This window comes from Thauera sp. (genome assembly GCF_034003485.1).
Lineage (GTDB): Bacteria > Pseudomonadota > Gammaproteobacteria > Burkholderiales > Rhodocyclaceae > Thauera.
On sequence record NZ_JAVEYL010000006.1, the window covers coordinates 54,997 to 144,242 of the forward strand.

Here is an 89,246-nt window from a genome sequence, read left to right on the forward strand (position 1 = left end):
TTGGCGCTGCCCGAACCGTTCTTCGTGATCGCCACCCAGAACCCGGCGCACCAGATCGGCACCTTTCCGCTGCCCGAGAGCCAGCTCGACCGCTTCCTGCTGCGCATCCGCCTCGGCTACCCGGACCGCGCCGCCGAACGTGCGCTGCTGATGGGCGAGGACCGGCGCGAGCTGCTCGAGCGCCAGTCCGCGGTCGCCAGTCCCGCTGCCCTCCTCGAACTCCAGCACGCCGCGCAGCGCGTGCACGTTTCGGAGGCCCTGGTCGATTATGTGCAGGCCCTGCTCGGCACAACGCGCACCAGCCCGGAGCTCGTCAATGGCTTGAGCCCGCGCGCGGGTCTCGGCCTGATCGCAGCCGCCCGCGCCTGGGCGCTTCTCGACGGTCGCGACCACGTCCTTCCCGACGACGTCCAGACCCTGTTCCCGCACGTGGCCGCGCATCGCCTGCATCTGGCCGGCGATGGCCGCCCGGCCCCGCCGGCGACACTCGTCCGCCTGATGCAGGCGGTCGCTGTCCGCTGATGCGCCTGGGCGCATCCTTCGCGGACGCCCTGCGCCAGGGCGCCGATCGCTGGCTGTTTCGCGTCGGCGCGCCCGAGACCGCGCCGATCCGCCTGACCCAGCGCCGGATCTACGTGCTGCCAACGGCGGCCGGGCTGGGGTTCGCCATCGCGCTCGTGGTGATGCTGGTGACGTCCATCAACTACAACCTCAGCCTGGGCTATGCCCTCGTCTTCCTGCTCGGCGGCGCAGCGACAGCCAGCATCGTCCATGCGTTTCGCAACCTGCTCGGGCTCTCGCTGCGACCAGGACGCTGCGAGCCGGTCTTCGCCGGAGAAGCAGCCGGTTTTCGGCTCCAGATCGACAACGCGCGCGACTCGCGACGCCCCGCACTCAGGCTCCGCGCGCGTGGGCAGAGCAGCGCGTTCGAACTCGAGCCGGCTACGGAATCGACCGTACTGCTCGCGTGCCCGACCGTGCGCCGCGGCCGCCTGAGCATCGGCCGCATGGTCATCGAGACCACCTGGCCGCTCGGGCTGATACGGGCGTGGACTGTGTTCGTGCCCGAGGCCGACTGCATCGTCCATCCCACCCCCGAGCCCGATCCGCCGCCGCTGCCCGAGGACGGCGCGGGCGGCGTGGGGACGGGGGCCAGCGTGCGCGATGGCGATGACGACTTCGCAGGCTTGCGCGCGCACCGGAGCGCCGACTCGCCGCGACACGTGGCGTGGAAGGCGCTGGCTCGCGGGGGGCCGATGCTGACCAAGCAATACGCCGCCACTCGGGGCGGCGACGTGCTGCTGGACTGGTCCGCGCTCCCAGTGCACCTGGACGTCGAACAGCGCCTGTCGCGACTGAGCGCATGGATCCTGCGCGCCGAGCAGGACGGGCGCCGTTATGGGCTGCTGCTGGCGCAGACGAGCCTTGCCCCAAGCCTTGGCCGGGACCATCGTGACCGCTGCCTGCGCGAGCTTGCCTTGTTCGGCAGCGACCCTCGGGACAGCGGGCGGCAGACATGACGGGGCACCTGATGCGGCTGGCCGCGGCCCTGAAGCGCGCACGTCCGGACGATGCCATCTCGGCCGCGACCCGTGCGGCGCCGCTCGAGCGCCGGCAAGCCACCTGGCTGCTCGTGGCCGCAGCCCTCACCGTCGCACCGCACGGCATCTGGCTGCCCGGATGGATCCATGCACTCTGCCTGCTGCTGCTGGCCTGGCGCGGCATACTGTTATGGCAGGGCACACGTCCGCCCCCCGCGCTGCTGCTCCTTGGTCTGTCGAGCGCGGCCGCAATCGGTGTGCGCCTCGAGTTCGGCCACTTTTTCGGCAAGGATCCGGGCGTCGCCCTGCTCGCCTTGCTGCTCGGCTTGAAGTTGCTCGAGGCGCGCTCCTCCCGCGACATCCGCGCCGGGGTGCTGCTGTGCCTGTTCCTGCAACTGGCCCTGTTCCTCGAAGACCAGTCGATGGCGGTGGCCGCACTCGCGCTGCTCGGCACGCTCGCATCCCTCGGCGCCCTTGTCGCACTGGCCGACCCCGCGGGGGGCGCGCGCGAGCACCTGCGCAGCGCCGCCCTGCTGCTCGTCCACGGCCTGCCCTTCCTGCTCGTGTTCTTCGTGCTCTTCCCGCGGATCCAGGGCCCCCTGTGGGGATTGCCTGCCGACGCCTTCAGCGCACGCACCGGCCTGTCGGACACGATGAGCCCGGGCTCGATCAGCGAACTCGGAAACTCCGCGGCGATCGCCTTTCGCGCCGCGTTCGACGGCCCGCCGCCACCGCCCTCGCAACGCTACTGGCGGGGCCCGATCCTCAGCAAGTTCGACGGGCGCACGTGGACGGCAGCGCCGGTCGTCGAGGCCGACACGCCCTTCTACGTCGCCACCGGGCGCAGGTACGACTACGTGCTCACGCTCGAGCCGCACAACCGGCGCTGGCTGCTGGCGATGGACTACCCGGGCGCGGCCGCGCCGCTCGTGCGCTTCGCCAGCGATCACCACGCATTGAGCGCGCGACCGGTGCAGGCGCGCGCCCGCTTCGCCCTCACTGCCTACCCGGACGCGCGCATCGGCGAGGCCGAATCCCCCGCCGTACTCGCTGCCGCGACGCAACTACCGGCCGGCAGCAACCCCCGCAGTCGCGAACTGGCCGCGCGTCTGGCGGCCGGCGCTGCCTCCCACGCCGAGATCCTCGAGCGCGTGATCGCCCACATGCGAGCCGCGCGCCTCAAGTACACGCTGCGCCCGCCCCTGCTGGGCACCCATACCGCGGATGCGTTCCTGTTCGACAGCCAGCGCGGCTTCTGCGAGCACTTCGCGTCAGCGTTCGCGGTCGTGATGCGGGCGGCGGGCGTTCCGACCCGCGTGGTGACCGGTTATCAGGGCGGCGAGATCAATCCGGTCGATGGCTACCTCGTCGTACGCCAGTCCGATGCCCATGCCTGGGCCGAGGTGTGGCTGGACGGGCGCGGATGGTTGCGGGTGGACCCCACCGCGCTCGCCGCTCCGGAGCGGATCGAGGACGGGCTGGCCGCCGCGCTGTCGGCCGAGGGTGATCTGCACTTCATGCTGCAGGCGGACATGGCCTGGCTGCGCGACGTGCGTCACCGCTGGGAGGCCATGTCCAACAGCTGGAACCAGTACGTTCTTGGCTACAATCCAGACCGCCAGCGCGAACTTCTTGCCCGTCTCGGGCTCAGCCATGCAAGCGCCCTGAAACTCGCCGGCATGCTTGGCGCGATTTCGGCGGTGCTGCTCCTCGGCCTTTACGCCTGGGCGAGCTGGCAGCGCCGGACCACCGACCCCGTACAGCGAGCCTGGGATCGCTTCTGCACCCGTATGGAACATGCAGGCGTGAGCCGCCCCTCCTGGGAAGGTCCGCTTGCCTACGCCGACCGCCTCGCCGACGCCTTGCCGGAACAGGCCGGCAGGCTGCGCGCAATCTGCTCAGCCTATGCCCGGCTTCGTTACGGCGCGCCGAGTTCAAGCGCCGGCTTGCGCACACTGGAAAAAATGATGAACGAGATCCGACTCCCATGACCTTGACCTTCCCCTCGACCACGCCCCCGAAGCAGCGTCCGACGATGCCCTCCACACGATCCGGAAAGCGCCGCTTCGCCGTGCAGTTCCGCCTGCTCGGCGCCAGCCTGGCCGCGGGGCTATGGTTCCTCGGCCTGCCCGCCACCGCGTCGGCCTCCTATTCAGACCGCGCGGAGACCCAGGCCTTCATCGCCGACGTGGCCGAGCGCCATGCCTTCGACCCTGCCGAGCTCGACCGCGCGTTGTCACAGGCCCGCCACGACCCCACGGTCATCCGCCTGATCACGCCCCCCGCCCGCAAAGGCGTGCGTTCATGGCAGAACTACCGGGCACGGTTCCTGGACGACACCCGCATCGATGGCGGCACGGCGTTCTGGCGCCAGTACGCGGGCGAACTGGAACGAGCCGCCCGCGAGTTCGGCGTGCCGGCGGAGATCATCGTCGCCATCATCGGCGTGGAGACGATATACGGCCGCAACACAGGCAACTTCGAGACGCTCTCTGCGCTTGCCACCCTGGCCTTCGACTATCCACCGCGTGCCGATCTGTTCCGACGCGAACTCGAAGCCCTGTTCCTGCTCGCTCGCGAACAGGACCGCGACCCGGCCAGCTACAGCGGCTCCTTCGCCGGCGCGCTCGGTTACCCGCAATTCCTGCCGAGCAGCATCCGCGCCTATGCGGTGGACTTCGATCGCAACGGCCAGATCGACTTCGACAACGACCCGGTCGACGCCATCGGCAGCATTGCAAACTACCTTCGCGCACACGGCTGGCAGACGGATGCGCCGGTCGCCGACCGCGCCCGCCTCGGCCCCGAGACCGACAGCGCCGCACTGATCGCCGCCGGCATCGAACCCAAACTGGATCCCGCCTTGCTGCACCAGAACGGCGTCACGACCCTCGACGGGCGCCCGGCCGCAGGCACGGCCACCCTGGTCGACCTCGAGACACCAGGGGCGCAAACCGAGTACTGGCTCGGCTACCGCAATTTCTACGTCATCACGCGCTACAATCGAAGCAGTTTTTACGCCATGTCGGTGTTCGAGCTCGCCGAGGCGCTGCGCCTGCGCAGGGTGGTCGACGGGATCCGCGCCGAGCGACGCTGAAGGATCCCACGCCATGTCCGATCGCCCGAGCGCCCCCGACACCCCCGCAAATCTTCGCCCCGCGCCGATCGCGTTTTCCGACCTCGGGGCGTCCGTGCGTTTCGGGGTCGAGCAGTTTCGGGCGATCCCGCTGCTCAGCGTGGCCTTTTCCGCGCTCTTCGTGGCAATCGGCCTGCTTATGTATTCGGTACTCGAGTTCGGACAGATCGCACCAATGAGCCTGTCACTGGCCGGTGGGTTCATGCTGGTGGGTCCGATCCTGCTCGCCGGCTTCTTCTCGGTTTCCGACAAAGTGCGCAAGGGCCGCCACGCCGCCTTCGGTGACATCTGGGACGGCTTCCGGCGCATGCCCCGCGGCGGCTGGGTCATATCCTTCGTGTGCGGCCTGCTGTTCCTGATCTGGGTGACCGATGCCGGCATCCTCTACGGGTTCATGGTCGGACGCGAACCCTTCGGCTTCCTGCGCCTGCTCAGAATTGAAGGTGTCGTGGTGAATTACGCTGCCTACAGCGCGATCATGGGCGGAATCCTGGCCCTCATCCTGTTCACCGTGTCGGCGTTCTCGATCCCGCTCATCTACGACGGCCGGGCGCAACTGGTTTCTGGCGTGGTGGCCAGTGTGCGTGCGGTGTTCGGCCGCTTCTGGGTGATGATGTGCTGGGCGGTCCTGCTCGCGGGCGTGATCATCATCAGCACCCTGCTGCTGCCGCTGCTGCTGCTGACCCTGCCGGTGATGGCTTACGCGAGCCGCGAACTTTACTTCCGCACCTTCCCTTCTGGCGCGGACGCACGCACCGCCTGAGCGCTCACAGCAACGCGTCGCGCGAGATGCCGTGGCGCTTGAGAATGCGGCGCAACTGGCCCAGCGCTTCGAGCTGGATCTGACGCACGCGCTCGCGCGTCAGGTCCAGCCTCGCGGCCAACTCCTCCAGCGTCAGTAGTTCGCATTCATCGATGCCGTAGCGATGGCGAATCACCATGCGCTGCTTGTCGCTCAGCATCGTGATCCACTCGCGCACGAGGGATTCCACTTCCGAGCCGTGGATCTGCAAATCCGCACTGGCCTGGTGCTCGTCGGCCAGAGACTCGCCGATCGACAGCGTGGGATCGATATCGAGTGGCGCATCGAGTGAGGCGGTATGCTCACTGAGCGCGAGGATGCTGCGCACTTCCTCGATGCTCTTGCCGAGGCGCTCGGCGATGCCCTCGAGCGAGGATTCGCCGTTCGAATTCGCCTCGATATGGCGTTGCGCACGCAGCACCTGGTTGAGTTCCTTGACCACGTGCACCGGCAGGCGAATGGTGCGCGACTGGTTCATGATCGCGCGCTCGATGTTCTGACGGATCCACCAGGTGGCGTAGGTCGAAAAACGGAAGCCGCGCTCAGGATCGAACTTTTCGAGCGCGTGCATCAGGCCCAGGTTGCCCTCCTCGACCAGATCGAGAAGGGGGATGCCGCGATTCAGGTAATGCTTCGCAATGTTGACGACCAGACGCAGGTTGCGCTCGATCATCGTCTGCCGGGAATCGAAATCGCCCATGCGCACACGCCGGGCAATTTCGAGCTCCTCCGCTGCAGTGAGCAGCGGATTGGCGCCGATCTCGTTCAGGTAGAGTTGCGTGACATCACTGAAGAAGTCGTTCTCGACGACGGGCTGCGCATGCGCCGCGAAAACCTCCACCTCGGGCGGAAGATCCGGTTCATGACTTTCCAGTTCGTCAAGATTCGCCGGTTCTTCCATGCTTTCCCCTTATCGTGCGGGCAGATATCCCATCGGATCGACGGCCTTGCCCTGCTTGCGGATCTCGAAATGCAACTTCGGCCTGTCCGCCTCTGAGCTACCGAGCTCGGCGATCTTCTGCCCCTGGACAACCTGATCGTCTTCCTTCACCAGCAGTTTGTCATTGTGCGCATAAACCGAGTTGTACTCCTGGTTATGCTTGATAACAATCAGCTTGCCATATCCGCGGAGACCACTGCCGGCATACACCACCTTGCCCGCCGATGCTGCGTATACCGCGTCGCCGACGCTGCCACCGATATCCAGCCCCTTGTTCGAGGCCTCGTTGTAACCGGCAATCAGCGCGCCCCCGGCGGGCCACTGCCATTGACCGCTCCCCGCCGCAGCCGGTGCCGGCTCACCGACCACTGGTGCCGGCTGTTCCGGCACGATGGGCTCAGCAACAGGCGCACGCCCTCCGATGGGCTCTCGCACCAGCGGCACTGAGCCGGCTTCGGTGCCGATCGGTGGCACCGGCGTAGCGACGGCGCCAGCGGAGCCGGGCACGGCGATCGTACCCGGCGCAGCACCCGGAGGCGATACCCGGATCGTCTGCCCGACGTGAATCTGATTGGGGTCGGTGACGTTGTTCCACGCCACCAGATCAGGCAACGTCACGCCATATTGGCGGGCGACCCCAAGCAGCGTATCACCCTGGCGAACCGTGTGATAACCGGACGCCGGCGCGGGCGTCGCCGTCCCGGTCGAGATGCCTCCCGCTCCGTCGCGCACCGGAGCAGTGACCTGCGAGGCGCAGCCGGCACTCAGCAATGCGGCCAGTAGAAGAGAGAAATAGCTTGAACGTGTGTGCATCCGAAATTACCGTTATTCATTCCGTACCGCCGAGGAGCGGAACGAAGCGTACTGCTTCGTAACCGCTTTCCCGGAAAACGTTTCCCTGGCGCTCGACCAGCACCAGGCGCTGATCGGCGCCGCCCACCGGCACAATCAGCCTGCCCCCCGGGGCGAGTTGTTCCTTCAGCGCTGGCGGCACACCTATGGCTGCCGCAGCGACAATGATGCTGTCGAAAGGCGCTGCTTCTGGAAGACCCAGACTACCGTCGGCAAGTTTCAGCCGTACGTTCGGCAGACGCAAGGGGCGCAGATTGGCGCGGGCGCGATCGAGCAAGGGCCTGATGCGCTCGATCGCGTAAACCTCGGTAGCCAGCAGCGACAAGACCGCGGCCTGATACCCGCAGCCGGCCCCCACTTCCAGTGTCCTGCCCAGCTCGCGGCCCGCCCGGAGCAGTTCGATCATGCGCGCGACGACGAAAGGTTGCGAGATCGTCTGTTGAAATCCGATCGGCAGCGGCGTGTCGTCGTAGGCGCTGAACGCCAACCCCTCCTCGACGAACGTATGGCGTGGCACGGCCTGCATGGCAGCCAGCACGCGCTCATCGCGGATTCCCTGCGTTCGAAGGCGCTCGACCATGCGCGCGCGTGCGCGCGCCGCCTGACCCGCGTCTGCCACCCGTGTAATCACTGCTGAAGCCAGTCGAACACCGGCGCGATCAGGCCAGTGTGGGTCAGATCGATCTGCAGCGGCGTGACCGACACGAAGCCACTGGCAACCGCGTGAAAATCGGTGCCTTCACCCGCATCTGCCGCGCCCCCGGCCGCTCCGACCCAATACACCGTTTCACCGCGCGGCGTCTGGCTGCGCACCACCGACTCGGCCTTGTGGCGCTTGCCCAGACGGGTCACACGCGTGCCCTGCAGACGTTCGTAAGCAACGTCGGGAACGTTCACGTTAAGCAACATCGGGCGCGGGAACGGATTGCGCATGAAGCGCTCTGCGAGATCGCGTGCGACGCGCGCCGCTGCGGTGAAATCCGTGGCGGATTTGCTGACCAGCGACACTGCAATGGAGGGAACCCCGAGCAGAAAGCCTTCGGTTGCGGCGGCAACCGTGCCGGAGTACACCGTGTCGTCGCCCATGTTGGCGCCGTGATTGACGCCTGAGACGACCATGTCGGGGAGATGGTCGAGCATGCCTGTCACCGCAAGATGGACGCAGTCCGTGGGCGTGCCGTTGACATGATAGAAACCGTTGGTCGTGCGCTTGAGCGAGAGCGGGCGGTCCAGGGTCAACGAATTGCTTGCCCCGCTGCGGTCCCGCTCGGGCGCCACCACCGTGACCTCGCCAAGCGTGCTCAAGGCTTCGGCGAGAGCCGAAATACCCGGAGCAAAATAACCGTCGTCGTTGCTGACCAGGATACGCATCTGAAATCCGTACGGGTTGCCGAGAAGAACGGCCGGAACACCGGATGTTAGCACAGCGTCCTTGCGCTACCGGCAAGGGCGCCACAAAACAAAAAACCGGCCTGGGCCGGTTTGTTTGATTGGTCGGGGCGGCGGGATTCGAACTCGCGACCCCTTGCACCCCATGCAAGTGCGCTACCAGGCTGCGCTACGCCCCGACACAAGCCGCCATTATAGCAGCGAATTCTGGAATTACCAGAGATTTCACGACGATTTCACGACGAATGCTCAGGCCCGCAGATCGCTCAGCGTCTCCTTGATCGCAGCGCGAATCTCGCGCATCAAGCCCTTGTAGCGATCGACCTCGACCTGGTTTTCATGCTCATGGATCGCGGACTCTCCGAGCCGGTTGCGCGCCCCCGAAATCGTGAAGCCTTCCTGGTAGAGCAGCTGCCGGATTCGACGGATCAGGAGCACCTCGTGGTGCTGGTAATAGCGGCGGTTTCCACCGCGCTTGACCGGCTTCAACTGGGTGAATTCCTGCTCCCAGTATCGCAGCACGTGCGGCTTGACGCCGCACAGGTCGCTGACTTCGCCGATCGTGAAATAGCGCTTCGCCGGGATCGGGGGCAGATCCTGGACGCCTGTATCAGGGCTGCTTGCTTGCATCGCTGAGTTGCTCCACCGCGGCCTTCAGTTTCTGGCTGGCGTGGAAAGTGACCACACGGCGTGCGGTGATCGGGATTTCCTCGCCGGTCTTGGGGTTACGCCCGGGACGCTGCGGCTTGTCGCGCAACTGGAAGTTGCCGAAGCCCGACAGCTTGACGCAATCTCCACGCTCCAGCGCCGTCCGGATCTCCTCGAAGAAACCCTCGACCATGTCCTTGGCCTCGCGCTTGTTGAGGCCAACCTGCTCGAACAGAAGGTCTGCGAGCTCTGCCTTGGTGAGCGTCATGTCAGCCTCCCGTGCCACGCAGGCGGCCTCCGAGCACGGTCTCGGCCTGTTTGACGAGAACGGCAATCGCCGCCTCGACTTCGGCGTCTTCGAGTGTGCGCTGAGTATCTTGCATCGATACCCTGAAGGCAAGGCTCTTCTTGTCCGGGTCAATCCCCTTGCCGTGATAGACGTCAAACAGGCTGATCTCGCGCACCACCGCGGGCGCAACCTCGCGCAGCACCTCGAGCACGCGCTCGACCGGAACATCCACCGCAATGACGAGCGCAAGGTCGCGACGCACGGCCGGCATGCGCGAGATCTCTGCATATGCCGGCATGCGCGCGGCAAGCGCGGCGTCCAGCGCGACCTCGAACACGACCGGCGCCGTGCCCAGATCGTAGCGCTGCACCCATACCGGATGCAGTTCACCGATCACACCGATGGAGTGACCGTCGAGCTTCACCGCTGCCGCGCGCCCCGGATGAAGCGCAGGGTGCGAGAGGGGCGAAAGCGCAAGCTGGCGCGGCGCGAACAGCGCCTCCAGGTCACCCTTCACGTCGTAGAAATCGACGTTGCGTGAGCGCTCGCCCCATTGCTCCGGCAACACCGGGCCGGCGGCGAGGCCCGCGATGTTCATCACCTGATGGAAGCCACGCACGGGCTCGCCGTCGGCCTTGCGTTCGAACACACGCGCGACCTCGAACACGCGCACACGGTCGATCTGGCGCTTGCGGTTGGTCGCCAGCGTGCCGACCAGGCCCGGGATCAGACTGGAGCGCATGACGCTCAACTGGCTGGCGATCGGATTGGCGAGGCGGATCGGGTTCTCGTTGGCGCAGAAATCCCGCTCCCAGGCTTCTTCGACAAAGGCGAAGTTCACCACTTCCTGATAGCCGCGAGCGGCGAGCAGGTGGCGCAGCGCCCATACCGGACGGCTGTGCTCCGAGCTCGGGAGCATCATCAGGCTGCCTTGCGGCGCAACGGCTGGGATGTTGTCGTAACCGTGCAGCCGGGCGAGTTCCTCGACCAAGTCTTCCTCGATCTCGATGTCGAAGCGCCAGGACGGCGGGGTGACGAGGAGATCGTTGCCGTCGCGCGCCACATCCAGGTGCACGCGCTGCAGCAAGCCGAGCATGGCATCGTCGCCGAGCGTGACCCCGAGGATGCGGCGCGCGCGCGCCGGACGCAGGCGCACCGGCTTGCGCACGGGCAGCGCCTCGGGGACCTGCGCCTCGACGACCGGGCCGGCTTCGCCGCCACAGATCTCGATAACCAGGCGGGTCGCGCGCTCGATCGCAGCACGCGCCAGTTCCGGATCAACACCGCGCTCGAAGCGGTGCGAGGCATCGGAGCCAAAGCCGTAGCTGCGCGCGCGACCCGCGATCGCATCGGGCGCAAAGAAGGCGCTCTCGAGGAAGACATCGCTCGTCTCCAGCGTGATCCCGCTGTCCTCACCCCCCATGATCCCGGCGAGCGCAAGCGCACGCGATTCGTCTGCAATCAGCAGCGTATCGGCGTCTGGGGTCACAGTCTGCTCGTTGAGCAGCAGCACCTGCTCCCCTGCGCGCGGCATCCGGACATGGATGGCGCCCTGCAGCTTCGTGTTGTCGAAGGCATGGAGCGGCTGCCCGAGCTCGAGCATCACGTAGTTGGTGATGTCGACCAGCGCGCTGATCGAGCGTACCCCGCTGCGCACCAGACGGCGAGCCATCCACTCGGGTGTCAGCGCCTTGGCGTTGACACCACGGAGGATTCGACCGCAGTAGCGCGGACAGGCGACAGGCGCATCGAGCACGATCTCGCGCCGACCATCGAAGGCGGGCGCCACCGGCTCGATCACCGTCTGCTGCAGCGCTGTGGCGGTGATCGCCGCAACTTCGCGCGCCACGCCGGTCAAGCTTAGGCAGTCGGCTCGGTTGGGGGTGAGCTTGATCGTGAACAGGGTGTCGTCGAGCCCGAGGTAGTCACGAATGTCACCACCCACGGGGGCGTCCTCGGGCAGCGCGTAAAGCCCGCCGTGATCCTCGGACAGGCCGAGCTCGCGCGCCGAGCACAACATGCCGAAAGACTCGACACCGCGCAGCTTGGCCTTCTTGATCTCGAAATCGCCCGGCAGTACCGCCCCGACCACCGCACACGGCACCTTCATCCCGGCGGCGGCATTGGGCGCGCCGCAGACGATCTGCAGCAATTCACCGGTACCGGCATCGACCTTGCAGAGCTTGAGCTTGTCGGCATTGGGATGCTTGTCGGCCTCGACGATGCGGGCCACCACCACGCCCTTGAACGCGGGCGCGGCCGGCTCAGCCTCTTCCACCTCGAGGCCGGCCATGGTGAGCAGATGGCCGAGTTCGGTGCTGTTCAACTGCGGATCGACGAAGGTCCGCAGCCACTGTTCTGAGAATTGCATGATTCGATTACCCGGATTGCGTGATGGGGCAAAGTCTGTTCGGCGCGGCTCGAGAGAGCCGGTTCAGCGGGAAAGACTCGGAACTCAGCGGAACTGGCTCAGGAAACGCAGATCGCCGTCGAAGAACAGGCGCAGGTCGTTCACGCCGTAACGCAGCATGGTCAGGCGGTCCGGCCCCATGCCGAAGGCGAAGCCGGTGTAGCGCTCGGGATCGATGCCGCCGAAGCGCAGCACGTTCGGGTGCACCACGCCGCAACCCGCGATCTCCAGCCAGCGCCCTTCGAGCGCGCCACTCATGAAGGCGACGTCGATCTCGGCCGAAGGCTCGGTGAAGGGAAAGAAGGACGGACGGAAGCGCACCTGCAGGTCGTCGGTCTCGAAGAAGCGGCGCAAGAAGTCGGCGATCACGCCCTTGAGATCGGCAAAGCTCACCGTCTCGCCCACCCACAGGCCTTCGACCTGATGGAACATCGGCGAATGGGTGGCGTCGGAGTCGACCCGGAACACACGCCCGGGCGCGATGAGACGCAGGTCGGGCATTACCTCGGCATTGCGATGGCGCTCGACATGGGCCTGCATGGCACGGATCTGCACCGGGCTGGTGTGCGTGCGCAGCAGGACGTCGTCGTGGCCTTCGAGATAGAAGGTGTCGTGCATCGAACGCGCGGGATGATTCTCCGGCGTGTTCAGGGCCGTGAAGTTGTGCCAGTCGGTCTCTATCTCCGGGCCGTCGGCGACGACGAAGCCGATCGAGGCGAACAGTTGCTCGACACGCTCAAGTGTGCGGCTGACCGGGTGCAGGCCGCCTTGGGCAGCACCCCGTCCAGGCAGCGTCACGTCGAGCGCTTCCGCGGCGAGCTGGGCCAGCAGCGCGGTTTCACGCAGCGCGTTGCGGCGCGCCTCGAGCGCGCTCTCGATCGACACCTTGGCGGCGTTGATCGCCGCCCCGGCCTCGCGGCGCGCGTCCGGGTCGAGCTTGCCGAGCGACTTCAGGCGTTCGGTGAGCGAACCGGCCTTGCCGAGATAACGCGCCTTGGCCTGTTCGAGCTGCGCGCCATCGGCCGCCCCGGCGAAGTCGGCTGCGGCCTGTTGTACCAGTTGATCGAGCTGTTCCATGTCCCTGCCCTGGCGAAATGCGGTAATGCTGGATGACAGCCGCAGGGGCGGCTGCACATCGAAGATGTTCGTCGAGTCGAAAACGGCGACTCAGAAAAAAAAAGGAGGCCAGGCCTCCTTTTTTCGGGCTGCGTCGATTTACGCAGCGAGTTTGGCCCGGGCCTGTTCTGCAATCGCGGCAAATGCCGGCTTGTCGAACACGGCCAGGTCGGCCAGCACCTTGCGGTCGATTTCGATCGCAGCCTTCTTCAGGCCGTTCATGAAGGTGCTGTAGGTCAGACCCAGTTCACGTGCGGCGGCATTGATACGCGCGATCCACAGCGTGCGGAACTGGCGCTTGCGCTGACGACGGTCGCGGTAGGCGTACTGACCAGCCTTCATCACCGCCTGTTTGGCGATGCGATAGACGTTTTTACGACGGCCGCGGTAACCCTTGGCCTGGGAAAGGACTTTCTTGTGACGAGCGCGGGCTGTTACACCACGTTTAACGCGAGGCATTGCGGTCTCCTATCAAGCGTACGGAAGCATGGCGCGAATCAGCTTTTCATCGGCAGCATGAACTTCGGTCATGCCGCGCAGCTGACGCTTCGCCTTGGTCGTTTTCTTGGTCAGGATGTGGCGCTTGAACGCCTGGGACCGCTTGATCCCACCACTCGCGCGCACCTTGAATCGCTTCTTGGCGCCGCTCTTGGTCTTCATCTTGGGCATTGCTGAGACTCCATGTTTTTGGATGACACCAGGTAGCGCCGATAAGCCCCGACGCGTTTTATTACCCGGCACCACTTGTTTTCCGCCGGATGATCTTGTGATATCCGGCGGCTTTGCCCCCGAGAGGGCAAATCTCTCGAACCTTAGCGGTTCTTCTTCGGCGCGATGATCATGATCATCTGGCGCCCTTCCATCTTGGGCATCTGCTCGACCTGACCCAACTCTTCCAGATCTGCCTTGACGCGCTCGAGCTGACGCAAACCGAATTCCTGGTGCGCCATCTCACGGCCGCGGAAGCGCAGGGTGACCTTGCACTTGTCGCCTTCTTCCAGGAAGCGCTTGAGGTTGCGCAGCTTGATCAGGTAGTCGTTGTCGTCGGTGCCGGGGCGGAGCTTAACCTCCTTGACCTGCACCTGCTTCTGCTTGAGTCGGGCTTCGTGGGCCTTCTTCTGTTCCTGATACTTGAACTTGCCGAAATCCATCAGCTTGCACACGGGCGGCACGGCCATCGGTGCGATTTCGACCAAATCCAGCCCGGCCTCTTCGGCCATGCTGAGAGATGCGTTCAGGGACACGATACCGAGCTGTTCGCCCTCCTCGCCGACCAGCCGGACCTCAGGCGCAGTGATCTCCCGATTTACGCGCTGCTTTTTTTCTTGTGCGATGGTTCAACTCTCCACGAAAACCAATATCAGACCGATCCGGCTTTCGCTTCAACTTCGCGAAGCCAGTGATCGATCAGCGAATCGAGGGACATTTGGCCAAGATCCTGACCACCCCGGGCACGTACGGCCACGAGGCCTGCTGCTTTCTCCTTCTCGCCGATGACGATCTGGTACGGCAGCTTTTGTACGCTATGTTCGCGAATTTTATAGTTAATCTTCTCGTTGCGCAAATCGGCTTCGACGCGAAAACCCGCCTGCCGGAGCTTGGCTGCGACCTCGGCCGCGTATTCCGCCTGCCCCTCGGAGATGTTCATCACCACCGCCTGCACCGGCGCCAACCACAATGGCATCGCGCCGGCATGATGCTCGATCAGGATGCCGATGAAGCGCTCGAGCGAGCCGAGGATGGCACGGTGCAACATCACCGGCACCTTCTTGGTGTTGTCCTCGTCGACGTACTCGGCGCCGAGCCGCACCGGCAAATTGAAGTCGAGTTGCAGCGTACCGCACTGCCACACACGCCCCAGGCAGTCCTTGAGCGAGAACTCGATCTTCGGCCCGTAGAAGGCACCTTCGCCAGGCTGCAGCTCGTACTCCAGACGCTGCGCATCGAGCGCGGCGGCGAGCGCAGCCTCTGCCGCATCCCATTGCTCGTCCGTACCGACGCGCTTATCCGGGCGGGTCGACAACTTCACCAGCACGTCCGTGAAGCCGAAATCGGTGTACACCTGCTGCAGCAGGCGGATGAACTCGGCCGATTCGGCCTGCACCTGACTCTCGGCGCAGAAGATGTGCGCGTCGTCCTGCACGAAGTTGCGCACCCGCATGATGCCGTGCAGCGAACCGGAGGGCTCGTTGCGGTGGCAGGAGCCGAACTCGGCCATGCGCAACGGCAGGTCACGGTAGCTCTTCAGCCCCTGGTTGAAGATCTGGATGTGGCAGGGGCAGTTCATCGGCTTGACCGCGTAGTCGCGCTTCTCGGACTGCGTGGTGAACATCAGGTCGGAGTACATGCCCCAATGACCGGACTTCTCCCACAGCGAGCGATCGACGATCTGCGGCGTCTTCACCTCCTGGTAGCCATGCTCGCCGATCGTGCGGCGCAGGTACTGCTCGACCTGCTGCCACAGCGTCCAGCCCTTGGCGTGCCAGAACACCATGCCCGGCGCTTCGTCCTGGATGTGGAAGAGATCAAGCTGGCGGCCAAGCTTGCGGTGGTCGCGCTTTTCCGCCTCTTCAATCATGTGCAGGTAAGCGTCGAGCTCGTCCTTCTTGATCCATGCCGTGCCATACACCCGCTGCAGCATCTCGTTCTTCGAGTCGCCGCGCCAGTAGGCGCCGGCCAGCTTCATCAGCTTGAAGACCTTGAGCTTGCCCGTCGAGGGCACGTGCGGACCGCGGCACAGGTCGATGAAATCGCCCTGGCGGTACAGCGAAACATCCTCGCCTGCCGGAATCGAGGCGATGATCTCGGCCTTGTAGTGCTCGCCGATGCTCTTGAAGAAATCCACGGCCTTGTCACGCGGCCAGACCTCGCGCTGCACCGGAATGTCACGCCTGGCTATCTCGGCCATGCGCCCCTCGATTGCCGCCAGGTCCTCGGGCGTGAAAGGACGCTTGTACGAGAAGTCGTAGTAGAAGCCGTTTTCGATCACCGGTCCGATCGTCACCTGAGCGTCGGGGAAGAGCTCCTTCACGGCGTGTGCCAGCAGGTGGGCCGTGGAGTGGCGGACAATCTCGAGCCCCTCTGCGGCCTTGTCGGTAACGATCGCAAGTTCGGCGTCGGCGTCGAGGCGATGCGAGAGGTCGACGAGGCGTCCGCCGACCCGCCCCGCCAGCGCCGCCTTGGCGAGACCGGCGCCAATCGAGGCCGCAACCTCGGCCACGGTCACCGGATGATCGAAGCTGCGAACGGAACCGTCTGGGAGCGTGATGTTGGGCATGACAGGGCCTCGAGCAATTCGTACCCCCGACAGCGTCGCGGGCCAAGATGTGAAACAGAGAATGTAGACGAAAAAAAAGCGCGGTCTTAGCGCGCTTTTTTCTCTAGCAGACAAGCGGAGCCGACCTGTTCAGTTTCCGTCCTGAGTAGTAGTTCGGAACATGACTATCGACTCCATAATCTTGGTAGGCGCGATTGGACTCGAACCAACGACCCCCACCATGTCAAGGTGGTGCTCTAACCAACTGAGCTACGCGCCTGCTGAAGTCCCGCATTATAGGCACCCAAAAAATCTTGTCAAAGACTTTTTGAGCACTTTTGCATTGCAACCTGAAAAGCTTACTTCCGGAGTCGGTTTACGATGAAAAGGATCAGAAATGCACCGACGACTGCACCAATGAAGCCCGCCCCTTCCCCAGCGTGATAAATGCCGAGGAATTGCCCACCATAAGTCGCCACCAGCGAACCGGCGATGCCGAGCAGCGAGGTCATGATGAGACCCAGCCCCTCCTTGCCCGGATGCAGCAGGCGCGCGACGAGACCGACGATGAGGCCGATGAGGATGGTGTAGATGATGCCCATGTGATTCTCCCTTCCCTGAGTGAACATAAGGCAAGCGGGGTGCTCGCCTGCCGCGAAGTGCGTCTCAAGCCTGAGGCCAGGCTTCGAGGAACTGCTTCCAGTGCGGCGCATCGATCCGTACAAGGGCATCGCGCACCACCTGGACCTCGGCCGCCCATGCGCTGGCGTCGAGATGCCCGCGCATGCGTTCGAAACGGAGATAGACCAGGTAGGTGTTGACCACATCGGTTTCGCAGTAGTCGCGAATCTCCGCAATCCGACCGTCCTGCCAGGCCTGCCACACTGCAGAGCCGTCCATGCCGAGCTTGCCCGGGTAGCCCATCAGTTTGGCGAGGTCGTCGAGCGGCGCATTGGCACGCGGCTGATACATCGCCACCAGGTCCATCAGATCCAGATGACGGTTGTGATAGCGACTGATGTAGTTGTTCCACTTGAAGTCGCGCGAGTCGTGGTAATCGCCCTCGCCCTGATCCCAGTAACGCGGTGCCGACACGCAGTGAAGCATGCCGCGGTAGTGCAGGACCGGGAGGTCGAACCCGCCACCGTTCCACGACACGATCTGAGGCGTGTAGCGCTCGATGCCGTCGAAGAAGCGCTGGATGATCTCGCCCTCGTTGCTTTCCGGCTCCGAGAGCGAGAACACCCTGAAGTGCTGCGCGTCGCGCAGGACGCAAGAAATCGTAACCACGCGCTGCAGGTGGTGCGGCAGGAAGTCGTTGCCATGGCTCGCCCGGCGCTGCTGGAAGGCCCACTCGGCAACCTCGTAATCCGAGAGCCCGGCCGGCAGGTCCTCGAGCGCACGAATACCATCGACGTCGGGAATCGTCTCGATGTCGAAAACAAGCACCGGCATTACTTTTTCACCCACTTCCCGCCTTGCTGCACCCACCAGCCCGGCTGGGCCCGGTCGATCCAGCGTTGGGCAAAGGTGCGGCGGACATCGCCTTCCCATTCGGGATGACTGTTCGCGCGCGCGATCTCTCGGTAGAGCGCGGCACGATCGGCGTTCTCGGCCGCAATCGCGCTCGTGACCTGCGCGCGCTGGGCGAGCGGCACGCTGGCTGCATCACGCAGGGCCACCGTGCCATCGCTCGCCAGGCCCACGGCACCCGCAGCGTAGAGGGGTTCGAGTTGAGCATGGCGCTTTTGCATCGACTGCTGCAGCGCTGCGATGGCAGGCGTGTCGATCTCGAGATTGCCCTGTGCCTGCACCGCCGCTGCCATCACGACACCGAGCACGAGGCCACCCAGCCAGCGCGGGATTGAAGAAAGCAGGCTCATTTCGTCTCTCCTTGCGAGGGCACCGACGCCGGCGCACCAACGGCGCCCTCGCGCAGTTGCCACACCTCGTCGATGATGCGGTCGGCCGCCTTTTCAGCGGCAGCCGCCGGGAAATAAATGTTGATGGTGACGCAGGCCGACGCCGACAGGGCGAGGACTGCAGCCAGGAACAACCTGGATGTGACGGGCATGCCATTCTCCTTCCGGTTTGCGGGAGTCAGCGCAGTTCGGGCGCGACGTTTTCGGCGATCACCCGCTGCAGGCGGTTGACCAGCTCGTCCCAATCCACGCGCCGATTGTAGCCGATGACATCCAGCGCCGGGACGCCGCCGCCGCGCACGATCACGAAGCCACCATCGGCGCGCGCTCCGCCTTCGATGCCATCCATCAGACATACGCCGCCGGCAAGACGGCAATGGAGCCCGAGCTCGCTGTAGCCGAAGGTGTCGAACACCCGCAGCAGGCTGCGCTGAATCGCGGCGATCGCCCCCGCGCCGCCGAGCGCGCCGATATTCTGCACCGCGCGCTGGCTGATCCGGCGGCGGTAGTCTCCGGGACTGCTGACGATGCGCGCATCGAAGCCGACCGGTCGCCATCGCGCCAGCTCGAGGCCGCGCACATCGGCATCGACAAAGCCAGTGATGCTGCCAAAGCTGAAGGTCTCGGTCAGTTGCGCGAGATCGATATGACGGGCCTCGATGTCGGCGCTCAGGTGCGAGGCCACGCCGAAGGGCTCACGCAGGCGCAGCCCTGTCGCGTGCACGTAGCCATCGAACACCGAGATGACGAGCGCGCCATCGAGCGCGATCTCGCCCGGGCTCACGCGCAGCCCCGGTAGCGACGCCGAGAGCACGCCGGACATCAGCGGCAGCTCCAGTGCTGCCGTCAGCGCCGGCATCGACACCGGCTCGATGACGACGCTGCCGCTGCCCTGCCAGCCCGACTGGCCCCGCGACAAGGAGAGCCCGTCGAGCACCAGCGCGCCATCGAGCACGGGCACGGTCGTCCTCGCGAACTGGACACTGTCATCCATCAACTCGGCATCGATCACGAAGGCGCCGAGTGTGAGCTTCTCCCAGCGCCCGCCGGCGATCTCGAGGTGGCTGTTCGAACGCTTCCCCTTGACCCACGACACCCTGCCGGCGACCGGCCCGAGCGCCACGCCCGCCCCGTCCGCAACCCCGGCAAGACTGAAGCCGGCATCCTCGAACACGCCTTCAATCGCCTGCACATGCCCCTGCTGCAGCCGCAGCGCGCCAGTCATGTGCCCGGAAAAGCGCATCCGATCGGCGCTGGCGGGCGCCAGCAGCGGGGCGATCCAGCGCGGCCCGATCAGGGCAAGATCGGCGCCCTCCACCTCCAGGGAAATGCTCCCATCTGCCAGCGCATCCAGGTTTGCCGTTGCAGTGGCGCTGAGTCGGCGCACGCCCTCGAGTTCGACATCGGCACGCTCGACACGGAGGCGCTCGCCGTCGAGCCGACCCCGCGCGGAGAACCTCGGCCCAGCCTCGAGATAGAGCGGGTGCAGGTAGGCAGCGCCCTGCCGCCAGTCGGCGCTCGCCTCCCAGTGCCAGGTCTCGCCCGCCTGGCGTGCATCCACGGCAAGCTCGACGCCGACCTTTTCCGCAGCCCGCAGGCCGTCCGCGGTGCCAAAGCCTGCGTTCGCGAAACGCAGTCGGGCACCGAGTCGCGAGCCACCCGACCCGGATTGAGTCCAGTCGATCTCGCCACTCGCACTGCCCACCGCCTTCAAGTCCCGCACGCCGCGCACGAGCTCGGGAGACCAGATCTGCAACAGGGCCAGCAGGCCCTCCGCCGCGACCTCGACCAACCCGACGTGCACACTTCCGTCATCCTCGCGCAGCACTTCGACGCGCCCTTGGCCGAGCGCGGCGACCAGGTGCGTTCGGCCGCTACGAAGATTCATCTCGAGATCGAAAACGGCCGCCACCCGCTTCCCGGCCACCCGCAGTTCCGCGTTGTGACAGGTGAGACCCTCGAAGCTCAGCGCGGCACGCCCACAACGCAACCGCACATCGCGCGCCAGCCGCGCACCCGCGCGTGCGCGCCCGACCGATACCACGGCCGTTCCGGCACCGGCGTCGAATACGGCCTGGATGTCATGGAGCGCGAACCCGGGATTCACCACGTCCGCCACCCGCAGGTTCAGGCGATCGATTGCCTGAGCCGGCACCAGGCCGCACAGCAGCGCCAACAGCGCGACGGCCAGCGCGCACGAAAGCGCCGGAGCACGCCGCCCCGACGAGCGGGAAACCTCAGGCTGGGAACACACCCGTCGACAGGTAGCGGTCACCGCGATCGCAGACGATGGACACGATGACCGCGTCCTCGACCTCGGCAGCAATGCGCAGCGCGACATGCATCGAGCCGCCAGAAGAAATGCCCGCAAAGATGCCTTCCTCACGCGCCAGACGACGGGTCATCTCCTCGGCATCGGCCTGGCTGACGCGCTCGAAGCGGTCCACGCGCGGACGCTCGAAAATCTTCGGCAGGTAGGCCTGCGGCCATTTGCGGATACCGGGAATCTGGGAGCCCTCCTCCGGCTCGCAGCCGACGATGCAGATCTCGGGCTTGCGCTCCTTGAGGAAGCGCGAAGTCCCCATGATCGTGCCGGTCGTCCCCATCGAACTGACGAAATGCGTGATGTGTCCGCCGGTCTGCTCCCAGATCTCCGGGCCGGTGCCCTCGAAGTGGGCCAGCGGATTATCCGGATTGGCAAACTGGTCGAGGATGACGCCGCGCCCTTCTTCGCGCATCTTCTCGGCGATGTCGCGCGCCATCTCCATCCCCCCGGAACTCGGCACCAGCACCAGTTCGGCGCCGAAGGCGCGCATGGTCTGACGGCGTTCGATGCTCTGGTTCTCGGGCATCACCAGGATCATGCGGTAACCGCGCATCGCCGCCGCCATGGCCAGCGCAATGCCGGTATTGCCACTGGTCGCCTCAATGAGCGTGTCGCCGGGCTTGATGTCGCCGCGCGCCTCGGCGCGCATCACCATCGACAGCGCCGGACGGTCCTTTACCGACCCTGCTGGGTTGTTGCCCTCCAGCTTGGCGAGGATCACGTTGTTGCGGCCGGCGTGGATGCGCTTGAGCCGCACCAGCGGTGTATGGCCGACGTAATCTTCCAGCGTCCTGAATTCCATGTGTTTCATTGCTCGGGTCGAGGTTCAAGGGCGCGCGGCACCGGCACTGATCGCCAGCCGCACTCAAGGCGTGAGATCGAACTCTTCGGTTCGCCGCGGAGGATAGGTCTCCCAACCGCCGCAGGCCGGGCAGCGCCAATGGAACTGGCGGGCCTTGAAGCCGCAAGCCTCGCAGCAATAACGTGCCACCCGGCGGGTATGACCGTGAATGAGTTGCTTGATGAGCTCAATGTCGCTGCGCTGCTCTGCGGGCGCAGCGAGCACCGCAGCCTCGAGCAGCTTGTCGAGTCCAAGCAGCGTCGGGTTGCGCCGCAGTTCCTCGCGCACCATTTCGTATGCTGCCTTGGGACCCTCGCGCTCGAGCTCCCAGTGGAACAGTTCATCCAGCAGATCCAGCGAGGCATGGGCCGATAGCCAGGCACGCAGCAACTGGTGTCCCTGCTCCACCCTGCCCAGGCGGCCGTAAGCGGCCATGATGCGCTCGGCCACCAGCGCGAGGTAGACCGGATCCTGGTTCTCGATGCGCTTCCAGGCTTCGAGCGCCTCTTCGTCCTGCCCCTGCGCCGCAAGCAGATCGCCGAGCAGGATGCTGGCGCGGACGTTTCGCCGACTGACCTCGAAAGCACTGTCGAGATGGCGCCGGGCGTCGTCGTAGCGCGAATTGGCCATCGCATTCGCGGCGAGTTCGCAGTGGAAGTTCGCCATCTCGGTGCGCCACATCACCCCCTCATGCTCGGGAAGCGCCTGGGCGACCTCGATCGCCTTGGCCCAGTCCTTCTCCTGCTGGTAGATCTCGAGCAGGAAGCGCAAGGCCACGTCGTTCGCACGCGTACCGCGCAAGCGCTGAAAAGCGGCCTCGGCCCTGTCGAGCAGGCCGGCCTTGAGAAAGTCCTGCCCAAGCTCGCCAAGCGCCTGCAGGCGATGGGCTTCGCTGATGTCCTCCCGATCGACCAGCAATTGATGGATGCGGATGGCGCGATCGGTCTCACCCCGACGCCGGAACAGGCTGCCGAGTGCGAAGTGCAACTCGACGGTCTGCGGATCGATGCGCACCGCCTCGACGAAGGCGTCGATGGCCTTGTCGGGCTGTTCGTTGAGCAGGAAGTTGAGGCCGCTCAGGTAGGAGCGCGGCAGCGCGCGCGACTCCTGCACCACCTGGCGAATGTCGATACGAGCGGCCAGCCAGCCGAGCCCGAAGAAAAGCGGCAGCGCGAGCAGCCACCAGAATTCGATTTCCATCGGCGGTCAGGGCATCGGCAGTTGAGCTTCGCCCGCGGTGAGCGCGGTTTCGCTCGAGACCTTGTGGCGCTCGGCCAACTCCAACTGGCGACGCAGGCGTGAGATCTCCCGACGCTGACGCACCAGGGACGCCAATGTGGCGGTCACGCCAAGCAGAGCTCCCGCGGCGAAGGTAAGGAGAATGACGAATACCAGTGGAAGCTGCCACTGGCTGCCGAAGAAGGAGTTCAGCGTTACCAGCTGGTCGTTCTTGATTGCAAACCCGAACAGCAGGAAGAACAGCAGCAGGCGGATGACCCAGATGATTGCGCGCATGGCCGGCATTATCCCCGAGCGATTAACAAAAAAGAAGGCGGCCGCAGCCGCCTTCCATTATTGCCTGTAAAACCGATCGCCGCGCGGTCAATTACCGCTGAGATCCACCCTCTCGCGCAATTCCTTGCCCGCCTTGAAATGCGGGACGTATTTTTCCGGCACGTGCACCTTCTCGCCGGATTTCGGATTGCGACCGGTACGAGGCGGACGGTAGTTCAGCGCAAAGCTACCAAACCCGCGGATCTCGATGCGGTCCCCACGCGCAAGCGCATCGGTCATCGCATCGAGAATCATCTTGACCGCGTAATCGGCATCCTTTGCGACCAACTGGGGAAAACGCTCCGCCAGCTGGGCGATCAGCTCCGATTTGGTCATGATCGGTCAGATTACTGCTTCTGCTCGTTCAGCTTGGCCTTGAGCAACGCACCAAGGTTGGTCGTGCCGGTGGCAGCCGAGCTTTCGGACGCCAGCTTGCTCATCGCGTCGGACTGCTCGGCCTGATCCTTGGCGCGAATCGACAGGTTGATCGAACGCGTCTTGCGATCGACGTTGATCACCAGCGCCTCGACCTCGTCGCCTTCCTTCAGCATCGTGGTCAGGTCATCGACACGGTGCGGGGCTGCCTCGGACGCGCGCAGATAGCCTTCGACCTCATCACCCAACGAGATCACCGCGCCACGGGCCTCAACCGACTTCACGGTGCCGCGCACGAGGCTGTTCTTCTCGTGAGTAGCGATGAAGTTGGTGTAGGGGTCGCCCTCGAGCTGCTTGATGCCGAGCGAGATACGCTCACGCTCGACGTCGATCGCCAGCACCACGGCCTCGACCTCGTCACCCTTCTTGAAGCGGCGCACGGCGTCTTCGCCGGTCTCGCTCCACGACAGGTCGGACAGATGCACCAGACCGTCGATACCACCTTCCAGACCGATGAACACGCCGAAGTCGGTGATCGACTTGATCTGGCCGCGGACCTTGTCGCCCTTCTTGTGGTTGATTGCGAAATCGTCCCACGGGTTGGACATGCACTGCTTCATGCCCAGCGAGATGCGGCGACGATCTTCGTCGATCTCGAGGATCATCACTTCGACTTCGTCGCCGAGCTGGACAACCTTGGTCGGGTGGATGTTCTTGTTGGTCCAGTCCATTTCGGACACGTGAACCAGGCCTTCGATGCCCTGCTCGACTTCGACGAACGCGCCGTAGTCGGTGATGTTGGTCACCTTGCCGAACAGGCGCGTGCCCTGCGGGTAGCGACGCGAGATGCCCACCCACGGATCTTCGCCGAGCTGCTTGAGGCCGAGCGAGACGCGGTTCTTTTCCTGGTCGAACTTGAGGACCTTGGCTTCGATCTCGTCACCGACGTTGAGCACTTCGGACGGGTGACGGACGCGGCGCCAGGCCAGGTCGGTGATGTGCAGCAGGCCATCGATGCCACCGAGGTCGACGAACGCACCGTAATCGGTGATGTTCTTGACGATACCCTTGATGACGGTGCCTTCCTTGAGGTTGGAGAGGAGCTTTTCGCGCTCTTCGCCCATCGACTCTTCCAGCACGGCGCGACGCGAAACCACCACGTTGTTGCGCTTGCGGTCGAGCTTGATGACCTTGAATTCGTATTCCTTGCCTTCGTACGGCGTGGTGTCCTTGACCGGACGCATGTCGACCAGCGAGCCCGGCAGGAAGGCGCGGATGCTGTTGGTCATGACGGTCAGGCCACCCTTGACCCGGCCGGTGATGACGCCCTTGACCAGGGCGCCCTCGTTGAGCGCCTTCTCGAGGTCGTTCCAGGCCGAGATACGCTTGGCCTTGTCGCGCGACAGGCGAGTTTCGCCGTAGCCGTCTTCGAGCGCGTCGATCGCGACGTGGACGAAATCACCGATGTTGGCCTCGAGCTCGCCGCGGTCGTTGCGGAACTCCTCGATGGGCACGTAGCTTTCGGATTTCAGGCCGGCGTTGACGACGACGAAGTTCTGGTCGATGCGCACGACTTCGGCGGTGATGACTTCACCGGTGCGCATTTCCTGGAGGGCAAGACTTTCCTCGAAGAGATCGGCAAAGCTTTCTTCGAAGGAGGGGGTGGCGTTGGACATAGATGGAAAAATTCCGGTGCCGTCGTGGGACGGCGAACAAGGTAGGTTCAAGAAAAAACGCGCCGGAGCCCACGCCCCCGCGCGATTACGTTCAACCGGGCGACTTCTTCCCTGCCTCGACGAGATCAAGGACAAAAGCCACGGCCTGATCAACATTCCGTTCGGTAGTGTCGAGCAGGACCGCGTCCGGCAGCTTCATCAATGGCGCAACGGTTCGGGCCGCGTCGCGCGCATCCCGTTCCTGAAGGTCTTTCAGAAGGCTTTGCATGTTAGCAGCCAAACCCTTTTCGATCAACTGCTTATAACGTCGCTCGGCGCGCGATTCGGCCGACGCGGTGAGGAACACCTTGATCCCCGCGTCGGGAAAGATCACCGACCCCATGTCACGGCCTTCGGCGACCAGACCGGGAGCGACGCGGTAGTCGCGCTGGCGGTCGAACAGGGCTGCGCGCACCAGCGCAAGCACCGCCACCCTGGAGGCGCCGACGGAGCAGGCCTCGGAGCGGATCTCGTCGGTCACGTCGCTCGCATCAGCCTCGCCGAGCAGCACGCGCCCGCCCTCGAAGCGTGCTGGCAGCGCGGCCGCCAACGCCGCAACGCCGGCCTCATCATCGAGCGCGACACCCGCGCGCATCGCGGCAAGCGCGACCAGGCGGTACAGCGAACCGCTATCGAGATAGTGCCAGCCGAGCGCCTCGGCCACACGCGCGGCCACCGTGCCCTTGCCGGACGCCGACGGACCGTCGATCGCCAGCACCGGCACGGGCGCCGCGACCCGAGCGAAGGCGTCGAAGTAATCGGGGAAGGTCTTGTTCACGCACTTCGGGTCGTTGATGCGCACCCGGCAGCCGCCGAGGGTGACGAGCGAGAAGCACATCGCCATGCGGTGGTCGTCGTAGGTGTCGATCGCCGCCGGGCGCAGATGCTGCGGTCGCGTCACAACCAGATAATCAGCACCCTCCTCCACCTCGGCGCCGACCTTGCGCAGCTCGGTCGCCATCGCCGCGATACGGTCGGTCTCCTTGACCCGCCAGCTCGCGATGTTGCGCAGCCGGCACGGACCATCGGCAAAAAGCGCCGCCACCGCCAGCGTCATCGCCGCGTCGGGGATGTGGTTGAGGTCGAGATCGAAGGCCTTCAGTAGGCCACCTGCGGGCGCCGAGGCCTCGATCCAGTTGTCGCCCATCTCGATGCGCGCGCCCAGTTGCTCGAGCGCCTCGGCAAAACGCACGTCGCCCTGGATGCTCGTGCGCCCGACCCCCTCCACCCGCACTGGCCCGCCACCGATTGCACCGGCGGCGAGGAAATACGACGCCGACGAGGCATCGCCCTCGACGAACACCGTGCCCGGGCTGCGGTAGCGCGCGCCACCGGGCACGACGAAGCGCTCCCAGCCGTGCTGTTCGACCTGTACGCCGAAGCGCGCCATGAGTTCGAGCGTGATGCGGATATAGGGTTTGGAGATCAGTTCGCCGACCACCTCGACCGTCGTCTCGACGCCGGTCAGCGGCAGCGCCATCAGCAGCGCGGTGAGGAACTGACTCGAGACGTCGCCGCGCACGCGGACCACCCCCCCGGGGCGGATGCTCGCGGGCTTCAGATGCAGCGGCGGGTAGCCCTCGTTGGCGGTACAGGTGATGTCGGCGCCGAGCTGGCGCAGCGCATCGACCAGATCGCCGATCGGGCGCTCGTGCATGCGCGGCACGCCGGACAGCCGGTATTCGCCGCCCGACAGCGCGAGCGCCGCGGTGAGCGGACGGAAGGCGGTGCCAGCGTTACCGAGGAAGAGCTCTCCGGTCTTCACCGGAAAAGCCCCCCCCACGCCGCACACGCGGTAATTCAGACTATCGCCCTCGCGCGCCCACGCGACGCCGAGCGCACGCAGGGCCTCGAGCATGCGCTCGACGTCGTCGGACATCAGCAGATCGCGGATGTCGGTCTCCCCATCGGCAAGCGCAGCGAGGAGCAAGACGCGGTTGGAGATGCTCTTCGAGCCGGGCAGGCGGACGCGTCCGGTAGCGCCCAGCATCGGGGGCAGATCGAGAAATTCCATCATGACCTCTGAAAGCGTGTCCTGCCGTGCAGGACGAAGAAAAAGCCGGCGCCGACGCGCCCAGCCAGCCGGCGGCGAGGAAGGGACGCGCTACTCCGCAGTCCGCACCGGCAGGCCCTCGGCCCAGGCATTGCGCGCGCGCCGGGCGCGCTCGAACACCGACTCGAGCCCATCACCGTCAGCCTCGACCAGCATCGTGCGCAAGCGGGCGAGCTCGGCAAGGTAGGCGTCGAGCTCCTCGAGCAGCGCGACCCGGTTCGCGACACAGATGTCGCGCCACATCTCGGGATGACTGCCGGCGATGCGGGTGAAGTCACGAAAGCCGCTCGCTGCATGCGAGAACAGCAATGGCGCGTTGCTGCGCCCCGCCAGATCGTCCACCAGCCCGAAGGCGAGCAGGTGCGGCAGGTGACTGACTGCCGCAAACACGCGATCGTGCTCCTGCGGGGTCATCCCCACCACCACCGCACCGCAGGCCTCCCACGCGGCGCGCACCTTGTTCACCGCTTCGGGCCGGCTCTCGGGCAGGGGCGTCAGCACCACTTTGCGGCCGATGTAAAGCTCGGCGAAGGCCGCCTCGACGCCGCTCTTTTCTGCACCGGCGATCGGGTGTGCCGGCACCACGTCGGGCAGCACCGCACCGAAATGTCGATGCACCGCGTCGACCACGTCACGCTTGGTGCTGCCGGCGTCGGTGACGATCGTGCCCGGCTGCAGGTGCGGCGCCATCGACGCCATGATCACGTCCATCTGGCCCACGGGCGCGGCCAGCAGCACGATATCCGCGCCATCGAGCGCGGTCGCCCAGTCGTCAGCGATCTCATCGATCACCCCAAGCGCCTGGGCGCGCTCGAGCGGCGCACGCCGACGGCCGATGCCGACGACACGGCCAACGGCCTGCGCGCGCCGCAGCGCGAGCGCGAACGAGCCGCCGATGAGGCCGACGCCACAGACGACGAGTTTGCCGATCAGGGGCATCGTCAGCCTCCGCTCAGGCGAGCGCCTGTTTCAGAGAAGCGATGAAACGGCCGTTCTCCTCCGACAGCCCGATCGACACCCGAAGCCAGTGCGGCATGCCATAGGCACCGATGGGGCGCACGATCACCCCCTGGCGCAGCAGCGCCTGATTGAGGCCGACCGCGTCGCCCGCCTTGAAGGTGACGAAGTTACCCGCCGAAGGGATCCACTCCAGCCCCAGCTCGGCAAAGGCGGCAGTGAGCTGCGCCATCCCGCGGCGGTTGATCTCGGCGCTGCGAGCGATGAACTCTTCATCGCCCAGCGCCGCCTCGGCTGCGGCCAGACCGACCGAAGACACGTTGAAGGGCTGACGCACGCGGTTCATCAGGTCGGCTACTTCCGGGTGGGCAATGCCGTAGCCCACGCGCAGGCCCGCCAGGCCATAGGCCTTGGAGAAGGTGCGCGAGACCAGCAGGTTCGGATAGCGTTCGAGCCATGCGATCGAGTCGTAGCGCTGCTCGGGCGCGAGATACTCGGTGTAGGCCTCGTCAAGCACGACCAGTACATGGCGCGGCACGCTGGCGAGAAAATCCTCCAGTTCCGCCCCGGGCAGGAAGGTACCGGTGGGGTTGTTCGGGTTGGCGATGAAGATCACCCGGGTCTGCGGCTCGATCGCGGCAATCATCGCGTCCAGGTCATGGCCGAAGTTCTTCGCTGCTACCTCGATGCCGCGCGCCCCGCGCGCATTGGTTGCCAGCGGATAGACCGCGAATGCGTGACGCGAGTAGATGGCCGACAGGCCCGGCGCGAGGAAGGCCTGCGCGACGAGCTCGAGAATGTCGTTGGAACCGTTGCCGACGATGAGCTGGTCGGCTCGCACGCCGAACTTGCGGCACAGCGCCGCCTTGAGTGCGAAGGCGCCGCCGTCGGGATAGCGGGCGACGTCCGCAACCGCGGCAACTGCAGCTTCGCGGGCATGGGTGCTCATGCCGAGCGGGTTCTCGTTGGAGGCGAGCTTTACGATGCTCGCCTCGGCGATACCCATCTCGCGAGCCAGTGCGGAGATCGGTTTGCCCGGCTGGTAGGCCATGATCGCGCGGATGTAGTCGGGTGCAAGGCTGGCGATGCTCATGTGTGTCTCCTGCTGTGGCTGCGCAAGCGCAACCAGGGTTCGATCGAGGCAGACTGCGTTCAGATCGCGGCGACGGGGTAGGAGCCGATGATCTTGACGAAGGCCGCGCGTTCGTTGAGTTCCTGAAGCGCAGCCGCGACCTGTGCGTCCTCGCGGTGGCCGTTGATGTCGGCGTAGAAGACGTATTCCCACAGGCCGGAGCGCGCCGGACGCGACTGCAGCTTGGTCAGGTCGACACCGTGACGCGCCAGCGGCTCGAGCAAACCATGGATGGCGCCCGGGCGGTTGGGCGTGGAGAACACCAGCGAGGTGCGGTCCTGGCCGGACTGACCCGCGTCGTGGTCGGCGATGACCAGGAAGCGAGTCGTGTTGTTGGGGTCGTCCTCGATGTTGGGCGCGAGGATGTTGAGGCCGTAGAGCTGCGCCGCCGCCTCGCCGGCGATGGCGCAGGATTCGGGATCCTCGGACGCCATGCGCGCGGCCTCGGCGTTGCTCGCCACCGGGATGCGCGGCAGGTGTGGCAGGTTGCGGTTGAGCCACTCATGGCACTGCGCCAGCGACTGCGCATGCGAGTAGATGCGCCTGGCCGCGCCAATGCCTTCGGCGCGCGACATCAGCTGCTGGTGGATGCGCAGGCGCACCTCGCCGCAGACCTGGAGTGGATTGGCGAGCAGCAGGTCGAGCGTGCCGCCGACCGCGCCCTCGGTGGAATTCTCCACCGGCACCACACCATAGTCGGCGTTGCCGGCCTCGACCGCGCGGAACACGTCGTCAATGGCCGCCATCGGCATGAAGTTGGGCGCCGACCCGAAGTGCTTGCGGCTGGCGCTCTCCGAGAAGGTGCCGGCCGGGCCGAGGTAGGCCACGCGCAAGGGCTGCTCGAGACCGAGGCAGGCCGACATCACCTCGCGGAAGATGGTCTTCACCGCGTCCGCCGACAGCGGGCCGGGGTTGAGTTCGGCCAGTCGGCGCAGCACCTGCGCCTCGCGTTCCGGGCGGTAGTACATGACCCCGCGCTTGATCTCGCCCACGCGCTGCGCGCAGCGCGCCCGCTCGGCAAGGCGGGCGAGAATTTCTTCGTCGATACGGTCGATCTCGTTGCGCAGTTTCAGCAGTTCGTCGCTCATGCTCGGCCCGTGGCCCCTCCGGCTTGCGTCTTGATGTTGTCCCGTCTTTCCGTGCTGCCTGCCCTGCGCAGCCTCAGCCGCGGCGCGCGGCGAAGTCGCGCATGAAGTCGACAAGCGCGGCGACACCCTCGAGCGGCATCGCGTTGTAGATCGACGCGCGCATGCCGCCGACCGACTTGTGGCCCTTCAACTGCACCAGCCCGGCATCCTTCGACTCGGCGAGGAAGGTCTCGTTGAGCGCCTCGTCCTTGAGGAAGAAGGGCACGTTCATGCGCGAGCGACAGGCGCGGTCGACGCGATTTTCGTAGAAATCGCTGCCGTCGAGGAAGTCATACAGCAGCTTCGCCTTGGCCACGTTCTGCGCCTCGATCGCGGCGACACCCCCCAGGCGCTTCAACCACTGGAAGACCAGGCCGGCGATGTAGATCGAATAGGTCGGCGGTGTGTTGTACATCGAGCCGTTGTCGGCCACGGTCTTGAAGTCGAAGGCCGTCGGGCAGTGCGGCATCGCGCGCCCGAGCAGGTCGTCGCGCACGATGACGATGGTCAGGCCTGCCGGGCCGATGTTCTTCTGCGCGCCGCCGAAGATCAGGCCGTACTTCGACACATCGATCGCGCGCGACAGGATGTGCGAGGACATGTCGGCCACCACCGGCACCTCACCGCGGCCGAGCTTTGCCAGATCGGGCTCGAAGGGGTACTCAAGCCCGCCGATGGTCTCGTTGGTGCAGGTGAACACATAGGCCGGATCGGGCGAGATCCGCCACTCATCCATGCCGGGCACGGTCGTGAAGCCGCTGGCTTCGGAGGACGCCGCGATGTTCACCTCGGCATACTTGCGCGCTTCTTTCTGCGACTTCTGCGACCACGAACCGGTGATCACGTAGTCGGCCACGCGCCTGTCGCCCATCAGGTTCATCGGAATGATCGCGTTTTCGGCGATCGCCCCGCCCTGCATGAACAGGATGCGATAGTTGGCCGGCACCGCAAGCAGCGCGCGCAGATCGGCCTCGGCCTGCGTGGCGATGGCGGTGAACTCCTTGCCGCGATGGCTCATCTCCATCACGCCCATGCCCGAACCGTGCCAGTCGAGCATCTCGTCGGCGGCCTGGCGCAGCACTTCCTCGGGCAGCGCCGCGGGGCCGGCGCCGAAGTTCCATACGCGACTCATCAGGCGTCTCCTTCCTCGCCGGCGGCCGGGGCCTCGCCTTCGGCGTCCGCCGCGGCGCTCGGACCCTCCTCCACGCCCTCGCCTTCTGCCTCGAGTCGGATACTGTCGTCGGCGCCGGAATCGGCCACTTTCTCGACGCTGGCGAGGAAAGTGCCGTCATCGAGATTGATCAGGGTCACGCCCTGGGTCGAGCGACCCATCTCGCGGATGCTCTCGACGCTGGTGCGGATCAGCACGCCGCCGGTCGAGATCAGCATGATCTCGTCGGTGGGTTCGACCAGCACCGCCGCGACCAGCTTGCCGTTACGGTCCGAGGTCTGGATTGCGATCATGCCCTTGGTGCCACGGCCATGACGGGTGTATTCCGCGACCGGGGTGCGCTTGCCGTAGCCATTCTCGGTGGCAGTCAGCACCGACTGCTCCTCACCCTTGGCGACCAGCATCGCGATCACCGCCTGGCCGTCTTCGAGCATCATGCCGCGCACGCCGCGCGCCTCGCGGCCCATCGGGCGCACGTCGGTCTCGGCGAAGCGCACCGCCTTGCCGGCATCCGAGAACAGCATCACGTCGGACTGACCATCGGTGATGGCCACGCCGATGAGGTGGTCGCCGTCGTCGAGATTGACCGCGATGATGCCGGCCTTGCGCGGATTGGAGAACGCCGACAGCGCGGTCTTCTTGACCGTACCTTCCGAGGTCGCCATGAACACGAAGTGCTCTTCGTCGAACTCCTTGATCGGGAGCACCGCGGTGATCTTCTCGCCCTCGATGAGCGGGAAGAGGTTCACGATCGGCTTGCCGCGCGAGTTGCGCGTGCCTTCGGGCACCTCGTACACCTTGAGCCAGTAGCAGCGCCCGCGACTCGAGAAGCACAGCACGGTGTCGTGGGTGTTGGCCACGAATAGGCGGTCGATGAAGTCCTCGTCCTTCATCGAGGTCGCCTGCTTGCCCCGGCCGCCACGGCGCTGGGCACGGTAGTCGGCGAGCGGCTGGCGCTTGAAGTAGCCGGTGTGCGACAGGGTCACGACCATGTCTTCCGGCGTGATCAGGTCCTCGATGTTGATCTCGGCGGTGTTCATCACCAGCTCGGAGCGACGCGGGTCGCCGAACTGGTTACGCACCGCGCCGAGCTCGTCGACGATGATCGCGGTGATGCGCTCGGGGCGGGCGAGGATGTCGAGCAGGTCGGTGATGACGTCCATGACCTCGCGGTACTCGCCGACGATCTTGTCCTGCTCGAGCCCGGTCAGGCGCTGCAGGCGCAGTTCCAGAATGGCCTGAGCCTGGGTCTCGGACAGCCGGTAACCTTGCGCCTGCAGGCCGAACTGCGGATCCAGCCCTTCCGGCCGGTAGCTGTCGGCCAGTGCGCGGGTCAGCATCTCTTCGACCAGCGCCGAGCGCCACTCGCGCGCCATCAGCTCGCGCTTGGCGTCGGCCGGCGTGGGCGCGGCCTTGATCAGGGCGATGATCTCGTCGACGTTGGACAGCGCCACCGCCAGACCTTCGAGGATGTGACCGCGATCGCGCGCCTTGCGCAGTTCAAAGATGGTACGGCGGGTGACGACCTCGCGCCGGTGCTCGAGGAAGCACACGAGCATCTGCTTCAGGTTGAGCAGGCGCGGCTTGCCGTCGACCAGCGCCACCATGTTCATGCCGAAGCTGTCCTGCAACTGGGTGTGCTTGAACAGCTTGTTGAGCACTACCTCGGGCATCTCGCCGCGTTTGAGTTCGACGACCAGGCGCATGCCGGACTTGTCGGACTCATCGCGGATCTCGCTGATGCCCTCGATCTTCTTCTCGTTGACCAGCTCGGCCATGCGCTCCTGCAGGGTGCGCTTGTTCACCTGGTAGGGCAGCTCGTCGACGACGATCGCCTGGCGGTCGGTCTTGCCGATCGGCTCGAAGTGGGTGCGCGCACGCATGATCACCCGCCCACGGCCGGTGCGGTAACCCTCGCGCACGCCATGCAGGCCGTAGATCAGGCCGGCGGTCGGAAAGTCCGGCGCCTGCACGATGTCGATCAGCGCCTCGATGTCGGTCTCGGGGTCTTCGAGCAGCTTCAGGCAGGCGTCGATGACTTCGCCGAGGTTGTGCGGCGGGATGTTGGTCGCCATGCCGACCGCGATGCCGCTCGAACCGTTGATCAGCAGGTTCGGGATGCGCGCCGGCATGACCAGCGGCTCTTTCTCGGAGCCGTCGTAGTTCGGGCCGAAATCGACCGTTTCCTTGTCGATGTCGGCCAGCAGTTCGTGGCCGATGCGCGCCATGCGGATTTCGGTGTAACGCATCGCCGCGGCGTTGTCGCCGTCGACCGAGCCGAAGTTGCCCTGGCCATCGACCAGCATGTAGCGCAGCGAAAAGTTCTGCGCCATGCGCACGATGGTGTCGTACACCGCGGTGTCGCCGTGCGGGTGGTACTTACCGATGACGTCACCGACGATACGCGCCGACTTCTTGTAGGCACGGTTCCAGTCGTTGGACAGCTCGTGCATTGCGAACAGCACGCGCCGGTGCACCGGCTTAAGGCCGTCGCGCGCATCGGGGAGTGCGCGGCCCACGATCACGCTCATCGCGTAATCGAGGTAGGAGTGCCGCATCTCCTCTTCGAGGCTGATCGGCAGGGTTTCCTTGGCGAACTGGGTCATGCTTGAAGGCGGGCGAGCCGCGAAAACCAAAACACGCAATGCTACCACGCGACACCGTGTCCTGCCCCCGCTCTACCGGCGACGCCCGCACACCCGCAGCCTCGACGGAGGATGCCCCGACGGACGCAGAATTCCTGCCTCACATTTTTTGCCACGCCCTCTTGAATTCCCCCGGCCCGCCCCCAGCTAGCCGACTGTTTCGGATCAACAGGGAGTAATACGGACATGCAGGACCCGAATCAGGCCAGCCAGAACGCACCCGGACAGGACGCCACCGAAGCCCAGCCAGCGAGCGCACAGCATGCGGCAGAGCTCGGCCTAGCCCCGGGCATGGACGCAGCCGCCGCAGCCGCGGCGGCAGACAACGCGCCGGAAAACGGCATCGACCGCATGCCCAGCCTCGAGGACGCCCTGCGCCAGGCCGAGCTCAAGGCCGCCGAGCACCACGACGCCTGGCTGCGCGCGAAAGCCGAAACCGAGAACATGCGCCGCCGCGCGCAGGAGGACATCGCGAAGGCCTCCAAATTCGCCGCCGAGAAGTTCGCCACCGCGATGCTGCCGGTCAAGGACAGCCTGGAGGCCGCTCTCGCGGTCGAGAACCAGACCGTCGACAAGATCCGCGAAGGCGTGGAGCTGACCCTGCGCCAGCTCGTCTCCGCCTTCGAGGGCGCGAAGCTGGCCGAGGAAAACCCGCTCGGCCAGAAGTTCGACCCCAACAAGCACCAGGCGATCAGCGTGGTCGAGGCCGACGCCGAACCCAACACCGTGGTCACCGTGCTGCAAAAGGGCTATCTGCTCAACGAGCGTGTGATCCGCCCGGCCATGGTGATGGTCGCCAAGGCAAAAGGCTGAGCGCTCACGACCCGGGGCGAAAAATCGACCTCGGCGTTTGCAGCGGCTTGAAACCCGTCCGCCACACCCCATATTCGACTCAGACCGGCGCGCAGCGTGCGTGCCTCCCGAATCCAGTTTCTTGAAGGAATCCTACACATGGGCAAGATCATCGGTATCGACCTCGGCACCACCAACAGCTGCGTCTCCGTGATGGAAGGCGGCAAGCCGAAGGTCATCGAAAACTCCGAAGGCGCGCGCACCACCCCCTCGGTGGTCGCCTACGCCGAAGACGGCGAGATCCTGGTCGGCGCGCCGGCCAAGCGCCAGGCGGTCACCAACGCCAAGAACACCCTGTTCGCGATCAAGCGCCTGATCGGCCGTCGCTTCGAAGAGAAGGAAGTACAGAAGGACATCGCCATGATGCCCTTCACCATCGCCAAGGCCGACAACGGTGACGCCTGGGTGGAAGTGCGCGGCAAGAAGATCGCGCCGCCGCAGGTGTCTGCCGAAATCCTGCGCAAGATGAAGAAGACCGCCGAAGACTACCTCGGCGAGGAAGTGACCGAGGCCGTCATCACTGTCCCGGCCTACTTCAACGACAGCCAGCGCCAGGCCACCAAGGACGCCGGCCGCATCGCCGGCCTCGAGGTCAAGCGCATCATCAACGAACCGACCGCGGCCGCGCTCGCCTTCGGCATGGACAAGAAGCCGGGCGACTCCAAGATCGCGGTGTATGACCTCGGCGGCGGCACCTTCGACATCTCCATCATCGAGATCGCCGACCTCGACGGCGAGCACCAGTTCGAAGTGCTGGCGACCAACGGCGACACCTTCCTCGGCGGCGAGGACTTCGACCAGCGCATCATCGACTACATCGTCACCGAGTTCAAAAAGGAACAGGGCGTCGATCTCAAGAACGACGTGCTCGCGCTGCAGCGCCTGAAGGAAGCGGCCGAGAAGGCCAAGATCGAGCTGTCCTCCGGTCAGCAGACCGAGATCAACCTGCCCTACATCACTGCCGACGCATCGGGTCCGAAGCACCTGGCGATCAAGATCACCCGCGCGAAGTTCGAAGCGCTGGTCGAGGACCTGATCGAGCGTTCGATCGAGCCCTGCCGCATCGCGCTGAAGGACGCGGGCCTCAAGGTCTCGGACATCGACGACGTGATCCTGGTCGGCGGCCAGACCCGCATGCCCAAGGTCATCGACAAGGTGAAGGAGTTCTTCGGCAAGGAACCGCGCCGTGACGTGAACCCGGATGAGGCCGTCGCCGTCGGCGCCTCCATCCAGGGCGGCGTGCTGCAGGGCGAGGTCAAGGACGTGCTGCTGCTCGACGTGACCCCGCTGTCGCTGGGCATCGAGACCCTGGGCGGCGTGATGACCAAGCTGATCCAGAAGAACACCACGATCCCGACCAAGGCCTCGCAGGTGTTCTCGACCGCTGACGACAACCAGTCGGCCGTGACCATCCACGTGCTGCAGGGCGAGCGCGAGATGGCCTCGGGCAACAAGAGCCTGGGCCAGTTCAACCTCTCCGACATCCCGCCGGCGCCGCGCGGCATGCCGCAGATCGAGGTCACCTTCGACATCGACGCCAACGGCATCCTGCACGTGTCGGCCAAGGACAAGGCCACCGGCAAGGAGAACAAGATCAAGATCCAGGCCAACTCGGGCCTGTCGGACGCGGAAGTCGAGCGCATGGTGCGTGACGCCGAGGCGCATGCCGACGAAGACAAGAAGGCGCACGAGCTGGTCGACGCCCGCAACCAGTGCGACGCGCTGATTCACTCGACCCGCAAGGCGCTGACCGAGTATGGCGACAAGCTGTCCGAGGACGAGAAGGCCAGGATCGAGGCCGCGATGAAGGAGGCCGAAGAGGCCATCAAGAGCGGCGACAAGGACAGCATCGAAGCCAAGAGCCAGGCTCTGGCGACGGCAGCGCAGAAGCTCGGTGAGCAGATGTATGCCCAGGCCCAGGCCGAAGGCGGTGCGCAGCCGGGCGCGGGTGCAGGCGGCCAGTCGTCCGGCGGCAAGGCCGAGGACGCCGACGTGGTGGATGCCGAATTCACCGAAGTGAAGGACAAGAAGTAATCGTCACTCTGGCGAATCCTTCGCGGCCGAGCCCCGCCGGAGCCCTGCTCCGGCGCCGGCTCGGCCTTTGCTTGATACCAGACTGAGCGAAGCACCATGTCCAAAAGGGATTACTACGAAGTCCTCGGCGTCAATCGCGACGCCAGCGACGACGAGATCAAGAAGGCCTACCGCAAGCTGGCCATGAAGCACCACCCGGACCGCAATCCGGACAGCAAGGACGCGGAAGAGAAATTCAAGGAGGCCAAGGAGGCCTACGAGATGCTCTCCGACCCGCAGAAGAAGGCCGCCTACGACCGCTACGGCCATGCGGGCGTCGACCCGTCGATGGGGGCTGGCCCCGGCGCGCAGGGCTTCGAGGGCGGCTTTGCCGACGCCTTCGGCGACATCTTCGGCGACCTGTTTGGGGGCGCCGGCGGCGGTCGCGGCGGGCGCTCCAACGTCTATCGCGGCGCCGACCTGCGCTACAACCTCGAGATCACGCTGGAAGAAGCCGCGCGCGGGGCCGAGAAGACCATCCGCATCCCCACGGTCGAGGAATGCGGCACCTGCCACGGCAGCGGCGCCAAGCCCGGCACCCAGCCCAAGCCCTGCCCGACCTGCAACGGCCACGGCCAGGTGCGCGTGCAGCAGGGCTTCTTCTCGATCCAGCAGACCTGCCCGAAGTGCCACGGCAGCGGCAAGATCATCCCAGACCCCTGCCGCGACTGCGGCGGCGCCGGCCGGGTGAAGAAGCAGAAGACGCTCGAGGTGAAGATCCCCGCCGGCATCGACGAGGGCATGCGCCTGCGCCACGCCGGCCACGGCGAACCGGGCGTCAATGGCGGCCCGCCGGGCGACCTCTACGTCGAGATCCACATCCGCAAGCACTCGGTGTTCGAGCGCGACCACGACGACCTGCACTGCGAGATGCCGATCAGCATCACCACCGCGGCGCTCGGCGGCGAGATCGAGATCCCGACGCTAGAGGGCATGGCCCGCCTCAAGATCCCCGCCGAAACGCAAAGCGGCAAGGTGTTCCGCCTGCGCGGCAAGGGCATCAAGAACGTCCGCAGCCATGTGCACGGCGATCTGATGTGCCACGTGGTGGTGGAAACGCCGGTGAGCCTCACCGAGCGCCAGAAGGAGCTGCTGCGCGAGTTCGAAGAAAGCGCCAGCGGCAACGCCGATCGTCACAACCCGAAGGCGAAGGGCTGGATGGACAAGGTGCGCGACTTTTTTGGCAACTGAGCTTCGGCAACTGATCTCGCCTGCCCGTCACGTCAAAACGCCCGCCCTGCGCAATGCGGGGGCGGGCGTTCCTGTTTGAAGCGTCCGGCGTTTGGGTGGCGCCACGCGTGCGCGGGGCATCGACCCGGCCTGGCCGACGATCACGCAGCTCTCAGGCGCGGCGCCAGGTGGTGCCGCCCGCGCCGTCCTCGAGGATCACGCCGGCCTCGAGCAGTTCACTGCGGATGCGGTCGGCGTCGGCGAAATTCTTCGCCTTCTTGGCTGCGGCACGTTCGGCGATCTTCGCTTCGATCGCCGCCGCATCGAGCCCGCCCCCATCCGGCGCGCCGGCCTGCAGGAAGACCTGAGGCTCGCGGCCAAGCAGGCCGAGCACACCACCGAGCGCCTTCAACTGCGCGGCGAGCGCCGGCGAGGCGTTGCGGTTGACCTCGTTGGCCAGTTCGAACAGCACCGCCACCGCCTCGGCGGTGTTGAAATCGTCGTCCATCGCTGCGCGCAAGCGCTGCGCATGGGCCTCGCTCCAGTCCACCGCCGCCTCGCCCTGCACCGGCACGTTCTTCAACGCGGTGTACAGTCGGGTGAGCGCGTTGCGGGCGTCCTCGAGATGCGCGTCGGAGTAGTTCAGCGCGCTGCGGTACTGCGCACGCAGGATGAAAAAGCGCACCACCTCGGGATCGTACTTCTGCAGCACCTCGCGGATGGTGAAGAAGTTGCCGAGCGACTTCGACATCTTCTCGTCGTCGACGCGCACGAAGCCGTTGTGCATCCAGTAATTGACGAAGGCCTGGCCGTGCGCGCCCTCGGACTGGGCGATCTCGTTCTCGTGGTGCGGGAACTGCAGGTCCATGCCGCCGCCGTGGATGTCGAAGTGCTCGCCGAGCAGGTCCGAGCTCATCGCCGAGCACTCGATATGCCAGCCCGGCCGGCCCTCGCCCCACGGCGAAGCCCACTTCACCTCGTCGGGCTCCTCGAGCTTGGCGTGCTTCCACAACACGAAGTCGAGCGGATCGTTCTTGTCCTGCGCCACATCGACGCGCTCGCCGGCACGCAACTCGTCGAGCGACTTGCCCGACAGCTTGCCGTAGCCGTCGAACTTTCGCACCGCGTAGCACACGTCGCGGTTGGCGGCGACGTAGGCCAGCCCCTTTTGCTCGAGGCGCGAGATCAGCGACTGCATCTGCGCCACGTAGTCGGTGGCGCGCGGCTCGTGGTCGGGGCGCAGCACGCCGAGCGCGTCGGCGTCCTCGTGCATCGCTGCGATGAAGCGGTCGGTGAGCTGGCGGATGGTCTCGCCGTTGTCCTGCGCGCGGCGGATGATCTTGTCGTCGATGTCGGTGATGTTGCGCACGTAGGTCACGTCCAGCCCGCTCGCGCGCAGCCAGCGTGCGACCATGTCGAACACCACCATCACGCGCGCATGGCCGAGATGGCAGAAGTCGTACACCGTCATGCCGCAGACGTACATGCGGACCTTGCCGGGTTCGATCGGGGTGAAGGCTTCCTTGGTGCGCGACAGGGTGTTGTAGATGGTGAGCATCGGATGGCGGAAAACGGGAGAAGAAACCACGCCGGCAGCGCGATTGTGAGGGGTGGGGCTTGTTGCTAGAATCTTGAGTCGCTCGGCGGCCTGAAGGCCCGCGACGGCAGGCCGCAAATATAGCACGGTCGGCATGCCCGCCATTTCGTCCGTCCTGCCTGCGGACCGGGGCCGCAAAGCGTGCAAGCTCAACCGAGCATTGCAACCCAGGCACTTCCCCTTCAGCCGAGGCCGTACGGCCTAGCACCGGAGATTCCATGAGAAAGCATCTGATCGCCTTTGCGGCGCTGGCGACCACTGCGCTGAGCGCGCTGGCTGCCAATCCGATGGTCGAACTGAAGACCAACCAAGGCGAGATCGTGGTCGAAGTCTTCGCCGACAAGGCGCCCAAGTCCGCCGAAAACTTCGTCCAGTACGCGAAGGACGGGCATTACGACGGCACCGTCTTCCACCGCGTCATCGACGGCTTCATGGTCCAGGGCGGCGGCTTCGACGCCGAGATGAACCAGAAGAGCACGCGCGCCCCGATCGAGAACGAGGCCAAGAACGGTCTCAAGAACGAACCCGGCACGCTCGCCATGGCCCGCACTGCCGATCCACATTCGGCCTCCGCACAGTTCTTCATCAACCTCGCGCCCAACACCTTCCTCGACTATCCCTCGCGCGACGGCTGGGGCTACGCGGTGTTCGGCAAGGTGGTCAAGGGCATGGACGTGGTCAAGAAGATCGGCAAGGTACCCACCGCCAACCGCGGCTTCCACCAGAACGTGCCGGTCGAGCCGGTGGTCGTGGAAAGCGCGCGCGTGATCGAGTCCGCCCAGCCGGCCAAGAAGGCGCCCAAGTAAGGCCCACCCAGCCCCATTTCCGGGCCGGCAGTCGCACTGCTGGCCGCATCCGATTCATCCAGGAGAACCCCAAATGGCAGTCAAACTGCACACCAACCACGGCGTCATCACCCTCGAACTCGACGCCGAGAAGGCCCCGGTCACCGTCGCCAACTTCCTCGCCTACGTCGAGGCCGGCCATTACAACAACACCGTCTTCCACCGCGTCATCGACGGCTTCATGATCCAGGGCGGCGGCTTCGAGCCCGGCATGAACCAGAAGCCGACCGGCGAGCAGATCAAGAACGAAGCCGACAACGGCCTCAAGAACGAGCGCGGCACCATCGCCATGGCGCGCACCCAGGCCCCGCACTCGGCCACCGCGCAGTTCTTCATCAACATCGCCGACAACGACTTCCTCAATTTCAAGTCCGCCGACCTGCAGGGCTGGGGCTATTGCGTGTTCGGCAAGGTCAGCGACGGCATGGACGTGGTCGATGCGATCCGCAAGGTCAAGACCGGCTCCAGCGGCTTCCATCAGGACGTGCCGAAGGAAGACGTGATCATCGAGCGCGCCGAAGTCGTCTGATCGTGCCTGATCGCACCGCTTCGCCAGACTCGTCCGCCCCGGTCACGCCGGGCGGGCCTGCTGCCGACATGCCGGAAGCCGCGCGCGCGGGGCTTCCGGCGTTGTTCATTTCCGACCTGCACCTGACCGACGACGAGCCGGCCAACGCCGACGCCTTCCTCGCCTTCCTCAACGGCCCGGCGCGCTCGGCGGCGAGCCTCTTCATCCTCGGCGACCTGTTCGAATACTGGGCCGGCGACGACGACCTCGCCACGCCCTTCAACGCCCGCATCGCCGCCGCCATCCGCGCGCTGGCAGATGCCGGCACCGCGGTCTTCTTCATGACCGGCAACCGCGACCTGCTCGCCGGCCCTGCCTTCGCCGACGCCATCGGCGCAACGCTGCTCGACGATCCGGCGCGCGTGCGCTTCGGTGACAGCGCCGATGCGCCGGTGCTCCTGCTCGCGCACGGTGACGCCCTGTGCACCGACGACGTCGCCTACCAGGCCTACCGCCGCCAGGTTCGCGACCCGGCCTGGCAGGCGGGCTTTCTGGCCCAGCCGCTGGCCGCACGCAAGGCCTTCATCGCCAGCCTGCGCCAGAAGAGCGAAGCGGCCAAGGCCGAAAAGGCGATGGAGATCATGGACGTCAACGCCGACGCCGTCGCCGCGCTGTTGCGCGAACACGGCTATCCGACGCTGGTGCACGGCCACACGCATCGACCCGACTGTCACCACCTGCAGCTCGACGGCCGCGACTGCGTGCGCCATGTCCTTGCCGACTGGCACGGCACGGCGCGCTGGCTCGCCTTCGACGGCGCGCGCTTGACGACCGCAGGCTCGCCGACCGCGGCCTGATTTCGCCCCGCAGGCGGGCGAGCGCCCCGTCCGTGCGCGGCACATCCTGCGTTTCTGGTCTATAGAACAGGAAAAGCCGCCGCCGGATTTCCCGACAAGGCGGCCACGGCTGCGCGCCGGCCCGTCGGGAGGCGCCAGCCACCGCACGGAGAGCGCACATGACGACCCCCGACAACGCCGCCTCGGGCACCGAGGCTGCAGGTGCCATCGTAGCGCTGGTGGCGACGCGCAAGGGCGCGTGGCTGTTTCACAGCGACACCAGCCGCCAGCACTGGCGGGTGAACGGCCCGCACCTGCTGGGCCAAATCGTCAACCATCTGGTGCTCGATCCGCGCGACGGACGCACCCTGCTGGCGGCGGCAAAGACGGGGCATCTCGGCCCCACCCTGTTCCGCTCGACCGATCTCGGCACCACGTGGGCCGAGGCCCCGCAGCCGCCAGCCTTCGCGCCCGCACCGGCGGGTGAAGAAGGCCGCGCCGTCGACCACAGCTTCTGGCTCACCCCGGGCCACGCCACCGAGCCCGATTGCTGGCTGGCCGGCACCTCGCCGCAGGGGCTGTTCCGCTCCACCGACGGCGGCCTGCACTGGTCGCCGTTCTCCTGCATCAACGACGATCCGGGCTACCGCAAGTGGATGGGCAGCATTCAGGACGGCACGCCCGACGGTCCCAAGCTGCATTCGATCAACATCGACCCGCGCGATGCGCAACACCTGTACCTCGCGATGTCGGGCGGCGGCGTGCATGAATCGCGAGACGGCGGCAAAAGCTTTACGCCCATCCTCAAGGGCCTCAAGGTGGTCGCGGGCTTCGACGTGGCCGATCCCACCTTCCACGATCCGCATTGCGTGCGCCTCTGCCCGAGCGCGCCTGACCGCCTCTACCAGCAGAACCACTGCGGCGTGTATCGCATTGACCGCCCCGGCGACACCTGGCTGCGGATCGGCCGCAACATCCAGGACGAGGTGGGCGACATCGGCTTTCCGCTCGTGGTCCATCCGCGCGACGCCGACCGTGCGTGGATCTTCCCGATGGATGGCAGCGACGTGTGGCCACGCACCAGTCCCGGCGGTCGCCCCGCGGTTTATGGCACGCGCGACGCCGGCGCGAGCTGGCAGCGCCTCGACGGCGGCCTGCCTGCCGAGCAGGCGTGGTGGACGGTCAAGCGCCAGGCGATGACTGCCGATGCGTGCGATCCGCTCGGGCTTTACTTCGGCACCACCAGCGGTGAGCTCTGGATGAGCGCCGACGAGGGCGCTTCGTGGCGCTGCATCGCACGCCACCTGCCCGAGATCTTCGCGGTGGAGGTCGGCGTCCCGGCGGCGTGATCGACATGAAGGTGCTGATCCCGACCCCGCTGCTGTCCTACACCGGCGCGCGCGAAGTCGAGGCAGAGGGTGAAACGCTGGCGGCCGTGCTGGCCGACCTCGATCGCCGCTATCCGGGCATCCGCTTCCGCGTGGTCGACGAGCAGGGCCGTCTTCGGCGACACATCCGCTTCTTCGCCACGGCGGGCCAGATCTTCGAGGTCGCGCATCCCTTGCGTGCCGGAGACACCCTCGTCATCGTGCAGGCGCTGAGCGGTGGCTGACGTCCCTTCGTGACTGGCAGGGCGAGGATCTCACGCCCCCCCCCTTCCAGCACGGGTTATCATCCTCATACGTGGAATCGATGCGAGATGCCTGCTAGAACGGCGCGTCGCCGCGTTTCCCCATTCCGGAACAGACCCTGGAGGTAGCACGATGGCGAACCACAAGATCGAAGACATCGAAGGCATCGGTGAAGTCATGGGCAAGAAATTCCGCGACGCCGGCGTGAAGGACACCGACGCACTGCTCGCCGCCAGCACCACGCCATCGGCGCGCGCCAAGCTGGCCGAGTCCACCGGCGTTTCTGCCGCTCAGGTGCTGAAGTTCGCGAACATGGCCGACCTCTACCGCATCGGCGGCGTCGGCTCGGAATATGCCCAGTTGCTCGAAGCCGCCGGCGTCGACACCGTCCCCGCCCTCGCCCGCCGCGCACCGGCCAACCTGGCGGCGACGCTCGCCGAGGTCAACGCCGAGAAGAAACTGACCCGGCGCGTGCCGCCCGAGGCGGATGTGACGAAGTGGATTGCGCAGGCCAAGGAACTGCCGCGCGTGCTCGAATATTGAGCAGGGCTTGTCAACGGCAAGGCTTTGCCTTCGAGCATCGGAAGCCAAGCCGTGATGGGCGCCCTCGGTTTCGTTCGATCCCTCCCAGCAACATCAGCGCAAGCGGGGCCATGCTGCACAGCGTGGTCTGCGCCGTCATCGCGATCGGACGTAGGCGCGATTCGATTGCTGTAGCGACGGCGTGCAGCCGGGGGCGCTCGTGTTCCAGTGCGCCACGCCCGGCTGGTTCAGGGCAGCACAGCCGTCCGCAAAGTCTGTCCTCGTTTTCTGTTAATCTCGCGCCTCCGCATCTTCAGCGCCGCTGTTCGCGCGTGCCTTTCATGAACGACCCAGAGTCTCGACCTTACCTTTTTACCCGTTTTCTTTCCGCTGCCGGCCTGCTGATTTTCAGTCCGGCGCTCATGGCCGCGGCCGACACCGAGCTGATTGCTGATCCCTCAAGCAGCGACGTCATCCTGCTCGTCACCTACGTGCTGCTCGCGCTGCTGTTCTCCTTCATGTGTTCGGTGGCCGAGGCGGTCCTGCTCAGCATCACGCCGACCTTCATCGGCGGACTCGAAACCACCGATCCCAAGCGCGCAGCCGCACTGAAGCGGCTCAAGGGCGAGAACATCGACCGCTCGCTGGCCGCCATCCTCACGCTGAACACCATTGCCCACACCGTGGGTGCGATCGGCGCCGGCGCCAAGGCGACGACGGTTTTCGGCAGCGCGTGGTTCGGCCTTTTTTCGGCGGTGATGACGCTGCTGATCCTGTTCCTGTCCGAGATCCTGCCCAAGACCCTGGGCGCCGTGTATTGGCGCAGCCTGACCGGGATCACGGCGCTGTATGTGAATCTTCTGGTCAAGAGCATGTACCCGCTCATCCTGGTGTCCGAAAAGCTCACCAAGCTGATCGCCCGCGGCCAGACGGTGCATGTCTTCAGCCGCGACGAGTTCATCGCGATGGCCAACATCGGCCAGGAAGCGGGACACATCAATGACCGCGAGTCGCGCATCATCCGCAACCTGTTCCGCTTCGGTTCCCTGCGGGCGCAGGACATCATGACGCCGCGCACGGTGATGGTGGCCCTGGCCGAAAACATGAGCATCTCGGATGCCTTGCAAGCCAAGATGAGCACCCCGTTTTCACGTATCCCGACCTACGCGGCCAACCTGGACGCGGTGTCCGGCTTCGTCCTGCGTGAAGATCTGCTTTTTGCGCAGACTCAAGGCACCGGCGACCGGCCACTGACTGCCCTGCGCCGGGAGATCCTGTCGGTCGCAGGAGCCACGCCGCTGTCGACCCTGCTCGAACTGCTGCTCGACAAGCGCCACCACATCGCGATCGTGATTGGTGAATACGGGGAAACGAAGGGCGTCGTCACGCTGGAAGACGTGGTCGAAACCCTGCTCGGAATCGAGATCGTGGACGAAGGCGACAAGGTCGACGACATGCAGCACCTGGCCAGGCAGCTCTGGGCAAAGCGGGCGCGGGCGCTTGGGCTGGAGGTTGAAGCGGCGAGCGAAGCGCCGAGCGCCGACTCACCGACCAGGACCGACGCTCCCGGGCATTGAGTTCCTGCCGCGGCGCTGCGTGCGCCTAGCGCGCCAAGCCCCGTGCCAGGTCTTCCTTCAGATCCTCGATATCCTCGAGCCCGACCGCGATCCGCAGCAGGCCCTCGCCGATCCCCGCGGTCGCGCGGGCCTCGGCGCTGATTCGGCCGTGGGTCGTCGTCGCCGGGTGGGTGATCGTGCTCTTCGTGTCGCCGAGGTTGGCGGTGATCGAGATCAGGCGCGTCGAGTCGACCACCTTCCACGCCGCATCGCGTCCGCCCTCGACGTCGAAGCTCAGGATTGCGCCGCCGCTCTTTTGCTGGCGCATGGCCAACGCGTGCTGGGGATGCGAGGCCAGCCCGGGGTAATACACCCGCGCCACGCCGGGCTGCGCCTCCAGCCAGCGCGCCAGCTCCAGCGCGCTCGCCGACTGCGCCTCCATGCGGATGCGCAAGGTTTCGAGCCCCTTCAGGATCACCCAGGCGTTGAACGGCGACAGCGTCGGGCCGGCCGTGCGCAGGAACTTGAAGACCTCGTCGGTGACCACCTTGCGGCCCGCCACCGCGCCGCCGAGCACACGCCCCTGGCCGTCGAGGTACTTGGTGGCCGAATGCACGACCACGTCGGCGCCGAGATCGAGCGGGCGCTGCAGTGCCGGTGAGCAGAAGCAGTTATCCACCGCGAACAACACCCCCGCCTCACGCGCGATCGCGGCCACGCCGGCGATGTCGATCACCTCGGTGAGCGGGTTGGATGGGGTCTCGGTGAAGAAGAGCCGGGTCTGCGGCGTGATCGCGTCGCGCCACGCGTCGAGGTCGGTTGCGGCGACAAAGGTCGTGCTGATGCCGAACTTCGACAGGATCCCGCCGAACAACTGCTGGGTCGCGCCGAACAAGCCATTGGACGCCACCACGTGGTCGCCCGCCTGCATCGTCGCCATCGCCAGCGACAGGATCGCCGACATGCCCGACGCGGTCGCGATACACGCCTCGGCCCCTTCCATCGCCGCGAGCCGGGTCTGCATCGCGGTGACGGTGGGGTTGGAGAAGCGCGCGTAGACGTAGCCTTCTTCCGCGCCCGAGAAGCGCGCCGCAGCCTGCGCCGCGTTGTCGAACACGAAGCTCGACGTCAGGTACATCGCGTCGCCGTGCTCGCCGAACGGCGTGCGCTCGATGCCCGCGCGCACGGCGAGGGTGTCGGGATGGTAGGCGGGAAAATCGGAGTGGCTCATTTTGGCATTCGCATTCTTACGGTGAAGGAGACCAGGTGCGCGTCAGCGCTCGCCGCTCGAGGCGAGGTTGAGGTCGAGCTGGCCGTCGTCCGCATCGTCGCCGTTGTCACCCTTCGAGGGCTTGGCCTCGCTACGCTGGTTCTCGACCCCGTTGAGGTACTCCACCGTGATGTCGCCAGTGATGTACTGGCCGTCGAAGCAGGAGGTCTCGAAGAAGCTGATCGACGGGTTGAGCGCACGAACCGAGGCCTTGAGGTCGTCGAGGTCCTGATAGATCAATCCGTCGGCGCCAATCTCCTTGCAGATCTCGTCGTCGGTCCGGTCGGAGGCGATCAGCTCGGCGCGGGTCGGCATGTCGATGCCGTAAACGTTGGCATAGCGCACCGGCGGCGCAGCCGAAGCGAGATAGACCTTGGTCGCCCCCGCTTCGCGCGCCATGTTGACGATCTCCTTGCTGGTCGTGCCGCGCACGATCGAATCATCGACCAGCAGCACGCTCTTGCCCCTGAACTCCTGGTGGATCGTGTTGAGCTTCTGGCGCACCGATTTCTTGCGCGTCGCCTGCCCCGGCATGATGAAGGTGCGGCCGATGTAGCGGTTCTTGACGAAGCCTTCGCGGAAGGGCAGACCGAGGCGCTGCGCCATCTGCATCGCGGACGGGCGACTCGAATCCGGAATCGGGATGACCACGTCGATGTGCACGTTCGGCATCGTGCGCCGCATGCGATCGGCGAGGAATTCGCCCATCTTCATGCGCGATTCGTACACGGACACACCATCGATGATGGAGTCCGGGCGCGCCAGATAGACGAACTCGAACATGCACGGCGCCTGAATCGTCTTTGTCGCGCACTGGCGGCTGTGGAAATTGCCCGCAGTGTCGACGAGGACCGCCTCGCCGGGTGCCACGTCGCGCAACAGGCGAAAGCCGAGCACGTCGAGCGCCACCGACTCCGAGGCCACCAACCACTCGGTACCGGCCGCGGTGTCGTTACGCCCGATGACAAGCGGCCGAATGCCGTAGGGGTCGCGGAAGGCGAGCAGGCCAAAACCGGCGATCATCACCACCACCGCGTAGGCCCCGCGGCAGCGCCGATGCACACCCGCAACCGCGCGGAAGATGGCCTCCTCGTCGAGCTTGAGGCCGTTGCACGCAGCCTGCAGCTCATGTGCGAGCACGTTGAGCAGCACCTCCGAATCGCTGCTGGTGTTGATGTGGCGCAGGTCGGACAGGAACATCTCGCGCTTGAGCGCTTCCGAGTTCGTCAGGTTGCCGTTGTGCGCCAGCAGCAGGCCGAAGGGCGAATTGACGTAGAAAGGCTGGGCCTCGGCGGCGTTGTAGGCCGAGCCGGCAGTCGGATAGCGGACGTGGCCGATGCCCCAGTTGCCCTTGAGATCGCGCATGTTCCGGGTCCGGAACACATCGCGCACGAGCCCCGAGCCCTTGTGCATGTGGAAGTGCGCTGCTTCGGAGGTGGCGATGCCCGCCGCGTCCTGACCGCGATGCTGGAGCACCTGCAGACCATCGTAGAGCAGCTGGTTGACCGGAGAAGTTGCAACGACGCCGAGAATTCCGCACATGGAGGTAACGCCTATCTGAATCGAATCTTGTCGGCCACCTCAGTGGGCAGCCACGGTTTTGCGGCAATCACAGCCGATTCCATCGGCGGCGAAAAGAGCGCCTGAGTCCACCACGGTTCGCGCGAGACGCCGGCGAGCCCGCCGATCAGCACCACGACGAACGCAAACACCAAACCACGCGCGATACCGAACAGTGCGCCAAAAAAACGGTCCGTGGCACCGAGTCCGGCCGCGCGTAACAACTCGCGCAACAGATAACGAATCAGCGCAGCGAGTATCAGCACGCCGAACACGACCAGTGCCCCGCCTGCCACCTGCCGCCAGACAGCCTCGTCGATCAGGCCCGAGAACACCTGTGCCGCCTCTTTGTTATAGCGCCACGCGGCGAACAGCGCTGCCACCCAGGCGAGCACGGCCATCACTTCGCTGACCAGGCCCCGCCACATGCCAATGACTGCAGACAGGCCCAGCACGGCGAGAAAAACGTAATCGAATACCGTCATCGTCGATTCGTCAGCGCGGCTGGAGAACGGCCTGATGCCCGGCCGCCTTGAGTCGCGAAGCGGCAGAATCGGCGGCGGCACGACCGGCGATCGGGCCCACGCGGACGCGGGTCACGTTGCCGGCACGCTCGGTATAGGCCGAAAAACCCTTGGCCTTCAGATCTTCGGCAAGGCGCGCGGCCTTGGCGGCATCGCTGAATGCGCCGACCTGGATCACAAAGGATTCACCCCGTGGCGGTACCACCTTGCCGCTGAGGATCGCGCGCACCCTGGCCTCTTCCTCCGCATTTGGCACCGCAGGCCGGGGTTCGGGTGCAGGACGCGCCGCGGGAGGCTCACTGCGGGGTGACGTTGCGGGTGGCACCGGTGCGCGCGGCGGCGGCAGCGCAGCCACCTCCGGCCCAGGCTTGGCAGCGGGCTCGAGTGCGGGCGCCGGGGCCTTGTCGCTGGCGGCGAGCGCCTCGTCCTCGGGAACAGGCACCGCGGCTGCGGGTGCCGACGCGTCGCCGGCCGGCGGCGTGCGGCGCAGGCCGTCTGCGCCGTCGCGGTCCGGGATCGTGATCTGGATGTCCTGGACGGCCGGGTGCGGCTCCTGCTCCATGATCATCGGCAATACCAGGGCCGCGAGCAGCGCCAGCGCCACTGCACCGACGAGCCGGCGCCGCGCCCGCTTCTTGATATCCAGGTTTTCTGCGTCACTCACCGCCAAACCTCGTCAGTGCTTTGCCGCCTTGATTGCTGCGAGCACATCTGCAACCGTCAGGAACGATCCGAAAACGACGATTCTATCACCCTCGGTCACTTCCTTTTGCGCTGCAGCAAACGCCGCCGAAGGCGAGCCGAAGCAGCGGACATCGTCTTTGTCGGTCGCGGTGCGCACGAGCTTACCAAGGGCCTCGGCGCTCAGGCCGCGCGGCCCGGGCAGATCGGCGAGCAGCCAGTGATCCACGCGATCCGACATCAGCGCAACGACGCCTGCCACATCCTTGTCGTTCAGCATCCCGAATACCGCCCAGGTCTCGGGATAAAAGCCCATGTTGCCGAGGTTGTCGGCCAATACGCCGGCCGCCTGCGGGTTGTGGGCGACGTCGAGGACGACGCTGGGCCGGCCCGGCAGCACCTGGAAGCGCCCCGGCACCTCGACCAGCATCAGCCCCTGGCGGATATGCTGCATCGACACCGGGATGCGCGCACGCAGGCATTCGAGCGCGGTGATCACCGCCGAGGCATTGAGCAACTGGTTGGCGCCGCGCAGGGCCGGATAGGCCAGACCGCCACGTTTGACCAGACTGCCCTGAGCGGGCGGCTGGGTGTAACGCCAGTAGCCCCACTGCTGGCGGTCGCCGCCGAAACCGAAGTCGCGCCCGCTGATCCACAGCTCGGCACCCACGGCGGCCGCGTGCTCCACCAGGCTCGCCGGCGGCTGAGGATCTCCGCAGATCGCCGGGCAGCCGCTGCGGAAGATCCCCGCCTTCTCGCGGCCGATTGCCTCGCGCGTGTCGCCGAGGTAGTCCATGTGATCCATCGCCACGCTGGTAACCAGCGTGCAATCGGAGTCGAAGACGTTGACCGCGTCGAGGCGGCCGCCGAGACCGACCTCGAGGATGATCACGTCCGGCCGCTCGGCAGCGAACACATGCCAGGCTGCCAGCGTGCCGTGCTCGAAGTAGGTCAGCGGCGTATCGCTGCGCGCTGCTTCGACCGCAGCGAAGCCTTCGACCAGTCGCGCATCGCTCGCGTCCTTGCCGTCGACACGCACGCGCTCGTTATAGCTCAGCAAGTGCGGCGAGGTGTAGCAGCCGACCCGATAACCGGCCGCAAGCAGGATGCCCTCGAGCATCGCGCAGCACGACCCTTTGCCGTTGGTGCCGCCCACCGTGATGATCGCCGCGTCGCACGCGACCGCCATCCGATCACGGACTGCGGCCACCCGCTCGAGCCCGAGCGCGATGTGCTGGCCGTGGCGCGCCTCGAGCAGCGCGAGCCAGCCCGGCAGGCTGTCGGGCAGCGCTGAACTCAAGCCCGAGCTCCCCCCTGGGGTCACCGCTTCGGCCACCATCAGTCGGCGACCACGTCCGCGGGCTGGCGGCTGAGCATGGCGAGCAGGGTGGCGAGCTGGTCACGCATCTCGCGACGGTCGACGATCAAGTCGATCGCGCCCTTCTCGAGCAGGAACTCGGCACGCTGGAAGCCTTCCGGCAGCTTCTCGCGCACGGTCTGCTCGATGACGCGTGGGCCGGCGAAGCCGATCAGCGCATTGGGCTCGGCGATGACGAGATCGCCCATGAAGGCGAAGCTCGCCGACACGCCGCCCATGGTGGGATCGGTCAGGATGGTCACGAAGGGAAGACGACGCTCGGCCAGGCGGGTGACCGCGGCCGTGGTCTTGGCCATCTGCATCAGCGACAGCAGGCCCTCCTGCATGCGCGCGCCGCCGGACGCGGTGACGCAGATGAAGGGCACGCGCTGCTCGAAGGCCGCCTTCGCACCGCGCACGAAGCGCTCGCCCACGACCGAGCCCATGGAGCCGCCGAGGAACTCGAACTCGAAGCAGGCCACGACCACCGGAATGCTCTTGATCGCCCCACTCATCACCACCATCGCGTCGGCCTCGCCGGTGTCGGCAGTGGCCGTGGACAGACGCTCGGGATACTTGCGCGAGTCCTTGAACTTGAGCGCATCGACCGGCGTGACCTCGGCACCGATCTCGACCCGGCCTTCGGTATCGAGCGTCAGGTCTAGCCGCCGGCGCGCGCGCAGGCGGTGGTGGTGGCCGCACTTCGGGCACACGCTGAGATTGCCCTCGAGATCGGAGCGGTACAGCACCGACTCGCAGCCCTCGCACTTGCTCCACAGCCCTTCCGGGATGGACTTATTGCGCGCCGACGTGTCGCCACGCTTGATCTTGGGCGGCAGCAGCTTTTGCAACCAGCTCATGGTCAGACTCCTTTGCCCGGTGCGAGGGCGTCCAGCGCGACACGGATGCCGCGCATGAAGGCGGTGACGCGCTCGACCTCGGCACCCGGGTTGTGTTCGATTTCCTCGATGATGCGACTACCGATCACCACCGCGTCGGCCACCGCGCCGATACGCTGCGCGCTGTCGGCATCGCGGATGCCGAAGCCCACGCCCACCGGCATGCCGACCGCGGCACGGATCTGCGGGATACGGCGCGCGACGTCGCCGATGTCGAGCTTGGCGCTGCCGGTCACACCCTTCAGCGATACATAGTAGATATAGCCGCGGCCCGCACGCGCCACATCGGCAAAGCGCTGCTCGGACGAGGTCGGCGCGAGCAGGAAGATCGGGTCGAGTCCGCCCGCCTTGGCGGTGGCCGCGAACGTGTCGCACTCCTCGGGCGGGTAATCCACGACCAGCACGCCGTCGACACCGGCATCGTGCGCGGCGGTGACGAAGCGGTCCTGGCCCATGGCCTCGATCGGATTGGCGTAGCCCATCAGCACCACCGGGGTGTCGGGATTGGTGACGCGAAAGACACGCACGACGTCGAGCACCTTGCGCAGACTCATGCCCTGCGCAAGCGCGCGCTCGGAGGCGCGCTGGATGGTGGGACCGTCGGCCATCGGATCGGAGAACGGCACGCCGAGCTCGATGATGTCGGCGCCGCCATCGACGAGCGCATTCATCAGCGGCAGCGTCAGCTCGGGCGTCGGAAAACCGGCGGTCACGAAGGGGATCAGCGCCTTGCGGCCATCGGCCTGCAGGCGCTGGAAAACGGTCTGGATTCTTGACATGTCTCGATCACACTGCGGGCCGCAGACGCGGCCCGGGGCAGGTTCAGAACTGGATGCCGGAACGTTCGGCGACGGTGTGCATGTCCTTGTCGCCACGGCCGGAGAGGTTGACCAGCAGGATCTTGTCCTTGGGCAGGGTCGGCGCCAGCTTGGCCGCATAGGCCAGTGCGTGCGAGGACTCGAGCGCGGGGATGATGCCTTCGAGCCGGCACAGGTTGTGGAAGGCCTCGAGCGCCTCGGCGTCGGTGATGCCGACATATTCGGCGCGCGAAGTATCCTTGAGCCAGGCGTGCTCCGGACCAACACCCGGGTAGTCGAGGCCGGCGGACACCGAGTGCGTCTCGATGATCTGGCCGTCCTCGTCTTGCAGCAGGTAGGTGCGGTTGCCGTGCAGCACGCCGGGGCGGCCAGCGGTCAACGAAGCGGAGTGGCGCCCCGTGTCCAGGCCGTCACCCGCGGCTTCGACGCCCACGAGCTTCACGCCCGGCACGCCGATGTAGGGGTGGAAGATGCCCATCGCGTTCGAGCCGCCGCCCACGCAGGCGAGCACGTAGTCGGGCTGGCGGCCGGTCATCTCGGGCATCTGCTCGAGGCATTCCTTGCCGATCACCGACTGGAAGTCGCGCACCATCATCGGATAGGGGTGCGGGCCGGCGACGGTACCGATGATGTAGAAGGTGTCGGCAACGTTGGTCACCCAGTCGCGCATGGCTTCGTTGAGCGCATCCTTCAGCGTCTTCGAGCCGGATTCGACCGGCACCACGGTGGCCCCGAGCAGCTTCATGCGGTAGACGTTGGCCGCCTGCCGCTTGATGTCCTCGGAGCCCATGTACACCACGCACTCCATGCCGTAGCGCGCGGCCACGGTGGCCGTGGCGACACCATGCTGGCCGGCGCCGGTCTCGGCGATCACGCGCTGCTTGCCCATGCGACGTGCCACCATTGCCTGGCCGATGCAGTTGTTCACCTTGTGCGCGCCGGTGTGGTTGAGATCCTCACGCTTGAGGTAGATCTGCGCGCCACCGAGGATGCCCGACCAGCGCTTGGCGTGGTAGACCGGGCTCGGGCGACCCACATAGTGCTTGAGTTCGTACTCGAACTCGGCGACGAACTCCGGATCGGCCTGGCAGGCCGCGTAGGCCTCACGCAACTCGGCCAGCGCCGGCATCAGCGTTTCGGAAACGAAGACGCCGCCGTAAGGGCCGAAATGCCCGCTCGCATCGGGAAACTGGTAAGGCGTGTCAGCCATCTGCATGTCGAACTCCGGCTATGAAGGCGGCGATCTTCGCCGCATCCTTGATTCCCTTGGCACTTTCCACGCCGCTGGATACATCGACCGCCCACGGGCGGACACGGCGCACGGCCTCGGCCACGTTGTCTGTATCGAGCCCGCCGGAAAGCACGAGTGGCCGCGCGAACCCATCGGGGATCAGCGACCAGTCGAAGGTCTTGCCGCCACCGCCGTAGCCCTCGACGAACGCGTCAACGAGGATGCCGCTGGCGCGCGGGTGGAAAGTCGAGAATTCTAGCAGATCGACCCCGGGGCGCATTCGTGCCGCCTTGATCCAGGGCCGTGCGTAGCGGGCGCAATCAGACTGAGCTTCGTCACCATGGAACTGCAGAAGTTGCAGCGGCACGCGCGCGAGCACCGCCTCGATCTCGGCCGGGGTGGCATTGACGAACAGACCCACGGAGGTGACGAAGGGCGGCAGCAAGGCCACGAGCTCGGCCGCCTCCTCGATCGAAACCGCACGCGGACTGGGCGCGTAAAAGACGAAGCCGATCGCATCGGCACCGCATTCGACGGCTGCGCGCACGTCCTGCGGACGGGTCAGGCCGCAGATCTTGATTCGGGTACGGGACATTCAGACGAGGGGTAGCTGAGGCAGCGCGATGATACGCCCATCGTTGGGTAGCGGCCAGCGCGGCGGGTAGCCGACCCCGCACAGGTAAAGCCCGTCTGGCGGGAAGGTGGGCGCCGCACGCGCGCGGTCGCGGGCCTCGAGCAGTTCGCGCATCCACTCCACCGGGTAGTGGCCCTTGCCCACGTAGACGAGCGCGCCGACGAGGTTTCGGATCATGTGATGCAGAAAGCCGTTGGCACGAAAGTCGAACAGCAGGTATTCGCCCTGGCGGGTGACGCGCGCCTCGCGCATCACCCGCACCGGGGTCTTCGACTGGCAGCCGGCAGCGCGAAAGGACGAGAAGTCGTGCGTGCCGACCAGGCATTCGGCCGCTGCCGCCATGCGCGCCACGTCGAGCGGCGGGTGGAACCACCCTACCCGCCCGGCCAGCATCGCCGGCCGCGTCGGCGTGTTGTGCAGGATGTAGCGATACTGGCGCTCACAGGCGAGATAGCGGGCATGAAAGTCGTCGGCGACCTCGGCCGACCAGCGCACCACCACCGCCCGCGGCAGCAAGGCATTGACACCCCGCACCCAGGCCGACTGCGGCCGCTGTGCATGGGTGTCGAAATGCACGACCTGGGCGCTGGCGTGCACGCCGGTGTCGGTGCGGCCGGCGCAATGCAGGCGGACGGGGTGAGCAGCGATCTGCGCGAGCGCCGCCTCGAGCACATCCTGCACGGTGCGACCATGCGCCTGGCTCTGCCAGCCGCAGAAGGCATCGCCCGCGTATTCGAGGCCGAGGACGATACGCTTCATGCCAGGCTCCACCACAGCAATGCGCCGAACAGGCCGAGCGCAATCAACGCATCGAGCACCCCGAGTCGTTCCCGCTGCAGCACCACGACCTCCTCCACACCCTTTTCCTCCTCTTCGCTTTCGGCCAACAGCCAGTCCCGCCACCGTGGTTTGCCATGACCCTGCGGCGAAGCCTCGACGTAGCGAAGCACCAGGAGCAGGCGCAAGGCCAGGCGCTCCGGCGACACGCCGATCAGGCGCAGCGGGCGGCTGATCGCATGGAGGCCGCCAACGAGCCGCTGCAGCGACAGGCGCTCGAGCAGCACGGCGACCGCGCACACCACGGCGATCAGCCGTGCGGCGTGCAGCACGGCGAGCGCCAGGCCCTCGCGTGTCGGGCCAAGGCGCGGCCAGTCGTGAAAGAGCGCCTCGCCGGGCGTGAACCATGCGAACAGGATCGCGATGGCCACCAGCAGCACACGCACCCTGCGCAGCAGCCGCAGCAAGCGTACGGGCGCAATCACCCCGGCCACCGCGGCACAAAGCGGCACCACCGCGGCGAGCGCAGACAACGAGAGCAGCTGCACAGACGCCACGGCGGCCAGCCAGAGAATCAGGATCAACCCGGAATGCATGCCAGTAAACAGAAAAGGCCGCACCCGAGCCGAGACTCGGAGCGGCCTGGCGACAGGGGCGTTCAGCCCAAGCGCGCGATCATATCGCGCGCCGCGGCCTGTTGTCTCGCCGATCCCTCACCCACCACTTCCTCGAGCAACTCGAGAGCACCTTCCTTGTCGCCCATCTCTTCGTAGGCACGCGCAAGCTCGAGCTTCGTCTCCGCCTCCTCGTTGTCCTCGCCCGCTGGCGCGTCTGCCGCCGGTGCGCCAGACCCGACACTCGCAATGCCGTCGAACTGGGTTTCGGCCACCGAAAACGGCACGACGTCGACTTCAGGGACGTCCTTGTCCTCGAAGTTCTCGAGATCAAAGTCGATCGAGGTCAGGTCGAGGGCAGCCGAAGCGACAGGCTGGGCCGCATCCGGGGTTGACGGTGCATCCAGTTCGAAATCGAAATCGAGCAGACTGCTGTCAAAACTGGTCTTCTCGAGATCGACCACCGGCTGTTCGGAGCTGGACGGCTGCTCGGGAACGACGCCAGCCGCAGGCGACTGCTCACCCAGATCGAAGCCCACAGCGAAATCCGGCTGATCGAGGCGGCTGGCCGCATCACTGACCACCGTGGCATTCAGGTCGAAGCGCTCGGCCGGGACGTCAAGCTCAAGGTCGGGGAGTTCGAAATCGAGGCCGGTGGCCATCTGCCCGCCATCCTCGAGCCCGTTGACCAAGCCCGCATCGGACATCGGTGCGGCAGGCGTCTCAGTGCCTTGACCCATGTCGGCCGAAGGCTCGGGCGAAACGTCCGGTTCGCCGATATCGAGGTCGAACACCGCCCCGGCATCAGCCTGCTCCTCGGCGGGGGCAGCGGGCGAATCGGCCGCGAAGTCGAGATCGAATGTCTGCTCCCGGGCGGACGGAGACGCGATCGGCGACTCGGCCGCTGGCGTGTCGTCACCGAGATCGAGATCAAAGTCGATCACCCCAGCATCGATCGCCAACTCGTCACCAAGCGGCTCGTCGAATGTCGCCGCCTCCACGAGCGCATCGGGCTCACCAGCCTGGGGCTCCTCGCTCCCGAGGCGACTCAGCTCACCCGGCAGGGTCCAGGTGTCACGCATCTGCGAATGACTGGGCTCGATCGACCCGGTCGTCGTGAAATCCAGCGAAGAAAGTTCGTGCCTTACCGCCTCCGCCTCGCTGCCTGCCACCGCGGGCAGTTCGCCAGCCGGCGCGACCGGGAGCTCGGCCGCTGCAGGCGCGGGCGCAACACCCGCCGCAGCCAACCCGGCAGCAACACCTAGAGCCGGTGCATGGGCACCCGCCGCAGGCTGCGTAACGGGCCCGCCTTCCCGATCCTGCGCCGAGACGTAGAGCGGGTTATCGGGATCGAGCTTGCGACCGAGTGCGGCCACCTTGTCCCAATCTCGCCCCTGCCCGCCCGTGCGCGCAAACAGCTCGCTGGCCGTCGCCTCGAACTGACGGCTGTTGCGGCGCTGAGCGTAGATCTCCAGCAGCTTGACGTAGATGGCCGTACGCGCCGGGTCGGCCTTGAGCGCATCTTGCAGGATTTCTTCGGCCTGCACGTCCCGACCGTAGGCCATATACACGTCAGCCTCAGCCACCGGATCGACGCCTTCGTCGGTGTCGATCGAGGACAGCCCCGACTGACTGAAATCGGTATGCATGATGCTCGTGGCGCCGGTATCGACGCTCTGACCACCTGTGCCGGCAAACACGCCATGGCTGTCACCGCCCATGGTCGAGGCACCGAGCGCGGCGTCGGCCGCCTGGATCTCGGCCTCTTTCCTGCGCTGCCTTGCCTTGAGGCCGGCGTAGGCGAGAAGCAGCGCAAGGATGCCGCCACCGCCTGCCAGCACGGCAGGATCGGCAAGCATGGAGTCGATGAAGGTCGGCTGCGGAGGCACTTCGGCGGGTACCGGGGGCGGCGCTGGACGCGGTGCGACCCCCGGCGCAGGCTGGGGAGACGGTGTGAGCGCTGCAGCCGGCTCAGCCGCGTTTTCGGGGGTAGTCGGCTTGGCAGGAGCGACAGCGGACACCGTCTCGCCATCCTTCACCGGCTCGGCTGGCACAGGCGGCGTCGAGGCAGCGGGACTGGCCGGGACCGCGGCCTCGGCGCCGGCCTGCAGTTGCCCCATCGTGCCGCTTTGAAGCTCGATCAGTCGCTGCAGGTCGCGAATGCTGCGTTCCAGTTGAGCAAGGCGTTCGTTGGCCTCCTCGAGCGCCTTCGAACGCGTGGTTAGTTCTTCCTCGAGTGCCTGCAGGCGCCCCTCGGCACCAGCGTCCGCCGCGCTGTCGCTGCGCGACACCTTCACCTGATCACCGGCATCGGACGATACCACCGGCTCTTCGACCTTCGGCACGATGCGTCCCGCGCTCTCCTGTTCCGCCTCGGCAGGCTGGGCCGGCGCCCGGCTGCTCGCCACCTTGGCGAGCCCACGTCTGTAGGCCTCGAAATCGGCCGCCTGGGCGCGCAGTTCGCGTCGAGCCTCGCCGGAGTCGATCGCCCTGACCGTGTCTGCACCGGGAACGCTCAACACCGAACCCGCGCGCAGACGGTTGATGTTGCCGCCATCGAAGGCCTGGGGATTTGCCCGCAGCAGGGCAACCAGCATCTGATCGAGCGTCGTTCCCGGCTGCACATTGGCACTGGCGATGCGGTGCATCGTGTCGCCGCGACGCACGGTGTAGGCGTCCGGGATCGCCCGCGGCGCGGGCGCAGCGCGCACCGGTACCGCCCCCCTCGCCACCGGGCGCGGGGCTGGCGCGGCAGCCGGCGTATCGATCGTGGCCGCGAGCGGGCGCGGCGCAGCCAGGTCTACCGGATCGAGCAGGAAAGTGTATTCGCGCACCAGGCGACCGGTCGCCCAGTTCAGTTCGACCAGCAGGTCGACGAAGGGGTCATTGATCGGGCGGTCGCTGGAAAGCCGGATGATGGGGCGGGCAGCCCGGGTATCGACACTGACGCGGATGGCGCTGGCAGCACTGCCGTAGCTCAGGTTTGCCTGACGAAACGCCTCGGCCGATGCGATGCGCGCACTCAGCGACTGCAGTTCCTGCGGGGTCGCGCTGACCTGAATTTCGGCGCGCAGAGGCTGACCGAGGCCACTATATACATTGATCTGCCCCAGGCCCGCGGCATGCGTGGCGAGCGGAAGCGCAGCAATGGAGAGCGCGAGCAGCGAGGCCCTGAGCGACTTTGTCATGTTGGTTTTCAAACCGCGTTCCCCCGGAACTGAGCAGTACGGCCAAAAGAAGCCCTTGTCTGGCCTAGGAATCTAGCATTTCCCGGCGCCAGCCGCATTAGTCGGACCTGATTCAAGCCCTGGCAGCGTGATGGATTACCGCCATCGGCACCGGCTTCGCCAACGAAAAAGGGGGCGACTGCCCCCTTTAACGTCCCAGCAAGCGAAAACCTTAACGCTCGAGCAGGATGCGCAGCATGCGGCGCAGCGGCTCGGCCGCGCCCCACAGCAGCTGGTCGCCGACGGTGAAGGCGCCGAGATACTCCGGGCCCATCGCCATCTTGTGGAGCCGCCCGACCGGGATGCTCAGCGTGCCGGTGACGGCGGTCGGGGTCAGCTCGCGCTCGGTGATCTCGCGATCGTTCGGCACCACCTTCACCCACTGGTTGGCGCTGGCGATGATCTCGCTGATCTCGTCGAGCGGAACGTCCTTCCTGAGCTTGATGGTCAGCGCCTGCGAGTGGCAGCGCATCGCGCCGATGCGCACGCACAGGCCGTCGATCGGGATCGAACCCGGGCTGCGGAAGGCCGGGTTGCCGAGGATCTTGTTGCACTCGGCGCCGCCCTTCCACTCTTCCTTGCTCTGGCCGTGCTCGACTGGCACGTCGATCCAGGGGATGAGGCTGCCGGCGAGCGGGGTGTTGCGGAAGTTCTTCTTCGGGAAGCTGTCGGAGCGCATGGTCTCGGCGACCTTGCGGTCGATCTCGAGGATGGCCGAGGCGGGGTCGGCGAGCAGGTCCTTGACCGAGTCGTGGATGCTGCCCATCTGGCTGATGAGCTCGCGCATATTCTGCGCGCCGGCACCCGAGGCCGCCTGGTAGGTCATCGCCGAGATCCATTCCACCAGGCCGTGCCTGAACAGGCCGCCCAGGCCCATCAGCATCAGCGACACGGTGCAGTTGCCACCGATCCAGTTGCGCCCGCCCTTGGCGAGCGCGGCGTCGATGACGTCGCGGTTGACCGGGTCGAGGATGATCACCGCGTCGTCGTTCATGCGCAGCGCGGAGGCGGCGTCGATCCAGTGGCCGTTCCAGCCGGTGGCGCGCAGCTTGGGGAAGACTTCCTTGGTGTAGTCGCCACCCTGGCAGGTGATCACGACGTCGCAGGCCTTGAGCGCCTCGATGTTCATTGCATCCTGCAGCGGCGCAGCCGCTTCCTTGCCGCCGAAGGCCGGCGCATTGCCGCCGGCGTTCGAGGTGGAGAAATACACCGGCTCGATGAAGGCGAAGTCGCCCTCTTCCACCATGCGCTGCATCAGCACGGAACCGACCATGCCACGCCAGCCAACCAGACCGACTCGATTCATGTTCATCACTCTCAACAAAAACGTTTCTTGAAAAATCCGTTCGGATGCAACAGCTTACAGCGCTGCAAGCACCGCGTCGCCCATCTCGCGCGTGCCGACGCGCTTGGTACCCGGCTCGTAGATGTCGCCGGTGCGATAGCCCTGGGCAAGCACCTTCTTGACCGCACGCTCGATGCGCTGCGCGGCCGCTTCCTGATTGAAGGTATAGCGCAGCATCATCGCCGCCGACAGGATGGTGGCGAGCGGGTTGGCGAGATCCTTGCCGGCGATGTCCGGGGCGGAGCCGTGCGAGGGCTCGTACATGCCCTTGTTGTCGGCGTTGAGCGAGGCCGAGGGCAGCATGCCGATCGAGCCGGTGAGCATCGAGGCCTCGTCCGACAGGATGTCGCCGAACATGTTGCCGGTGACCATGACGTCGAACTGCTTGGGCGCACGCACGAGCTGCATGGCGGCGTTATCGACCAGCATGTGGGTCAGCTCGACCTCGGGGAACTCCTTGCTGACCTCGATCGCGATGTCACGCCAGAGCTGGGTGGTCTCGAGCACGTTCATCTTGTCGACCGAGCACAGGCGCTTGCCACGCTTCATCGCGGCCTCGAAGGCCACGCGCAGGATGCGGCGGATCTCGTACTCGGCGTAGATCATGGTGTTCCAGCCCACGCGCTGGGTTTCGCCGTTGACCTCGCGCATCTCGATGCCGCGCGGCTGACCGAAATAGATGTCGCCGGTCAGCTCGCGCACGATCAGGATGTCGAGGCCGGCGACGATCTCGGGCTTGAGCGTCGAGGCGTTCGCCAGTTCCGGATACAGGATGGCCGGACGCAGGTTGGCGAACAGGGCCAGCTCCTTGCGGATGCCGAGCAGGCCAAGTTCTGGTCGCTGGTTGCGCGGGTGGTTGTCCCACTTCGGGCCACCAACGGCGCCGAGCAGGATGGCGTCGGCGTCGCGCGCGAGCTTGAGGGTGGCCTCGGGCAGCGGGTTGCCGGTGGCATCCACCGCGCAGCCGCCCACCAGGGCTTCTTCCATCTCGAACTTGAGTTCGAGCGCATTCAACACGCGCACGGCCTGCGCCATGATCTCGGGACCGATGCCGTCACCCGGCAGCACGCAAATCTTCATCGAATCGTTTTCCTTGGTTCGGTGAGCCAGGCCGGCTCAGGCAAAGTAGTAGGGGTGATCGGCGCGGCGCTTGTCCTCGAAGGCGCGGATCTTGTCGGCGTGGCGCAGCGTGAGGCCGATGTCGTCCCAGCCGTTGAGCAGGCATTCCTTGCGGAAGGCGTCGATGTCGAAGGCGATCGACTTGCCGTCCGGGCGGGTGATGGTCTGCGCGGCGAGATCGACCTTCAGGCGATAGCCTTCGCTCGCCTCGCACTGGCGGAACAGCTCGTCGACCTCGGCCGCGTCGAGCTGGATCGGCAGCAGGCCGTTCTTGAAGCTGTTGTTGAAGAAGATGTCGGCGAAGCTCGGCCCGATGAGAACGCGAAAGCCGTAGTCCTCGAGCGCCCATGGTGCGTGCTCGCGCGAGCTGCCGCAGCCGAAGTTGTCACGCGTGAGCAGGATCTGCGCGCCCTGGTAGCGCGGCTTGTTGAGCACGAAGTCGGGATTGAGCGGACGCTGGCTGTTGTCCTGGCCGGGCTGGCCGACGTCGAGGTAGCGCCATTCGTCGAAGGCATTGGGGCCGAAGCCGCTGCGCTTGATCGACTTCAGGAACTGCTTCGGGATGATCGCGTCGGTGTCGACGTTGGCGCGGTCGAGCGGCGCGACCAGGCCGTCGAGTTGGGTAAACGGATTCATTATTTCACTGCCCTCTGGATGGCCTCGCCACCCCTTTCGATATCCTTGCCGACGCCGTGCACGGTGTTGCAGGCGATGGAGACGAAGCCGGCGGCAAGCGCGGCGACGATCAGCGCAAGTTTCTTCATTGCAATGCCCTCGATCTGGCGCCGGCGCTCAGGCCAGCGTGCGCACGTCGGTGAAGTGCCCCGTCACCGCGGCGGCCGCGGCCATTGCCGGGCTGACCAGATGCGTACGGCCCCCCGCGCCCTGACGGCCCTCGAAGTTGCGGTTCGAGGTCGACGCGCAACGCTCACCCGGTTCGAGGCGGTCGGCGTTCATCGCCAGGCACATCGAACAGCCCGGCTCGCGCCACTCGAAGCCGGCGGCGAGGAAAACCTTGTCCAGCCCTTCTTCTTCGGCCTGGCGCTTGACCAGCCCCGAGCCCGGCACCACCAGCACACGCTTGACGCTGGGTGCCTTGCTGCGCCCCTTGGCCACGGCGGCGGCTTCACGCAGGTCCTCGATGCGCGAGTTGGTGCACGAGCCGATGAAAACCTGGTCGACCGCGATGTCGGTGATCGGGGTGTTGGCCGTGAGGCCCATGTACTTGAGCGCGCGCTCGACGCCTTCGCGGCGCACCGGATCGGTGAGCTTGGCGGGGTCCGGCACGCGGCCGTCGACCGTGGTGACCATCTCGGGCGACGTGCCCCAGGTGACCTGCGGCTGGATGTCCTCGGCCTTCAGCTCCACGACCTTGTCGAACTCCGCGCCCTCGTCGCTGTGCAGGCTGCGCCAGTAGTCGACCGCCTGCTCCCACTGCTCGCCCTTGGGCGAGAACGGGCGGTCCTTCAGGTAGGCGATGGTGGTCTCGTCCACGCCGACCATGCCGGCGCGTGCGCCCGCCTCGATCGCCATGTTGCAGATGGTCATGCGGCCTTCCATCGACAGCGCGCGGATCGCGCTGCCGCCGAACTCCATCGCATAGCCGGTGCCGCCCGCGGTGCCGATCCTGCCGATGATGGCGAGCACGACGTCCTTGGCGGTGACACCCTTGCCGAGTTGGCCATCGACCTTGATCAGCAGGGTCTTCGACTTCTTCTGCAGCAGGCACTGGGTCGCCATCACGTGCTCGACCTCGGAGGTGCCGATGCCGTGCGCCAGGCAGCCGAAGGCGCCGTGGGTGGAGGTGTGCGAGTCGCCGCAGACCACGGTCATGCCCGGCAGCGTGGCACCGTTCTCCGGGCCGATGACGTGCACGATGCCCTGGCGCGCGTCCTTGAACGGGAAGTAGGCGAGCGAGCCGACCTCGCGGATGTTGGCGTCGAGCGTCTCGACCTGCTGCCGCGACACCGGGTCCTGGATGCCGAGGTCCCAGTGGTCGGTGGGCGTGTTGTGGTCGGCGGTGGCGACGATCGAGCTGATCCGCCACGGCTTGCGCCCGGCCAGCTTGAGGCCCTCGAAGGCCTGCGGGCTGGTCACTTCATGGACGAGGTGACGGTCGATGTAGATCAGCGCCGTGCCGTCGGCCTCCTGGTGGACGACATGACTGGACCAGAGCTTTTCGTACAGCGTTTGAGCATGCATCCCGGTGATTCCACGTCAAAAAAAGACAATGATTATTTCACAAAGGCGACAGGACTGAACAGCGCGCCCCGGCCTCAGCGTCGCGCGCCCTGGTAGAGCGGCATCACGCGCGCGGCGTATTCGCCCAGATCGCGCTGGCGGTTGGCATGGGAGGGGTGAGTGGACAGCCACTGCGGCGGCGCACCGGCCGACTGCGAGGCCATCTTGTTCCACAGCGTGACCGCCGCGCGCGGGTCATAGCCGGCGCGCGCCGCCAGTTCCACCCCCATGCGGTCGGCCTCGGTCTCGTGCTCGCGCGAGTTGGGCAGCTCGAAGGTCACCTTGGCGACCTGGTTCATCAGGGTCTGGCCACCCTGGCCAACACCGAGCAGCGCACCCGCCACCGAGAGGCCGATCCCAGTCGCCATCGATTTGGACACCTGCTCGCGCGCATGCTCGCGCAGGGCGTGGGCGATCTCGTGGCCCATCACCGCGGCGATCTCGTCGTCGGTCAGCCTGAGGCGTTCGATGAGGCCGGTGTAGATCGCCATCTTGCCGCCCGCCATGCACCAGGCGTTGAGCTCGTTGGAGCTGAACACGTGCACTTCCCAGGCCCACGACGGCGCATCGGGACGGAAGGCGCCGGTCTGCGCGGTCAGGCGCGACACGATCCGACGCACCCGCTGCACGGTGGCAGGATCACGATCGAGGGCGTTCTTGCGCCGCGCCTCGGCGAGCATCTGCTGGTATTGCTGGCTGGACGCCTGCTCGATCTCCTGCGCCGAGACCATCATCAACTGCGAGCGCTGCACGCCGACCGCACCGCCCTGGGTGGTCTGCACGGTCTGGCAGGCGGCGGTGATGGTGCCGGCGATCAGCACCGGCATGGCAATGTTCAGGATTAGTTTCATTTTCTCCATCTCCTCACTGCGAAAGGTTTGCGCCGGCAGCCCGCCGAGCCGCACCGCCCCGACTGCGCCAGCCCAACAGCAGCCAGACGAAGCCTGCGAGCGCAAACCCCGATCCGATCGTAAACGTCCATGCGGCACCCAGGCCCTCCCAGGTGTAACCGCTGAGCAGCCCGCCGAGCATGCCGCCGGCGCCGAAAGACAGACTGCCATAGAGCGCCTGGCCGTGAGACTGCAGCCGCCCCGGAAACCACTGGTTCACCACCGCGATCGCAGCCGCATGATAAGCGCCGAAGGTTGCCCCATGCAGCACCTGCGCCAGCAGCAGCAGCGCAAGGCTGTCCGCGCCCCAGCCGATCATCAGGAAGCGCAGCACTGCGCACGCGAACGAGAACAGCAGGATGGCGCGCAGCGAGAAGCGTTGCGTGATGCGCGGCATCAGCATGAACACGACGATCTCGGCGATCACGCCCAGCGTCCACATCCAGCCCACCAGCGTCTTGTCGTAGCCGATGTCGACCAGGAAGATCGAGTAGAACACGTAGAGCCCGCCGTGCGCCGCGGACATCAGGAAGCAGGCACCGAACAGGGCCTGCACTTCCGGGCGGCGCAAGGTGTCGCCGAAGCTCGCGGTCTCGCGCTGCACCGGCGGGCGCGGCGCCTCGGGGACGATGAAGCTGCACAACACGATGCCAGCGAGGATGGTGGCCGTCACCCACAGCACGGCGTCGATCGGCAGGTGATCGAGCGAATGGCCGAGCGCGAGCACGGCGACGATGAAGCCCACCGATCCCCACACCCGGATGCTGCCGTAGCGATGCGAAGCCTCGCCGAGATGGGCGAAGGCCAGCCCTTCGATTAGCGGCAGCGCCGCGCTCCAGAAGAAGGCCATCAGCGCCATCGCCGCGAACAAGCCGACGAAATCGGTGGTCAGGAAGAACACCGAGAAGCCCGCCAGGCTGGCGAGCGCCGACAGGCGCACGATCGCGATGCGCATGCCGAGCCTCTCTGCCAGCCAGCCCCAGAGGTTGGGCGCCAGCACGCGCATCAGCTGCATCAGCGACATCAGTAGCGCGATGTCGGTGGCCGAGAGCGCGATCGACTGCAGGTAGAGCGCGAAGTACGGCGAGAACGCGCCGACGAAGGCGAAGTAGAAGAAGTAGTAAGCCGACAGGCGCCAGTAAGGAATCATCGGACGCGCCTCAAGCTCGGCGGCGCACGCAGGGGCGCGGACTCAAGCCCATGTCCGGAGTTCGCACCCCTGCCGGAGCAGTCTTCTGTACCAGCGGGCTTGCCCGCGAACACCGCCTGCGATCGGCGCAGGCCCGGTTCGCGGGCAAGCCCGCTCCCACGGACCGGTCCCCGGCGCACGGGTCATGATCGTCGCCAGCGCTCAGCGCGGCGACGGCAGGCGCTGGCTGCCCTCAGGCGCAAGCCCCGGGATAGGCGGCGTGTCGGTGCGTACGTCGCCGCACTGCGCGCGGTGGCGCAGCGCATGGTCGATCAGCACCAGCGCGAGCATGGATTCGGCGATCGGCGTGGCGCGGATGCCCACGCAGGGGTCGTGGCGGCCTTCGGTGGCGACCATGACCGGATTGCCGGCGCGGTCGATCGAGCGCCGCTCGAGGCGCAGGCTCGAGGTCGGCTTGATCGCGATGCTGGCGATGACGTCCTGCCCGGTGGAGATGCCGCCGAGCACGCCGCCGGCGTGGTTGGACAGGAAGCCTTCCGGCGTCATCTCGTCGCCGTGCTCGGTGCCACGCTGCGCCACCGACCTGAAGCCGGCGCCGATCTCCACGCCCTTGACCGCGTTGATGCCCATCATCGCGTAGGCGATGTCGGCGTCCAGGCGACCATACACCGGCTCGCCCCAGCCTACCGGGACGCCGCTGGCGACCACATCGATGCGCGCGCCGATCGAGTCGCCCGACTTGCGCAGCGCGTCCATGTAGGCCTCGAGCTCGGGCACGATCGCGGCGTTGGGAGCGAAGAAGGGGTTGCCGTCGACCTCGTCCCAGGACACGAAGGGGATGTCGATCGGCCCGAGCGCGCTCATGCAGGCGCGGATGACGATACCGTAGCGCTCCTTCAGCCACTTCTTCGCGATCGCGCCGGCGGCCACGCGCACCGCGGTCTCGCGCGCGGAGGAGCGCCCACCGCCGCGATGGTCGCGCACGCCGTACTTCTGCAGGTAAGCGTAGTCGGCGTGCCCGGGGCGGAAGGTGTCGGCAATGTTGCCGTAGTCCTTGCTGCGCTGGTCCTGGTTGCGGATCAGGAGCGAGATCGGGGTGCCGGTGGTCACGCCCTCGAACACGCCGGAGAGGATCTCGACCGTATCCGGTTCGCGGCGCTGGGTGACGTGGCGTGAGGTACCCGGCTTGCGGCGGTCGAGCTCGGTCTGGATGTCGGCCTCGCAGATCGCCAGCCCCGGCGGGCAGCCGTCCACGATGCAGCCGATCGCCGGGCCATGCGATTCACCGAAGGAGGTGACTGTGAACAGCGTGCCGATGGTGTTGCCGGACATGGAAATCTCTCTTTTCGCCTCCGCGGCGCGGCGCAGCCGAACGGCATGCGCGTAACGTGCAGGGCATTTCAAATGAACGGGGACGGGGCCGCGAGTCTAGCACGCACACCCCGTCCCCTTCAGCCCGCACCGGGCTGCAATCGGCGCGACTGGATCGACCCGCCCGTGCCTCAGTGGAAGAAGCCCTCCAGGCGCTCGAAGACCTCGTGCTCGGCACCATGGCGGCGGACGTTGAGCACATCCTCGAGCTTCTCGAGCTGGCGAATCATCTGCTCGAGGCGATGGTCCTCGAACACCAGAAGCCAGATGCGCGAGCGTTTGCCGTCCGACACCGGCATGCACAGAATGCCCTCGACGTTGAACGCGCGGCGCGCAAAGAGATTGCAGATGTGACTCATCACCCCGGGGTGGTTGTTCACATCCAGTTCCAGAACAACTTTGGCGATGCCCGCTTGCGGCATCGGGTCGGCAACCTGTTCGATCATCATCAGCCTCCGATCATCTCGGTGTTGGCCGCACCCGGCGGCACCATGGGATACACGAATTGTTCGCGGTCAATCGTTGCGTGGATCAGGCACGGGCCCGGCGCATGCAGCGCCTCGGCGAGCGCGGCGCGCGGATCCTCGGCCTTGTCCAGATCGACCGCCGGCACGCCGAAGCCCTCGGCGATCTTCACGAAGTCGGGCTCGGTGCGATACCTGGACGCGAACAGGCGCTTGCCGTAGAACAGCGTCTGCTGCTGATACACCAGGCCGAGCGCGTTGTTGTTCATCAGCACGATCTTGACGTTGAGCCCCTCCTCGGCGAGCGTGGCGAGTTCCTGGATGTTCATCTTGAAGCTGCCGTCGCCGGTGAAGCAGACCACGGTCCGGTCCGGCTCGGCGAGCGCGGCGCCGATCGCGGTCGGCAGGCCGAAGCCCATCGTGCCCAGGCCGCCCGAGGTCAGCCACTGGCGCGGACGGCGGAAGGGGTAGGCCTGCGCCACCCACATCTGATGCTGACCGACGTCGGTGGCGACGATCGCCTCATCGTCGAGCGCACTGGCCACGGCGTGGATGAGGCCGTAGTGGCTGCGCGGATCGTCCTGCCCCGGAAACTGCATCGGGAAGCGCGATCTCAGGCTCTCGACTTGCGCCAGCCAGCGCTCGCGCGGCTTGGCCTGCACGCGCGGCAGCAGGGCCTCCAGCGCGCACTTGACGTTGGCGTGCAGCGCGACGTGCGCGCTCTTGATCTTGTGCAGCTCGGAAGCGTCGATGTCGATGTGCACGATCTTCGCGTTCGGGCAGAACTGCGTGGCGCGGCCGATCGCGCGATCGTCGAAGCGCGCGCCCACGACGATCAGCAGGTCCGACTCCTCGAGCACGAAGTTGGTGTAGCGCGCGCCGTGCATGCCGAGCATGCCGATCGACAGCGGATGATCGATCGGCATCGCACCGAGCCCCATCAGCGTCATCGTGGTCGGCAGCCCGGCCTGCTCGGCCAGTTGCACCGCCAGCGGCGCGGCACCCGAGGCGACCACCCCGCCGCCCAGGTAGAGCACCGGCTGTTCGGCCGCGTTGATCATGTGCGCGGCGGCTTCGAGCGCAGCCATGTCGAGCTGCGGCGCAGGGTCGGCCACCGCAGGCGCGGGCAGTTCGCCCTCGTCGATGGTGATGAGCTGGTTCTGGACGTCCTTGGGCACGTCGATCAGCACCGGACCGGGGCGGCCGGACATGGCGATGCGGAACGCGTCCGGCACCACCTCGAGCAGCTCCTGGGCCGAGCGCACCAGAAAGTTATGCTTGGTGATCGGCACCGTGATGCCGTAGATATCGACCTCCTGGAAGGCGTCGGTGCCGATCATCGCCTGCGGCACCTGGCCGGTGATGACGACCATCGGGATCGAATCCAGGCAGGCATCGGCGATCGCGGTGACCAGGTTGGTCGCGCCCGGACCGCTGGAGGCAATGCACACCTGCGGCACGCCGGACACACGTGCCATGCCCTGGGCCATGAAGCCTGCGCCCTGCTCGTGGCGCGCCAGCACGTGGCGAATCGTGTCGCTGCCGGACAGCGCATCGTAGAACGGCAGAATGGCACCGCCGGGAATGCCGGCGATGGTGCGCACGCCCTGACGCTCGAGGAGGCGCACCATCAATTGCGCGCCGTTGAGTTGCATCATGTTTGCTCTCCTTGGTTTCGGATTCGGTAGCAGACCGGCGGGCGCAAAATGCAAAACCCCCGTCGGGCTTGCGCGCCGACGGGGGTTTGAGATTTCTGTGCTCGAGTGTTTCGTGTCCCGTTACGACGCGTGCGTGCCTACGCTTACTACGCGTACTACGACTACGGACACGAGGGCGAAAAACGCAGAACGGAACATGAAAGGTGCTTTGATAGAAGCGACTGGCTAAGTGACCCGGAGTTTAATCACGAATGTGTGCGATGCACAACCCTCTTTTTCATGACGACACCCTCAGTGTTCGCGCAACTCGCGGCGCAGGATCTTGCCGACGTTGCTCTTGGGCAGTTCGTCACGGAACTCGACACGATGCGGCACCTTGTAGCCGGTGAGGTTCTCGCGGCAATGCGCGATCAGCGCCTCCGCGGTCAGCGCCGGATCCTTGCGTACGACGAAGACCTTCACCGCCTCCCCGCTGCGCTCGTCGGGCACCCCGATCGCCGCCACCTCGAGCACGCCCGGATGGCTGGCGACGACATCCTCGACCTCGTTCGGATAGACGTTGAAACCCGACACCAGGATCATGTCCTTCTTGCGATCTACCAGGGTGATGAAGCCGTTCTCGTCGATCACGGCGATGTCCCCGGTGCGCAGAAAGCCGTCAGCGGTAAACACGCGGCGGGTCTCTTCCGGCCGATTCCAGTAACCCGGGGTGACCTGCGGCCCGCGTACGCACAGCTCGCCACGCTGACCAACCGGCTGCTCGATGCCGTCGTCGTCACGCACGCTCACTTCGGTGGATGAAACCGGCAGACCGATCGAATGATTGAAGGCCGTCAGGTCGAGCGGATTGATGGTGACCGCAGGAGATGTCTCGGTCAGCCCATACGCCTCGACCAGCGCAACGCCGGTGATCTGTTTCCATTTTTCGGCCACCGCCTGCTGCACCGCCATGCCCCCACCAAGCGCAACCCGCAGTGATGAAAAATCAAGCTTCGCGAACTCCGGATTGTTCAGCAGCGCATTGAAGAGCGTATTGACGCCCGTGATCACCGTGAAGCGGTGCCTTGACAGCTCCTTGATGAAGCCCGGGATGTCGCGCGGGTTCGGAATCAGCACGTTGCTCGCGCCGATCTTGATGAAGGTGAGGCAATTCGCGGTCAGCGAGAAGATGTGATAGAGCGGCAGAGCGGTGATGATGATCTCGCGGCCCTCGGTGACAACGGGCGAGATCCACGCATGCGCCTGCTGCAGGTTGGCAATGATGTTACGGTGAGTGAGGACCGCCCCCTTGGCCACTCCGGTCGTGCCGCCGGTGTATTGCAGGAAGGCCGCGTCGTCATGCCCGACCTCGACCGGCTGCAACGTGTGCGCTGCGCCGCGCGCGAGCGCATCGCCAAATGACAGGTGGCCGTCGAGCGTCCACGCCGGCACCAGCTTGCGCACGCGACGGACGACGAAATTGACGATCGCGCCTTTCGGGAAGCCCAGCATCTCGCCCAGGCTGGTGACGATCACGTGCTTGATCGGCACCAGCGCACGCACCTGCTCCAGGGTGTGAGCGAAGTTCTCGAGGATGACGATGGCTTCGGCACCGGAGTCCTTGAGCTGGTGCCCAAGCTCGCGCGCGGTGTAGAGCGGATTGACGTTGACGATGGTGTAGCCCGCGCGCAACGCACCGAACATCGCGATCGGGTACTGCAGCACGTTCGGCATCATCAACGCGACACGCGCACCTCTGGGCAGCCCGAGTTCGCCCTGCAGGAAAGCGCCGAATCGCGCGCTCAAAGCATCGAGCTCCGCATAGGTGACCCCCTTGCCCATGCAGATATAGGCCGTCTTGTCGGCAAAACGCTTCACGCTGCGATCGAACAGATCGCCGAGCGAGCGGAACTCGTTGACGTCGATTTCGGCTGGCACACCCGGGGGGTAGCTCTTGAGCCAGATTTTTTCCACCTTGTCTCCTCCTTTTTGCTGGAAATACCGCCGGCGGCCTCTATGGCCTGCCGGCTCCGCCCTCCCAAGGCGTCGGGCAGGCCGTTGCCTGCCTCTCATTCCAACCAGGCCCCACCGCTCTTGTATCTGGCGGTGTCGACCGGACGGGCTTCACGCCCGTCCATGGAGGCGCGACGGCTGTGCCGCCGCATGCCGGAACAGATTTCCGGCCCTGCTCTTACTTCTCCTCGTCCTCGCTGGCAGGCCAGTTGCGGATGTAGTTCTTCAGCATGCGGTTCTCGAAGCTCTGCTCTTCGAGCACCGCCTTGGCCACATCGTGAAAACTCACCACGCCCAGCAGCGTGTAGTCCTCCATCACCGGCAGGTAGCGCTGGTGATGCTCGACCATCAGCCGCCGCAACTCGTCCATCTCCATGTTCGGCGAGGCGCTCAGCGGATCGCGCAGCATCACTTCATCGACGGTCAGGGCCTGCCAGTCGGCACCGCCCTTCTGCACCGCCTGCAGCACCTGGCGGAAGGTCAGCATCCCGACCATTGCGCCGCGCGAGAACACGACCAGCGAACCCACATCCTGCTCGTTCATGACCTCGATCGCTTCTGCGATGCTTCTGTTCGGCGCAATGGTGAATAACACCTTGCCCTTGATCGCGAGAATCTCGCTCACCAGCATGTCGATCTCCGTGCCGTGTCATTTGGGATATTGAACTCAGCTGCCATCTTAGTGCATCGCCCAAGGGCCGCAAAGCCAGCCAAAGCCGGTGTTTGCGCGCGCTCAGCGCTCGAGCTTGTCGAGCTTGTTCTTGACCTTGGCCCATTCCTCGGCATCGGGCAGCGGATCCTTGCGCTCGACGATCGGTTTCCAGCCCTTGGCGAGTTCGGCGTTGAGCGCGATGAAGTGTTGCTGATCCTGCGGCACATCATCCTCGGCAAAGATGGCCTCCACCGGGCACTCGGCCACGCACAACGTGCAGTCGATGCACTCCTCCGGGTCGATCACGAGGAAATTCGGCCCCTCGCGGAAACAATCGACCGGACAGACGTCCACACAGTCGGTGTATTTGCAGCGAATGCAGCTTTCGGTCACAACGTAGGTCATTGCTTGTCTCCATGGGCTCAGGGTGCGGGGCGGTTCAGGCGGCCGGCGTCGAGGTGCAGAATATAGTCCAGACGTTTGCTTTTTTGCCACGCTCGGGGATGCAAGCAGCGCGTCCTCGGCGGATTTCCTTGACGGCGGACACAGCTTCGCATAAGTTTCAACAAAATTTCTTCACGGAAGGGCTCACCTTCCGCAGAGTTGTCCGATACCGCTGCATCTGTTTTCCCCCGCGGCGTGTTTGCAGGCACTTCTCCCCCTCCGAAGCAACATCACACAACGAAGTCATCGACTCTCGTCAACACCTGCTAGCCCTTAAGTGAGGAATCATGAGCGAGCATATTCATTATGTGACCGACGGCAACTTCGAATCCGAAGTGCTTCAGTCTCAGACCCCGGTGCTGGTCGATTACTGGGCCGAGTGGTGCGGTCCCTGCAAGATGATCGCCCCCATCCTTGACGACGTCGCGAAGGATTACGCCGGCAAACTCAAGGTCGCAAAGCTCAACATCGACGATAACCAGGAAACGCCCGCCAAGTACGGCATCCGCGGCATTCCGACGCTGATGCTGTTCAAGGGTGGCAATGTCGAGGCGACCAAAGTGGGCGCCCTTTCCAAATCTCAACTGACCGCCTTCATTGACAGCAACATCTAAGCCGGACCAAGCTCCGGCCCGCTCCCGAGGTTCGTCGCGCGCCCGTCGTCGCGGCACACGCAACCGGGACGGTAATCCCCCCCAGAATCCGCAGAACGAGAACGATCTGTTCGACGTCGACAACGGCGGCGAGGAAGCGTCTTCCACGCCGCGCGACCCCGACGTTCCCGCGCTCCACCTGTCCGAACTCAAGGCCCTGCACGTCAGCGAACTGCTGCAGATGGCAACTGAAGCCGGTGTAGATGGTGCCAACAGGCTGCGCAAGCAGGAACTCGTCTTCGCGCTACTGCGCAACCGTGCCCGCAGGGGCGAACCGATCTGTGGCGATGGCGCGCTTGAAGTGCTGTCCGACGGGTTCGGTTTCCTGCGCTCTCCCGACACCTCGTATCTCGCGGGAACGGACGACATCTACGTGTCGCCCTCGCAGATCCGGCGCTTCAACCTGCGCACCGGCGACACCATCGAGGGCGAGATCCGCACGCCCAAGGACGGCGAGCGCTATTTCGCGTTGACCAAGCTCGACAAGATCAACGGTCGGCCGCCGGAAGAGTGCAAGAGCAAGATCCTGTTCGAGAACCTCACGCCCCTGCATCCGCAGGAGTGTTTCAAGCTCGAACGTGACATGCGCGGCGAAGAGAACATCACCAGCCGCGTGATCGACATGATCGCGCCAATCGGCAAGGGCCAGCGCGGCCTGCTCGTCGCCCCGCCCAAGAGCGGCAAGACGGTCATGCTGCAACACATCGCGCATGCGATCACGGCCAATCATCCGGAAGTGAAGCTGATCGTGCTGCTGATCGACGAGCGCCCGGAAGAGGTGACGGAGATGCTGCGTTCGGTGAAGGGCGAGGTCGTGGCCTCCACTTTCGACGAACCCGCCACCCGCCACGTGCAGGTCGCCGAGATGGTGATCGAGAAGGCCAAGCGCCTGACCGAGCACAAATACGACGTAGTGATCCTGCTCGACTCGCTCACGCGCCTCGCACGCGCTTACAACACCGTGGTGCCGGCTTCCGGCAAGGTGCTGACCGGCGGCGTCGATGCCAACGCGCTGCAGAAGCCCAAGCGTTTCTTCGGCGCCGCGCGCAACATCGAGGAAGGCGGCTCGCTCACCATCATCGCCACCACGCTGGTCGACACCGGCAGCCGCATGGACGACGTGATCTACGAGGAATTCAAGGGCACCGGCAACATGGAGCTCCACCTCGACCGCCGCATGGCGGAGAAGCGTGTCTATCCGGCGATCAACGTCAACCGCTCCGGCACGCGCCGGGAAGAACTGCTGCTCAAGGCCGACGTGCTGCAGAAGGTGTGGATCCTGCGCAAGCTGCTGTACGGCATGGACGACATCGACGCAATGGAATTCCTGCTCGACAAGATCAAGGCCACCAAGAGCAACGCGGAGTTCTTCGACGCGATGCGCACCGGCCGCGGCTGATTCCTCGACCGCCCAGCACCAACACAAACGCCACCTTTGCAGGTGGCGTTTGCTTTTGAATTACTGACACGGCCGGATTCAGGCAGGCGTCACTTCGCGGGATACTCGAAAAAGCCTTTCCCGCTCTTGCGTCCGAGGTAACCCGCCTCGAGCATTTCGACCAACAGCGGCGCCGGGCGGTACTTCGGGTCCTTGGTGCCCTCGTACAGCACCTGCATCACCGCCAGCTCCACGTCCAGACCGATCAGGTCGCACAGCGCCAGCGGTCCGATCGGGTGATTGCAGCCCAGCTTCATCGCCTCGTCGATCTCGGCTGCCGTGGCAAGCCCCTCGCCGAGTACGAACACAGCCTCGTTGATCATCGGGCACAGCATGCGGTTGACCACGAAACCCGGGCTGTTCTTGACCTTGATCGGTGACTTGCCGATCGACTTCGCCAGTTCCTCCACCGCCGTGTACGTTGCCGCCGAGGTCTGCAGGCCGTTGATCAGCTCCACCAGCGCCATCAGCGGCACCGGGTTGAAGAAGTGCATGCCGATGACCTGCGAGGGGCGCTTGGTGCCCGCCGCCAGGCGCGTGATCGAGATCGACGAAGTGTTGGAGGCGAGGATTGCATCCGGCTTCACCACGCTGTCGAGCTCGGCAAAGATGCGCAGCTTGAGATCCACCTTCTCGGTAGCTGCCTCGATGACCAGGTCGCAGTCCGCCAGCGCTGAAATCGACGTTGCCGTAGAAATGCGCGCCATTGCCGCGGTCCTCTCGGCGAGCGTCATCTTGTCCTTCTTGATCAGGCGATCCAGGCTGGCACCGATCGTATCGAGACCGCGCTTAACCTGCTCCTCGCCGACGTCCATCATCACCACCTCCCGACCTGCCACGGCCAGGGTCTGAGCAATGCCATTGCCCATGGTGCCCGCGCCCACCACACCAATCTTGCTGATATCCATCGTGTTCGCTCTCCTGTTTGCCGACCGTTTGACCAAACATCGGTGACCGCACTTGCTGGTCAACCATACTTACGCGTATGGTCAACGACTTTAGCGGATTCTCTCCGCAGGCACCAGCCCTGTTGCCCCCGGTGCTGCGCACTCGAAGTTCGCGACAGCATCTTTTTGTCGTGATACCTTTGCTTTGTCGAGATTAAAAGACTTCGATGATGCTTTTAGGCGCACGGCCTCCGCCCGTCGCGCGAATCCTTCACCCTGTACGCTACGCCACCATGTATTCGAGCACGTCCCCCCGACCTCCCGCTGTTGAAGCTGCGCCGCCCCCGCCCAAGACCCTCGTCGAGTCCGCCTACCGGAACCTGCGCAGGAACATCATCGAGGGCCGCCTGACGCCGGGCGAGAAATTGCGTATCGAGCACATGAAGGACGATTACGGCGTCGGCGGCGCCACGCTGCGTGAAGCCTTGTCCCTGCTGATTTCGGACGCCCTCGTCGTCTCCCAGGGCCAGCGTGGTTTTCGGGTCGCGCCGGTGTCCCTGCAAGACCTTGCAGACATCACCGAAACCCGCGTGATGCTTGAAGGCGAAGCGCTGCGCCAGTCGATCACGCGCGGCGACGATGTATGGGAAGCGAACCTGATGGCGGCCTTCCACCGCCTGACCCGCGCCGAGGAAAAACTGGCCGACGGCGAGAACCGCGAGGAGTGGGAAGAGCGTAACCGCGTGTTCCACGAAGTCCTGATCTCGGCCTGCCCATCGCGCTGGATCAAGCACTTCGTGACGATCCTTTACAACCAGGCCGAGCGCTACCGTCACCTGTCGCTGCGCCAGTCCACCGTGCCCCGCGACGTGCACGCGGAACACCGGGCCCTGTTCGAGGCAGCCCTCGAACGGGATGCCGACAAGGCTTGCAGCGTGCTCGCGCAACACATCCGCTCGACCCTGGATTCGGTCAGCATGCTGCCGGTCGCAGCGGTCGGCCACTGAGCAGGCACCCGCCGCCGCCTGCCTGGCGGCGGCCTCGCGCTAGCACAAGCGCCGAGCCGCCTCAGGCAAACTCGAGCAGCAGGTCCTTCACGGCGATCACGTCGCCCGTCTTGACATGCACGGCCTTGACGACCACGTCGCCATCGGCAGTCATCGCGGTTTCCATCTTCATCGCCTCGATCGACAGCAGGGGCGCGCCCTTCGCGAGCTTCTGCCCGGGTTTCACCGCGACGGTGACCACCGAACCGGGCATCGGCGCGGCCACATGCTTCGGATTGCCCTCCTCGGCCTTGCGTCGCGTGCGCAAGCTGTCGCCCAGCCCCGCCTTGGGGATGCGTGTGGCGCGCGGCTGGCCGTTCAGCTCGAAGAACACACGGATCCGCCCTTCCTCATCCGGCCCCTCGGCGCGCCCGGTCTGGCGCATGACGAGGGCCTTGCCCTTGTCGATGTCGACCGAGATCTCCTCGCGGTCCTGCAAGCCATAGAAGAAGGCCGAGGTCGGCAGCAACGAGACGTCGCCGTACTCGCGCCTATGCTCTGCATACTCGCGGAAGACCTTCGGATACATCAGCCAGGAGGCGAGATCGGTGTCGCTGATGTGGCGACCGATCGCATGCTCGGCCTCGCGCCGCACCGCCTCGAGGTCGACCTCAGGCAGGAAGTCCCCCGCCCGCCCCGCCAGCGGCGCCTCGCCCTTGAGCACCTTGTCCTGCAGCGCCTTCGGGAAGCCCTCGGGCGGAAAGCCGAGTTCGCCCTTGAACAGCGATACCACCGATTCCGGGAAGGCGATGTCGCGCGCGGGGTCGGCGACGTCCTCTGCGCGCAGCTCGTTGGCGACCATGAAGATCGCCATGTCGCCAACCACTTTCGAGGTCGGCGTGACCTTGACGATGTCGCCGAACAGGCGATTGACCTCGGCGTAGGCGCGCGAGATCTCGGGCCAGCGGTGTGCCAGGCCCATCGCCCGCGCCTGCTCGCGCAGGTTGGTGTATTGGCCGCCTGGCATCTCGTGGTTGTAGACGTCGGAAGTCCCGGAGCGGATGTCGGCCTCGAAGGGCGCATAGGCGTGGCGCACCCCTTCCCAGTAGTTCGACAGCGACTGCAACGCGGCCAGATCCACGCCGGGGTCGCGCGCGCTGCCCTTGAGCGCCGCCGCGATCGCGCCGAGGTTGGGCTGCGAGGTGAGGCCGCTCAGCGCGTCGAGCGCGCCATCGACCGCATCGCAGCCGGCATCGACCGCGGCCAGCACCGACGCGGCGGCGATGCCGCTGGTGTCGTGGGTGTGGAAGTGCAGCGGCAGGCCCACCTCCTCCTTCAAGGCCTTCACCAGCGCGCTGGCTGCGCGCGGCTTGCACACGCCGGCCATGTCCTTGATGCCGATGACGTGGGCGCCGGCCTTCTCGAGCTGCTTCGCCAGGCCGACGTAATACTTGAGGTCGAACTTCGGCCGGCTGGCGTCGAAGATGTCGCCGGTGTAGCACAACGTGCCCTCGCACAGCGCGCCGCTGTCGATCACCGCGTCCATCGCCACCCGCATGTTGTCGACCCAGTTCAGCGAGTCGAACACGCGGAACACATCGACGCCATTCTTTGCCGCCTGCTGCACGAAGAAGCGCACCACGTTGTCGCTGTAGTTGGTGTAACCGACCGCATTCGACGAACGCAGCAGCATCTGGAACAGGATGTTCGGCACCGCCTGGCGCAGGCGCTGCAGGCGCTCCCACGGGTCTTCCTTGAGAAAGCGCAGCGCCACGTCGAAGGTCGCCCCGCCCCAGCACTCGAGCGAGAACAACTGTGGCGCAAGCCGCGCGTAGTGCGGCGCGATCGCCAGCATGTCGTGGCTGCGCATGCGGGTGGCGAACAGCGACTGGTGCGCGTCGCGCATCGAGGTGTCGGTCAGCAGCACTTGCGGCTGCGCCTTCATCCATTCGGCAAAGCGCGTGGGGCCCATCGCCAGCAGGCGGTCGCGCGTGCCTTGTGGGGGCGGCGCAGCGAGGTCGGTGCGCGGAACTTGCGGGCGCGGCAAGGGCAGCGGCGGCAGCTTGCGACCCTTCATCTCGGGGTTGCCGTTGACCGCCACGTTGCCGAGGAACTTGAGCAGGCGCGTGGCACGGTCGCGCCGGCGCACGAACTGGAACAGCTCCGGTGTCTCGTCGATGAAGCGCGTCGTGCATTCGCCCGAGCGGAACAAGGGATGAGCGATCACGTTCTCGAGGAACTGCAGGTTGGTCGCCAGGCCGCGCACACGGAATTCGCGCAGCGCACGATCCATGCGCAGCGCCGCCTCGTCGCTGCTGCGCCCCCAGGCGGTGACCTTGACCAGTAGCGAGTCGTAGTACGGCGTGATCACCGCGCCCGAATAAGCCGTGCCCGCATCCAGGCGGATGCCGAAACCTGCCGCGCTGCGATACACCGAGATCTTGCCGTAGTCGGGCGTGAAGCCGTTTTCCGGATCCTCGGTGGTCACCCGGCACTGCAGCGCATGGCCTGACATGCGGATATCGGCCTGCCGGGGGACGAACGAGTCCGCGTCGCCGATGTGGGCACCCTCGGTGATGCGGATCTGCGCCTTGACGATGTCGACACCGGTGATCTGCTCGGTCACCGTGTGCTCGACCTGGATGCGCGGATTGACCTCGATGAAGTAGAAGGCGCCGGTGTCGGCGTCCATCAGGAACTCGACCGTGCCGGCGTGGGTGTAGTTTGCGGCGCGCGCCAGGCGCAGCGCTGCATCGCACAGAGCCTGCCGGGCGTCCTCGTCGAGGAAGGGCGCAGGCGCGCGCTCGACGACCTTCTGGTTGCGGCGCTGAACGGAACAGTCGCGCTCGAAGAGGTGCGCGAGCTGCCCGTGACGGTCGCCCAGCACCTGCACTTCCACATGGCGGGCGCGCCGCACGAGCCTCTCCAGATAAAGCTCGTCGTTGCCGAACGCCGCCAGCGCCTCGCGGCGCGCCACCTCGATCGCCGCGCCGAGCTCGGCCTCAGCCTCGACCACGCGCATGCCACGCCCGCCGCCGCCCCAGCTCGCCTTGAGCATCAGCGGATAACCCACTGCCGCGGCCATGCGTGCGGCACCGGCAAGATCCTGCGGCAGCGCCTTGGTCGCCGGCACCACCGGCACGCCGGCCTGCTCGGCCAGTTCGCGCGCGGCGACCTTGTTGCCCAGGCGTCGCATCACGTCCGGCTCGGGGCCGATGAAGGCGATGCCGGCGGCCGCGCAGGCCACGGCGAAATCCGGGTTCTCGGACAGGAAACCATAGCCGGGATGGATCGCGTCCACCTCGGCCTCACGCGCAATGCGGATGATGTCGTCGATGTCCAGATAGGCCTGGATCGGCTTCTTGCCCGCACCGACGAGGTAAGACTCGTCGGCCTTGAAGCGGTGGAGGGCAAAGCGGTCCTCGGTGGAGAACACGGCAACGGTGCGAATGCCCAATTCGGAGGCGGCGCGCAACACGCGGATCGCGATCTCGCTGCGATTGGCCACCAACAGGCTGCGGATTTTCTTCACTTTCCAGACCTCTTTGACACGGACAACTCACGGGCAAGGCACCGGCTCGGGCCGCCCACGCCGGAAAGGCTCGCACACGGCTGCAGAATCCGCCAGCGCCTTACCGTCGGCGCAAAAGAAAAGGCCCGCCGAAGCGAGCCCGAACCCGAGACCTCCGGCAAGCCGATGCCATGCGCCGGCTTGCCCGAAAAGCGTGACGAATGCGCGGTCCCGGGGAGGGAGACGATCGCCTGGCGGCGGCACTCAGTCCTTGCTCATACCCCGGCGAAAAACGAGCGGCGCGCCACCGTGCGCGCGCTTGACCATCCACAGGGCCAGCGCCGAATCCATGTAGTCCGCGTGACCGGGGAACCAGTCCTGCAGCGCCACCGCCAGTTCGCGCACCACCTCGGTGTCGCCTTCGGCCAACAGTTGCTGCACGTCGCGAACCGAGGCCAGCACTTTGTCGTGCTCGTCGACGTGGCAGTCGCGCGCCGGAAAACCGTCGAGATCCATCCACGCGTTTTCCTGCGCGAAGTGCGCCTCGGCATGGGCGGCAAAGGCGTCGAGGGCGGCCGGCAGTGCGGCATCCTCCACGGTCAACAGATCGTTGACCAGGGTGACGAATTCGCGATGGGTGTCGTCCATGGCCTCGTAACCCAGCAGGTAGCGGTCGTCCCAATCAAATCCAGTCTGCGTTTCCATACCCTTGCCCTTATTCACGGTTGCCGGGCGCGCCGGCGTGCGCCTCAGCCGCCCAGCCCCACCGGGGACGGCGCGATGTTGACGATGCGGGAGAACAGCGCGGCGTATTCGCCGGCCGGCCCCTGCCACGGATTATCGTTCGCGAGGAAGGCGGCGTCGATCTCTGCCCAGTCCTCGGGCGTCAGGTGCGCCTTGGCGAGCGGGAAGATCTGGCCTTCCTCGGTGTTCATGTGATGCCACTCGTCGGCGACATAGGTCTTGAGCGCCTCGCGGAAGCCCTCGAAACCGGCCGCGCCCTGCTGGCGATAGTTCTCCAGCGCCGCACGCAGCGTGGCGATGCGGGCATCGCCCTGACGGTGCTCTTCCTCGAGGGCTTCGATGGCCGGCAGCGCCTCGGCGCAGCGCAGCCGCAGCTTGGCGAACAGGTGCTCGTTCTCCTTCGGGTGATGCACCTTCTCGGGCACCTTGTCGATGTACTCGATCATCGACGCGAACAGGTCATAGTCGGGCTTCAGGCGACCGGCCTCGATGCCCTGCACGAGCGTGCGCATGCCGCTCAGCATGGCGGCCAGCGCACGATGCTCGTCGCGGATGACATCCAGAGACTTCATGCTCATGGTCTTCACTCCTCCAAAACGGGCGCCGTGCTCAGACGCCCAGGTGCTGCTGGATCAGTTCGGGGCGGGCGCGGATCTCCTCGCTCGTACCATCGAAAACGACATCGCCCTTGACCAGGATCATCGCCCGGTCGCAGATGCTGGTGACCGCGCCGTGGTTCTTGTCCACGATTACGGTGGCGATGCCGGTCTTGCGGATCTCCTTGACGATGCGCCAGATCTCCATCGCGATCAGCGGCGCCAGGCCTTCGGTGGCCTCGTCGAGGATCAGCAGGTCGGGGTTGGTCATCAGCGCGCGGCCGATGGTCAGCATCTGCTGCTCGCCGCCGGACAACTGCCAGCCGCCGTTGTTGATCCGCTCGCCCAGACGCGGGAATGTCGCCATCACGCGGTCGAAGGTCCATTCGCGACGGCCGTCGAGGCCGGCGCGCGCCGACATCAGCAGGTTCTCGCGCACGGTCAGGCTCTTCAAGATGCCGCGGCCCTCGGGCACGTAGGCAATGCCCTGCTGCGCGGTCTGGTAGGTGCGCGCCTTGGTGTAGTCGTCGCCGCGCACCAGCACGCGGCCGTGGCGCGGGCGCACCAGGCCGAGCATGCTCTTGATCAGCGTCGACTTGCCCATGCCGTTGCGGCCCATCAGCGCAATGCCTTCGCCTTCGCGGATGTGAAAGTCGAGGCCGTGCAGGATGTGGCTGGCGCCGTAGTAGGTATGAATTTCCTTGGCTTCGAGCAGCATGTTAGACATGGAAGCTGTCCTCCGTACCCAGATAGGCCTGCTGGACGGCCACGCTGGCCTTGATCTGCGCGGGCGGCCCGCACTCCAGCAACTGGCCGTTAACCATCACCGTGATCATGTCGGCGACCGCGAACACCGCGTCCATGTCGTGCTCAACGAGCAGGATGCCGCGCGTCTGGCGCAGGCGCTTGAGCACCTCGACCATGCTCGCCGACTCTTCCGAACCCATGCCGGCGAGCGGCTCGTCGAGCAGCAGCACCTGCGCGTCGGTGGCGAGCACCATCGCGATCTCGAGCTGGCGCTGTTCGCCGTGGCTGAGCACGCCCGACACCCAGTCGACACGCTTGCCCAGGCCGGCCTCGTCGATGCAGGCACGCGCCTTCTCCAGCGCCCACTTCGCCTCCATCGCCTTGCTGAAGATGCGCCACGGTTCCTGGCGACGCGACTGCGCGGCCAGGCGGACGTTCTCGAGCACGGAGAACTGCGGGAAGATGTTGGTGCGCTGGTAGCTGCGCCCGATGCCAACCTGCGAACGCTGCGCCGCGGTCAGCGCGGTGATGTCCTTGCCCATGAAGTGGATCTTGCCCTCGGACGGCGGCAGATCACCCGACAGCATGTTGATGCAGGTCGACTTGCCGGCACCGTTGGGGCCGAGCAGCACGTGGATCATCTGGCGCTCGAGGGTCACGCTGATGTCCTGGTTCGCCACCAGGCCGCCGAAGCGGCGGGTGAGCTTGTCGGCCTGGAGCAGAACTTCGTTGTTCTTCGCTTCACTCATTTGGAGTCACCTCCCTGCATGGCGCGCTTGATGCGGCCCGGAATTCCCGCCAGACCGCCCGGGAGAAAGAGCACGACGGCGACGATCACGCCACCCATCAGCAGTTGCCAGTACTTGGTGATGTCGGCGAATACCTCGCGCATCATCTCGAAGGCGAAGGCGCCGGCGATCACGCCTGCGAGGTTGCCCATGCCGCCGAGGATGACCATCAGCAGCACGTTGCCCGACTCGTGCCAGGACAGCAGCTCCGGCGTGACGAAGCCGAACAGCACCGCGTAAAGGAAGCCCGCCAGCCCGCCGAGACCACCGGCCAGGGTGAAGGCGCCGAGCTTGTAGCGGAAGGTGAAGTAGCCGAGCGACTGCATCCGGTGCTCGTTGCTCTTGATGCCCACGAGTACGCGACCAAAGGGCGATTGCAGCACGCGGGCCAGGAACAGATACACCAGGACCATCGTGGCCAGGATGAAGTAGAACAGGTGGACCTCGTTATTGAGATCGAACGGTTCCCAGCCAAGGATCGATGCCGACGGCTTGTTGTTCAGGTAGGTGCCGTCCGAGCCGCCACCCAGCGGCGTGTCGTGGAAGATGAAGTAGGCCATCTGCGCGAAGGCCAGCGTCACCATGATGAAATAGATGCCCTTGGTGCGGAGCACGAAGAGGCCGATCACGAAGGCCGCCAGCGCCGCCAGTGCAACCGATGCGGGCAGCACGTACCACAGGCTGGCCGCCTCGTACTGCGGACTCAGGATCGCAACCGCATAGGCCGCGATACCGAAGTACGCCGCATGGCCGAAGCTGACCAGGCCGGTGAAGCCGACCAGCAGGTCCAGGCTCATCGCAAAGATCGCCATCACCAGCATCTTGCCGACGATCTCGATATAGAAGGACTCGCCCGACAGCGGCACGCAAGCGATGACCGCGATGGCGACGAGCTTGGGAATCAGGGAAGCTTGTGCGTTCATGGTCTCAACCTTTCTTCAGGATGCCTTCGGGGCGCCACAGCAGGACCACCGCCATCACCACATACACCACGATGCCGGACAGCTCGGGGACCAGAACCTTGCCGAAGGTGTCGGCGAAGCCGACGATCAACGCCGCCACCAGCGCGCCCCACACCGAGCCGATGCCGCCGATGACGACGATCACGAACGAGATGATCAGCACGTGACTGCCCATGTTCGGGAACACCGACGAGATCGGCGCGGCCAGCATGCCCGCCAGCGCAGCCAGTGCGACACCGAGCGCGAACACGACGCGGTAGATCATGTTGATGTTGATGCCAAGTGATTCGACCATCGTGCGGTCATCGTTGCCGGCCCGGATCATCATCCCGAGACGCGTGCGCTGAATGACGTAGTAGAGCGCAATGGCGAGCGCGATGCAGACGACGGAGATGGCCAGCCGGTAGACCGGGTAGCTCATCACTTCGGTGAGCTGGATTGACGCATCGAGGAAGGCGGGAATCGCCACGCCATGTACGTCGTCGCCCACGAGCAGACTGCGCAGTTGCTCGAAAATCAGGATGAGGCCGTAGGTGAGGAGCACCTGCTCGAGGTGGTCACGCTTGTAGAGATGGGAGAACAGCGCCCACTCCAGGAAGGCTCCGAAGACCAGCGCGAGCGGAATGCCGAGCGCGATTGCGAACACGAGACTGCCGGTCGCACTGGTCAGCACGAAGGCGAGGTAGGCGCCGATCATGTAGAAACTACCGTGCGCCAGATTGATGATCCCCATGATGCCGAACACCAGCGTCAGGCCGCTTGCCACCAGGAAGAGGAGCAAACCGTACTGCAGCGAGTTCAGCGTCTGGATCAGGAAGCTTGCGAAATCCATGACGTTTCCCCTCCCGGCAGGCGTGCGCCTGCCAGGATGAATTTGGGTTCAGAAAGAGACGAGGTCCGGGAGCGGGCTGCAGGACGCTCCGCGCAAAGCGTCCGCGGGCACCCGCAGCCCTTAGGGGCGACCTGTCGGGCCGCCCGCGGGCCGATTACAGCTTGCAGCCGCGCGCCGGATCCTCGAGGCCCTTGGAGACGACCTCGATCACCACGTTCTGGTCGCCCTTGACCTCGCGCATGTAGATGTCCTGCACCGGGTTGTGGGCCTTCGACAGGGTGAAGGCGCCGCGCGGGCTGTCGATCTTGGCGGACGCCATGCCCTGGATCACGTCGTCCTTCTTGGCGGGATCGCCACCGGCAGCCTTCAGGCCGGCCTCGTACATCTGCGCCGCGTCGTAACCCTGCACCGCATAGACGTCGGGCTGGATCTTGTACATCTCGGCGTACTTGGTACGGAAGGCCTTGTCCTTGTCCGTGGCGAGGCCATCGGCGTAGTGCAGCGTGGTCAGCAGACCTTCGCCGGCACCGCCCATGGCGGCGAGGTTGCCGTCGGTGAGGAAGCCCGGGCCGTACAGCGGGATGCTGTTCTTGAGGCCGGCAGCGGCGTAGTCGCTGACGAACTTGGCGGCGCCGGCACCGGCGAAGAACACGAATACGGCGTCGGGCTTGGCCGAGGCGATCTCGGTCAGGAAGGGCTGGAACTCCACGTTCGGGAACGGCAGCGTCATGTCCTTGACCACCTTGCCGCCGCCCTTCTCGAAGGCCTCCTTGAAGCCTGCGACCGACTCTTCGCCGAAGGAGTATTTCCAGGTCACGGTCGCAACGGTCTTGACCCCCTTCTTCGCAAGCGCCTCACCCATCGCGTAGGACGGCTGCCAGGCCGAGAAGGACGAGCGGAACACGTAGGGCGAGCACAGCGGCCCGGTCAGGTCGTTGGCGCCTGCATTGGGGACGATCATCAGGGTCTTGCTGTCACGCGCGACCTTCGCCATCGCCAGCGCAACACCCGAGTGCACCGTACCGACGAGCACATCGACCTTGTCGCGCGACACCAGCTTGCGTGCGTTCTCGGTGGCTTTGGCCGGGTTCGATTCGTCGTCGACCACGGCGTATTCGACCTCACGGCCGCCCAGTTTGCCGCCATTCTCCTCGACGAACTGCTTGAAGCCGTTGGTGATCGCGTTGCCCAGCGCAGCGTAGGTGCCGGTGTAGGGCAGCATCAGACCGACCTTGACCTTGTCCTCAGCGTAAGCCGAACTCAGGCCAGCCGCGACCAGGGCGGCACCCAACACGAAATTGCGCGCAGCAAAAATTTTCTTGTCCATTTGTCTCTTCCTTTGGGTTTATTTCAAAACAGCGAGTCATGCATTCGGCAATGCCGAAAGATCCGGAGCCGGGGCACAGCACACCCCGACCCCGTGAAAAGGTCATCACACAGTGGCCCGATAGCGCGCTGCCACCACACCGGTAAAGGGCCGCGGCCAGGCGCTGCGACCAGATCGATTTCAGTCTTGAGGGGGTTCGGTGAGGAAATCGCCGACCAGCTTTGCGAACCGCGCCGCATGCTCGATCTGCGTCCAATGCCCGCAGCGACCGTAAACATGCAACTGGGCGCGATCGATCCACTCCGCCAGCGTCAACGAGGTGACCAGCGGAATCACCCTGTCGTCCCGCCCATGAACGATCAAGGTTTCATGGGGCAGCGCGCGGATGTCTTCCTCGCGACTCGCGAGCGCATCCACCCAGCGCTGTCGCGGTGCCGGGAACATCGCACCGAAGGACTCCTGAAAGCCGGGGCGGATGCTGGCGCGATACCGCAGCTCGGCTAGTTCGTCATTCACCAGGCTACGATCCCAGGCGAAGTAATCCATGATGCGGCGCATGTTCTCGAACGACGGCGTGTAGCCCCACACCGCATCCAGGCCCTCGGTGATATCGAAGGGCACACCGACGCTGCCCATCAACACCAGCCGCCGAACCCGATGCGGATGACGGATTGCCATCGCCAGCGCGAGCGCACCGCCAAAGGAGTTGCCCACCACGTCGGCCTGCTCCAGCCCGAGCGCATCAAGCAAGCCGATCGCCTGCGCCACCCAGGTTTCGAGGTCATAGTGGGCGCCGGCAGGCCGCTCGCTGAAACCGAATCCCGCCATGTCGGGGGCAATCACCCGCAGTTGCTCCGACAGGGCCGGCATCACCAGCCGCCAGTTCGCCCATGCCGACACACCAGGGCCCGAGCCATGGATGAACAGCGCCGGAAAGCCATTCCCCACATCGTGATAATTGGTCGTGATACCGGCCGCCTGAATGCTTCTGGCGATTTCAGGGTTTGCCGAGGCAGCCTTGTCGGGCGCGGTGTTGCTCATGGTTTTCTTCCTTCTTCCATCCAGCCGTCGCCCCCGGATCGTCACCAGCCTGGCGACGATCCGGAGAAGCGAATCACGATCGAGAAGCGGTCAGGTCACGACGCTCAGGAAGCGCTCGTTGAGCTTGCGGTCGTGATAGAAGATCGCCGGGCCGACCTGATCGAAGGTCCAGGTGATCGGCGCGTGATCCGGGTAGGTCTCGTAACCGCCTGCGAAGGTCTCGAAGCGGTTGCCCGACGGATCGAACGCGTAGATCGTCGTGCCGCGGGTGATGCCGTGGCGGGTGGGGCCGATGTCGATCGACACGCGGTTCATCGACATGATGTCGGCCGCGCGCAGCACCTGCTCCCAGGTGCCGAGCAGGAAGGACAGGTGATGCAGCTTGCCCGGCTCAGGGTGAGCCACGAAGGCCAGGTCGTGCGCCTTGTGCGAACACGAGATGAACATCGCGAGCAACGACTTGCCGTCTTCCATCAGCACGCGCTCGACCAGGTGGAAGCCGAGCACCTCGGTGAACAGCTTGAGCGTCGCCTCGAGGTCCGGACCGTAGAGCAGGCAGTGATCGAATCGATGCGGGCCAATGCCGTGCTCGGCAGCAGCGATCCACGGATCGGGGTTGGTGTAAGGCTGACCGTTGCCGACGTCGGTCTTGTCGGCGTACAGCTCCATCACGTGCCCGGTCGGAATCGTGAAGCGCACACGCTCGCCGGTCTCCAGCAACTCACCAGCGGGGACACGCTCGGTGGCGACGCCGTAGGCCTGCAGGTCCTTGTCGAGCTGCTCGAGCGTAGCCTTGTCCTTGACCTTGAAGCCGATCAGGTCCACGCCGGCACGATCGGCCTGGCGCAGGATCACGCTGTTGTGGTCGCGCTCGTCCCAGGCCTTGAAGTAAACACGCCCACCTGCATCACGGCCGGTCTCCACCAGGCCAAGCACGTTCTTGTAGAACTCAACGCTTTCATCCAGATCGAGCACGCGCAGCTGGATGTGCCCGGGACGCATTACACCGGTAGTTGCCATTTCAACTCCTCTTTGTCAGGGATTGACGACTCGGCGCCGCGCGCCAAAGCACGCAAACCTTGCCGAACCGTCACGTTTTGTCGAACCACCCGCACCGTCACTCCGGCGCGGGCTGGGCACGACAATCTTGGGTCTCTGTACCCGGGGCGTCACCCCGCGCACTTCTGACCTCTTCAACCCGCACCCTCTCGAACCTTCTCAGGAGAAGCGCAGACGTTCTTTTGCATCTTGCCAATCACCGCAAGCGAGATGTCGCTCAGCGGCCGGACGCGACAGGCGAGCACGATCGACGCTGCCTCTTCCTCCGCACTGATGTACTCGCGGCTCATCACGCGCTTCTGAAACTCGCCCGAAAGGATCTGGATCTTGCACACCCCGCACCCGCCACCCCGACAGCCCACCGGGATGCCGCGCTTGCACAAGCGCTCCATGCCGCAGAGCAGGCTCTCGTCGGACCGGCAGCGGTAGACCTCGCCGGTATCTTCGATGGTGACATTGAAAAACGTGCTCACGTGCCGCGTACTCCTGCCGGACGGGACGACCGCTGCTGCCCGCCACTATCCAAGGGGCTGCGCCGTCAGATCCGCCTGTCTCCGTTTGGGTGTTGTTTGCGCCCCTGCAAGCCAGCGGCTGCAGAAAGCTTTCTTATGTGCAGATTAGGGGCTCAGGACAGACGGCAATATCCAGTTTCTGCACGAGCGTTATCCGCTTTGTGCAAACCCGCCCAGACCTTGCTCGCGCAGGCACAAGACAACACGACCTGCACAAAGCGGATAGCAATCGTGCAGGAAATGGATATTTCGTCGGACGCACCCTTCTTACGATGCGCATTCCATACCCAAACCACAAACGGAGACTTCGACGATGATCACGAAGGAGTATCTGGACACCCTGATCCAGAAAGACAAGGAAAAGGGCTTGTTCCGCTGCAAGCGCGAGATGTTCACGAACAAGGAGCTGTTCGACCTCGAGATGAAGCACATCTTCGAAGGCAACTGGATCTACCTGG

The 89,246-nt window shown here is 65.7% G+C and carries 84 protein-coding genes, 2 tRNA genes and 1 pseudogene (1 of these 87 running past the window's edge); 19 read left to right on the forward strand and 68 right to left on the reverse strand.

Features of this window, described 5'->3' with window-relative positions:
* The 5 genes in view from RBT54_RS04640 to RBT54_RS04660 are tightly spaced (at most 44 nt apart) and all read left to right on the forward strand, a layout consistent with a single transcriptional unit that may run on beyond the window.
* A protein-coding gene (locus RBT54_RS04640; protein ID WP_320364604.1) for a MoxR family ATPase crosses the window boundary here: on the forward strand, positions 1–522 show its 3' portion. It extends 396 nt beyond the left edge of the window; only the last 522 of its 918 coding nucleotides appear in the window; the start codon falls outside the window, past its left edge; its stop codon occupies positions 520–522.
* Positions 522–1,520, forward strand: coding sequence for a DUF58 domain-containing protein (locus tag RBT54_RS04645; RefSeq protein ID WP_320364606.1), 999 nt, complete (start codon positions 522–524; stop codon positions 1,518–1,520). Before RBT54_RS04640 ends, RBT54_RS04645 begins: the two co-directional genes overlap by 1 nt.
* Positions 1,517–3,532 (forward strand): DUF3488 and transglutaminase-like domain-containing protein, encoded by a 2,016-nt coding sequence (locus tag RBT54_RS04650; RefSeq protein ID WP_320364608.1) that lies wholly within the window; start codon positions 1,517–1,519, stop codon positions 3,530–3,532. The genes RBT54_RS04645 and RBT54_RS04650 overlap by 4 nt, the downstream gene beginning before the upstream one ends.
* A 44-nt stretch (positions 3,533–3,576) precedes the next feature.
* Positions 3,577–4,638: a lytic murein transglycosylase B gene (gene mltB, locus RBT54_RS04655; RefSeq protein WP_413788422.1), complete on the forward strand. Its 1,062-nt coding sequence runs from the start codon at positions 3,577–3,579 to the stop codon at positions 4,636–4,638.
* Positions 4,639–4,651: 13 nt separating this feature from the next.
* Positions 4,652–5,440: a DUF2189 domain-containing protein gene (locus RBT54_RS04660; RefSeq protein ID WP_320364612.1), complete on the forward strand. Its 789-nt coding sequence runs from the start codon at positions 4,652–4,654 to the stop codon at positions 5,438–5,440.
* A 4-nt stretch (positions 5,441–5,444) separates the two neighbouring features.
* On the opposite strand, the gene rpoS is transcribed toward RBT54_RS04660, so the two are convergent.
* The 30 genes from rpoS to gyrA form a co-directional block, all read right to left on the reverse strand.
* Entirely contained in the window at positions 5,445–6,380 is a 936-nt protein-coding gene (gene rpoS, locus RBT54_RS04665; RefSeq protein ID WP_320364614.1) for an RNA polymerase sigma factor RpoS, read from the reverse strand.
* 9 nt (positions 6,381–6,389) lie between these two features.
* Entirely contained in the window at positions 6,390–7,232 is an 843-nt protein-coding gene (locus RBT54_RS04670; RefSeq protein WP_320364616.1) for a peptidoglycan DD-metalloendopeptidase family protein, read from the reverse strand.
* A 16-nt stretch (positions 7,233–7,248) separates the two neighbouring features.
* On the reverse strand, positions 7,249–7,902 hold the full coding sequence (locus RBT54_RS04675; RefSeq protein ID WP_320364618.1) for a protein-L-isoaspartate(D-aspartate) O-methyltransferase: 654 nt from the start codon (positions 7,900–7,902) through the stop codon (positions 7,249–7,251).
* Positions 7,899–8,642, reverse strand: coding sequence for a 5'/3'-nucleotidase SurE (surE, locus tag RBT54_RS04680; RefSeq protein ID WP_320364620.1), 744 nt, complete (start codon positions 8,640–8,642; stop codon positions 7,899–7,901). Before surE ends, RBT54_RS04675 begins: the two co-directional genes overlap by 4 nt.
* A 120-nt stretch (positions 8,643–8,762) precedes the next feature.
* Positions 8,763–8,839, reverse strand: a tRNA-Pro gene (locus RBT54_RS04685).
* A 70-nt stretch (positions 8,840–8,909) separates the two neighbouring features.
* Positions 8,910–9,290: a MerR family transcriptional regulator gene (locus RBT54_RS04690; RefSeq protein ID WP_320364622.1), complete on the reverse strand. Its 381-nt coding sequence runs from the start codon at positions 9,288–9,290 to the stop codon at positions 8,910–8,912.
* Complete coding sequence (locus RBT54_RS04695) at positions 9,271–9,576, reverse strand: integration host factor subunit alpha (protein ID WP_320364624.1); 306 nt, start codon at positions 9,574–9,576, stop codon at positions 9,271–9,273. Before RBT54_RS04695 ends, RBT54_RS04690 begins: the two co-directional genes overlap by 20 nt.
* A gap of 1 nt (position 9,577) precedes the next feature.
* Positions 9,578–11,968, reverse strand: coding sequence for a phenylalanine--tRNA ligase subunit beta (gene pheT / locus RBT54_RS04700; protein WP_320364626.1), 2,391 nt, complete (start codon positions 11,966–11,968; stop codon positions 9,578–9,580).
* A gap of 84 nt (positions 11,969–12,052) precedes the next feature.
* On the reverse strand, positions 12,053–13,084 hold the full coding sequence (locus RBT54_RS04705; protein WP_320364628.1) for a phenylalanine--tRNA ligase subunit alpha: 1,032 nt from the start codon (positions 13,082–13,084) through the stop codon (positions 12,053–12,055).
* Positions 13,085–13,222: 138 nt separating this feature from the next.
* Positions 13,223–13,582, reverse strand: coding sequence for a 50S ribosomal protein L20 (gene rplT / locus RBT54_RS04710; protein WP_320364630.1), 360 nt, complete (start codon positions 13,580–13,582; stop codon positions 13,223–13,225).
* A 12-nt stretch (positions 13,583–13,594) separates the two neighbouring features.
* Positions 13,595–13,792: a 50S ribosomal protein L35 gene (gene rpmI, locus RBT54_RS04715; RefSeq protein ID WP_320364632.1), complete on the reverse strand. Its 198-nt coding sequence runs from the start codon at positions 13,790–13,792 to the stop codon at positions 13,595–13,597.
* A 143-nt stretch (positions 13,793–13,935) separates the two neighbouring features.
* Positions 13,936–14,457 carry a translation initiation factor IF-3 gene (gene infC, locus RBT54_RS04720; protein ID WP_320364756.1) on the reverse strand — a complete coding sequence of 174 codons (522 nt, stop codon included), beginning with the start codon at positions 14,455–14,457 and terminating at the stop codon, positions 13,936–13,938.
* A gap of 26 nt (positions 14,458–14,483) precedes the next feature.
* The gene (gene thrS, locus RBT54_RS04725) at positions 14,484–16,400 is read right to left on the reverse strand and encodes a threonine--tRNA ligase (RefSeq protein WP_320364634.1); all 1,917 of its coding nucleotides are present in this window, start codon (positions 16,398–16,400) and stop codon (positions 14,484–14,486) included.
* A 182-nt stretch (positions 16,401–16,582) separates the two neighbouring features.
* Positions 16,583–16,659 (reverse strand) — tRNA-Val (locus tag RBT54_RS04730).
* A gap of 79 nt (positions 16,660–16,738) precedes the next feature.
* Positions 16,739–16,981: a GlsB/YeaQ/YmgE family stress response membrane protein gene (locus tag RBT54_RS04735; RefSeq protein ID WP_320364636.1), complete on the reverse strand. Its 243-nt coding sequence runs from the start codon at positions 16,979–16,981 to the stop codon at positions 16,739–16,741.
* A 64-nt stretch (positions 16,982–17,045) separates the two neighbouring features.
* On the reverse strand, positions 17,046–17,834 hold the full coding sequence (locus tag RBT54_RS04740) for a 3'-5' exonuclease (protein ID WP_320364638.1): 789 nt from the start codon (positions 17,832–17,834) through the stop codon (positions 17,046–17,048).
* Positions 17,834–18,262, reverse strand: a complete 429-nt coding sequence (locus tag RBT54_RS04745) for a YdbL family protein (RefSeq protein ID WP_320364640.1) — start codon at positions 18,260–18,262, stop codon at positions 17,834–17,836. The genes RBT54_RS04740 and RBT54_RS04745 overlap by 1 nt, the downstream gene beginning before the upstream one ends.
* Positions 18,259–18,453 (reverse strand): hypothetical protein, encoded by a 195-nt coding sequence (locus tag RBT54_RS04750; RefSeq protein ID WP_320364642.1) that lies wholly within the window; start codon positions 18,451–18,453, stop codon positions 18,259–18,261. The genes RBT54_RS04745 and RBT54_RS04750 overlap by 4 nt, the downstream gene beginning before the upstream one ends.
* A 26-nt stretch (positions 18,454–18,479) precedes the next feature.
* Complete coding sequence (locus RBT54_RS04755; RefSeq protein ID WP_320364644.1) at positions 18,480–20,477, reverse strand: hypothetical protein; 1,998 nt, start codon at positions 20,475–20,477, stop codon at positions 18,480–18,482.
* A gap of 61 nt (positions 20,478–20,538) precedes the next feature.
* Positions 20,539–21,429, reverse strand: coding sequence for a cysteine synthase CysM (cysM, locus tag RBT54_RS04760; RefSeq protein ID WP_320364758.1), 891 nt, complete (start codon positions 21,427–21,429; stop codon positions 20,539–20,541).
* A gap of 63 nt (positions 21,430–21,492) precedes the next feature.
* The gene (lapB, locus tag RBT54_RS04765; protein ID WP_320364646.1) at positions 21,493–22,668 is read right to left on the reverse strand and encodes a lipopolysaccharide assembly protein LapB; all 1,176 of its coding nucleotides are present in this window, start codon (positions 22,666–22,668) and stop codon (positions 21,493–21,495) included.
* 6 nt (positions 22,669–22,674) lie between these two features.
* A complete protein-coding gene (locus RBT54_RS04770) occupies positions 22,675–22,983 on the reverse strand; it encodes a LapA family protein (RefSeq protein ID WP_320364647.1) in 309 nt (102 codons plus the stop codon).
* Positions 22,984–23,070: 87 nt separating this feature from the next.
* Positions 23,071–23,358, reverse strand: a complete 288-nt coding sequence (locus RBT54_RS04775; RefSeq protein WP_320364649.1) for an integration host factor subunit beta — start codon at positions 23,356–23,358, stop codon at positions 23,071–23,073.
* Between the two features lie 11 nt (positions 23,359–23,369).
* A complete protein-coding gene (rpsA, locus tag RBT54_RS04780) occupies positions 23,370–25,073 on the reverse strand; it encodes a 30S ribosomal protein S1 (protein WP_320364651.1) in 1,704 nt (567 codons plus the stop codon).
* A gap of 91 nt (positions 25,074–25,164) precedes the next feature.
* Entirely contained in the window at positions 25,165–27,126 is a 1,962-nt protein-coding gene (locus tag RBT54_RS04785; RefSeq protein ID WP_320364760.1) for a bifunctional 3-phosphoshikimate 1-carboxyvinyltransferase/cytidylate kinase, read from the reverse strand.
* A gap of 90 nt (positions 27,127–27,216) precedes the next feature.
* Positions 27,217–28,104, reverse strand: coding sequence for a prephenate dehydrogenase (locus tag RBT54_RS04790; RefSeq protein ID WP_320364652.1), 888 nt, complete (start codon positions 28,102–28,104; stop codon positions 27,217–27,219).
* A 13-nt stretch (positions 28,105–28,117) separates the two neighbouring features.
* On the reverse strand, positions 28,118–29,215 hold the full coding sequence (gene hisC, locus RBT54_RS04795) for a histidinol-phosphate transaminase (protein ID WP_320364654.1): 1,098 nt from the start codon (positions 29,213–29,215) through the stop codon (positions 28,118–28,120).
* A gap of 59 nt (positions 29,216–29,274) precedes the next feature.
* Complete coding sequence (pheA, locus tag RBT54_RS04800) at positions 29,275–30,342, reverse strand: prephenate dehydratase (protein WP_320364656.1); 1,068 nt, start codon at positions 30,340–30,342, stop codon at positions 29,275–29,277.
* Between the two features lie 73 nt (positions 30,343–30,415).
* Positions 30,416–31,513, reverse strand: a complete 1,098-nt coding sequence (gene serC, locus RBT54_RS04805) for a 3-phosphoserine/phosphohydroxythreonine transaminase (RefSeq protein WP_320364658.1) — start codon at positions 31,511–31,513, stop codon at positions 30,416–30,418.
* Positions 31,513–34,158, reverse strand: coding sequence for a DNA gyrase subunit A (gyrA, locus tag RBT54_RS04810; RefSeq protein ID WP_320364660.1), 2,646 nt, complete (start codon positions 34,156–34,158; stop codon positions 31,513–31,515). The genes serC and gyrA overlap by 1 nt, the downstream gene beginning before the upstream one ends.
* A 225-nt stretch (positions 34,159–34,383) precedes the next feature.
* Between gyrA and grpE the strand changes: the two genes are divergently transcribed.
* The 3 genes from grpE to dnaJ all read left to right on the forward strand — a co-directional run bounded on the left by grpE (position 34,384) and on the right by dnaJ (position 38,313).
* Positions 34,384–35,010, forward strand: coding sequence for a nucleotide exchange factor GrpE (gene grpE, locus RBT54_RS04815; RefSeq protein ID WP_320364661.1), 627 nt, complete (start codon positions 34,384–34,386; stop codon positions 35,008–35,010).
* A gap of 138 nt (positions 35,011–35,148) precedes the next feature.
* Positions 35,149–37,083 carry a molecular chaperone DnaK gene (dnaK, locus tag RBT54_RS04820; protein ID WP_320364663.1) on the forward strand — a complete coding sequence of 645 codons (1,935 nt, stop codon included), beginning with the start codon at positions 35,149–35,151 and terminating at the stop codon, positions 37,081–37,083.
* A gap of 96 nt (positions 37,084–37,179) precedes the next feature.
* Positions 37,180–38,313: a molecular chaperone DnaJ gene (dnaJ, locus tag RBT54_RS04825; protein WP_320364665.1), complete on the forward strand. Its 1,134-nt coding sequence runs from the start codon at positions 37,180–37,182 to the stop codon at positions 38,311–38,313.
* Positions 38,314–38,464: 151 nt separating this feature from the next.
* On the opposite strand, the gene cysS is transcribed toward dnaJ, so the two are convergent.
* On the reverse strand, positions 38,465–39,850 hold the full coding sequence (cysS, locus tag RBT54_RS04830; RefSeq protein ID WP_320364666.1) for a cysteine--tRNA ligase: 1,386 nt from the start codon (positions 39,848–39,850) through the stop codon (positions 38,465–38,467).
* 257 nt (positions 39,851–40,107) lie between these two features.
* On the opposite strand from cysS, the gene RBT54_RS04835 reads away from it, so the two are divergent.
* The 7 genes from RBT54_RS04835 (at position 40,108) to RBT54_RS04865 (ending at position 45,808) form a co-directional block, all read left to right on the forward strand.
* Positions 40,108–40,695: a peptidylprolyl isomerase gene (locus RBT54_RS04835; RefSeq protein WP_320364668.1), complete on the forward strand. Its 588-nt coding sequence runs from the start codon at positions 40,108–40,110 to the stop codon at positions 40,693–40,695.
* 73 nt (positions 40,696–40,768) lie between these two features.
* The gene (locus RBT54_RS04840; protein ID WP_320364670.1) at positions 40,769–41,263 is read left to right on the forward strand and encodes a peptidylprolyl isomerase; all 495 of its coding nucleotides are present in this window, start codon (positions 40,769–40,771) and stop codon (positions 41,261–41,263) included.
* 68 nt (positions 41,264–41,331) lie between these two features.
* Positions 41,332–42,099 (forward strand): UDP-2,3-diacylglucosamine diphosphatase, encoded by a 768-nt coding sequence (locus RBT54_RS04845; protein ID WP_320364762.1) that lies wholly within the window; start codon positions 41,332–41,334, stop codon positions 42,097–42,099.
* 158 nt (positions 42,100–42,257) lie between these two features.
* Complete coding sequence (locus tag RBT54_RS04850) at positions 42,258–43,427, forward strand: glycosyl hydrolase (RefSeq protein ID WP_320364672.1); 1,170 nt, start codon at positions 42,258–42,260, stop codon at positions 43,425–43,427.
* 5 nt (positions 43,428–43,432) lie between these two features.
* Complete coding sequence (locus tag RBT54_RS04855) at positions 43,433–43,690, forward strand: MoaD/ThiS family protein (RefSeq protein ID WP_320364763.1); 258 nt, start codon at positions 43,433–43,435, stop codon at positions 43,688–43,690.
* Between the two features lie 151 nt (positions 43,691–43,841).
* On the forward strand, positions 43,842–44,252 hold the full coding sequence (locus RBT54_RS04860; protein ID WP_320364675.1) for a DUF4332 domain-containing protein: 411 nt from the start codon (positions 43,842–43,844) through the stop codon (positions 44,250–44,252).
* A gap of 110 nt (positions 44,253–44,362) precedes the next feature.
* Positions 44,363–45,808 carry a CNNM domain-containing protein gene (locus tag RBT54_RS04865; protein ID WP_320364677.1) on the forward strand — a complete coding sequence of 482 codons (1,446 nt, stop codon included), beginning with the start codon at positions 44,363–44,365 and terminating at the stop codon, positions 45,806–45,808.
* Between the two features lie 25 nt (positions 45,809–45,833).
* Here RBT54_RS04865 and RBT54_RS04870 read toward each other — a convergent pair whose 3' ends face one another.
* The 25 genes from RBT54_RS04870 to fdxA form a co-directional block, all read right to left on the reverse strand.
* Positions 45,834–47,018 carry an O-succinylhomoserine sulfhydrylase gene (locus RBT54_RS04870; RefSeq protein WP_320364679.1) on the reverse strand — a complete coding sequence of 395 codons (1,185 nt, stop codon included), beginning with the start codon at positions 47,016–47,018 and terminating at the stop codon, positions 45,834–45,836.
* A gap of 42 nt (positions 47,019–47,060) precedes the next feature.
* A complete protein-coding gene (gene purF, locus RBT54_RS04875; RefSeq protein WP_320364681.1) occupies positions 47,061–48,599 on the reverse strand; it encodes an amidophosphoribosyltransferase in 1,539 nt (512 codons plus the stop codon).
* 11 nt (positions 48,600–48,610) lie between these two features.
* Positions 48,611–49,102 carry a CvpA family protein gene (locus tag RBT54_RS04880; protein ID WP_320364683.1) on the reverse strand — a complete coding sequence of 164 codons (492 nt, stop codon included), beginning with the start codon at positions 49,100–49,102 and terminating at the stop codon, positions 48,611–48,613.
* A 10-nt stretch (positions 49,103–49,112) separates the two neighbouring features.
* Positions 49,113–49,805, reverse strand: a complete 693-nt coding sequence (locus RBT54_RS04885) for an SPOR domain-containing protein (protein WP_320364686.1) — start codon at positions 49,803–49,805, stop codon at positions 49,113–49,115.
* A 12-nt stretch (positions 49,806–49,817) separates the two neighbouring features.
* Positions 49,818–51,122: a bifunctional tetrahydrofolate synthase/dihydrofolate synthase gene (gene folC, locus RBT54_RS04890; RefSeq protein WP_320364689.1), complete on the reverse strand. Its 1,305-nt coding sequence runs from the start codon at positions 51,120–51,122 to the stop codon at positions 49,818–49,820.
* A 38-nt stretch (positions 51,123–51,160) separates the two neighbouring features.
* A complete protein-coding gene (gene accD, locus RBT54_RS04895) occupies positions 51,161–52,039 on the reverse strand; it encodes an acetyl-CoA carboxylase, carboxyltransferase subunit beta (RefSeq protein ID WP_320364691.1) in 879 nt (292 codons plus the stop codon).
* Between the two features lie 2 nt (positions 52,040–52,041).
* Complete coding sequence (gene trpA, locus RBT54_RS04900; protein WP_320364693.1) at positions 52,042–52,857, reverse strand: tryptophan synthase subunit alpha; 816 nt, start codon at positions 52,855–52,857, stop codon at positions 52,042–52,044.
* Positions 52,858–52,900: 43 nt separating this feature from the next.
* Positions 52,901–54,112, reverse strand: a complete 1,212-nt coding sequence (gene trpB / locus RBT54_RS04905) for a tryptophan synthase subunit beta (RefSeq protein WP_320364695.1) — start codon at positions 54,110–54,112, stop codon at positions 52,901–52,903.
* Entirely contained in the window at positions 54,099–54,722 is a 624-nt protein-coding gene (locus RBT54_RS04910) for a phosphoribosylanthranilate isomerase (protein WP_320364697.1), read from the reverse strand. Before RBT54_RS04910 ends, trpB begins: the two co-directional genes overlap by 14 nt.
* Positions 54,723–55,520 (reverse strand): tRNA pseudouridine(38-40) synthase TruA, encoded by a 798-nt coding sequence (truA, locus tag RBT54_RS04915; protein ID WP_320364699.1) that lies wholly within the window; start codon positions 55,518–55,520, stop codon positions 54,723–54,725.
* Complete coding sequence (locus RBT54_RS04920) at positions 55,517–56,122, reverse strand: CbiQ family ECF transporter T component (RefSeq protein WP_320364701.1); 606 nt, start codon at positions 56,120–56,122, stop codon at positions 55,517–55,519. Before RBT54_RS04920 ends, truA begins: the two co-directional genes overlap by 4 nt.
* Before the next feature lie 74 nt (positions 56,123–56,196).
* Positions 56,197–59,340: a FimV/HubP family polar landmark protein gene (locus tag RBT54_RS04925; protein WP_320364703.1), complete on the reverse strand. Its 3,144-nt coding sequence runs from the start codon at positions 59,338–59,340 to the stop codon at positions 56,197–56,199.
* Between the two features lie 211 nt (positions 59,341–59,551).
* A complete protein-coding gene (gene asd / locus RBT54_RS04930) occupies positions 59,552–60,685 on the reverse strand; it encodes an aspartate-semialdehyde dehydrogenase (RefSeq protein WP_320364765.1) in 1,134 nt (377 codons plus the stop codon).
* A gap of 54 nt (positions 60,686–60,739) precedes the next feature.
* Positions 60,740–61,804 (reverse strand): 3-isopropylmalate dehydrogenase, encoded by a 1,065-nt coding sequence (gene leuB / locus RBT54_RS04935; protein ID WP_320364706.1) that lies wholly within the window; start codon positions 61,802–61,804, stop codon positions 60,740–60,742.
* Positions 61,805–61,840: 36 nt separating this feature from the next.
* Positions 61,841–62,479, reverse strand: coding sequence for a 3-isopropylmalate dehydratase small subunit (leuD, locus tag RBT54_RS04940; protein ID WP_320364708.1), 639 nt, complete (start codon positions 62,477–62,479; stop codon positions 61,841–61,843).
* Positions 62,479–62,607: an entericidin A/B family lipoprotein gene (locus RBT54_RS04945; protein WP_320364710.1), complete on the reverse strand. Its 129-nt coding sequence runs from the start codon at positions 62,605–62,607 to the stop codon at positions 62,479–62,481. The genes leuD and RBT54_RS04945 overlap by 1 nt, the downstream gene beginning before the upstream one ends.
* 28 nt (positions 62,608–62,635) lie before the next feature.
* Positions 62,636–64,045 carry a 3-isopropylmalate dehydratase large subunit gene (leuC, locus tag RBT54_RS04950; RefSeq protein WP_320364712.1) on the reverse strand — a complete coding sequence of 470 codons (1,410 nt, stop codon included), beginning with the start codon at positions 64,043–64,045 and terminating at the stop codon, positions 62,636–62,638.
* 74 nt (positions 64,046–64,119) lie between these two features.
* Complete coding sequence (locus RBT54_RS04955) at positions 64,120–64,935, reverse strand: M48 family metallopeptidase (protein ID WP_320364714.1); 816 nt, start codon at positions 64,933–64,935, stop codon at positions 64,120–64,122.
* Positions 64,936–64,948: 13 nt separating this feature from the next.
* The gene (locus RBT54_RS04960) at positions 64,949–66,124 is read right to left on the reverse strand and encodes an MFS transporter (RefSeq protein WP_320364716.1); all 1,176 of its coding nucleotides are present in this window, start codon (positions 66,122–66,124) and stop codon (positions 64,949–64,951) included.
* Between the two features lie 201 nt (positions 66,125–66,325).
* Complete coding sequence (gene aroC, locus RBT54_RS04965) at positions 66,326–67,456, reverse strand: chorismate synthase (RefSeq protein ID WP_320364718.1); 1,131 nt, start codon at positions 67,454–67,456, stop codon at positions 66,326–66,328.
* Between the two features lie 170 nt (positions 67,457–67,626).
* Positions 67,627–67,944: an acetolactate synthase small subunit gene (gene ilvN, locus RBT54_RS04970; protein WP_320364720.1), complete on the reverse strand. Its 318-nt coding sequence runs from the start codon at positions 67,942–67,944 to the stop codon at positions 67,627–67,629.
* Positions 67,944–69,617: an acetolactate synthase large subunit gene (gene ilvB, locus RBT54_RS04975; RefSeq protein WP_320364722.1), complete on the reverse strand. Its 1,674-nt coding sequence runs from the start codon at positions 69,615–69,617 to the stop codon at positions 67,944–67,946. The genes ilvN and ilvB overlap by 1 nt, the downstream gene beginning before the upstream one ends.
* Positions 69,618–69,908: 291 nt before the next feature.
* Positions 69,909–71,570, reverse strand: a complete 1,662-nt coding sequence (locus RBT54_RS04980) for a long-chain-fatty-acid--CoA ligase (protein WP_320364724.1) — start codon at positions 71,568–71,570, stop codon at positions 69,909–69,911.
* Positions 71,571–71,787: 217 nt separating this feature from the next.
* Positions 71,788–72,240 (reverse strand): CBS domain-containing protein, encoded by a 453-nt coding sequence (locus tag RBT54_RS04985; protein ID WP_320364726.1) that lies wholly within the window; start codon positions 72,238–72,240, stop codon positions 71,788–71,790.
* 102 nt (positions 72,241–72,342) lie between these two features.
* Complete coding sequence (gene fdxA, locus RBT54_RS04990; RefSeq protein ID WP_320364728.1) at positions 72,343–72,666, reverse strand: ferredoxin FdxA; 324 nt, start codon at positions 72,664–72,666, stop codon at positions 72,343–72,345.
* A gap of 326 nt (positions 72,667–72,992) precedes the next feature.
* Between fdxA and trxA the strand changes: the two genes are divergently transcribed.
* Positions 72,993–73,319: a thioredoxin TrxA gene (gene trxA / locus RBT54_RS04995; protein WP_320364730.1), complete on the forward strand. Its 327-nt coding sequence runs from the start codon at positions 72,993–72,995 to the stop codon at positions 73,317–73,319.
* 178 nt (positions 73,320–73,497) lie between these two features.
* Positions 73,498–74,757, forward strand: coding sequence for a transcription termination factor Rho (gene rho, locus RBT54_RS05000; RefSeq protein ID WP_320364767.1), 1,260 nt, complete (start codon positions 73,498–73,500; stop codon positions 74,755–74,757).
* 89 nt (positions 74,758–74,846) lie between these two features.
* Here the strand turns inward: rho and RBT54_RS05005 are convergent, their stop codons facing one another.
* Positions 74,847–75,704, reverse strand: coding sequence for a 3-hydroxybutyryl-CoA dehydrogenase (locus RBT54_RS05005; RefSeq protein ID WP_320364731.1), 858 nt, complete (start codon positions 75,702–75,704; stop codon positions 74,847–74,849).
* Positions 75,705–75,976: 272 nt separating this feature from the next.
* On the opposite strand from RBT54_RS05005, the gene RBT54_RS05010 reads away from it, so the two are divergent.
* A complete protein-coding gene (locus RBT54_RS05010) occupies positions 75,977–76,690 on the forward strand; it encodes a GntR family transcriptional regulator (RefSeq protein WP_320364733.1) in 714 nt (237 codons plus the stop codon).
* A gap of 61 nt (positions 76,691–76,751) precedes the next feature.
* Here RBT54_RS05010 and RBT54_RS05015 read toward each other — a convergent pair whose 3' ends face one another.
* The 11 genes from RBT54_RS05015 to RBT54_RS05065 all read right to left on the reverse strand — a co-directional run bounded on the left by RBT54_RS05015 (position 76,752) and on the right by RBT54_RS05065 (position 88,749).
* Positions 76,752–80,201 carry a pyruvate carboxylase gene (locus RBT54_RS05015; RefSeq protein ID WP_320364735.1) on the reverse strand — a complete coding sequence of 1,150 codons (3,450 nt, stop codon included), beginning with the start codon at positions 80,199–80,201 and terminating at the stop codon, positions 76,752–76,754.
* Between the two features lie 243 nt (positions 80,202–80,444).
* On the reverse strand, positions 80,445–80,885 hold the full coding sequence (locus RBT54_RS05020) for a hemerythrin domain-containing protein (protein ID WP_320364737.1): 441 nt from the start codon (positions 80,883–80,885) through the stop codon (positions 80,445–80,447).
* Positions 80,886–80,929: 44 nt separating this feature from the next.
* Positions 80,930–81,502: a hemerythrin domain-containing protein gene (locus RBT54_RS05025; RefSeq protein WP_320364739.1), complete on the reverse strand. Its 573-nt coding sequence runs from the start codon at positions 81,500–81,502 to the stop codon at positions 80,930–80,932.
* A 31-nt stretch (positions 81,503–81,533) separates the two neighbouring features.
* Positions 81,534–82,247, reverse strand: coding sequence for an ABC transporter ATP-binding protein (locus tag RBT54_RS05030; protein WP_320364741.1), 714 nt, complete (start codon positions 82,245–82,247; stop codon positions 81,534–81,536).
* The gene (locus RBT54_RS05035; RefSeq protein WP_320364743.1) at positions 82,240–83,016 is read right to left on the reverse strand and encodes an ABC transporter ATP-binding protein; all 777 of its coding nucleotides are present in this window, start codon (positions 83,014–83,016) and stop codon (positions 82,240–82,242) included. Before RBT54_RS05035 ends, RBT54_RS05030 begins: the two co-directional genes overlap by 8 nt.
* On the reverse strand, positions 83,013–83,978 hold the full coding sequence (locus RBT54_RS05040) for a branched-chain amino acid ABC transporter permease (RefSeq protein ID WP_320364745.1): 966 nt from the start codon (positions 83,976–83,978) through the stop codon (positions 83,013–83,015). Before RBT54_RS05040 ends, RBT54_RS05035 begins: the two co-directional genes overlap by 4 nt.
* 4 nt (positions 83,979–83,982) lie before the next feature.
* Positions 83,983–84,849, reverse strand: a complete 867-nt coding sequence (locus tag RBT54_RS05045; protein ID WP_320364747.1) for a branched-chain amino acid ABC transporter permease — start codon at positions 84,847–84,849, stop codon at positions 83,983–83,985.
* A gap of 154 nt (positions 84,850–85,003) precedes the next feature.
* Positions 85,004–86,176 (reverse strand): ABC transporter substrate-binding protein, encoded by a 1,173-nt coding sequence (locus RBT54_RS05050; RefSeq protein ID WP_320364749.1) that lies wholly within the window; start codon positions 86,174–86,176, stop codon positions 85,004–85,006.
* 180 nt (positions 86,177–86,356) lie between these two features.
* On the reverse strand, positions 86,357–87,217 hold the full coding sequence (locus RBT54_RS05055) for an alpha/beta hydrolase (protein ID WP_320364751.1): 861 nt from the start codon (positions 87,215–87,217) through the stop codon (positions 86,357–86,359).
* Positions 87,218–87,307: 90 nt separating this feature from the next.
* Positions 87,308–88,237, reverse strand: a complete 930-nt coding sequence (locus RBT54_RS05060) for a catechol 2,3-dioxygenase (protein WP_320364753.1) — start codon at positions 88,235–88,237, stop codon at positions 87,308–87,310.
* A 173-nt stretch (positions 88,238–88,410) separates the two neighbouring features.
* Positions 88,411–88,749 (reverse strand): 2Fe-2S iron-sulfur cluster-binding protein, encoded by a 339-nt coding sequence (locus RBT54_RS05065; RefSeq protein ID WP_320364755.1) that lies wholly within the window; start codon positions 88,747–88,749, stop codon positions 88,411–88,413.
* A gap of 352 nt (positions 88,750–89,101) precedes the next feature.
* Between RBT54_RS05065 and RBT54_RS18450 the strand changes: the two are divergent.
* Positions 89,102–89,246, forward strand: a pseudogene (locus tag RBT54_RS18450) (benzoate 1,2-dioxygenase large subunit); the annotation flags it as partial.

Coding starts and splice junctions, on each gene's coding strand:
- RBT54_RS04645 (WP_320364606.1), top strand. CDS start 522: ATGCGCCTGGGCGCATCCTTCGCGGACGCCCTGCGCCAGGGCGCCGAT.
- RBT54_RS04650 (WP_320364608.1), top strand. CDS start 1,517: ATGACGGGGCACCTGATGCGGCTGGCCGCGGCCCTGAAGCGCGCACGT.
- mltB (WP_413788422.1), top strand. CDS start 3,577: ATGCCCTCCACACGATCCGGAAAGCGCCGCTTCGCCGTGCAGTTCCGC.
- RBT54_RS04660 (WP_320364612.1), top strand. CDS start 4,652: ATGTCCGATCGCCCGAGCGCCCCCGACACCCCCGCAAATCTTCGCCCC.
- rpoS (WP_320364614.1), bottom strand. CDS start 6,380: ATGGAAGAACCGGCGAATCTTGACGAACTGGAAAGTCATGAACCGGAT.
- RBT54_RS04670 (WP_320364616.1), bottom strand. CDS start 7,232: ATGCACACACGTTCAAGCTATTTCTCTCTTCTACTGGCCGCATTGCTG.
- surE (WP_320364620.1), bottom strand. CDS start 8,642: ATGCGTATCCTGGTCAGCAACGACGACGGTTATTTTGCTCCGGGTATT.
- RBT54_RS04690 (WP_320364622.1), bottom strand. CDS start 9,290: ATGCAAGCAAGCAGCCCTGATACAGGCGTCCAGGATCTGCCCCCGATC.
- RBT54_RS04695 (WP_320364624.1), bottom strand. CDS start 9,576: ATGACGCTCACCAAGGCAGAGCTCGCAGACCTTCTGTTCGAGCAGGTT.
- pheT (WP_320364626.1), bottom strand. CDS start 11,968: ATGCAATTCTCAGAACAGTGGCTGCGGACCTTCGTCGATCCGCAGTTG.
- RBT54_RS04705 (WP_320364628.1), bottom strand. CDS start 13,084: ATGGAACAGCTCGATCAACTGGTACAACAGGCCGCAGCCGACTTCGCC.
- rplT (WP_320364630.1), bottom strand. CDS start 13,582: ATGCCTCGCGTTAAACGTGGTGTAACAGCCCGCGCTCGTCACAAGAAA.
- rpmI (WP_320364632.1), bottom strand. CDS start 13,792: ATGCCCAAGATGAAGACCAAGAGCGGCGCCAAGAAGCGATTCAAGGTG.
- thrS (WP_320364634.1), bottom strand. CDS start 16,400: ATGCCCAACATCACGCTCCCAGACGGTTCCGTTCGCAGCTTCGATCAT.
- RBT54_RS04735 (WP_320364636.1), bottom strand. CDS start 16,981: ATGGGCATCATCTACACCATCCTCATCGGCCTCATCGTCGGTCTCGTC.
- RBT54_RS04740 (WP_320364638.1), bottom strand. CDS start 17,834: ATGCCGGTGCTTGTTTTCGACATCGAGACGATTCCCGACGTCGATGGT.
- RBT54_RS04745 (WP_320364640.1), bottom strand. CDS start 18,262: ATGAGCCTGCTTTCTTCAATCCCGCGCTGGCTGGGTGGCCTCGTGCTC.
- RBT54_RS04750 (WP_320364642.1), bottom strand. CDS start 18,453: ATGCCCGTCACATCCAGGTTGTTCCTGGCTGCAGTCCTCGCCCTGTCG.
- cysM (WP_320364758.1), bottom strand. CDS start 21,429: ATGGAATTCAGGACGCTGGAAGATTACGTCGGCCATACACCGCTGGTG.
- lapB (WP_320364646.1), bottom strand. CDS start 22,668: ATGGAAATCGAATTCTGGTGGCTGCTCGCGCTGCCGCTTTTCTTCGGG.
- RBT54_RS04770 (WP_320364647.1), bottom strand. CDS start 22,983: ATGCGCGCAATCATCTGGGTCATCCGCCTGCTGCTGTTCTTCCTGCTG.
- RBT54_RS04775 (WP_320364649.1), bottom strand. CDS start 23,358: ATGACCAAATCGGAGCTGATCGCCCAGCTGGCGGAGCGTTTTCCCCAG.
- rpsA (WP_320364651.1), bottom strand. CDS start 25,073: ATGTCCAACGCCACCCCCTCCTTCGAAGAAAGCTTTGCCGATCTCTTC.
- RBT54_RS04785 (WP_320364760.1), bottom strand. CDS start 27,126: ATGGAATTTCTCGATCTGCCCCCGATGCTGGGCGCTACCGGACGCGTC.
- RBT54_RS04790 (WP_320364652.1), bottom strand. CDS start 28,104: ATGCCCCTGATCGGCAAACTCGTCGTCTGTGGCGTCGGCCTCATCGGC.
- hisC (WP_320364654.1), bottom strand. CDS start 29,215: ATGAGCATCGCCAGCCTTGCACCCGACTACATCCGCGCGATCATGGCC.
- pheA (WP_320364656.1), bottom strand. CDS start 30,342: ATGAGCGACGAACTGCTGAAACTGCGCAACGAGATCGACCGTATCGAC.
- serC (WP_320364658.1), bottom strand. CDS start 31,513: ATGAGTCGCGTATGGAACTTCGGCGCCGGCCCCGCGGCGCTGCCCGAG.
- gyrA (WP_320364660.1), bottom strand. CDS start 34,158: ATGACCCAGTTCGCCAAGGAAACCCTGCCGATCAGCCTCGAAGAGGAG.
- grpE (WP_320364661.1), top strand. CDS start 34,384: ATGCAGGACCCGAATCAGGCCAGCCAGAACGCACCCGGACAGGACGCC.
- dnaK (WP_320364663.1), top strand. CDS start 35,149: ATGGGCAAGATCATCGGTATCGACCTCGGCACCACCAACAGCTGCGTC.
- dnaJ (WP_320364665.1), top strand. CDS start 37,180: ATGTCCAAAAGGGATTACTACGAAGTCCTCGGCGTCAATCGCGACGCC.
- cysS (WP_320364666.1), bottom strand. CDS start 39,850: ATGCTCACCATCTACAACACCCTGTCGCGCACCAAGGAAGCCTTCACC.
- RBT54_RS04835 (WP_320364668.1), top strand. CDS start 40,108: ATGAGAAAGCATCTGATCGCCTTTGCGGCGCTGGCGACCACTGCGCTG.
- RBT54_RS04840 (WP_320364670.1), top strand. CDS start 40,769: ATGGCAGTCAAACTGCACACCAACCACGGCGTCATCACCCTCGAACTC.
- RBT54_RS04845 (WP_320364762.1), top strand. CDS start 41,332: ATGCCGGAAGCCGCGCGCGCGGGGCTTCCGGCGTTGTTCATTTCCGAC.
- RBT54_RS04850 (WP_320364672.1), top strand. CDS start 42,258: ATGACGACCCCCGACAACGCCGCCTCGGGCACCGAGGCTGCAGGTGCC.
- RBT54_RS04855 (WP_320364763.1), top strand. CDS start 43,433: ATGAAGGTGCTGATCCCGACCCCGCTGCTGTCCTACACCGGCGCGCGC.
- RBT54_RS04860 (WP_320364675.1), top strand. CDS start 43,842: ATGGCGAACCACAAGATCGAAGACATCGAAGGCATCGGTGAAGTCATG.
- RBT54_RS04865 (WP_320364677.1), top strand. CDS start 44,363: ATGCTGCACAGCGTGGTCTGCGCCGTCATCGCGATCGGACGTAGGCGC.
- RBT54_RS04870 (WP_320364679.1), bottom strand. CDS start 47,018: ATGAGCCACTCCGATTTTCCCGCCTACCATCCCGACACCCTCGCCGTG.
- purF (WP_320364681.1), bottom strand. CDS start 48,599: ATGTGCGGAATTCTCGGCGTCGTTGCAACTTCTCCGGTCAACCAGCTG.
- RBT54_RS04880 (WP_320364683.1), bottom strand. CDS start 49,102: ATGACGGTATTCGATTACGTTTTTCTCGCCGTGCTGGGCCTGTCTGCA.
- accD (WP_320364691.1), bottom strand. CDS start 52,039: ATGAGCTGGTTGCAAAAGCTGCTGCCGCCCAAGATCAAGCGTGGCGAC.
- trpA (WP_320364693.1), bottom strand. CDS start 52,857: ATGTCAAGAATCCAGACCGTTTTCCAGCGCCTGCAGGCCGATGGCCGC.
- trpB (WP_320364695.1), bottom strand. CDS start 54,112: ATGCAGATGGCTGACACGCCTTACCAGTTTCCCGATGCGAGCGGGCAT.
- RBT54_RS04910 (WP_320364697.1), bottom strand. CDS start 54,722: ATGTCCCGTACCCGAATCAAGATCTGCGGCCTGACCCGTCCGCAGGAC.
- truA (WP_320364699.1), bottom strand. CDS start 55,520: ATGAAGCGTATCGTCCTCGGCCTCGAATACGCGGGCGATGCCTTCTGC.
- RBT54_RS04925 (WP_320364703.1), bottom strand. CDS start 59,340: ATGACAAAGTCGCTCAGGGCCTCGCTGCTCGCGCTCTCCATTGCTGCG.
- asd (WP_320364765.1), bottom strand. CDS start 60,685: ATGAATCGAGTCGGTCTGGTTGGCTGGCGTGGCATGGTCGGTTCCGTG.
- leuB (WP_320364706.1), bottom strand. CDS start 61,804: ATGAAGATTTGCGTGCTGCCGGGTGACGGCATCGGTCCCGAGATCATG.
- leuD (WP_320364708.1), bottom strand. CDS start 62,479: ATGAATCCGTTTACCCAACTCGACGGCCTGGTCGCGCCGCTCGACCGC.
- RBT54_RS04945 (WP_320364710.1), bottom strand. CDS start 62,607: ATGAAGAAACTTGCGCTGATCGTCGCCGCGCTTGCCGCCGGCTTCGTC.
- leuC (WP_320364712.1), bottom strand. CDS start 64,045: ATGCATGCTCAAACGCTGTACGAAAAGCTCTGGTCCAGTCATGTCGTC.
- RBT54_RS04955 (WP_320364714.1), bottom strand. CDS start 64,935: ATGAAACTAATCCTGAACATTGCCATGCCGGTGCTGATCGCCGGCACC.
- RBT54_RS04960 (WP_320364716.1), bottom strand. CDS start 66,124: ATGATTCCTTACTGGCGCCTGTCGGCTTACTACTTCTTCTACTTCGCC.
- aroC (WP_320364718.1), bottom strand. CDS start 67,456: ATGTCCGGCAACACCATCGGCACGCTGTTCACAGTCACCTCCTTCGGT.
- ilvN (WP_320364720.1), bottom strand. CDS start 67,944: ATGATGATCGAACAGGTTGCCGACCCGATGCCGCAAGCGGGCATCGCC.
- ilvB (WP_320364722.1), bottom strand. CDS start 69,617: ATGATGCAACTCAACGGCGCGCAATTGATGGTGCGCCTCCTCGAGCGT.
- RBT54_RS04985 (WP_320364726.1), bottom strand. CDS start 72,240: ATGCTGGTGAGCGAGATTCTCGCGATCAAGGGCAAGGTGTTATTCACC.
- fdxA (WP_320364728.1), bottom strand. CDS start 72,666: ATGACCTACGTTGTGACCGAAAGCTGCATTCGCTGCAAATACACCGAC.
- trxA (WP_320364730.1), top strand. CDS start 72,993: ATGAGCGAGCATATTCATTATGTGACCGACGGCAACTTCGAATCCGAA.
- RBT54_RS05005 (WP_320364731.1), bottom strand. CDS start 75,704: ATGGATATCAGCAAGATTGGTGTGGTGGGCGCGGGCACCATGGGCAAT.
- RBT54_RS05010 (WP_320364733.1), top strand. CDS start 75,977: ATGTATTCGAGCACGTCCCCCCGACCTCCCGCTGTTGAAGCTGCGCCG.
- RBT54_RS05020 (WP_320364737.1), bottom strand. CDS start 80,885: ATGGAAACGCAGACTGGATTTGATTGGGACGACCGCTACCTGCTGGGT.
- RBT54_RS05025 (WP_320364739.1), bottom strand. CDS start 81,502: ATGAGCATGAAGTCTCTGGATGTCATCCGCGACGAGCATCGTGCGCTG.
- RBT54_RS05030 (WP_320364741.1), bottom strand. CDS start 82,247: ATGTCTAACATGCTGCTCGAAGCCAAGGAAATTCATACCTACTACGGC.
- RBT54_RS05035 (WP_320364743.1), bottom strand. CDS start 83,016: ATGAGTGAAGCGAAGAACAACGAAGTTCTGCTCCAGGCCGACAAGCTC.
- RBT54_RS05040 (WP_320364745.1), bottom strand. CDS start 83,978: ATGAACGCACAAGCTTCCCTGATTCCCAAGCTCGTCGCCATCGCGGTC.
- RBT54_RS05045 (WP_320364747.1), bottom strand. CDS start 84,849: ATGGATTTCGCAAGCTTCCTGATCCAGACGCTGAACTCGCTGCAGTAC.
- RBT54_RS05050 (WP_320364749.1), bottom strand. CDS start 86,176: ATGGACAAGAAAATTTTTGCTGCGCGCAATTTCGTGTTGGGTGCCGCC.
- RBT54_RS05055 (WP_320364751.1), bottom strand. CDS start 87,217: ATGAGCAACACCGCGCCCGACAAGGCTGCCTCGGCAAACCCTGAAATC.
- RBT54_RS05060 (WP_320364753.1), bottom strand. CDS start 88,237: ATGGCAACTACCGGTGTAATGCGTCCCGGGCACATCCAGCTGCGCGTG.